This window comes from Sulfitobacter sp. CW3 (genome assembly GCF_019392245.1).
Taxonomy (GTDB): domain Bacteria; phylum Pseudomonadota; class Alphaproteobacteria; order Rhodobacterales; family Rhodobacteraceae; genus Sulfitobacter.
In genome coordinates this window covers 403,206-517,178 of record NZ_JAHXRL010000001.1, presented here as the reverse complement: position 1 = coordinate 517,178, position 113,973 = coordinate 403,206, and the positions used below count along the sequence as shown (strand labels likewise).

Genomic DNA, 113,973 nt, shown 5'->3' with positions numbered 1-113,973 from the left:
TTGCTTGACATCACGCCCACGTGTGGGAAACAGTTGTATCGGGCCATATGGTCGATATTGGGATTGGACCTGCGTTGCGGCACCCCCCGAAAATAAGGAAGATACGATGCACTTTTCTCTGCGCTTTGCGCTTTGTCTGCCATTCATGGCGCTCGCCGCTTGTGAAGATATGGCGGCATCTGGTGATCCTGCAGCACGCGCCGAAGCAAAAGCGCAACGAAGCTGTATTCGCGCCGTTGAAAAACACACCGGTGTTTCGGGCGGTGTAATCAACACGACGATCCCAATCGTCGAGATACATCAATATATCGTCGATGTGCCCGGGCTTGCGCCTTGGACCTGCTATACTGACGAAAACGGTGCTGCAAAGCAGCTGATCGAGACGCGGCTGTAACACCGCGCCCCGGTTTCGCGTAGAAAAGCCAGCGTTCAGAGATAATCTGAGCGCTGCAAACCGTACTTGGCCATCTTTTCATTCAATGTCCGGCGCGGCAGGCACAATTCATCCATAACGGATGCGATTGACCCTTTGTGGCGGCGCATGGTGTTGTCGATCAACATCCGCTCGAACGCCTCGACATATTCCTTAAGCGGCTTGCCATCCGTGGTCATCACCGGCTGCATTTCCTCGTGATCGGTCATCAGCAACGATGCGATAGACCCGGACCCGCGCCGCGATTGCAGCACCGCGCGTTCAGCAACATTGATCAACTGACGCACGTTGCCGGGCCAAGGGGCTTGCAGCAATTGCGCAGCTTCCTGCGCAGACACCTGCGGCGCATCGCACCCGTATTCATCGGCGAATTCCTCGCTCAGGCGCGTAAACAACGTCAGAATGTCCTCTCCACGCTGGCGCAAGGGCGGCACCGTGATGCGCAACGCTGCCAACCGATAGAACAGATCCGACCGCAGCGCGTCTTCCGACGTGCGTCCGGCTTCTTGAAGGTTCGAAATCGCCACGATCCGCGTTTCCGCAGGGGTGCCCTGCTCGTTGATCGCGCTCAACAGACGCGCTTGCAACGTCTCGCTTAGCGCCTCGATCCCCTCAAGCACCAGCGTGCCGCCGCGGGCTTCCTCGATCGCGGGCAATTGCGCGTCTTCGGGCATCATCGGCCCAAACAGGCGCTTGCTCAGGGCGTCTTCCTCAAGGGCGGCACAGCTGACCAGCACGAATTTTTTACCCGCACGTGACCCGACAGCATGCAGCGCGTGGGCCACCAGCGTCTTGCCAGTGCCGGTTTCGCCGTCGATCAATACGTGGCCATCCGCCTGCCCCAGATCAAGGATATCCTCGCGCAGGCGTTCCATAACCGGCGATCCGCCGATCAGTTTTTTCATCAACTGGGTGCCGTCAGACAATTCCCGACGCAGGGCACGGTTATCCATCACCAGACGGCGCGCATTGGTGGCTTTCTTGGCCAGTTCGCTCATCCGGTCGGGGTTAAAAGGCTTCTCAAGGAAGTCGAACGCACCCACGCGCATCGCCTCGACCGCCATGGGCACATCGCCGTGACCTGTGATCATGATAACCGGCAGCGCGCTGTCACTGCCCATCAGTTTTTTCAGGAACTCCATCCCGCCCATGCCCGGCATTTTGATGTCGGAAATCACGATGCCCGGATAATCCGGCCCCAGTTTTTTCAACGCATCTTCTGCGCTTGGGAAAGTTTCAGTGTCGTATCCTGACAATGCCAGCCATTGGCTGATGGATTGCCGCATGTCCTGTTCATCATCAACAATCGCGATTTTCATTGCCTGAGCCATAGTTTACTCTGCCGCCTGTGTGTTTTCTGTGCTGGCCATAATGGGCAGCTGCATTTCAAAGACCGCGCCGCCGTTCTGGCCGTTGCGCGCTGTCAGCCTGCCCCCCAATTCGGTGACAATACCGGACGAGATTGCAAGCCCTAGCCCGACACCATCGCCGGGCTGTTTGGTTGTGTAAAACGGTTCGAACAACGCATCGAGATCTTCGATGCCCGGACCGTTATCCCGCACAGTCAAGGTGGCGGTTTCGCCAGCCGAAAGCATAATCTCGACCTGTGGGTTACGTTCTGATTTGGTGGCGTCCAACGCATTTCGCAAGAGGTTAACCAATACTTGTTCCACCCGCATGCGGTCGCCCATCACCCGTACGGGTGCATCAGGCAGGATGCGGTTGATATGCACCTGACGCTGGCGCAATTGCGGTTCCATCATCGACAGCGACGACGCCACCGCGTCGCGCATATCAAAGGGGGAAAAGCTCTCCTGGCCCTTACGGGCATAGCTTTTCAGCTGGCGGGTGATTGCGCCCATACGTTCAATCAGATCATCAATCCGGCCAAAGGACGACAGCGCCTCGTCCGTACGGTTACGCCGTATCAACAGACGTGCGCCTGCCAGATAGGTTTTCATCGCCGCCAAAGGTTGGTTCAGCTCGTGGCTGACGGCGGCTGACATTTCGCCCAAGGCCGCCAGCTTGCTGGATTGCTCAAGCGTTTGCTCGGCCACGGCCAGTGTTTCCTGCATGCGCTTACGTTCGGCAATCTCGCGTTGCAGGGCCGCGTTCAGCGCCCGCAATTCGGTGGATTCACGCTGGAACAAGGCCGCCCTGCCCGCCGTTCGCCGGCTGAGCGCATAGAATGTCAGGGCCAGCAAGATCGCAAATCCCATCACCTCAAGCGCCAGAACGCCGTTCACCTTTTCGCGCACCGACGCATAGGTCGTATAGCTGGTGATCCGCCAGCCACGGAACGGAATACGAGACGACAACCGCATCACGGCCTCGCCCTGCAAATAGGCATCGGGGGGCAAGGCAGTCCAATCAGCCGTGGCCTTGATCGCACGCTCGATCGCGCTTTGCGGGGTCTGGTTGGACAGCGCCTCGGTCTCGGTCAGGCCGCGCCAGCGTGGTTCGGTTGCCATGATAATGTCGCCAGTGCTGTCGGTGACGATCACCGCATCCGAAATACCGGCCCATGCGCGTTCAAATCGCTGCAAATCGACCTCGGCGGCGATCACCCCAAGGGTCGCACCGCCCTCTTGGATGCGCCGTGAATAAAAGAACTGATAGCCGCCGGTTTCACGCGGTATCACGCTGAACACCGTTGAATTCGACCGCAAGGCATCGACGAAATACGCGTCCGTACGGTGCGTTGCCCCCAACCGGTTGCGGTCCGTCGCCGCCACCATCCGCCCGTCGATATCATACAGCATCAATGACGCCGCGCCGATTTCCTCAACAAAAGAGATCAGCCGTTGTGTGGAAAGCGAATAATCCCCCTGGATCAGGGCCTGGATCAACGTGGGGTCCCGCGCCAGCAGCTGCGGCACAATCGCATTCTGCCGCAATTCCGCCAGCAAGTTCCCGCTATACAGCGCGATCCGCAGCTCGGCGCGGTTGCGCGTGCTGTCGGTGAACCTGTCCGTGAGCAGCTTGTTTGTGACGGCAATGGTGGCAATCGCGATCACCAACAAGACCACCAAAGCCAGCCGAACACGCCAGCTGACTGATATAGGATAGGCGCTTGAGGGCGTTGATTGGCTCATTACCCCAATCTACGCAACCTCGGCCATGCACTCAAGTCACGCTGTGACCAGTGCCCCCGTCAATGCGCGGAAGAGCGCCACCCCGTCGGTGCCGCCATGCACAGGATCGGCCATCCGCTCAGGGTGCGGCATCATACCAAGCACGCGCCGGTTGGCCGACAGGATGCCCGCGATATCGGCCTGCGCGCCGTTCGGGTTGTCCTCATAGGTAAAGGCAACGCGGTCTTCTGCCTGCAATTCGGCGATGGTGTCGGCATCTGCGTAATAATTACCATCATGATGCGCGATGGGAATATTGATTACGGCACCCGCATTATACCCTGATGTGAAATCACTGTCCGATGTCGCGACCTTCAGGCCCACCGTCTTGCAGATATATTTCAACCCGGCATTGCGCAGCAACGCCCCCGGCAACAGACCGGTTTCCGTCAACACCTGAAAGCCGTTGCAAATCCCCATCACGTAGCCACCGCGTTCCGCGTGGGTTGCCACTTCGCGGCAGATCGGGGAATTCGCAGCAATCGCGCCGCAGCGCAGATAATCACCATAGGAAAAACCACCCGGAACGCCGACAATATCGACACCAGCAGGCAGTTCAGTATCCTTGTGCCAGACCATCGAAACCTTGGCCCCGGCTGCCTCGAATGCGACGGCTAGATCGCGGTCACAGTTAGAGCCTGGAAAAACGATGACGGCTGCATGCATCAGATCATCTCCACGCTGTAGGATTCAATCACCGTATTGGCGAGCAGCTTTTCACACATCGCCTCGACATCGGCCTCGGTCACGCCGGCATCCAGATCAAGCTCGATCACCTTGCCCTGACGCACGCCTTTGACCCCGTCAAAGCCCATGGCCCCAAGCGCGTGGCGCACGGCCTCGCCTTGCGGATCCAGAACACCTGTCTTCAACATCACATGCACCCGTGCTTTCATGGCGCGTCCCCCTGCTTCATTTTGCAAAATAAACTCATATCCGACGCCAGCCTCAATTGATCAACGTCGGTTTCATCATCGGTGTCGACGTCTTGGGCATGACCCCCAAACGTCTTGCGACTTCGGTATAGGCATCCGCCAGCGATCCCGGATCACGGCGAAACACATCCTTATCCAGCTTCTGGCCGGTTTCCATGTCCCACAAACGGCAGCTGTCGGGGCTGATCTCGTCTGCGATAATCAAACGTTGGAAATCACCGTCATAGACGCGGCCAACTTCAATTTTGAAATCCAGCAGCCGGATGCCGACAGCCATCATGACGCCGGACATAAAATCATTGACCCGCAACGACAGGCTCAGGATGTCTTCCATGTCCTGCTGGCCGGCCCAACCAAAGGCCGCGATGTGTTCTTCGGTGACCAGCGGATCGCCCAGGTCGTTGTTTTTGTAGTGGTATTCAACGATAGGGCGCGGCAATTGCATGCCTTCGTCGATGCCCAACCGTTTGGAAAAGCTACCCGCGGCATAGTTGCGCACAACGATTTCAAGCGGGATGATCTCGGCCTGGCGGACCAGTTGTTCGCGCATGTTCAGACGTTTGATGAAATGCGTCGGCACGCCGATATTGTTCAGCCCGGTCATGAAAAACTCGGACAAACGGTTGTTCAACACGCCCTTGCCCTCGATCACGGCTTGCTTGCCGGCACCCATGGCGGCGGTGTCGTCCTTGAAATACTGGACAATCGTCCCCGGCTCCGGCCCCTCGTACAGGATCTTGGCATTGCCTTCATAGATTTTGGTGCGACGGGCCATGCGCATACCTTCCAGACATCAGGCGAACGGCGGGGGCCGTCGGGCCTTTGGGGTGTCACATAGTCCAACCATCCCTTTCGCGCAAGCGCATGACCCACGTTGTCGCAGCTGCATGATACTTGTGGGGGACTAAATCCATTCCCATGTTATAATCACCAAAGCCATTTTTTCAGGAGAAGACCCATGTCGACCTTTAATGACCGTGAAAACGCCTTCGAAAACAAGTACGCACACGATTCGGAAATGCAATTCAAGGCCGAAGCACGGCGCAATAAACTGCTGGGCCTTTGGGCGGCAGGGTTGTTGGGCAAAACCGGCGATGACGCATCAGCCTATGCCGCCGAAGTGGTGAAATCAGACTTCGAGGAAGCAGGCGAGGAAGATGTGTACCGCAAGGTCTCTGGTGATTTGGGCACGCACGCGGACGAGACGACAATTCGCGCCAAGATGGCCGAGCTGATGATCGAAGCCAAAACGCAAATTATGCAAAGCCTGACCTAAGCTTTCGATATTAATTACGAAAACAAGCGCGCCTTTGAGTTAAATCTGAGGCGCGTTTTTTGTTGCTCTTAACATATTGGAAGGGCACCGGTGGTCAAACTCCAGCCTACGTTGGGCCGGGGGAAACAACCATGATGAAAAAGCTTCTTTCGGGGCAAGGCGCACGCGCCGCACAGCTAGCTATCTCTGTGGCGATTGGCGCAGTCTGTCTTTGGGTTTTAACCGGCCAGCTGTCGGCGGGCTTCTGGCAGGATGTCACGGTTGAATTGCGCGGGCTTGATCCCCTGTCTGTGGTTCTGGCCGCCTGCTGCACCGGGCTAAGCTTCCTTGCCCTTGGTCGCTATGACGCGGTGGCACATCGCCATTTGGGCAGCGGCACGCCGACGTTGCAGGCCTGCGGTGCTGGCACCATCGCAATCGCCTTGGCACAGACGCTTGGCCTTGGCGTTCTGACAGGTGCGCTTGCGCGCTGGCGCATGCTTCCCGATATCTCAATGACATTGGCCCTGCGATTGTCCGTTTTTGTGTGCATGACGTTTATGGTGGCCTTGCTTGTTGTAACGGCGGTGGCCTGTCTTGTGTTCCCGTCACCGGCGTTCATGTTCTGGCCATCTGTCATCGTCGTCGCGGCCCTGCCCGCGGCCGTCATCGGCATCTACCTATTTCCTGCAATTACCTTGGGCCGCTTTACGGTCCGACTGCCCAGCCTGCGCGCGCTCGCCTCGATCCTGCTGTGGACAGTGATTGATGTGCTGGCCGCTTCCACGGCGCTGTATCTCCTTATTCCGGGGGGCGAGGTGCCATTTACCGTCTTGCTACCCCTGTTCCTGATCGCCCTAGGATCGGCGTTGCTCAGCGGCACGCCGGGGGGCGTTGGGCCATTTGAATTGGTACTTTTCGCGGCCCTACCGGGTGGGGCGTCTGTTCAGGTTCTGACCGGGATCATCGCGTTTCGCGCAATTTACTATGCCATCCCCGCGTTGATCGCGATGGCACTGATGCTTCGGCCCTATGCGCCCCAGTTTGCGGCAAAAACCAGTGCCAAAGGTGACATTCTAACGGCCCCCAGGGCCGAGGTCGGCGTGATCAGGCAGAACGGTGGCTTTATTGCTGATCACAGCGCGCTTTGGCACAGTGGGCAGACGCTTTGCGCGTTGTTCGACCCGCTTTCCACCACAGCGCCCGACCCGATCGCGACGGTCTCGGCCCATGCACGGGATCGGAACCTGATCCCCAGCCTGTATAAATGTTCGGCCCGCACGGCGCTGCTGGCCCGTCAACAAGACTGGTTTGTATCCCATATCGCGGACGAGGCTGTTATAAATCCGATGCAATTTGCCACCGCCACGGCCCCGTTTCGCAGCTTGCGGCGCAAACTGCGCGCCGCTGAAAAGGCACAGATCACCATATCGCAGGGCACCATATCGCAGGGCACCACCCTGCCCGTTTCAGACATGGCCCGCGTTGATGATCTGTGGCAGCGCGCACGGGGTGGCGCACGCGGCGGCACAATGGGGGTCTTCGCCCCGGAATACGTCGCGCATCAACGGGTCTATCTGGCACATCGCAAGGGCCGCCTGATTGCCTTTGCCAGTTTTCACCGCAGCAGCCACGAATGGTGTCTGGATCTGATGCGCCAAGACCCCGATACGCCTGACGGCACCATGCACGCGCTTGTGCATGCGGCGATCCGTGACGCCGCGCACCACGGGATTGCCCGCCTCAGCCTTGCTGCCGTCCCCGCCTGCCCCGATCCATCCTCGGCTATTTTGCTAAAGTTGTCTCAGATTGCGGTACGCAAAACCGGCGGGCCGGGACTGCGCCAGTTCAAATCCAACTTCCGTCCAACATGGCAACCGCTCTATGCGGCGGCCCCTAATCGCGCGCTACTGGCCCTTGCCTTGATGGATATCGCCCGCGCCGTTCACCGCCCCAGCCCCGCAACGGATGATAACCAATCTCATTACGATGATGAAAATTATGAGGTTGCCTCACGTTTGGCATCGTGAGATGACGCGAAATCACATCTTTAGCGGAGCTTTTCATGTCAAATCCTCTTACCGATCTTCTGGCTGAAAAAGGCACGCTGCTGGCGGATGGTGCCACGGGTACCAACCTGTTCAACATGGGGCTGATGTCTGGCGACGCGCCCGAAATGTGGAACACGGACGAGCCGCAAAATATCATCAAACTGTATAAAGGTGCCGTTGATTCAGGCAGTGACATCTTCCTGACCAACTCCTTTGGCGCGAATGCATCGCGGCTGAAACTGCACGGCGCTGAAAAACGCGCGCACGAGCTGAGCCGCGTTTCCGCCGAACTGGCCCGCGAGGTCGCAGACACCGCCGGTCGCAAGGTGATCGTCGCTGGGTCGGTTGGCCCCACCGGCGAAATTATGGAACCTGTCGGCCCCCTGACCCACGCGCTGGCCGTCGAGATGTTTCACGAAACCGCTGACGGCCTAAAGGCCGGCGGTGCCGATGTCGGCTGGCTTGAAACCATCAGTGCCCCCGAAGAATACCGCGCCGCTGCCGAAGGGTTCAAGCTGGCCGGTCTGGATTGGGTCGGCACCATGAGCTTTGACACAGCCGGACGTACCATGATGGGCATGACATCGGCGGCCATGGTCGACATGGTGCACGCGCTGGATAACATGCCGCTGGCGTATGGCGCCAACTGCGGCACAGGGGCGTCCGACGTGTTGCGCACGGTCTTGGGCTTTGCCGCCAAAGGCATGCCGACGCCGATCGTATCCAAGGGCAATGCGGGCATCCCCAAATATGTCGAGGGTCACATCCACTATGACGGCACGCCCGAATTGATGGCGGATTACGCAGAATTGGCGCGCAACTGTGGCGCGTCCATCATCGGCGGGTGCTGCGGCACCATGCCCGAACATCTGGTGCATATGCGCGCTGCCCTTGATAGCCGCCCCAAAGGTGACGCGCCCACGCTAGAACAGATCGTCGAAGCCTTGGGCCCGTTTTCGTCGGCCAGCGATGGCACCGATGGCGAAGGTCCGGTACGCGCGCCCCGCCGTGGCCGCCGCGGTTCAAAAACCAGCTAAAACAAATCCAACTGCGCGCTTGCCCGTTTGGGCGGGCGAAACAGATCACAACGCATCGGCGGCAAAAGCGTCGAAAGTCCCAGCCGTTTTACCGCCAGATCAAAACGTTGCGCGATGATCTGGGCATAGGGGCCTTCGCCGCGCATGCGGGTGTGCCAGTTGGCGTCATATTCCTTGCCGCCGTGCATTTCGCGCAACCGTGCCATGATGCGGCCCGCCCGATCCGGATAATGCTGCGCCAACCAGTCTTGCATCAATACCGACACCTCGCGGGGCAAACGCAGCATGATCCAACTGGCCGATTGCGCCCCCGCATCATGCCCCGCTTGCAAAATCGTCTCCAACTCGGGGTCAGTCAACGCCGGCACCATAGGCGACGCCATCACGCGCACCGGAATTCCAGCCTGTGCCAGCCGTTCAATGATCTGCAACCGGCGCTTTGGCGCAGGCACCCGTGGTTCCATCAACCGGCTTAACTTTGCATCCAGCGTGGTGACCGAAACGCCAACCCGCACCAGCCCCCGCTGCGCCATGTCCGACAAAATATCAATGTCCCGCTCAATCAAGCTGCCCTTGGTGACAATCGCCACGGGGTGATTCACCTCTGATAAAACCTCAAGCAGCCGCCGCATAATCTGGTGATCTTTTTCAATCGGCTGATAGGGATCGGTGTTTGTCCCAATCGCAATCGGGGCCACCTGATAGCGTTTGCTGGCCAATTCGCGGCGCAATACATCCGGTGCCTCGGGCCGCGCAATCAGCCGGGTTTCGAAATCCAGGCCCGGCGACAACCCAAGATACGCGTGACTGGGGCGGGCAAAACAATAAACGCACCCGTGCTCACACCCCCGATATGGATTGATCGACCGGTCAAACGGCAAATCCGGCGACCGGTTATAAGTAATCACACTGCGCGGTATTTCCTCGCTTACTTGGGTCCGCAACACGGGCAAAGGATCATCATCACCCGCCCATCCATCATCGATTGCAGTCGTGGAAAATCGTTCAAACCGGCCCGAATGGTTTGACGACGTACCCCGCCCGGCAAGTTTAAATCTGATGTCCTCGCGATCCATTTAAATCTTCTGGAACAAAATAAGAACATCTTCAAGTTAAGATCGCCAAGCCATTGTTTTACAGGACCATTGGCGCTATTTTATCCGTGATGAAAGCGTCGCTTGTGATGCGGACCTTGTCGCAAAAAGCACGCGGTTTGGCCGGATTTCATGACACAAGGGCAAAAGCCCAATAGGCACGCTAACCGATGAGGAACGACTATGTCGGATGAAGACGAAATTATCCTTGCTGAACTGAACGACGAAGATCTTGTTCAACAGATGTTTGACGATCTTTATGACGGTTTGCGCGAAGAAATCGAAGAAGGCGTAAACATTCTGATCGGTCGCGGCTGGGTCCCTTATGACGTCCTGACCAAGGCGCTTGTTGGCGGTATGACCATCGTTGGCGCTGATTTCCGCGATGGTATTTTGTTCGTTCCCGAAGTGCTGTTGGCCGCCAATGCAATGAAGGGCGGCATGGCCATCCTGAAACCGCTTCTGGCCGAAACCGGCGCGCCGCGCGTTGGCAAGATGGTGATCGGCACCGTCAAAGGCGACATTCACGATATCGGCAAAAACCTTGTGTCGATGATGATGGAAGGTGCCGGCTTCGAGGTTGTGGATCTGGGCATCAACAACTCGGTCGAAAAATACCTTGAGGCGATGGAAACAGAAGGGCCCGATATTTTGGGCATGTCCGCGCTTTTGACGACCACAATGCCCTATATGAAGGTGGTGATCGACACGATGATCGAACAGGGCATCCGCGATGATTACATCGTTTTGGTCGGTGGTGCCCCCCTGAACGAAGAATTTGGCAAAGCCATCGGCGCAGATGCCTATTGCCGCGACGCAGCTGTTGCAGTGGAAACCGCCAAGGAATGGGTCAGCCGCAAGCACAACAGCGCCAAGGCCTGATGTTTTGATGATTTAAGCGCAAGGCCTCTCCTGACCGGAGGGGCCTTTTGCGTTATAGGGATAAGATGACGACGCTCTCAGACACCCAGCTTACCGAAAATGGCATGCCGCTCGCGGCAGATAACGGGCGTATTTTACTGATTGCCTGCGGTGCATTGGCCCGCGAGATTCTGGACCTCAAGGCCGCCAACGGCTGGACCCATCTTGACTTAACCTGTCTTCCGGCCAAACTGCATCTATATCCCGATAAAATCACCGATGCCGTGCGCGCCACCGTCGAAAAACACCGCAGCCAATATGCTGATATCTTTGTGGTTTACGCCGATTGCGGCACAGGGGGATTGCTACAAAATGCCTGCGATGAGATGGGCGTAAAAATGGTGGCAGGCCCGCATTGCTACAGCTTTTTCGAGGGTAATGATCGCTTTGCCAAAACCGCCGAAACTGAAATCACAACGTTCTATCTGACCGACTTTCTGGTCCGCCAGTTCGACGCCTTTATAATGAAACCCATGGGCCTCGACCGGCACCCCGAACTGCGCGACATGTATTTTGGAAATTACGAAAAGCTGGTGTATCAGGCGCAAACCGATGATCCGGCCCTCACCGCCAAGGCCAAAACCTGCGCGCAGACCCTTGGCCTGTCGTTTGAACGACGCTTTACCGGCTATGGCGATCTTGAGAAAACCCTCAAAACCCTTTGATTTTCATTTTGCCAAATAAACTCAACTGTCCGATCGCCAGACAAAAACGCACCCGCCCCTAACGGCCTTCACGCCTGCGCGGCAGCCGTTTCACGCACCCGTTCAATCATCGCAGTCAACCCGTTTGAGCGTTGCGCAGATAAATGTTCGTTCAAGCCGAGCCGGCCCATCTCGGCGCGGGCATCCACGCCAAGTACATCCGCCGGGGACAACCCGTTGTAAAGAGACCGCAAAACGGCAATCAGCCCGGACACGATCATCGCGTCGCTTGCGCCGTCAAAATGCAAGGCACCGTTCTCGAAACTCGCATGAAGCCAGACCTGGCTGGCACAGCCGTCAACCTTGGTTGCAGGCACCCGCAAGGCTTCCTCAAGCGGGTCCATCGCCTTGCCCAAATCGATCACATGACGGTAACGATCTTCCCAATCGTCCAGAAATTCGAAATCCTCGACCAGTTCTTCAAACGCTTCAGTTGCCACGGTGGTGCCCTCGTTGTTCGTAGCCAACAGGTAGGTCGCGGATTGGCAAAGGTCCACCCCTTCCCAACCGCCTTGGGATCGGTTAGTCAAATAGCACGGCAATTTCACGGCGGACCCCATGCGCAAAATCTTCTCGGCCATTTTGGTATCAACCCTAGTTCTAACCGGCTGCGCGACAGTGCGCGAAAGCAGGGTCAATCCGTTCAACTGGTTCGGCTCAGCCCGTTCCGAACCGATTGCCAGCGCCGAGGTCAACACCAACCCGCTGATTCCACAGTCCTCAGGCCTGTTTTCGAGTGCCCGCAAAGAACAGCCCGCCTATGCAGGTCGGCCCTTTGACCAAGTCACAGACCTGACGATTGACCGTATACCGGGCGGGGCCATCGTGCGCGCAACCGGGCTGGCAGCGCGTCAGGGTATCTACGACGTGCAGCTGACACCGGCAAATCCAGACGAGCTTCCGGTGGATGGCGTTCTGACCTATCGTCTTGAGGGGATCGTGCCTGCGCAGAACACAGCGATCGGCGCAAAACCCACACGCGAAGTTACCGCCGGGCGTAAGCTGACCAACCAGATGCTGGCAGGCGTTCGGGTGATCCGCGTCGAAGGCCAGCGCAACGCGCTGACAGCGCGCCGATAAGATTTACAATTCAGTTACAAAGGGTTGAGCGTTAAAGCTCAACCACTTTTACGGACGCGCCTACGGCCGTCAATGCGATTTTCCCGTCGCACAAAAGCAACGCATCATCGCCGAACACTTCACGACGCCAGCCCTTGAGAGCAGGCACATCGCGCAGGCCACCGGCGATCGCATCCAGATCGGCGGCGGGTGCGATCAACTTGGCTGCGACCCCTGCGCTTTCCGTTTTCGCCTTGAGCAAGACCCGCAACAGATCAGCCAATGCCGGGTTCACCTGCAATTTGTCACGGCTGCGATCCGGTTGTGGTAAATCCGAGGCCGGACATTGCACACCAGCGGCCACCGCTTTCAGAATGCCCTCTGCAATCTCGCCTTTGCGTGCATCCCGCAACAGCAACCGCGCGCGGCCCAGCTCTTCGTGGTTTTTAGGCTTGTTGCTGGCCAATTCGACCAGCGCATCATCCTTGTACACACGGCTGCGTGGTATGTTCCGGGTCTGGGCGTAGTCCTCGCGAAAGGCGGCCAGTTCGCGTACGATCGCCAAAAACTTTGATGAATTCGTCCGCGTTTTAACCCGCTTCCACGCGTCGCGTGGGGCCGTGGTATATGTGTCCGGACTTGTCAAAGTCTCAAGTTCTTCTGCGACCCACCGCGCACGACCGGTTTTCGCCAATTGGTCGGACAAAAACTCGTACACTTGGCGCAGATGCGTCACATCGGCCAATGCGTATTTCGCCTGTGCATCGCTAAGCGGGCGGCGCGACCAATCGGTAAACCGCGATGTCTTGTCGACAGCCTGATGCGCGATTTTACGTACGAGTGTCTCATAGCCGACCTGTTCGCCGAAACCGCACACCATCGCCGCGACCTGCGTGTCGAACAACGGCTCTGGAAACACGCCCGCATCGACGAAAAATATCTCAAGATCCTGGCGCGCGGCGTGAAATACCTTGACCACCGATGTATCGCGAAACAGCGTATACAGCGGTTCTAGCGACATATCCCCGGCCAACGGATCAACCAGCACGGCATTGGAATCTTCCGTGCCGGGCATCGCCAGCTGGATCAGACAAAGTTTCGAATAATAGGTCCGTTCACGCAAGAATTCGGTGTCAACGGTCACATAATCATATTTCGCAGCTTCAAGGCAAAACGCCTCTAGCGCGTCAGTTGTGGTAATTGTTTTCATATCAGTACTTTGACCAGAGCTGTGCCAACAGGCAATGTGTAATCGGAACAAGACAGGTCAAAAAACCTGATCGTTAACTATCGAGCGTTAAAAGGCTGCGATCACCAGCAGCAAAGCGCCGTAATACCGCCGGATACAAGCGGTGTTCCTGAACCAAAACGCGTTCGGCCAGATCATCGGCGGTATCACCCGCCAGCACCGGCACCCGCGCTTGCCCTAAAATAGGGCCGTCATCCAAGGCTGCGGTGACCTCGTGGACCGTGCAGCCATGCACCTTATCCCCCGCCTCAAGAGCGCGGGCATGGGTGTGCAACCCTTTGTAAAGCGGCAACAATGACGGGTGAATATTGATCATGCGCCCCGCCCACGCATCGGTAAACCCTGCGGTCAGCTTGCGCATAAACCCAGCAAGGCAGATCATATCGGGTGCATGGGTGGCCAGACGCGATGACAGTTCAGCCTCGAACGCGGCGCGGTCACCTTGAAACGGTTTGTGATCAACGACTTCGGTGGCGATCCCACGGGCCTTGGCCCATGCGATACCGCCCGCATCTGCCACATTAGACACGATAACACAGGGCCGCGCCGGGTGGTCACCCGTCATATCCTCGACCAGCGCACGCATGTTCGAGCCGCCACCAGACAGAAAAATAGCGACCCGTTTGGTCACAGCAATTGGCCTGTGTATTCGACACCGGCAGCCGTCGTGACGTGCCCCATCGGATATACCGTTTCGCCTGCATCGCTCAGCAGCTTTTGCAGCGCCTCGGCCTGATCGGCAGCCACAACCAAAATCATGCCAACACCGCAGTTAAAGGTCTTGAGCATCTCGGCCTGAGACATATCACCAATCTGTGCCATCCACTTGAAAACACCGGGTAAATCCCATGCGTCCAGATTGATGTCAGCGCCCAGATCATCTGGCAGTACGCGTGGCAGGTTTTCGGTCAGACCACCGCCCGTGATATGGGCCAGCGCGTGTACACCGCCTGCCCGTACCGCTTCCAAGGCCGGTTTCACATAAAGCCGCGTGGGCGTCAGCAACACCTCGCCCAGGGTGCCGTCGGCCCATGGGCAATCCGCATCCCAGCCAAGGCCCGACATCGCCACCAGCTTGCGCACAAGGCTGTAGCCGTTCGAATGCACGCCATCGCTGGCAAGCCCGAGCAATACATCGCCAGCAGCAACGCCGCTTGGCAGATCCGCGCCGCGCTCCATCGCACCCACAGAAAAACCTGCAAGGTCGAAATCACCGTCGGAATACATGCCGGGCATCTCGGCGGTCTCGCCCCCGATCAAGGCACAGCCCGACCCTTCGCAGCCGCGCGCGATACCCTCGATGATACGGGCGGCTTCTTCGGTTTCCAACTTGCCCGTGGCAAAATAGTCTAGAAAGAACAGCGGCTCTGCACCCTGACACACCAGATCGTTCACACACATCGCCACCAGATCGACACCGACGCCGTCAACATTGCCGGTATCAATTGCGATCCGCAGCTTGGTGCCCACACCGTCGGTGGCTGCAACAAGGATCGGGTCAGTGTAGCCAGCCCCCTTGAGGTCGAACAACGCGCCAAATCCACCCAAGCCCGACATCACGCCGGGGCGCTTGGTCCGCTTGGCGGCGGGTTTGATCCGTTCCACCAACGCGTTACCCGCATCGATATCCACCCCTGCGTCTGCATAGGTGATTCCATTTTTGGAGTTGGTCATCATCGGGCCTCGCCGCTTATTGTCTATGCGAAAGCGGGTTACATCACTGGGCGCTGGCGCGCAATGCAAGACACGCCCCAGTTGGCGTTCTTGGTCTTGACGCGCTGCCCCTGCCCGCTTACGAAACCGCCATGGCGGGCCTGTAGCTCAACTGGTTAGAGCAGAGCGCTCATAACGCTTTGGTTGCGGGTTCAAGTCCTGCCGGGCCTACCACCACCCTTTCCGCCAGATCGCGCTTTTCACGCCGTACAGCTGGCCGCCGGTTGGGCCGTTTTGCTTTCAAGAATCCCATATTTCAAGGCGAATCATACGCGGCTTGATTCCTTACGGGACTTCCCCAAAAGTGGATAAATGCCAAATTTCCGCCACGGGTTGGGCCGAAATAGAACTGAACGCTCTACTTTTAATTGCAAAGGCATGAGCCGCAAACAACCTTACACCACTATAATCCACTACTCATTTGACCCGTTTCAAAGAGGTGGTAGATCATTTATTCTAACCAGCTCTCTGGTTTTTTACCTAAATTTTCTTCTAATTTTTGTACCAGTGTAGGTAAATAATGTTTTGTTCAATGTACCGCGCTTTCGCGTATTTTCCCTGTCGTCTTGGCCTTCACCGCTGGCGTGATAGTCGCGTGATGCCCCAGCAAGTCTGTAAATGTTGTAGACGGCGGCGCGGATATGTTTAGCGCCGCCTAAGCCGCCACAGAAAATCAAACGGTTGCTGGCCGTTTTCCGCAGCCAGCAACCGACTTCATCAGCCCATCATCAGGACTTCGCCAAAGCTGTCGCGCAAGTTACGTTTAAGCACTTTGCCGGTCGCATTGCGGGGCAGCACATCAGTAAACACCACACGGTCAGGGATTTGCCATTTCGCAATCTTGCCGTCGAACACCGCCAGAATTTCTTCTTCTGTCGGCTCTTGCCCTTCGGCTTTGACGGCGATCAGGATCGGACGTTCGTCCCATTTCTCGTGGCGGGCGCCGATGACGGCCGCGTCAGCCAGTTTGGGATGCGCAATCGCGATATTTTCCAGTTCAACCGAACTGATCCATTCGCCACCCGATTTGATGATATCCTTGGACCGGTCACGGATGGTGACATAACCGTCAGCGTCCATTGTCGCCACATCGCCCGTGTCGAACCACCCATCTTTGGTCAGGGTTTCCTCGCGGGTTTTGCGGAAATACGCGTCCAAGATCCAGAAGCCTTTGGTGACCAGATCGCCTTGGGTTTTGCCATCATGGGCAACGGGCTTGCCGTCTGCGTCCATGATCTCAAGTTCGACCCCGTATACAGGGCGCCCTTGGTTTTCGCGCAGCTTGTGTTGTTCGGCCTCTGGCAGGTCCAGATGTTTGGCCAAAGGTTGGTTGATGCTGCCGACAGGTGACATTTCGGTCATGCCCCAAGCATGGATCGTCTCGACCCCGTATTTCTCGCGGAAGGCGGTAATCATCGACGGCGGGCAAGCAGAACCGCCCACGACCGTACGCTTGAGACTGCTCAAGGTCGATCCGGTTTTATCGGCCTCGCCCAGCAGACCCAGCCAGATTGTCGGCACACCAAGTGCAAGGGTGATTTTGTATTTATCGATCAACCCCACCAGTGACGGACCATCCAGACCCGGCCCCGGCATCACCATACGCGCACCAACCATGGCGCAGGCATAGGGCGCGCCCCATGCGTTCACGTGGAACATCGGTACAACGGGCAGAACGACTTCTTTGGCGGCAATTGCGATGCTGTCGGCCAAGTTAATGCCAAAGCTGTGCAAAACGGTCGAACGGTGGGAATAGAGCACACCCTTGGGGTTGCCCGTAGTACCCGAGGTATAGCACAGGCTAGACGCCGTGTTTTCATCCAGTTCAGGCCAGTCGAATTCAGGATCGCCGCTGGCGACCAGATCATCATAAAACTTGAGACCGGGGATTTGTTTGGCCGCCTCGGCATCGGTGCCTTCCATCAGCACGATGTGATCAAGATGCTCAAGCTTGTCCATGATCGCAGCGATCAACGGCACGAATGTCTTGTCGATGAACAGCACCTTATCTTCGGCGTGGTTCAGAATATAAACAAGCTGTTCGGGGAACAAACGCGGGTTGATCGTATGACAAACAAAGCCGCCACCGGACGCGCCAAAATAGATTTCTAGGTGCCGACGGTTGTTCCATGCGATGGTACCGCACCGCGCCTGTGGCTCTAGCCCAAGGTTCGTCAGCGCTGACGCCAATGCGCGCGAATTCCGGCCCACTTGGCCCCAGCTGGTTTCCTCGACACCGCCACCGGTATTGACCGAATAGATTTCCCCCGTCCCGTGATAGCGCTGCGCGTGTTCGATCAGACTAGAGATCGTCAGCGATTTATTCATCATTTGGCCAAGCATGGCGCGTCCTCCCGATTGTGGTTTGGCCCCACATTTACCAATCCAACCGGGTCTTGCAAGCGCCCACACACATGATTACGCAGGGTGAATGAAACTTGTTTACCATTCGCCACTTAGCGCAGATCAGCAACGTGACGCCGGCCTGACAGAGCCGCAACCCTTGGCGATGGCCGATCAAGTGCGGTATTCCGATCTGGATACCAACAACCATGTCAACAACTGCACCTACTTCGAATGGTTCGAACGGTTGCGCATTCGGTATACGCAAACGCTGCTGGAACAGGGGTTAATGGATGCCCCCGGCCCGCGCGTGGTGATCCGGTCGGGATCGATCCGGTATTTGCATGAATTGCTCGAGCGCGAGGATTACATCGTGACTTGCCGCTGCACAGGCTTTCGCAACACGTCCTATAGCATCAGCCAACAGATCTGGGTGGGCGGGCAATTGCGCGCGACCTTTGATTGTGTACTGGTAATGCTGAAAAAGGACGGATCAGGCCGCTATCCCCTGCCCGACCGTCTGAAACGCCATTTTGAAACCAACGACAAGGCAACCGCCGAAACCTGACCCGCGGCTGAAAGGCATTTGATATGACTGTGAAAACACGCCCCCTCGCCCCCACGGACCGCACCGATTGGGAACGTCTGTTCGCTGGATACGCCGCATTTTACAAAGTCGACCAAACGCCGCAAATGCGCGAGACCGTGTTTGGATGGTTGATGGATGACACGCACAGCAGCAATTGCATCGTGGCCGAAGATACAGAGGGCTCGGTGATCGGGTTCACCCATTTCCGGCCCTTTGTCAGCCAATTGCGCGCCATCACCAATTGCTTTTTGGACGACCTGTTCGTTGACCCTGCCGCACGAGGATCAGGGGCCGCACAAGCCCTGATTGGCGCGGTGAAATCCGTAGCACAAGACAAAGGCTGGGGCACCGTGCGGTGGATCACTGCCGAAGACAACTACCGCGGTCGGGCTGTCTATGACAAACTGGCCACCCGCACGCCTTGGGTCACCTACGACATCAAGCTGTAAGTCCGAACAAGAAAGACATCGCCATGACCTTTCTGCAAATTGCATCCATGTTGATCGTATTGGCTGGCGGGTTCGGGGCGATAAACTATCTGTTCCTGAAACTGCCCTCGTCCATCGGTATTCTGGTGGTGGCGCTGATCGCGTCCTTTGGGTTGCTTGGCATTGATCTGGCGTTGCCCGGCTTGGGGATTGCGGATTCTGTGCGCGGCGTCGTCACCGGGATCGACTTCTCCGAGGCCCTGCTGGAAGGCATGTTGGGCTTGCTGCTGTTCGCCGGTGCGCTGCATGTCAAAACTTCGGATTTGCGGCGCGAATGGGTGATTGTGGCGCTGATGGCGACACTGGGCGTTGCACTGTCGACCACAATCGTAGGCGTTGGTTTTTCCTGGCTGACCGGGATGCCGTTGCTGACGGCGCTGGTGTTCGGCGCGTTGATATCGCCAACCGATCCGGTCGCCGTCTTGGGGGTTCTGCGCGAAGCGGATTTACCGAAATCGCTGGAAACCAAGATCGCCGGCGAAAGCCTGTTTAATGACGGCGTCGGCTATGTGGTGTTCCTGATTTTGGTGGGCCTCGCCTATCCCATGGCTGGCGATCACGGGTCCGACGGAAATGCCGTGTTGGCCGCAGGGCAGTTGTTTCTGCAAGAGGCCGTTGGCGGCGCGGTTTTGGGTTTGGTTCTGGGCTGGCTCACCTTTCGCGTGATGCGCCGGATCGACGATTATTCGCTTGAGGTCTTGTTAACCCTAGGGCTGGCATTTGGCGGCTACGAACTGGCTGTGGCACTGCATGTGTCAGCGCCGATCATGGCCGTTTGTGCGGGCCTTTTGATTGGCGATGTGGGTGCGGCGCGCGGCATGTCCGAGGAAACCCGCCGTTACGTCGACGCGTTCTGGAAACTGATCGACGAGATTTTGAACGCGGTGCTGTTCCTGATGATCGGGTTCGAAGTGTTTGCCATCGCCTTTAACGGTGACCTGTTCCTGACCGGCATGGCCGCCATCATCTTGGCCCTATTGGGTCGGTTGGTGGCGGTTGCCGTGCCGATCATGATCCTGCGCCCGTTTCGAAATTTCAACCAAGGTGTGATCCCGATCATGACGTGGGGCGGTTTGAAGGGCGGAATTTCCGTCGCTTTGGCGTTGTCGCTGCCCGATGGGGAATGGAAGCCCCTGATCCTGACCTGCACCTATATCGTTGTGGTGTTTTCGATCATCATCCAGGGTCTGACCGTCGCCAGATTGGCCAACCGTGTCGGGCGGCATCCGGACTTGGTATAGGTTTTTTGTAAGGTGAATGAGGGGCGCTGCCCCTCAAACTCCCCGGAGTTTATATGGCAAAATGAAACAGATTACATGGTTAGTCTGCGTGTTTTGCAATGAACCCGATGAGCCCGGCGGTCGATCCGTCTTTGCCCGTCGCCGGTTCTGATCCGTCAACGATGGGTTGCAAAGACGTCGCGAGTTCCTTGCCCAGTTCCACCCCCCATTGATCGAAGGAATTGATGCCAAGGATCACCCCTTCGACAAAGACGCGGTGTTCGTAAAGCGCGATGATCTGGCCCAGCGTGAACGGGTCGAGCAGCGGATAGCTGAGCGTCGTTGACGGGCGGTTGCCGGGGAACACGCGGTGGCGCGCCTGACGGTCGAGTTCGGCCCCGGTTAACCCTTTGGCGGCCATGATTTCAGATGCTTCTTGCAGGCTGCGCCCGCGCATCAGGGCCTCGGACTGGGCGAGGCAATTGGCGATCAGCAGTTTGTGGTGGTGTGTCAGATCGGGTTCATGGCCATTCGCCGCGATCAAAAATTCGCAAGGGATCACGCGGGTGCCTTGGTGGATCAGTTGATAGAAGGCGTGTTGGCCATTGGTGCCGGGTGCGCCCCAGACCACGGGGCCTGTATTGAACGGCGCGGTCGTGCCATCCATTTGGGTGGTTTTGCCGTTTGATTCCATCTCAAGCTGTTGCAGATAATCGGGCAATTGCCCCAGACGTTGATCATAAGGCAGCACGGCGCGTGTCGCGTAGCCGCAGATTTGGTTGTGCCATATTCCGACCAAGGCCAGCAGCATCGGCAGGTTTTCATCCGGGGCTGCGGCGCAAAAATGGCGGTCCATGGACTGCCCGCCGCGCAGGAACGCGTGAAAGGCGCGCGGCCCGATTGCGATCATCAAGGACAGGCCTATGGGGCCCCAAACGGAATACCGCCCGCCGACCCAGTCTTCGAACCCGAAGACCTGCGCGGGGTTGATCCCGAAGCCATCGGTTTTGTCTTGTGCCGTGCTGAGCGCTGCGAACTGACGCGCGGGATCGCCGCCATGATCCGTCATCCAAGCCCGCGCCGTGCGGGCGTTGGTCATGGTTTCGATCGTGGTAAAGGTCTTGGACGCGACGATGACCAGCGTGGTTTTCGCATCCAGTCCGCGCAGCGTGTCGGCGATATGTGCGCCGTCCACGTTTGACACAAAATGGCAGCGTGGCCCGTCGTGGTAGGGCGACAACGCCTGAACGGCCATGGCGGGCCCCAGATCAGAGCCACCAATCCCGATATTAACCACATCAGTGATATCGCTGGCGCGGATTTCATCGGCAAAATCACGCATCCGGTCAAGGGTGGCCAGAACATCCGGCATCACATCGACACCGTCCACCAGCACCGGTCCGCCATCGAGATTGCGCAGGGCGGTGTGCAAAACGGCGCGGTCTTCGGTCTCGTTAATCTTGTCGCCGGCGAACATCGCATCACGGCGGGCCGGAACATCGGCATCAACGATCAAGGCCAGCAAGGCATCCATCGTTTCCGCATCCAAATTGGTCTTGGAGAAGTCAAACAACATGTCGCCGGTTTGCGCGCTGAATGTCGCGGCACGGGTCGCATCATCGAACAAAGACAGGATCGAGCGGTCTTTGACAGCGGCCTGCATCGCAATCAGGTCATCGAATTTTGTCATGCTGCCCAATGGACTACCGCCTCTTTCAACACTGCGCCGATGGGCGCTTCATGGGCTGGCAGGGTCAATGCCCGCTCTAGCGCTGCGCGTTTTTCATCCCCGAAGATAACCACATGCGTTGACATGGCCCCCTCAAGAACGGGGCGGGAAAGCGTAATGCGGCCGATATCCTGACCCGCGACGTGAATGGGGCAAACGGCGGGTGCATCACCCGCCATCGCCGCTGCCAACCCATCCGAGCCGGGGAAAAGCGAGGCCGTGTGCATGTCGGCCCCCATGCCCAACACCAGCACCGAAAGCGGCAAATACTGCCCGACGGTATCGGACAAATCTTCTGACGCTTCGGCCGCTGTCAGTCCATCGACGAAAAACGGCGTGAACCCCGCTGCGGCCGCAGGACCAACCAGCAGACGTTTACGTAGCAGGCCCGCGTTCGACATCTCGTGATCGGGGCTGACCCAGCGTTCGTCGGTCAACATCACCTGCACCCGCGCCCAATCAAGGCTGGCCGCACTTAGGCTGTCAAAAATCGGCCCCGGCGTTGTGCCACCGGGCACCGCCAAGCTGACCCGATCATGGGACAATAGCGCATTTTCCAATTCGCCCGCCAGCACATTGGCAAGATCTATCGCGAGGGCCTCGCGATCGGCATATTCGATCAGTTTCATGCAGAAAGCTCCCGCCATTTTCGACCGTCACGTCGCATCATTTCATTTGCATCCGTCGGGCCATCCGACCCGCTGTCATAGGGTTTGGGCACGTCATTGCGCGCTTCCCATCCTTGGATAATCGGGTCGGTCCAAGCCCATGCGGCCTCGACCTCGTCTCCGCGCATAAACAGGGTCTGGTTGCCACGGATCACGTCCATGATCAGCCGTTCATAGGCATCCACCTGTTCGGACCCTTCCGGCCCCAAAGCATCGGCAAAGGTCATATCCAACGGCACATCAATCAGACGCATACCGCCGGGGCCGGGTTCCTTGATCGTCACGCCAAGGGTGATGCCCTCGTTCGGTTGCAGCCGGATCGACAGCACGTTGCGGTGCCGGCCTGCGTCTTCAGCGAAAATCGAATGCGGGGTTTCCTTGAATACCACAGTAATTTCAGACGACCGCGCGGCCATACGTTTGCCGGTGCGCAGATAAAACGGCGTGCCCGCCCACCGCCAGTTGCTGATGTGCGCCTTGAGCGCGACAAAGCTTTCGGTGCGCGAACGGGGATCACCGACGGCAGTGCGATAGCCGGGGTGCTCTGTCTCGTTGCACGGTTCCGCCTGATATTGCCCGCGCGAAATGTGATGCGGCAACACCGGATCCAACGCGCGGATAACCTTGAGCTTTTCATCGCGCACGGCATCGGGGTCAAACCGCGCCGGTGGTTCCATGGCGATCAGGCACAGCAATTGCATCAGGTGGTTTTGCACCATATCGCGCATGGCACCGGATTTATCGTAATATTCACCCCTGCCCCCGACGCCCACGGTTTCGGCCACAGTGATCTGGATGTGATCGACATATTGGCTGTTCCAAAGCGGCTCGAACAGCATGTTGCCAAAGCGGACCGCCATGAGGTTTTGAACAGTTTCCTTTCCCAGATAATGGTCGATCCGGTAAATCTGGCTTTCGTCGAAATACTTGGCCAGCGTCGCGTTCAGGGCGCGGGCGGTTTGCAGATCACGGCCAAAGGGCTTTTCGACCACAATCCGGCTGCGCGCATCCGCCATGCCCCATTGTTGCAACCGTTCCGCCAAATCGCCAAACAACGCAGGCGAAACCGAGAAATAATACGCCTCGACCCGTTCCGTTCCAGCCATCAGCTTTTGCAACGTTTCCCAGCCATCGGTGCCTTTTGCGTCGATGGTCACATATTCTAGGCTGGCCAGAAACGCGTCCAGCTGCCCCGGCTCGTGTTCAAAATCCGCGTTGAATTCGGCAATCGCCTCTGCAATCATCTCCCGGTAACCATCCGCGTCCATTTCCGTGCGGGCGGCACCAATAATGCGGGCGTTTTCAGGCATTTGACCGGAACAAAAGCGTCGAAACAGACCCGGCAGAATTTTACGACGGGCCAGATCGCCGGTACCGCCAAAAATCACCAAGTCAAACGGATCGACCGGAATAACGCGTGAGACCATCGGGGCAACTCTCCTTGCTGCACGGACGCAGCGCTTGGGCGTTTAAATCTATGTTAGCGCAAACATACAGCAATCACTACGCTTCACAAGTCTGTGCTAAAGAATACACAGGGTTTTCTTGGTTTTACCATTCGCCTAGACAAAGAAACAACGCAAACCATCTAAGGGCGCAGTGTCGATGAAAGACTTTGCACAGGCAAACGTAGGCAAATTTGAAAACCCATTGGTCACCGCCAAGGGCGAAGACCGTGCGACCGTGAGCCTGACCAACCCTCAAACATTGTGGTTTAACACCGGCACATTGTGTAACATTGAATGCGTGAACTGCTATATCGCGTCCAGCCCGACGAACGACGCGTTGGTCTATATCACAGCGGATGAGGTGCGCGATTACCTGGGGCAGATCACCGCGCGCAACTGGCCCGTGACCGAAATCGCCTTTACCGGTGGTGAACCCTTTATGAATCCGCAAATGATCGACATCACCGAAGCCTCGCTTGAGGCGGGATACGAGGTGCTGATTCTGACAAACGCGATGCGGCCCATGATGCGCAAATCGGTGCTGGCGGGTCTGACGCGGCTCAACGCGGCTTACCCCGACAAGCTAACGCTGCGCATTTCGGTGGATCACTACCGCGCCGATCTACATGATGCCGAACGCGGCGCTGGTGCGCTGGAAAAGACGATTACGGGCATGACATGGCTGCGTGACAATGGCATTCGCATGGCGGTAGCAGGCCGGTCGGTTTTTGGCGACAGCGACGAAGACAGCCGCGCGGGATATGGCGCGTTTTATGCCGATCATGGCTTTGACATCGACGCCCATGATCCCGGCATAACCGTGCTGTTTCCCGAGATGGATGAAACCATCGAAGTCCCTGAAATTACAACCGCTTGCTGGGGTATCTTAAACAAATCTCCTGACGCGATAATGTGTTCATCCTCGCGTATGGTGGTCAAACGCAAGGGCGCTGAGAAACCTGCCGTGCTGGCCTGTACACTGCTGCCTTACAGCCCTGAGTTTGAGTTGGGCAACAGCTTGGAAGAGGCCGAGAAAGACGTCGCCCTCAACCATCCGCATTGCGCCAAGTTTTGCGTGCTTGGCGGTGCCAGCTGTTCTGCGTGACCCTTAGGGCCGGATAATCACGCCGGTGGTCGGGTCCGCCTGCCCTGTGACCAGTGCGTGATACGGGGCTTCGGCAGCGGCGATACCCTGATGGACCTGCACATTCATCCACGTTGACGCATCCGCCGCAATCCGTTTCCACGCTGCAGTGATCTGTTTCTCAATCTCGCCCGGGCCCCATTCGGCGCGCCGTTTGGCCACCTGCGAAGGCGCGAAAAAGAACTCAGGTTTGGGGCCTGCCAGCTTTTGCGTCGGGGCAAAGTGATCCCAATGGCTCAGCCCCACGGCTGACGAATGCTTGAGGCTATCGCCCAGTTGAGTATGCAGCGCCATTTTGACATCGGAATTGCCGGACATGTCGACATAGACTGACGGCACCTGCGCAATGTCGTCGATCTTGTCATAGGTCAGCACGCTGTCACACGCCCCCAGCCCCTCGACAAAAGCGCGGTTTTTCGCGGATGTAAGGCCAACGATCCGATATGCGCGGTCCGCAGGTTCGGCCAGATACTTGCACAGCCCCAGCCCGGTTTTCGACGACGCACTGCCGATGATGATCTGATCGGCCCCGAAACATGCATTATCCTGCAACCAGTCAAACAACAAAAATGACGTGGCCAGTAGCGGCTGCAAAATCGCCCGTAGATGGTCGTCTGCGTCGCTGCCGGACCGTACCGGCGTGTATTGGTTATAGATCAACGGCAGCTTTGCGCGGTCCTCTGCACTGTCGACAAAACCACCCTGCGCTGCGCTTGGCGTGATCACCACCTCATCCGCCATCGGATAGAAGCCATACAGCCGCGTGCCGACCTCTAATACATCGCTGCGGCTTTCCACCACTTTGGCCGTGCCCCAGACCGGAACAATGCCCCAACCTTCGATGCCGCTTGGGAAAAACTGCCAATAGCCGATATCAAACCCCGCTGCCGCATAGGTCACATTGTTCGAGGTCAGCGCAAAACTTTCCAGCGCCAGCCGGACCTGCCCCGCCTCAAGCGGCGCGCTGTCCACGTTCTCTGCCCGCGTCTCTGCGATAGATGTTTGATTAACCAAAATGCGCTGCATAATCTGCCCCTCCCGATGGCGTTCGGCCACATCCTAGCCGCGTTTCCCGAGGATTTGGAAATCGTATTGAATTGACGTTACGCCACACGAAATCAGCAGGTTTTAATCCCACATGTTTTCAACACCTTAGCCAATCTCACAGATTCAAATGGACACAGAAAGCCCGCAGGCATTGCACCCTATATACCCCATCTGCTATACAAAACCCCAAGATATAGAACCAGCAACAGCTAGGCAGATTACGTGAACGACACGCCAGAAACCCCTGAAAACGATGACAAACTCCCGGCAGAGCGCCCCGTTTATGATGGCCCTTCGGTCACCATCGAACACGAGATGCGCACATCCTATCTGGATTATGCCATGTCGGTCATCGTCAGCCGCGCCATTCCCGACCTGCGGGACGGCCTGAAACCGGTTCACCGCCGCATCATCTATTCGATGTATGAAAAAGGCATTACCCACGACAAAACCTATCGCAAATCTGCGAAATCCGTGGGCGATGTGATGGGTTCCTACCACCCGCACGGTGACAGCGCGATCTATGACGCGCTTGTGCGTATGGCGCAGGATTTCTCGATGTCTTTGCCGTTGATTGACGGTCAGGGCAACTTTGGTTCGATGGATGGCGATAGCGCTGCGGCGATGCGTTATACTGAATCGCGTCTGGACAAAGTCGCGTCGTTCATGACCAGCGATCTGGACAAAGAAACCGTTAATTTCATCGACAACTACGATGGCAAGGAACGTGAACCTACTGTTTTGCCTGCACGTTTCCCGAACATGCTGGTTAACGGCGCTGGCGGTATTGCCGTCGGTATGGCCACCAATATTCCGCCCCACAACCTAGGCGAAGTCATTGATGCCTGTCAGGCGTTGATCGAAAACCCCGATCTGACCTCCGAAGACCTGATCGAATACATCCCCGGCCCCGACTTTCCGACCGGTGGTATCATGCTGGGCCGCGCCGGTGCACGCAAAGCATACCTTGAGGGCCGTGGCAGCGTGATCATGCGCGCCAAGACCCGCGTTGAAGAAATCCGCAAAGACCGCTTTGCCATCGTCATCGACGAGATCTGCTATCAGGTGAATAAATCCACCATGATCGAAAAGATCGCCGAGCAAGTCCGCGAGAAAAAGATCGAAGGCATCGCCCACGTCCAAGACGAATCCGACCGTAACGGTGTGCGCGTCGTGATCGAGCTGAAACGCGATGCAACGGCTGAAGTCGTGATGAACCAGCTTTACCGGTTCACGCCGATGCAGACCTATTTCGGCTGTAACATGCTGGCGCTGAACGGCGGCCGCCCCGAACAGCTGACCCTGCGCAAGTTCCTGACCTACTTTATCGATTTCCGCGAAGACGTGGTTGCGCGCCGCACAGCATTCCTGCTGCGCAAGGCCCGCGAACGCAGCCATATCCTGTGTGGTTTGGCCGTGGCCGTCACGAATATTGACGAAATCGTCGCGACCATCCGGTCCTCTGCCGACGCATCTGAAGCGCGTGAAAAGCTGATGACCCGCCGTTGGCCCGCCGAGCCGATCCTGCAATATATCGCGCTGATCGACGATCCGACCCATACTGCCAATGACGACGGCACCTACAACCTCTCCGAGGCGCAAGCGCGCGCCATTCTCGAACTGCGGTTGCAGCGCCTCACCCAGATCGGTGTCAAAGAAGTCACCGACGAGTTGGAAGAGCTGGCCAAGAAAATCAAGGAATACCTTGAGATTTTGGGCAGCCGTGAGCGCATCATGAGCATTATCTCGGACGAGTTGGCCGAGGTGAAAGACCAGTTTGCCGTGCCACGTCGTACCGAGATCGTCGATTGGTCCGGTGACATGGACGACGAAGACCTGATCGCGCGCGAAGACATGGTCGTGACCGTCACATCCGGCGGCTATATCAAACGCACACCTTTGGTGGATTTCCGCAGCCAGCGCCGTGGTGGCAAAGGCGTGTCGGGGATGCAGACCAAAGAAGAAGACGTGGTTACCACGCTTTTCGTCGCCAATACCCACACGCAGCTGTTGTTCTTTACGACCGATGGCATGGTGTACAAGCTCAAGACGTGGCGTTTGCCGCAGGGCAGCCGTACGTCGAAGGGTAAAGCGATCGTCAACATCCTGCCGATCCCCGTCGGTGTTTCCATCGCGGCCATCATGCCCGTTGATCGGGACGAGGCCGAATGGGACGACTTGCAGGTCGTCTTTGCCACCTCGGCAGGGACCGTGCGCCGCAACAAACTGTCGGATTTCACCAACGTCATGCGCAACGGCAAGATCGCGATGAAGTTCGAGGATGATCATGCAAAGACCACGCTGATCAATGCACGCATTGCATCGAATGATGATGATGTGATGTTGGTCACCAACTCTGGCCGGGCGATCCGTTTCCCTGCCACAGATGTACGCGTGTTCAACAGCCGCGCGTCGGTCGGTGTGCGCGGCATCAAGCTGAACGGCGACGACAAGGTCGTTTCCATGTCGATCATTCGCCACTTTGACGCAACATCGGAAGAACGCACCGCGTACCTCAAGATGCGTCGCGCGATGGCGGGTCTGGCAGATGATGCAGAGTCTGATGAAGACGAAGCGCCCGCCGATCCTAACTTCTCGAACGAGCGGTATGTAGAGATGTCAGCCGCCGAAAACCTGTTGCTGACCATCACCGAAAAAGGCGCGGGCAAACTGTCGTCCAGCCATGACTATCCGGTACGTGGCCGTGGTGGTTTGGGTGTAACGGCCATGGACAAGGCGATGCGCGGCGGCGAAATCGTGGCGTCCTTCCCGGTTGAATTGGACGACCAGATCATGCTGGCTACGTCCAAGGGGCAATCTATCCGTGTGCCTGTGGAAGGCATTTCCTTCCGCTCGCGCAGCGCAGGTGGTGTGAAGGTGTTTGACACCGGCAAGGGCGAAGTGGTTGTGAGCGTCGCATGGATCGCCGATCAAGGTGATGACGATGCCATCGACGGCGAGGTTTCAGACGAAGCCTGATCTCGGGACGCGCCGAACGCCTGAACGTAAAAAGGCCCGCCCAGTATCATGCCTGGGCGGGCCTTTTATATATGCGCAATCCGTTTCAACGATCATAAACGGGGTAGTGCAAACGTAAAAAAAAAGCGCCCCAAAAGGGACGCTTTTACAAACTACTTCAAACCAGCGTTATAGCTTAGTTTGTGCCTGTTGTGCTTGTTGTGCCTGTTGTGTCATCGTTGCTCGATGCAACGCCTGCAAAAACAGCAACCGAAAGAACTGCTGCTGCAATACCAGCGGCACCGAGACCACCAAAGCCAGCGCCCATCGCTGGGCTTGTTTGTGCGGAAGCCGCGCTTGTTGTCAAAAGAAGGGCTACTGCAACTGCTGTCAAACGTGTCATTCGTTTATCTCCAAATAATAAAATGAGTTATTACAAACTTAGTTACACATTTCACGTAGCGTTGCAAATGTAATTTTGGACCCGATTACAATTTAGCAGGAAATTGCGACTAGGGTGATTATAACCGAAACTTTTTGGTCACAGTTGTTCTGTTTACACGCTTTATATCACCCTCTTTAACTGCGATTTAGGCATCTAAAACAAAACAATACCAGCGAGAGCGTCGACATTAACCCATTAAAAAATGGTACCAGATAGCGTGCAGGAAACCTGTTTATACATTTCAGGCTTTCTGCACACCGCATTGGCTAAAACCTCGAATCAAATTACCCTAACCAGAATTATATTGTGCGATGTCAAAGGCTGTACAATTCACCAAACTTGGAAGTCAGGTATGTCAGCAAAGGGGCCTCACTTGGCGCAGTTCCGGTCGCACGGGCAATCAGGTCTTTTGGTTGATACAGCCCCCCGTGGCTTTGCACGTTTTGCCGTAGCCACCCCGTAGCAGCGCTCGTGTCACCCGCTGTCAGGTGGCTATTCAGATCCGGCAAATCCTTGCGCAACGCCTCGTTCAGGCAACCGGCATAGACGTTGCCCAGCGAATAGGTTGGGAAATACCCGAACAATCCGACGGACCAATGCACGTCCTGCAACACACCGTTTGACGGCTTATCAACCTCATAGCCGAAATCAGCCTTAAAGCGATCATTCCAGGCGGCCTCCAGATCATCGACCTGCAAATCGCCCCCCATCAAGGCCCGCTCAAGATCGAAGCGCATCAAGACGTGAAGGTTGTATTGCAATTCGTCCGCTTCGGTGCGGATGTAGCCGTCGGACACCCGGTTCACGATGCGATAGAATGTATCCTCGTCCGCGACGCCAAAGTCACCAAACGCATCCTTCATCTGGCCGAACAACCATCCGGTAAAGGCACGGCTGCGGCCCAGCTGGTTTTCATAAATCCGGCTTTGGCTTTCATGCACCCCCATCGACACCCCTGCCCCCAAAGGCGTCAGCAGATAGGCGCGGTCGATCCCTTGCTCATAACACGCATGGCCGACCTCGTGGATGGTCGAATAAAAGCAGTTAAACGGATCCGTCTCGTTCGTGCGCGTGGTGATCCGCACATCAAGGCCAGAACCGCTGGAAAACGGGTGCACAGCTTTGTCGACGCGGCCCATGCTCATGTCATAGCCAAAGGTTTTGGCCAGTTGCCGGGTCAGCTTCATCTGCGCGGATTCGTCGAATTTACCTTCCAGCTTGGGCGGGGCCTCTGCATTGCGAACAGCTTCGCGCAGGCGGGTCAGTTCTGGGCGTAGCGCGCCAAACATCGCCTCAAGCTCGGCCCCGGTGGCACCGGGTTCATAGTCATCCAACATCGCATCATAGATGTCAGCCCCAGCCGCCAGCGCCATGCCCTCCTCACGCTTCAATGTGATCACCTCTGATAGGGTCGGTGCGAACGCCTTGAAATCATCCGCTTCTCGCGCTTCTGCCCAAATACCTTGCGCTTCGGATGTGACCCGCGCCAGACGCGCGGCCAATGCGGCAGGCACTTTGCTCGCCCGTGCATGGGACCGCCGGATATGGCGCAGCTGCGCGCTGCCGGCGTCGTCCAGATGGCCCTCGTCGATCATCTCAAGCCAGCCGGCAATGCGTGGATCAACACGCCGCCCGTGCAACACCCCTTCGACGGCGGCCATTTCTTCGCCACGTTGCGCAGACGCACCGCGCGGCATCATTGTTTCCTGATCCCATCCCAAACGGCCTGCAATCTGGGCCAACGCCTCAGTCTCGCGTTGAAACGCCATCAGATCGTCAAAAGCACTCATTTGGATTTTCCTCTCAGGGAAGTTGGAATTGGATAGCCGCTTAGGAACCGCGCCCGCAGGATAAGCACCCACAAAATGACGGCCAGCACCTGATGCCAAATGGCGATGTGCACCGGGGCCGCGTTCAGAACAGTCACGATGCCCAGCACGACCTGCCCCACCATCGCGAGTATCATCAGGTTAAAGGCATTGCGCGTCTTAGGATGCGCAGATTTGCGCCCGCGCAGCCATACGACCACAGCAAAGGCAAACAGCAAATAACCCGCCATGCGGTGCATGAATTGCACAAGGCCGGGGTTTTCAAAGAAGTTCCGCCAGACAGGCGCGATGTTAAACGCATCAGGCGGAAAGAACTGCCCCTGCATCATTGGCCAATCGACAAAATACCGACCCGCATCAATCCCCGCGACCAAGGCCCCCAGCAAAATCTGTAGAAACGCAAAGTGAAGCACCCCTGTGGACATGCCAAACAGTTTGCTCTCTTTGGCGCGGCGCGCCTGCATCAGGTCCTTTTCCGGACGGCCCAGCATCAATGCGTACCATGTGATGAACCCAAGGATCACAAACGCCAGCCCCAGATGTGTGGCAAGCCGGTAACTGGCCACATCCAAAACAGCCTCGCCCGTGGTGACGCCCGACGACACCATCCACCAGCCAATCGCCCCTTGAAGGCCACCAAGCCCGCCCAGCAACAGCAAACGCCCCGTCCAACCGGTGGGTATCTGACGGCGCAACAGGAACCAGACGAACCCGATCGCCCAAACCAACCCGATCACACGACCCAGCTGGCGATGGCCCCATTCCCACCAGTAAATCAGTTTGAAATCGCTCAATTCCATCCAGGAATTCTGCACCTGAAATTCGTCAATCTCTTGGTATTTTGCGAATTCCAACTGCCAATCGGCCTCGTTCAGCGGCGGCATGGCCCCGGTAAACGGCTTCCATTCGGTGATGCTAAGCCCGCTATCGGTCAACCGCGTCAAACCGCCAACGGCAATCATCACAAAGACCAGTGCGAACAATATAAACAACCAGATACGGATGGCACCGCGCGCGCCGCCCCGCCCGCGATCAATCACACCGGTATTTGCGACAGGGCGGGCGGCTTGCGCATCGCCCACTTCCTCAAAAAGCTTACGTTTCTCGGCCATGGTGCCTCTTGTCTGCTAGGTTTGTTGCAGAAATAGGTCACGCAGGCACAAAGGTCTAGCCGCGCTCTTTCCAGCGTACCATCTGTCGCAGCGTACCATGCAAGGTTTGCACGTCGGCGCGGGTCAACGGCAGGCGCGACCACATATTGCGCAGGTTAACCTTCATGCTGGTCGCTTTGTGTTCAGGATAGAAAAACCCGGCCACATTCAGCCGCTCCTCGAAATGCCGCGCCAGATGTTCGATCTCGCTGTTGTCGGCCCAATCCGTGCCTGCCATCTCGACCTGTTCCGGTACGATATCCGCCTGGGCGCGCATCCATTCATAGCCCATCAACAACACACATTGCGCCAGATTAAGTGACGCAAACTGTGGGTTCACAGGAACTGATACAATCGCATTGGCCCGCGCGATGTCGTCATTCTCTAGCCCAGCACGCTCCGGCCCGAACATCACCGCGACCCGCTGGCCTTGGGCAATCAACTCAGCCGCCTTGGCCATCGCGGCCTCTGGGCTGTACACGGGCTTGGTCAGATCCCGATCACGCGCGGTCGTGGCAAACACAAATGCCGCATCCCCCAACGACCCGGCCAGATCGTCATAAACGACAGCCTCGTCCAGCAAACGCCCCGCCCCCGATGCCATCGCCACAGCCGACGGGTTCGGCCATCCATCCCGCGGTGCGACAATGCGCATCCGGTCCAGACCGAAATTCCACATCGCGCGCGCGGCGGCACCGATATTCTCACCCATTTGCGGACGCACCAACACAAATGCGGGTATCTTGGGGTTCTCTACAGTATTATTCATGCCTGCCTCTTACCCGCGCGACGGCCCTCTCACAAGAACGCCCCCTGTTTCCAAATGGTAAAAAATCCTCGCCGAAGGCATAAAAGTTTTTCTTTCTCTGCGCGATCCGTTAATTGACGCCAACACAGCAAAGGACCGCTTGCCATGACAACGCCCGAACAGCCGCAGCTTTATCTGATCACCCCCCCCGCGTTTGAGCTGGAAACCTTTCCCCAGACTTTGGCCCGCGTTCTTGATAGCCAATCCATCGCCTGCGTGCGCCTTGCGCTCAGCACCCGCGACGAAGATGTGGTGCTACGCGCCGCTGATGCCCTGCGCGAAATCACCGATGCGCGTGATATCGCGCTGGTGATCGCAGACCACACGTTGCTGGCTGAACGCATCGGCTTGGACGGCGTGCACCTGACCGACGCGGCGCGCTCGATCCGCCACGCCCGCAAGACGTTGGGCGATGACGCCATCGTTGGCAGCTATTGCGCAGGCTCGCGCCATGACGGCATGGCCGCCGGCGAAGCAGGGGCAGACTATGTCAGCTTTGGCCCCGTCCGCCCAAGTGCGTTGGATGACGGATCATATGCCGAGCTGGACCTGTTTAAATGGTGGTCCGAAGTGATCGAAGTGCCGGTCGTGGCCGAAGGTGGCCTCGACGAAGAGTTGATTCGCAGCCTTAGCCCCTTCACCGATTTCTTTGGCATCGGTGATGAAATCTGGACATCAGATGATCCGGAGCAAGCCCTGGCGACCCTCGTCGCCGCGATGGCGTAAACTTGAACGGATGTTATAAAAACACCCGTTCAATGAACCAATAGGCCCCGACAGCCGCGATTCCGACAGACGCCGGGATCGCCACAAACCGGCGGTAAGCGCCTGCCGTCTGCCGAAACTGGACCGACAGGAAACAGGCGGTAAAAACCAAGGCCAGCGGCACTAGGAATAGCGGCACAGGGGCCTCCAACGCCGCAGCGACGCCCGGCATGGGCACAAAGCACAGTACCAAAGCGGCAACTGCCAGCCCGACGTAAAGCCGCTTTGCCCCGTCCGCACCGCCTTCGCCCCGTGCCACGCGCAACGCTTGCCAGACGCACAGCGCCATGATTGCGATGACGGTCAACTGGCCGATCTCAACCCCGATGTTAAACCCTATCAAGGCCGGAACAAACTGGTCGCTCGGCAGGCCGAACTCGCCCAGAACCGACGCAAAGCCCAACCCGTGCAGCAATCCGAAACCGAAAATCACAAAAGGCCGCCAAGGGTTTAACCCCGAGGTAAAGATATTCTCGACCGCGACATAAACGATCGAGGCCGCGATCAACGGCTCGACAATCGACCCCGGCACCGTCACCAGCCCAAGTGCGCCAAGCGCCAGTGTGACGGTATGCGCGGCGGTAAAGGCCGACACCTGCCAGATCAGCGGTTTCAGGTGGGTCGACAAAAAGAACAGGCCCAGCACAAACAGGATATGATCAAGGCCCTTGGGCAAAATGTGGTCAAACCCGACGGGGATATAGGACATAAACGCCTGCCATGCGGTTTCCTGACCGCCCCCTGCCAGTTCGATCTCGGGGCTTTGCGTGCCGCCCTCTTGGTATCCGGTATAGGGTTCATCGACACCTTGCTGGCGCAGGACCATCGCACCTGATCCCGCAGGCCACGCGACGACGACACCGCGCGCTGCCACAGGCACCTGCCCTTGCAGCACCCATTCCGAAATACGCGGTAGTTCAGCGTTCACATCTTCGGGAACGGTGACAGACACGGTGGCCAGATTTACTGCCTCGCCATCGGCGCGCAACAACGGGGCGGCGTTCCAAGCGGCCAGCAGGTCAGGCACACGCGCCGCGATCTGTTCAGCGGGCAAGGCGCGCAGGCTGTCATAATCCCCTGCGTTTTCAGCATCATTTGTGTCCGCAACCGCATCCAGATCAATCCCCGACATCAATGCCTCGAGGTTCACGCGCAGCACCAGATCGGCAGCACCCTCTGCCACGGTCAAATCTGCAATGGTCGGAACAACCTCATGTGCGCGGGCCGCACCAGTAACGGCACTTGACAAAAGCACCGCATAGGCCAGCTTTAGAATGACTGAATATAAGGTTTTGCTCATGTTTTTGTCCCGTCTGATGCTTATTTTATCGCTTGGTTTGGCAGCACTGCCTGCCGCTGCCCATGAATACTGGCTTGAAGCGCCCGCATATCAAGTACAGCCCGGAGCCGAATTGACAACCAACATTAAGAACGGTCAGCTTTTTGAGGGCACGAACCTTGCGTATTTCTCAAACCGGACCGACCGTTTTGACCTGACATTCGAGGGCGACACCCTGCCCGTTCAGGGCCGCATGGGCGATTCCCCCGCTTTGCAGATCACAGCACCCCCAAGGGACGGCTTGCTGATCGTAACCCACGAGGCATCCCCATCATCGCTGACCTATAAAGACTGGGAAACCTTTGTCGGGTTTACCGAACACAAGGATTTCACAAATGCCGTGGCTGAACATCTGGCCGCAGGCTATCCCCAAGACAGCGTGCGCGAACGCTATACTCGACATTCCAAGGCGCTGATTGCGATTGGCGATGGCCACGGCAGTGATAGCGAGCTTGGCCTTGCGACCGAATTTGTTGCGCTGACCAATCCCTATGATGCGGATTTTGACGGCATGATGACGGTCGCACTGACCTACGACGGGGCCCCCCGCCAAGACGTGCAAATCGAAGTCTATGAAAAATCTGCCGAGATTAAGCCCACCGTTACCGTGTACCGCAGTGACGATCAGGGCCACCTGACCTTTCCGGTTGCTGCTGGCATGACCTATCTGGTGGATTCCGTGGTCCTGCGCCCCGCGCCGGATGCAGGGCAAACACCCAAAAGCCCACATTGGGAAAGCCTTTGGGCCTCGCTTACCTTTGCGGTACCCAAGTAATCCACGCGATCTTGGTCCTTCAGTCGCCTAACCGGGCTTGCGCCCCGGCGCTGGTCTGGGCAGAACGGGCAGTATGACAAATACACCAGATATACTCTGCATCGGTTCGGTCCTGTGGGACATCATCGGGCGCGCTGAAACCCAAATGCGACTGGGGTCCGATATGCCGGGCCGTATCACACGGCTGCCCGGCGGGGTTGCCCTGAACATCGCTATGGCGCTGGCCCGGTTTGGCCTGTCGCCCGCCCTGATCAGTGCCGTCGGCCGCGATCCCGAAGGCGACGAGCTGATCGCAGCCTGCCAGTTGCGCGGTTTGAACACCAATTTCGTCTACCGGTCAGACGACCTGCCCACCGACCGCTATATGGCGATCGAAGGCACGAACGGCCTGATCGCCGCCATCGCCGATGCCCACTCGCTTGAGGCCGCCGGCAGCAAGATCTTGCGCCCCTTTGCCGATGGGTCACTGCCCACGCCCTATCGCGGGACGGTCGCCCTTGATGGGAACCTGACCCTAGATCTGCTGGCCGAAATGGCCCGCAGCCCGCTGTTGACCCACGCCGATCTACGCGTGGCCCCCGCCAGCCCCGGCAAGGCGATGCGCCTAAGCCCCTTTATTCAGGCCAAACGCGGCACGCTTTATGTGAACCTCGAAGAAGCCGGGCTGCTGTGCCAAACCACGTTCGATACCTCGCGCGATGCGGCTGCGACCTTGCTTGACCGCGGTGCGGTGCGGGCGGTCGTCACCGATGGCGGCAATCCCGCGACCGTGGGGCAAGCAAGCGGTTTGATTACCCAAGTTCCGCCCGCCGTTTCTGTTACCCGTGTGACGGGCGCAGGCGATACCTTTATGGCGGCCCATATCGCGGCTGAAATTCACGGCGCTGCGGCAGATGCGGCCCTGACCCAAGCCCTTGCCGCCGCTGCACAATATGTTTCCGGAGAGACCAAAATATGATCACGCTACACCGCTCGCAAGAAGTTGCCACCGCCCATAGCAAAGGCACGCCGATCGTGGCGCTTGAAAGCACAATTATCACCCATGGCATGCCCTATCCGCAAAACCTTGAGGTGGCCCGCCAGGTCGAGGCCGACGTGCGCGCAGCCGGTGCAACCCCTGCCACCATCGCAGTGATCGATGGCCAGCTTCATATCGGGCTTGAGGATGCGCAGCTAAGCCAGCTGGCCCAAGCCAAAGGCGTCGCCAAACTGTCACGCGCCGACATGGCCGCCTGTATCGCAACCGGCGGCACGGGTGCCACCACTGTCGCCGCCACGATGATCGCGGCACATCTTGCGGGCATCGCTGTTTTCGCGACAGGCGGCATCGGCGGTGTGCACAAAGGGGCCGAAGACACGTTCGACATCTCTGCCGATCTGCTTGAATTGGCCCAAACCCCCGTCACCGTGGTCGCTGCCGGGGCCAAGGCAATCCTCGACGTGGCAAAAACCCTCGAGGTTCTGGAAACCCAAGGCGTGCCGGTCATCACCGTGGGCCAAGACAGCTTTCCCGCGTTCTGGAGCAGCACATCCCCCCTGAAGTCGCCCCTGCGCATGGATGACCCTGCGCAGATCGCAGCCGCCCATGGCATGCGCGCGCAACTGGGCCTGCCTGGCGGCCAACTGGTTGCCAACCCAATCCCCCCGGCCGATGAAATCCCGGCGGCAGAACTGGCCCCGATCATCGCCACAGCCCAAAACGACGCAATCACCCACGGGATCAGCGGCAAATCGGTCACGCCCTATCTGTTGCAGCGGATATTCGAACTGACCAACGGGCGTTCACTGACCGCAAATATCGCCTTGGTGCGCAATAATGCCCGTTTGGCGTCCAAAATTGCAGCCGAACTGGCCTCAAACAGCAATTGAGGCCCGAAATCCATCAGCTCTCCATTGTAGGCGGTCGTCAAAGCACTTAGCTCTCACGTGGTAATGAAAAAGAAGACAAATACGCCGATGAACACGCCATTTTCACCCCCAAGCCCGCCGCATCTGCCAAAGCGGACCCTTTTTGCGCGGTTGCGCGGATCATTCCTGACGGGTTTGGTGGTGATTGCCCCGGTCGGCCTGACCATATGGCTGATCTGGACGGTCGTCGGCTGGATTGATGGCATCGTATTGCCCATGGTGCCGCTGGCCTATCACCCTGACCGGCTGATCCAGACCTATTTCGGGCTTGATCCGTCTTCGCAAATAAACGTGCGCGGCATCGGCGTCATCATCTTTTTGTTGTTCACTATTATTGTCGGATGGCTGGCCAAGGGCATTATCGGGCGGTCGTTTATCCGTTTTGCCGAAGGGCTGGTTCAGCGCACCCCGGTCGTGCGCACCATCTATTCCGGCATCAAACAGATTTCGGAAACGATTTTCGCCCAAAGCGAACGCAGCTTTGAAACCGCCTGCATGGTCGAATACCCGCGCCCTGGCGCTTGGGCGCTTGGCTTTATTTCGATATCGGCCAAGGGCGAAGTCGCCCGCCACGTCGGGGTCGACAAAGAACTGGTCGGCGTGTTCATCCCGACAACGCCAAACCCCACATCGGGCTTTTTGCTGTTCTTTCCCCGCCAGGACGTGATCGAACTGGATATGTCTGTCGAAGACGCGGCCAAGCTGGTCATTTCCGCCGGGCTTGTCTATCCGCCCGAACGCCCGCTGCCCGTGGATACCAAAACAGAGCGACCAACCCCCGTCGATCCTAGCTGAACATCGTTTTCATATCGACTGAACTGCGCTTGCCGACGTTATCAATGTCACGGCTTAAAAACTGCGCAGCTGATGCGCGCCCCGCCTCACGTAGCGCCGAGATTACAGCCGGGTTCGGCACCGATTTTGTCGCCGTCGACAGCTTGGACATAAGCGCATCATCGGCGATCATGTGAATGTAGACCCGGTTCATCTGGCCCTCTTCGATGCGTCCGGTGTCCAACAGCCGTTGCACAAATTCGATCGCCCGCAATTCACGCAACAAGCTGGAGTTAAAACTGATCTCGTTGATCCGGTTTTGAATCTCCATCGGGGTTTTGGGCAGGTCGGCCCGCTCTAACGGATTGATGTTAATAATGACGATATCGGGGGGCAAATTTCCTGTGTACAACGGGAAAAGCGCCGGATTGCCGGTATAGCCACCGTCCCAATACGCCTCTGAACGGCCCGTTACGGGGTCCAGAATATCAACCGCTTGAAACAATGTGGGCAGGCAAGCGGACGCGAGCAATGCGTCAGGGCCGATCTCGTCGCCCTCGAAAACCTTGATCTTGCCGTCGCGGACCTTGGTCGCTCCAACAAAAAGCCGGGGCGCATCCTGCCCGCAAACCAGATCATAATTGAACTTTTCCACAATATCACGCAGCGGGTTTTTATAGGCTGCCCCATAGGCGTAGGGCGACATGATCTGGGTCATCGCGGTGCTAACGGCGGTATGCCAACTGTATTCCATCGCCCGACTGATCGCAGCCACCCCGAACGGGGCCAACCAACCCGACAGCTGGCTTTCCCCCACACCCGAGATTTTCTGCCAAAGCCAGTCAAGATTATCCCGCGCGCCCTGACGGCCCCCGGAAATCATCCCGGCCTTGAGCGCGGCACCGTTCAATGCACCTGCAGACGTGCCCGAGATCGCAGAAATCTCTAGGTCGTCCTCCTCCAAAAGCCGGTCAAGAACGCCCCACGTATAGGCCCCATGCGCGCCGCCGCCCTGCAACGCCAGATTTATCTGCTTCTTCACCATTGGATCGCCCCGCCCAGCAAAAAGAAAAGACGCCTCCGGCGGGGATATTTAAGAGCCCGAGAAGCTCAAGGGCGGTCCTATATTCTCTGGCTCTTAAATATCCTCGCCGAAGGCATAAAAGTTCTTACATTGCGGTCCAGCCACCGTCGACGCTGACGGTCGTACCGGTGATTTGCGCGGCTGCATCCGAGCACAGGAATGTGGCTGTGCCGCCCAATTGCTCGACCGTCGCGAATTCCTTGCTTGGCTGGCGTTCAAGCATCACGTTTTTAATCACGTCTTCGCGACTCATCCCGTATTCCTTCATCGTGTCGGGAATTTGATTTTCCACGATATCCGTCAAGACATAGCCCGGGCAGATGGCGTTGCAGGTGATCGGTTCTTTCGCGGTTTCAAGTGCGGTGGTTTTGGTCAGCCCCACGATGCCGTGTTTTGCCGCGATATAGGCCGATTTAAAGGGTGACGCGGTCAGGCCATGCGCGGATGAGATATTCACGATCCTACCCCAGCCTGCCTTGCGCATCATCGGCAACGCCATCGCCGTGGTGTGGAATGCCGAGCTTAGATTGATGGCGATAATCGCGTCCCATTTTTCGACCGGAAAGTCGGGGATCGGGGCCACGTGTTGAATGCCCGCGTTATTCACCAGAATATCGCAGCGCCCCGCTTCGGTCACGAATTGGCGGCATTCGTCGCCCTTGGACATATCGGCCTGGATATAGCGCGCGGTTACACCTGTCTCTTTGGCGATTTCTTCGGCGATTGCGTGGTCTTCATCGCGGTCGGTGAAAGAGTTCAGCACAACATCAGCCCCCGCCCGTGCCAGCGCCCAAGCGATGCCAAGTCCAATGCCAGAGTTCGACCCGGTGATGAGGGCGGTTTTTTGCGAAAGGTCGATACTATAGGCCATGGTGTTCTCCTGCGGTTTCTGCAACTGCATCATGGTACGCAGCCCCGCGAATGGGAATGACTAATTAAACCCCAACGGCGCGATTTAGCCGAAATGGGATTGAATTAGGCGGAACAGAAACGGGCAAAAAAAAACGTCCGCACGAAGCGGACGTTAAGTTATTGAGGCAGGTTTCATACAGGCAAGAAACCTATCGAGCAGTGAGGTCTTTATACGCAAACCTTCGCTGCAATCCAAGCTTAAAGTTTGATTAGCCCCTGAAGCGCCGCTAAGAGTTGGCGTAATAAAACAAGGGCAGAGCAGGATTGTTTCGAAAATGGCGTCAAATTTTTTCCAAACCTGTCGGGCGGTTGCGGCGGCTTCTTCACTGATTCTGTTTGCTGCTGCTGCCCAGGCTGAGCCGACGCACGGGATATCTATGTATGGCTCCCCTGTTCTACCACCGGATTTTGTGTCGCTCCCCTATGCGAACCCTGATGCGCCCAAAGGCGGCGCAATCGTTTTGGGCAACACGGGCGGCTTTGACAGCCTTAACCCTTTCGTGCGCAAAGGCACCGCGCCCTGGCAGCTTGCTTTTTTCACACATGAGACGCTGATGGGCCGTTCATGGGATGAACCGTTCACACTTTACGGTCTTTTAGCCGAATCGGTCGAGGTGCCCGAGGACCGTTCGTGGGTGGAATTCACCCTAAGGCCCGAGGCGCAGTTTTCCGATGGCAGCCCCGTCACCGTCGACGACGTGATCTTTAGCTACGACATGCTCGGTTCTGAAGGGCACCCGCGCTATCACGGGCTGCGCACGCAAATCGACAGTATCACCCAGACCGGCCCTCGCACCCTGCGCATGACGTTCAACACCCAGAACCGCGAATTGGCGCTGTTGGCTGGCATGCGCCCGATCCTGAGCAAGGCCCAGTGGGAGGGCCGCGATTTTGCCAACGCAGCTTTGGCTGACATTCCTGTCGGATCTGGCCCTTATATTGTCAGTGCGTATCAGGCGGGGCGGCAGGTAACTTTGGCGCGCAATCCCGACTATTGGGGCAAGGATGTTCCGTTTCGGCGCGGCACCCATAACATTGACCAGATCAAGCTTGATTTTTACGGTGACGCCAATGTGCTGTTCGAGGCGTTCAAAGCCGGTGAAATCTCGGCCATTCGGGAATTCAACGCCGAAACCTGGGCAACACAATATGATTTCCCTGCGGTCGAACGGGGCGATATCGTAAAATCGACGTTCACCCACGAGAAACCATCCGGCATAACCGGTTTTGTCATGAACACACGCCGCGCGCCCTTTGACGATATCCGTGTGCGCGAGGCCATGATCGCCGCGTTCAACTTTGAGTATATCAACGAGACGCTGACCGGTGGCGCGCAGCCCCGGATCACGTCGTATTTTTCAAACTCGCCCTTGGCCATGTCAGATGGGCCTGCCGAGGGACGCGTGGCTGAGCTGCTGGCCCCGTTCAAAGACAGCCTGCCAGAGGGCGCGCTGGAGGGGTATGCCCTGCCCGTTTCGGACGGATCGGCGCGTAACAGGTCGGGCATTCGCACCGCAATGAAAGCCCTGCACGACGCCGGATACACGGCGCAGGACGGTACGATGCGGGATGCAAACGGCAAGGCGCTGCGCTTTCGTATTTTACTGTCGAAAGGCAGCACCGAAAATATGGCCATTGCCGAGCTGTATATTCAAGCGCTCAAACGCTTGGGTGTTGAGGCCACCGTCGAGGCGGTCGACGACGCGCAATTCGTGTCCCGCAATGCCGAGTTTGATTTTGACATGGCGATCTTTCGCCGCGCGCTGTCCCTGAGCCCCGGCAATGAACAGCGGTATTATTGGGGGTCCGAGGCCGCAGACCAGCCCGGCAGCCGCAACTTGATGGGTGTGAAATCGCCCGCCATTGATGCGATGATTGATACAATGGTCAATGCGACCACGACGCAAGATTTCATCGCCGCCACCCGCGCGTTGGATCGGGTGTTAACCGCCGGGCGCTATGTGGTGCCGTTCTGGCAATTCACCCAAGACCGCATCGCCCATATTGCCGAGATGAAATACCCTGACCACGTGCCGCTTTATGGGGACGGGCCCAACTACATGCCCGAAGTTTGGTGGATCGAGGCCGAGCAGTGAGCGCAGAATAACGTTTTCAGCGCCACAGGCAGAACGGCCCTTCGGGGAGAGTTTATTTGGCAAAATGAAGCTGGGGTAGCTTCAAGTCAGGGATGTAACCCAGAGAATTGTCGCGTCTTCGTCGCTGGTGGAGACGACATTATGGCCCATCGTGGCATCGTAATAGGCGCTGTCGCCGCGGCGCATTTCGACGGGTTCGTAAAATTCTGTGTAAAGTCGCACGACACCGGTGAGCACGTACAGGAACTCTTCGCCGTCATGGCGGACCCAACCGTCGAATTCTTCCATTTTGCGGGCGCGGATGCGGGCGCGATAGGGCAGCATCTGTTTTTTGCGCAGGGTATCGGCAAGCAACTCGTGCTCGTAGGTTGTTGTCGCCTTGCTGGTGCCATCGCCGGATTTGGTCACGGACATGCGCCCGTTGATCTGACCGGCCGAGGGCGGCGTAAACAGTTGCGGAACAGAAATCTCGAGCCCGACCGCGAGCTTTTTCAGCGCGTCATAGGTGGGCGACATCTGCCCGTTCTCGATCTTGCTGAGGGTTGAACGGGCCAGCCCCGCCTGATTGGCGGCCTGTTCCAGCGTCCAGTTGCGCGCTTTGCGAAGTTCGCGCACGCGCGCGCCCAGATCAACCGGAGGGGCGGTTTCGTTTTCACCACTTTCGCGGGCAATTTGGATCATGGATTTGGGCGCTTGATCTGTCATATACCGCGTATATCGTCCGGCCAAGCGGCTTGCAACGGGCGGGCACCCGCGCTAGCGATGGGCCATGTTGTCACTCTCCCCCTCCGATGGATATGCACCCTGCCCTACGCCATTTAACATGGCGGCACATGTGCTGGCCAAAGCCGACCAGCTTGGCGATAAAACGGCGCTGCGTATCATCGGCCCCGATGGTTCCGAGAGCTGGAGTTATCGCGCCCTTGAAAGCGCGGTACGCGGCACTGCGACGGGGCTTTTGGCGTTGGGGTTAATACCCGGTGATATCGTCTTGATGCGGTTGGGCAATACGGTGGAATTCCCGCTGGCTTATCTGGGGGCTTTGGCCGCTGGTTTAGTGCCTGTGCCCACCGCCGCTGCGCTGACAGAGCCCGAAGTGGCCGCGATTGTTGACACATTACGCCCCAAGGCGATCCTGCACGATCCGGCGGTGGCCTGCCCCAAGGACGCGGATGTCGTCGATGTAACTGCGTTGCGGGCGATGCGCGACCTGCCGCCCGCCGATTGGCACATGGGCGATCCGGAACGGTTGGGGTATATCATTTACACCTCGGGCACGTCGGGCAAGCCAAGCGCTGTCATGCATGCGCATCGCGCGATCTGGGCGCGGCAGATGATGTTTGAAGGATGGTATGACCTGCTTGAGTCCGACCGCGTGATGCATGCGGGTGCGTTCAACTGGACCTACACCTTGGGCACCGGCCTGATGGACCCGTGGACCATGGGGGCAACTGCGTTGATCCCTGCGGCGGGGACTGCTGCCGCTGATCTGCCGGACATGATGCGCCACGAGAATGCTAGCCTTTTTGCCGCAGCACCTGGGGTTTACCGGCAAATCCTGAAACACAATAGCACCATAGACATCCCCAGCCTGCGCCACGGCCTGAGCGCCGGAGAGAAACTGCCCGAAGCATTGCGCCGCGCGTGGCAATCGGCCAGCGGCATCCCGATATTCGAAGCTTACGGTATGTCGGAATGTTCGACATTTCTGTCAGGCTCCCCCGCGCAGCCGGCCCCCGATGGATCATTGGGCTACCCCCAACCCGGACGGCGCGTTGCACTGATCGGCCCCGATGGCCCCGTACCCTATGGCACCGAAGGCACGATTGCAGTCTATAAAACCGATCCGGGCCTGATGCTGGGGTATTTTGATGCGCCGGATCAAACCGCCGAAAAGTTTCAGGACGGCTGGTTTATGACTGGGGATCAAGGGGTTATGGGTTCGGATGGACAGATCACCTATCTGGGGCGCAACGACGATATGATGAACGCGGGCGGCTTTCGCGTGTCGCCCATCGAAGTGGAACAAAAACTGGCCCAGTACCCCGGCATAACAGCCATTGGCGCGACCGAGGTGACGGTACGTGCCGATGTGACCGTGATTGCGGCATTTTATACCGCCGATGCCCCGCTGGACGAAGCCGCACTGGCGCTTTATGCACAAGAAAACCTGGCGCGCTATAAGCAGCCGCGCCTTTATGTTCATCTGCCAGAGCTGCCCATGGGGGCAAACGGCAAATTGCTGCGCCGCGCCCTGCGCGCGGGCTATGAGGCGCAAAATGACTGAGACAATCAAGCTCGACATCATGTCAGATCCGATTTGCCCGTGGTGCTATATCGGCAAGGCCCATCTGGACCGCGCCCTGGCGTCGGAACCCGACCATCCGTTTCTGATCGAATGGCACCCGTTTCAACTGAACCCAGACATGCCCGCCGAAGGCATGGACCGCCGCGCCTATCTTGAAGGCAAATTCGGCGGCAAAGAGGGCGCGGTCAAAGCCTATGCGCCCGTGGTTGAACACGCGAAAAAGGCCGGTTTGACGATCAATTTTGAGGACATGAAACGCACGCCAAACACGCTGGATGCGCATCGGTTGATCCATTGGGCCGGTATCGAAGGGCGTCAAACCGCCGCCGTATCCGCTTTGTTCAAGGCGTATTTTGTCGATGCGCGCGACATTGGCGATGCCGAAGTCTTGGCTGATATCGCTGACGGGATTGAGATGGATGCATCGGTGGTGAGCCGTTTGCTGGCGTCGGATTCAGATGCCCAAGACATTCGCGACCGAGACGCGCATAGCCGCAACATGGGCATCAATTCTGTTCCGACATTTATTGTTGCTGGCAAACATGCCGTGCCCGGCGCGCAACCGCCCGAACTGTGGAAACAAGTGCTGGCCGATTTGCGGCAACACGATTGAGACGTATAATCCGCAGCTAACTGCGCAGAAACACTTTGCCTTTGTGGATCAGCACGCCTAGAATCACCGCTATAAACGGGGCAAAGACCCCAGTTCAAATAATGAGCGGGCAGCATGTTAGAACAATCAACACCACCCTTTCGGGTGCGTAGCCGGGCGCAGGCGGTGCCCTCTCTGGGCATTAAATCGAACCTGACTTCGCGCAGCGTGCTGACATATGGCTGCTTTGACGGTTTTCGAACGCACCACGCAAAACTGCTGGCGCAGCTGTCCGGCTTGGGCACCGAATTAATCGTGGGATGCGCCACTGACGCGTTTTGCGCCCAGATGGGCCAAATGCCGGCAATCCCCTTTGAAACACGGCGCGCGGTGGTGGAAAGCTGCCGTTATGTGACGCGGGTCATCGCGCTGGACAGTTGGGACCAACGCCGCACCGACATCGTGAACTACAACATTTCGGTGCTTGCCCTGCGCAGTGACGGCCTGACGCAGGTAGATGATTTGCACGATATTGTGCAGGTGGTGCATCTGCCCGGGCATCCTGCGCCGCGCTGGAATGAAGCGACCCTTAAGTCGGCCTGATTAATCACTGCATTGCACTGCCCCGAAGCGCACGCTAGACGTGAATTAACGGGCGCTTTTTGCCGCTCTACCCCCCTAGGAGCAGCGCCGATGCAATCCGACAGACCCGATTTCCCCATGGGCAACGCCGAATTTGTGGCGCTGATTGCGATGCTCTTTGCCACCATTGCGTTTTCCACCGATGCAATGCTGCCTGCCCTGCCCCAGATTGTCGCGGATTTGGCCCCTAGCACGCCCGAACGTGTGCCGCTGATCCTGACCGCCTTTATCTTTGGCCTTGGTCTTGGGACCTTCTTTACCGGTCCGCTGTCTGATGCATATGGCCGCAAGAACATCGTTTACTGGGGGGCTGCGCTGTATATTGCGGGAACCGTCCTGGCCTGGGCCAGCCAGTCGCTTGAGGTAATGTTGGCCGCGCGCGTCGTACAGGGATTGGGGGCTGCGGGGCCGCGGATCGTATCGCTGGCGATCATCCGTGATCTATATTCCGGGCGTCAAATGGCCAAGATCATGTCCTTTGCAATGATGGTTTTCGTGCTGGTGCCCGCCTTTGCCCCGGCAATGGGCGCAGTGATCATCAGCTTTTCCAGCTGGCGCGGCATATTCGTAAGTTTCATCATATTTTCAGCCATTTCAGCACTTTGGATGCGCGTACGCCTGCCCGAAACCTTGGCCGTTGAGGACCGCCGCCCCCTGCAGATCGGCCTGTTATGGAAAAGCGTGATCGAGATTTTCAGCAACCCCTTGGTACGGCTGTCAATCGCGGTGCAAACGCTGGCCATGTCGATCCTCTTTGCGACCTTGATGCTGGTGCAACCGATTTTCGATCAAGTCTATGACCGCGCCGACAGCTTTCCGTTTTGGTTCGGGGTCATTGCATTCATATCCGGCGGGTCCAGTTTGATTAACGCGCTGTTGGTGGTGCGTTTGGGCATGCAGCGGATCGTCACACTGACGCTTGGGGCGCAGATTATCCTGTCGGGTGCCATGCTGTTTGGGGGGTTGGGCGATCTGCCAGAACCGATCGGCTTTGGTTTTTACATAATCTGGCAGGTATCATTATTTTTCCAAGCCGGGTTGGTTTTGGGCAATCTAAGCGCCCTGGCGATGGAGCCGATGGGCCATATCGCGGGCATGGCCGCGTCGGTGATCGGCGCAGTATCCACCGTGCTGGCGGCACTGATTGCGTCGCCTATCGGCTTGATGTTCGAGGGCAAGGTTGATCTGTTGGTGACATCGGTACTGGCCCTTGCCGCGGTTGGGTTCGTGCTGATGCTGCGCATGGGCTACGTCGCCAAACGACACCCTGCGGTGCATGAAACATCAGCCTAGGTGCACGCGGCAAAACGCGCTGGTTTCGCCCTTCGGGCGAGGATTTTAGCCCATTTGGAATACGATCAGCGGCGGGTTTTCAAACGAAATGCCAGCGCCAATAGCACGGCTGCGATGCTGAACGGCAGCAACCACAGCAAGATAATATCACCCTTGAACAGCATGCTGGACGAGAATGTGCATGGTGGTGTCGTGCAAGGCACAGGAAGCCCCAGAATATAGACGGGTGGCACTGCAACGAGCAGCGCCACCGCGACATAGAGAACACCAAGTGTCAGTTTACGCGCGCGAGGGATCACGCTGCGCGCTGGCCGCCGGGTTTGCCGCCGCCACCGGGCTTGCGCCGACGCCGGGACGCGCCTGCGGGCTTGCCCTCGCCGCCGCCATTGCCGCCACCACCGTTACCACCGGGGCGACCGCCGCCCGGACGTCCACCGCGACCACGACCACGGCCGCCTTTTGGCTTGGCAGGTTCATCAATCGCTTCCCATGGGCGGCCAGAGGCCACAGGGATCGAGATTTTCATCGTCTTCTGGATGTCCTTCAATTCGCCCATTTCATCAGGGGCGCAAAAGGCAATCGCAGCGCCGTCTTTGCCAGCGCGGGCCGTACGGCCGATGCGGTGGACATAGTTGTCGGGCACGTTGGGCAATTCGTAGTTATAGACGTGTTTCACGTCAGGAATATCCAAACCGCGCGCGGCCACATCGGTGGCCACAAGCACGGTGATCTCGCCTTTTTTGAAGGATTCAATCGCGCGGTCGCGTTGGCCCTGGCTTTTGTTGCCGTGGATTGATGCCGCTTTGAAACCGGCCTTGACCAGATCCTTCATCAGCTTTTCACAGCCATGTTTGGTGCGGCCAAAGACCAAGGCGCGTTCTTCGGTATGCTTGCCCAGCAATTCGATCAGCAGGGCCTTTTTCTCGGCCTTGGCGATAAAGTGGACTTCTTGGGTCACTTTATCGGCGGCTTTGCCGGGAGGAGACACTTCGATGCGGATCGGGCTGATCAGATAGCTGTTGGCAATTTCATTCATCAGCTTGGGCATGGTGGCCGAGAACAGCATGGTCTGGCGTTCTTTGGGCAGCACCGACGCGATTTTGCGCAGGTCATGGATAAAGCCCATGTCGAGCATCTGGTCGGCCTCGTCCAGCACCAGAAACGTGGTTTTGTGCAGCAGCACGGCGCGGCGGTCCATCAGGTCAAGCAAGCGGCCCGGCGTGGCGACCAACAGGTCAACGCCGCGTTCCATGCGTTTGATCTGGGGATTGATCGACTGACCACCCACGACCATCATTGTTTTCAGCTGCGTACCTTCACAGAACCCTTTCAGGTTTTCCATGATCTGGTTGGCCAGTTCACGGGTCGGGGCCAGCACAAGGCCGCGCACGGTGCGCGGTTCGGGGCGGGCTTCCATTTCCAGCATTTGCGCAACCAATGGCACGCCAAATGCAGCCGTTTTACCGGTGCCGGTCTGGGCAAGGCCCATCACATCGCGGCCATTCATGGCATGGGGGATCGCTTGTTTTTGAATAGGTGTCGGGTCTGTCATGCCCATGTTGGTCAATGCTTTGACCAAACGGCGCGGCAGGCCCATCATTTCAAAATCGCTCATGTATATCGTCTTTCCTAGGGCCGCGGCAAAACGCCGGACCCGTCTAAATCACGCGGCACCCCACAAAAGGGGACAAACCGCGAGGGACGCAAAGCAGATCGCAGGGGACGGCCTAATGCCAACACCCTGTCTGTTGCGCTTGGCCCCACGCGTGATTTTGGGAACATCGGCGGCCTTATCTCTCAACACTGACATGGCCCGTCCGGGTCAAAGGCTGAACTGCTCACGCGGCAGAAGGCTTCGCTTGAGGGCTAGATGGGGCTTGTGACCGGCAAAGTCAACGCCCTGTCTGCACGTGTGGTCGATTACACCTACCAGCGCTTGAGTTTGCCAAATCGATCGCTTAGCAATTTGCAACTTATTAGAGAGGTTTCTAAAAATGTCTTTGCTTGGCCGACTGATTTATAAGACCCGTAAATTTTATGACGATGACTTTGACTGGAACACCTACACCGCCGATAGCTATGCGAGGCGCATCAAGACCGATGTGGAACCCAAGTTTGTAGCGAATGCGCAAGACGGCCAGCTTAGCTTTGATCCGGCGACAGGTGCCGTCACCGCGCAGAACGGCACCATACACCCAAACCCCCTGTTGATCTTTGAGACCATCGGTAAATTGCAGCCCAAATCGGTGCACGAAGTCGGATGCGGCGGAGGCGACCATGTGGCAAACGGCAGAAAGCTTTTTCCGGCGATCGGTTTTAGCGGTGGCGATCGCGGTCAAACCCAGCTTGATATGGCCGCGCAAAGGCACCCCGAACTTGCGTCCAGCCTTAGCCTGCAGGACATCACCATGCCGTTTTCGCACCATTGGCCACGCGCCGAGCTGGTGTATTCGCAAGCGGTCCTGATGCATATCCACACCGCCGTGAGCCATTTTGTGGCCTTGACCTCTATGGTTAACAGCGCGGATCGTTTTGTCCTGCTGGTCGAGAATATCCAATGCCACAACTTTGTGGCCGATATTAAGGCCCTGTACGAGGGCGGCCATTTCAACTGGCCCGAGATGAACATGTACCTTGTCGTGGGATCAACCGGCGCGCGCGGTATCTTGTTGTCGAAGGAAAAGCAGGACCTGCCGCTTTTGACATCGGATGCGCAGCTTCGCGAAGGGGCGAAATATTCGAAACGGCGGATCACCCGCGCAAACGAAGACAGCGCAAGGGCAACCTTTGGCCCCGCAAAGGCCCGATAGCCGGACGATCAGGGTATCGACAATCCTCAACCGCTCTGGGATGTCTGCCCGGTAACAACAAGGGCCTGATAAATGGACAATCTGCGCGGCGCTATCATCATGGTATTTTCGATGCTGGGCTTTGCCATCGAAGACATGTTCATAAAACTGATGGGCGATGAAATTCCGATCGGGCAGATACTGTTCCTTTTGGGCATGGGCGGTGCGACCTGTTTTGGCTTGGTGGTGCGGATCAAGGCGCAACCGCTGTTTGAACGGTCGATGCTCACGCGGCCTATTATGGTGCGGGCATTGGGCGAGATTATCGGCACCTTGGGGTTTGTCTCGGCAATCGTCCTGACCCCGATTTCCTCTGCCTCTGCCATTTTGCAGGCAACGCCGCTGGCCGTTACCTTGGGTGCGGCCCTGTTTCTGGGCGATCCCGTCGGGTGGCGCCGGTGGAGCGCGATCCTGGTCGGGCTGTTTGGTGTGATCTTGATCATCCGCCCCGGCATGGAGAGCTTTGAGGCATTGTCATTGCTGGCGGTCGTCGGTGTTTTGGGCCTGTCCATGCGTGATTTGGCAACCCGGCGCGTGCCCAAAGACACCTCAAGTTTTCAGTTGTCGTTTCTAGCGTTTCTGGCCCTGGTACCGACCGGGTTGCTTCATATGTTAGCGACAGGAACATTTTTCGTCCCCATGACGGTGGTGCAATGCGTTTACATGGCATCGGCGCTGACCATCGGCATGATTGCCTATTACGGCATCGTCGCGGCGATGCGGGTGGGCGAAATCAGCTTTGTCACACCGTTTCGGTATGCGCGTCTGCTGTTTGCCATCGCCGTCGGCATCATGGTCTTTGGCGAAAGACCTGATCTGCTGACCTATGTTGGCGCAACCATCATTGTGGCCTCGGGCATCTATACAGTATGGCGTGAACGCAAGGTCAAAGACCTCGCCTGACCACTTTTCATCCTGCCCGCCGCAAGGTAAACGCCTCGTAAATACCATCTCAAAAGGATCTGCCCTCATGAGCACCATCGTCGACATCTATGCCCGCGAAATTCTGGACAGCCGGGGCAACCCCACCGTCGAGGTTGATGTAACACTGGAAGACGGCACCATGGGCCGCGCAGCCGTGCCATCTGGTGCCTCGACCGGCGCATACGAGGCCGTCGAGCGACGCGATGGCGACAAATCACGCTATATGGGCAAAGGCGTCTTGCAAGCCTGCGAGGCCGTGAACGGCGAAATCGCGGATGCATTGGTTGGCATCGACGCGACCGAGCAGGTCGAAATCGACGGCACAATGATCGAACTGGACGGCACCGATAACAAGGAACGTCTGGGCGCAAACGCGATTTTGGGTGTGTCACTGGCCGCCGCCAAAGCTGCCGCAGATTTCTGTTCGCAGCCCCTGTACCGCTATGTCGGCGGCACGTCGGCGCGGATGTTGCCCGTCCCGATGATGAACATCATCAACGGTGGCGAACACGCGGACAACCCGATCGACATCCAAGAATTCATGATCATGCCTGTGGCCGCCGAAAACATCCGCGACGCTGTGCGCATGGGTTCCGAAGTGTTCCACACCTTGAAAAAAGAGCTGTCAGCCGCTGGCCTGTCCACCGGAATCGGCGACGAAGGTGGCTTTGCCCCGAACATCAGCTCCACCCGTGATGCGCTTGATTTCATTCTGAAATCCATTGAAAAAGCAGGCTACAAACCTGGCGAGGAAATTTACCTCGCGCTCGATTGTGCCGCGACCGAGTATTACAAAGACGGCAACTATGTCCTGTCCGGCGAGGGCAAAACCCTGTCGAGCGCCGAGAACGTCGACTATCTGGCCGCCCTTTGCGGCGACTATCCGATCATCTCGATCGAAGACGGCATGTCAGAGGATGACTGGGACGGCTGGAAGCTGCTGACCGACCGTTTGGGCGATAAAATCCAACTGGTGGGCGACGATCTTTTCGTGACCAACCCTGCCCGTCTGGCCGAAGGCATCAAGCGCGGATCGGCCAATTCGATGTTGGTCAAGGTCAACCAGATCGGCACCCTGTCGGAAACCCTGCAAGCTGTTGATATGGCGCACCGCGCGGGCTTTACCAACGTGATGTCCCACCGTTCCGGCGAGACCGAGGATGCGACGATTGCCGATCTTGCTGTGGCGACAAACTGTGGCCAGATCAAAACAGGGTCCTTGGCACGGTCTGACCGGTTGGCGAAATACAACCAGCTGATCCGCATCGAAGAGACGCTTGGCGTCACGGCGGAATATGCAGGTCGCTCGATCCTCAAGGGTTAAGCACCGACATTCTGTACTGATAAATTTAAAAGCGCGCTATTCCGGCGCGCTTTTTTCGTTCTGGGGCATACTGACCGTGCCGCCCCCGACTGCCGCCCGAACGCCCGTTGTGCTGTGACAAGACGTGGGCAACCCCCGTGCAACGCGCACCGCAAGATAGCCAAAAGCCTGCGCTTCCAACATGTCACCGTCCAGCCCGATATCTTCGATCGGGGCAACGGGGCAATCCAGACTTACCGCCAGCATCTCCATCAACACCGGGTTATGCCGCCCGCCGCCCGTGACCAGCACGCGGTCTGGCACACGCGGGCAATGGGCCATCGCCTCGGCCACGCCAGCGGCACACATGGCGGTCAGGGTCGCGGCGGCATCAGCGTCAGACAGTTCACCCACCAGCGCAACCATTTCTGCAAAATCATTACGGTCCAATGACTTGGGCGGCATACGTGCGAAATACGGTTCAGCCAAGAACAGCTCAAGCGCGCCGGTCTCGACCGTGCCTTTCGACGCAATCTTGCCGCCCTTGTCATAGGGCAGCCCCATCCGCGACTGCATCAGATCGTTGATCGGCGCATTCGCAGGGCCCGTATCAAACGCCAACAGCGCCCCGTCTGCCTCTGGCCGCGCGATGGCAGGGTCAACCCACGTCAGGTTCCCCACACCGCCCAAATTCAAGAACGCGACCGGCCCGGTCAGCCCCGCATAGCGTGCGCAAGCGTGGTGGAAAAACGGGGCCAAGGGCGCACCCTCGCCGCCCAGTTCCACATCGGCGCTGCGAAAATCCCAGACCACCGGCGTGGCCAGCGCATCCGCCAATGCGGCCCCATCGCCCACCTGCAATGTGCCTTGCACCCGCGGCGCATGGGCCAATGTCTGACCGTGAAACCCGATGACATCCACATCAGTGAAATCGCGCAAGACCTCTAGATGAGCGGCCTCGATGACATGCGTCGCCGCCTGAACCTCGGGGCCTGACCATTTGCCGAAACCGGCAGCAATCACCATGCGTTCAACGCCGGAATATTCGCGGTAACCTGATGCCCCAAAGCCCATGATATCGTGGCCATCCGTGTCGATCACGGCCACATCGACCCCGTCCAGCGACGTCCCGCTCATCGCACCAGCGGCCCGCAGCACGCCTGTTTTCGCGATCCGATTTCCATGGGCCTTATTCATGGCCTTTTCCTTTGTCTGCTCAGCACATATAGAGTGCACCACCACCCAAGCTGAGGGCAAGCGCCATGACATACCACCCCAAATCCGAATTTATCCGCATCATGATGGAGCGCGGCTTTCTTGCCGACTGCACGGATTATCAAGGCCTTGACGAGGCGCTGCTCAAGGGGGCGCAACCCGGCTATATCGGATTTGACGCGACTGCCAAGTCCCTGCATGTCGGATCGCTGATCCAGATCATGATGTTGCGCTGGCTGCAAAAGACCGGAGGTAAACCGATCACCCTGATGGGGGGCGGCACCACCAAGGTGGGCGACCCGTCGTTTCGCGCCGATGAACGCCCGCTGCTGACGCCTGCACAGATCGACGATAACATCGCCGGCATTAAAAAAGTGTTCAGCGCCTACCTGACCTATGGCGACGCGCCGTCAGATGCCATGATGATCAACAACGCCGAATGGCTGGACGGGTTGAACTACCTCGATTTCCTGCGCGACATCGGGCGGCATTTCTCGATCAACCGGATGCTGTCGTTCGAAAGCGTCAAGTCACGCCTTGACCGCGAACAGTCGCTATCTTTCCTCGAATTCAACTACATGATCCTGCAAGCCTATGATTTCATGGAGCTTCACCGCCGCTATGGCTGTATCCTGCAAATGGGCGGATCGGACCAATGGGGCAATATCGTGAACGGTATCGACCTGACGCGCCGGATAATTGACGGCGAAGTCTACGGTCTGACATCCCCGCTGCTGACCACATCTGACGGCAAGAAGATGGGCAAATCGCAATCCGGTGCGATCTGGTTGAACCCCGACATGCTGAGCCCTTACGAATTCTGGCAGTTCTGGCGCAACACCACCGATGCCGACGTGGGCCGTTTCCTCAAGCTTTATACCGAACTACCGGTTGAGGAATGCGACCGTCTGGGTGCCCTTGAAGGGGCCGAGATCAACGAAGCCAAGATCAGACTGGCAAACGAGGTCACAACCCTGCTGCACGGGCTTGATGCTGCCAAAGCGGCCGAAGCCACCGCACGCGAAGTGTTCGAAAAAGGCGGCGTGGGCGATGACCTGCCAACCCTGACGCTGACAGCCGCCGACATTGGCGATGGCATGTCGATCGTGCAGCTGATCGTGAAATCGGGCCTCGCCGGATCAGGCAAAGAGGCCAAGCGCCTGATCTCGGAAAACGGTGCGAGGATCAATGACGAGCCGCTGACCGATGCTGGCATGATGATTGATACGGCCGCTTTGGCGTCGCCGATCAAGCTGAGCGCAGGCAAAAAGCGCCACGCACTGGTCCAACTGGGCTAAGCAAAAAGGGGGGCGGTTTACCCTGCCCCCCTCACGTTAATTTTCCGCTTTTTCCTCAAGCGCCATCCATTCCGCCTCGGCGTCCTGCAGCTTCTCGTGGCGTTCAACCAACGCATCGGTGGCTTTCTGGAACTTCACCGGATTGTCGGTGTAAAGCGCCGGGTCACTCATCAGCTCTTCCAGCTTGGTAATCTCGGCCTCAAGGCGCGCGATCTCTGCGGGCAATGCCTCGAGCCGGTGCTTTTCGGTAAAGCTAAGACCCTTTTGCGCGGCAGCTTTCGGCTTTTCGCCCTTGGCACCCGGCTTGGCCTTGGCCACAACGCTTTGGTCGAAATCATCCTGCTGGCGCTGTGCAAGGTAATCGGTCCAACCGCCGGCATAAACCGTGGCCTTGCCGTCCCCTTCCATCGCGATGGTGGTCGCGGCAACACGGTCAAGGAAATCACGGTCGTGGCTGACCAGCAGCACAGTGCCATCATAGGTCGACAGCAATTCCTGCATCAAATCAAGGGTTTCGACGTCAAGATCGTTGGTCGGTTCATCGAGCACCAGCATGTTGCTGGACCGCGCCATGATCTTGGCCAGCAGCAACCGCGCCTTTTCCCCACCCGACAGCGACCGCACAGGCGCACGCGCTTGGGCTTCGTCAAACAGGAATTCTTTCAGATAACCGACTACGTGTTTGGGTTGGCCACGCACCAAAATCTGGTCAGCTTTGCCTGAAACACGCATTTCCGGATCGCCGGTCAGGCTGTCCCACAGCGACATGTCGCCATCCAACTGCGCACGCGCTTGGTCAAACAACGCAATCTCGAGGTTGGTGCCCAGTTTGATCGTCCCTGAATCGGGCTGTTCCTTGCCGATCAGCATGTTCAAAAGCGTGGTCTTGCCCACGCCGTTCGGCCCTACAAGCGCGATCCGGTCGCCACGCTGGATGGTAATATCAAAGGGGCGCAGAATCGTTTTATCGCCAAAGGCTTTGGTGATGCCCACGGCCTCGACCACCTTGCGGCCCGACTTCGGCCCAGCCTCAAGCGCCATGGCGGCGGTGCCCTGCCGGTTGATCTGGCTGGCGCGTTCGGCGCGCAGGTCTTGCAAGGCACGCACGCGGCCCTGGTTACGCTTGCGCCGCGCTGAAATGCCCTCGACAGCCCACCGTGCCTCCGCCTTGATCTTGCGGTTCAGCTTGTGGCGCTGCATGTCCTCTTCTTCCCACATCTGGTCGCGCCATGCCTCAAACCCGCCAAAGCCGATTTCCTGCCGGCGCGTCACACCGCGGTCGATCCACAGGGTCGCTCGGGTCAGTTCCCGCAAGAATGCCCTATCGTGAGAAATAATAACAAAAGCGGCGCGCGTGTTTTTCAGCTCGTCTTCCAACCAGCGGATTGCCTCGATGTCCAAGTGGTTGGTCGGTTCATCCAACAACATCAATTCAGGTTCGGATGCCATCAACCGCGCCAAAGCCGCGCGGCGGCGCTCACCGCCAGACGCCGTGCTGACAGGGCGTGCCGGGTCGAACTTCAGCCCCTCGCCCGCGCGTTCAACCTTGTACATCTCGGACGGATCAAGCCCATGGGACGCGAAATCGCCCAAGGTCTCGAAACCGGTCAAATCCGGATCCTGCTCCATGTATCCAACCGAAACGCCGGGGCCGACGATCACGTCGCCGCTGTCGGGTTCAACGATACCAGCCATGACTTTCATCAACGTCGACTTACCCGAGCCATTTCGCCCGACCAAAGCCAACCGATCGCCCGGTTGAACAACCAAGGACATATCTTCGAATACGGGATCGCCGCCGAAAGTCAGCGTAATCTCGTTCACTTGTAAAAGGGGTGCGCGTGCCATGGCTGCCAGCTATATCTGCGCCGCGTCGGGGTCAATGACCCTCGTTCCAAATGGCTTTAAATCCTCGCCGAAGGCATAGAATCTTTTCAAACCAACCCGCGCAGCAAGCGCTTGCGATTATCGGGGATCGCGTCGATCTCAAGGCCGGTGAACACATGCAGCGTATTCATGTGCCGGTCCACGACCGCGTGGTCGCTGACCCAGCCCCCCATCAACAGATAGGTGCGCAGCAGTGGCGGCATGTGTTGTAGGGCATCCTTGCGGCCCAATCCATCGCTCGCGAGGTCGGCGAATCGCACCACTTCATCCGCGGCCTCGGTCGGGTGCCACGCACGCGGGGCAAGGTGATCCTGCGCCAACAACGCAAAAGTGCCTAGAAATGCACGGGGATCGGTCCCCTTGAAGGACGTGCAGCCAAACAGCAACCTGATGCCTTGAGAATCGACAAACCGCGTCAGTTCAGCCCAAGCGATGCGCACAATGTCGGGGTCAGCGGCATCGGGGTGCACACAAAAGCGCCCCAGCTCCATCATCTTGCCCTCGAACCCGGCTAACCGCGCCAGCCCGTAATACTGCGCTGCATAGCTGTCCATGATCCCCGGCCCCTCAAAGACGCCGATCCGAAAGCAGCATACAAGACGCCCGCCCCCGCGTTCGCGCACCAGAACATGGCGTTGATGCGTATCAAAGGCGTCACAATCAAACGGGGTTTTCAGCCCAAAGGCCAACGCCCTAAGCGCCTGTGCTGATTGGATATCTTGAGGCGTTTCAGCCGTAAACACATCATATCGGCCGTTGCTCATGGCGATCATGTCCTCACATGCATCCCCGCAAGGCCTGATGCCCTAGCCGGCAAGACTGGCAGGATTGAACCGGCCGATATTGCCCAAAAGCTGACGAATAAAGGCTTTGTCGCTGACCGACGAACTGGTCACGCGGCGATCCAGTGCAATGACGTTACCATCCTCAAGTCCGAACCGCTCTACATTCTGCACGGTGCCATTGGCGGCAAAGCTGATGGCGACCACTTCACGTTCGATCTCTTTGGGCGCTAGAAATCCCACCGATCTGCGACGCGACCGTACATAGTACAACGAAGAATCCACGATTCCCGACGCCGCAGGCATGCCCGCCATCGCCGTCACAGTATCGCGCGTGTCCTGACCAATGGTGATTTGGTCCAAGTCTTCTTGCAGCGGAATATACCCGTGGTTTTTATATTGCGGCGTACAAGCCCCAAGCATAAGACCCGCGCTCACGAGGGCGGCAGACATAAGTGTCTTTGTGACATGGCGATTGATACGCATTCTTGGTGCCCTCTTGCCCTTGGGGATCATGGCTTTTATCTCGCATACACCAAGCATGCCCTATGGTTCAAGAAACGAAAGCAATACATCATGTCTCGCACGCCCCCCACATCTACTGCATTGCGCGTTGCAGATCTGCCCCAAAACGCTGACACCCCTTTTTCCTTGCGCCCTGACGCCGACACCATGCGGCAGATTGCCGATGAACTGGGGCTGACCACGCTGCGTAAATTATCTTTTGAGGGAAAATTAACCGCCACTGGTAAATCGGATTGGCGGCTGGATGCCCGTCTTGGGGCCACTGTGGTGCAGCCTTGTGTCGTTACCCTTGAACCTGTGACGACTCGCATTGACGCAAACATCACGCGGTTTTTCATCAAAGACTATCAAGAGCCGGAAGAACCCGAAGCCGAAATGCCCGACGACGACCGGTCAGAACCCCTGACATCTTGGGTCGACCCCGCTGCCGTGATGATCGAGGCTTTGGCCCTTGAGGTGCCCGAATACCCGCGTGCAGACGGTGCAGAGCTGGGACAGGCCGTCTATGCCGAGCCGGGCGTCGCGCCCATGACAGACGAAGACGCGCGCCCGTTCGCCGGGCTGGCGCAGTTGCGCGAAAAACTGGAAGACCCGAAAGAGTAGATAGATAGGGAAATAGGTGCAAAACGGGGTTGCATCGGCAAGGTTTCGCAGTATTTTGCGCCATTCACCCCAATTAAGGTTGGACATCGGATAGGCTTCGGCCTAAACGCACGTCACGCCCAAACCGGGAGTTGATCTGAAACACGGTCGTCTTTGGCATTTTGCCGATGAACGACCCCGAAGGCAAAGGCACCAGACATGGCTGTCCAACAGAATAAAGTTTCCAAATCGCGTCGCAACAACCGTCGCGCGCACGACTCGCTAAGCGCAGCGAACCCAAACGAATGCAACAACTGTGGTGAACTGAAACGTCCACACCACATTTGTGCAGCTTGCGGTCACTACGATGACAACGAAGTCATCGCTCAGAACGACGAGATCGACCTAGACGAAGACGCGGCGTAAGCTGTCATCGTTTACCGCAGTTTATAAAAGGCTTCGCACCAGATGACGGTTTCGTCCGATCAGCCTACAGCGAACGCTCAGCGCACCCTTATTTCAGTTGATGCAATGGGGGGCGATCAGGGCCCGGCAATCGTTGTTGCCGGGTGTTCTGAGTCTGCGGCGAAGAATCCCGATATCAGTTTTGTGCTGCACGGGCCTGCAGAAACGCTGGAACCCTTGGTCGCCAAGCGCCCCGAATTGGCGGGCCGCTGCGTTGTACGCAATGCCACTGGCGTTGTGTCCATGGGCGACAAGCCCAGCAATGTGCTGCGCAATGGCAAGGACACGTCGATGTGGTCTGCCATCGAATCTGTGCGCACCGGCGAAGCATCGGTTGCTGTCAGCTGCGGCAATACCGGCGCGTTGATGGCCATTTCGATGATCCGTCTTAAAAAATTGCCCGGCGTGAACCGCCCTGCGATTGCTGTGCTGTATCCATCGACCGGCCCGCAGGGGTTTAACGTCATGCTGGATGTCGGCGCTGATATACGTGCCGACGCCGATGATCTCCTGCGCTTTGCATTGATGGGCAAATCATACGCCCGAAACGGTATGGATATCGAACGCCCCCGCATTGGGCTTTTGAATGTCGGAACCGAAGAACACAAAGGCCGCACCGAGCTGAAAGAAGCTTACGAGCTGATTCGTGACGCTGCGGATGAAGCCGAGTTCGATTTTGTCGGTTTCGTCGAAGGCGGCGATATATCCGGTGATGTGGCTGACGTTATCGTCACCGACGGTTTCACCGGAAATATCGCCATCAAGACCGGCGAAGGCACCGCCACGTTGATCGGCAACGGTCTGCGCGAAGCCTTTCAACATTCGATCTGGTCCCGCATTTCAGCGCTGCTTGCCTATGGATCGCTGAGCCGGGTCAGAAAACGGTTCGACCCGCGCCGTGTGAACGGTGGCGTGTTTCTCGGGCTGAATGGCACCGTCGTAAAATCTCATGGCGCTGCTGATGCCACCGGCGTATCGTCGGCCATCAAACTGGCCGCGCGTCTGGCGGAAAGTGAATTTACCAACCGGCTTGCGGCACGGGTTGCCGCCGCGCCGCCGGTGAAAGAGATCGAAGAATGACCATCCGAGCTGTTGTTACTGGTGCTGGGCACTATCTGCCCAAACGCGTCGTCGAAAACGTTGAATTCGAAGGCAAAATTGACACCGATGACGAATGGATCAGGTCCCGCTCGGGCATCGAGCGCCGCCATTTTGTCGGCGAAGGTGAAACCACCTCGACGATGGCAACCGCCGCAGCGCGTATCGCCCTTGAAGAGGCCGGAAGAACCCCCGCAGATGTTGACGCGATCATTCTTGCGACATCGACTGCCGATCTGACATTCCCCTCGGCTGCGACCATGGTGCAGGCCGAACTTGGCATGGAAAACGGTTTTGCCTTTGATGTGCAGGCCGTCTGCGCCGGGTTTATCTATGCCCTCGCTAACGCCAATGCGCTGATTCTGTCAGGCCAGGCCAAACGCGTTCTGGTCATCGGATCCGAGACATTTTCAAAGATCATGGACTGGACCGACCGCAGCACCAGCGTTTTGTTCGGCGATGGCGCAGGTGCGCTGCTGCTTGAGGCCCAAGAAGGCACAGGCACCCCTGCCGATCGCGGCATCTTGTCGACGGATCTAAATTCCGACGGCCGTTATCGTGACCTGCTTTATGTCGATGGCGGCATCAGCACTGGCACAACCGGCTACCTCAGGATGCAGGGAAATCAAGTATTTCGCCACGCGGTGGAAAAACTTGCCGCTACGGCAACAACCGCCATGGAACGCGCCGGCGTGACGTCGGATGACGTTGATTGGGTCGTGCCGCATCAGGCAAATATCCGTATTATTCAAGGCACTGCAAAGAAATTGAACCTGTCGATGGATCAGGTTGTCGTCACCGTTCAGGACCACGGCAACACCTCGGCGGCGTCCATTCCGCTGGCATTATCCGTCGGCAAACAGCGCGGACAAATCAAGCAAGGCGACCTGATTGTGACCGAAGCAATCGGCGGCGGGCTGGCATGGGGCGCGGTCGTTCTGCGCTGGTAAGCTTGCTTTTCGCCGCGCAAACAGGGCCTTACGACCCATAGTTGTTGACAGGTGAAAACATCCCTGCCTATGCTTAAAAAAATACAAGGGATATAGAATGGCCGACAAAACGTTGACCCGCATGGATTTGAGCGAAGCTGTCTTTCGCGAAGTGGGATTATCCCGCAATGAAAGCGCCCAACTCGTAGAGGCCGTTCTTGAGCATATGTCTGACGCCCTGGTGCAGGGTGAGCAGGTTAAAATCTCCTCCTTCGGGACATTTTCCGTGCGTGATAAATCTGCACGGGTCGGTCGCAACCCAAAAACAGGCGAGGAAGTTCCGATTAACCCGCGCCGTGTTCTGACATTCCGCCCGTCCCATTTGATGAAGGACCGGGTCGCCGACGGGAACAAGCGTTAATCTGATGTCCAAGTCTCCGGACGCATTCCGTACAATCTCAGAAGTCGCCGATTGGCTGGGTATCCAAGCCCATGTCTTGCGCTTTTGGGAAAGCAAATTCACCCAGATCAAGCCCATCAAACGGGCCGGTGGTCGGCGGTATTACCGCCCCGCTGATATGCTGCTGTTGGGCGGCATAAAACGCATGCTCCACGAGGATGGCCTGACGATAAAAGGCGTCCAGAAAGTGTTGCGCGAAGAGGGCATGAACTATGTTGCGGCCCTATCTGCGCCCCTCGACGAGCTAGGCCACTCCGACGAGACCGAAGATGCGAGTGATACCGTAGACATGGCCACGCTGGCCGTTGAACCCGTCAAACCAGAAAGCGTCGTGCTCCCCTTCGAGAGCGCGCGCCCGACCGAGACGGCCCCTGAAGCAGCGCCGCAGGAAACGCCGCCCGAGAAAAATGCACCCCCTCAGGACGCAGCCCCAGTGACGGAACCAGAGCCACCCGCGACCGATACGCCGCCAGTTTCCGAACCGGTGAGCGCGTCGGAAACGTCAGAGAGTGAAGTCAAAAACACCGAGCAACCCGTTGAAAAAGACCCCCTAAATACGGGTTCGGCTACGGAAACAAAGATGGATGCGGCCTCCGACATCGCTCCGCAGGCCCCTGCAGATGTATCGCCCGCTCCCGCAGCAGTCACGCCCGAACCTGCGCAAGCCGCTGCGACGTCCAGCCCAACTGCGGAAACCAAACCAGCAGAAGAGACACCTGCCAGCGTAGAGCAAAGCACCCTGCCCGAGCAAAGCGAACCAGACGTGCCGTCCTCAGCCACGCCAGCGCCAAGCGCGCCCAAGCCACGCATTGTCGACGTCGTCATCCCTTCGGAAACCGACATAACTGCCGTCGCAGGTACGCTGTCGTCGATCCTCAACATCCGAAAAGTCAGCCCCGCCGCCGCCGCAAACATCGCGCCGGTATTGTCTCGGCTTACCGCACTCCGCGATTCCATGGCTTCTGGGGTCTCAGACCACAGTCCATCAACAAAAGACTGAAACGCCATGCGCTTTGCGGCAATTCCCCCTTGCGCACCCGCAATTATCAGGTATTTACCGCCACATGTCGGGCTATGGCGCAGCCTGGTAGCGCGTCCGTCTGGGGGACGGAAGGTCGCAGGTTCGAGTCCTGCTAGCCCGACCAACCGACATAAAACAAACGCCCGCGCCTGTAACGGTGCGGGTGTTTGCATTTGAAAGGTTCTGTTATGGGCGGTGTTATCCCAAACCAGCAAATCAGCGACATGATCAACGCGGGCCAGATCACAGGCGACCTGCCCGTTGATCCCGCCCAAATCCAACCCGCCAGCCTTGATCTGCGCCTTGGTACCGTCGCCTACCGCGTCCGGGCCTCGTTTCTTGCTGGCCACGGGGCCAAAGTTGCAGACCGCCTAACCGAATTCGAAATGCACCGCGTTGACCTTACAAACGGGGCCGTGCTGGAAAAGGGCTGCGTTTATGTTGTCCCTCTGATGGAAGGGCTCGCCCTGCCCGATGATGTATCCGCCGTTGCCAACGCCAAAAGCTCGACCGGGCGGCTCGACCTGCTGACCCGCACGATCACCGATGGCGGCACCGAATTTGACCGCGTCAGCCCCGGCTATACAGGGCCACTTTATGCCGAAATCTGCCCGCGCTCTTTCTCGGTGCTGGTGCGCCCCGGCATGCGCCTGAACCAAATCCGCTTTTCAACCGGCGATGCCACGTTGAACGACGACGCCCTACGCGCCCTGCATGCGACGACACCGCTGGTCGATGGCGATCCGGTTATCGACGATGGCTTGGGCTTCTCCGTCGATCTGCGCCTGCCCGGCACGACCTTGGTCGGTTACCGCGCCAAACCGCATACAGGCGTGATCGATCTGGATAAAATCGGCCACTATGCCCCCGCCGACTACTGGGAAGAAGTACACAGCGACAACGGCCAGATCATTCTTGATCCCGGCGCGTTCTACATCCTCGTGAGCCGCGAAGCCGTGACAATCCCACCGGAGTACGCCGCAGAAATGGCCCCATACCTTGCCATGGTCGGTGAATTTCGCGTGCATTATGCGGGCTTCTTTGACCCCGGTTTCGGGCACGACAAATCTGGCGGTGCCGGATCTCGCGGCGTCCTCGAAGTGCGCTGCCACGAAGCACCTTTTGTGCTGGAACATGGTCAGGTCGTGGGCCGGCTGGTCTATGAAAAGATGGCGCATGTCCCAACCCAGCTTTATGGGGCCGGCATTGCCTCAAACTACCAGGGCCAAGGCCTCAAACTCAGCAAACATTTTGCTGCCCCCGGCTAAGCCGCTTCTCTGGCTTAAAAATATCCCGGGGGACGCCCCTTTTGGGGCGGGGGGCAGCGCCCCCGACCGAGGCTTAAAAACGCCCCAAACGCCGCATGGTTTTCAGCATCTGGCGCGATTGCTTGCCTTGCTCTCGTGCCGCACGGTTACGGCGCGCGTCTTCCTCGGGTGACACGTCAGGCTGTTCGCCCGTGCCCCGTTTACCTTTGCCGATTTTGGACGCCTGATCAAAACCAAAGTTCACACCACGGTTGATCAGTTGGCCCATAACGCGGCGCATAATCATATTCATCATCTGGTTCATTGTTCGACCTCGTAATTTCGCGCGAAATTTGTCTCTTGCCTTTAATATAGCAGGTTCTTCGGCAATTTTCAGGCCTCAAGACGTTTAATCTTCAAAAAGCTCGCTTTGGCCTTCCACGTCTTCCTCGCCGTCGTCCTCGTCGCCCGCCATCAGCGGCAGCCCGCCAAAGGCCGGACGGCTTTCCAATAGCCCGGCAGAGCGCAGTTCTTTCAGGCCCGGCAAATCGCGGGGGCTTTCCAGCCCGAAATGCGCCAGAAACCCTTGCGTCACGACAAAGGTAACGGGCCGCCCCGGTGTCATCTTGCGCCTGCCAAAGCGGATCCAATCCAGTTCAAGCAGTTGATCCAAGGTGCCCCGAGACACGGAAACACCGCGAATTTCTTCGATTTCGGCGCGGGTGGCAGGTTGGTGATAGGCGATGATGGCCAAGGTTTCGATCGCGGCACGCGACAGCTTGCGCACTTCAACCGTCTCTTTTTGCATCAAATATCCCAGATCGGCAGCGGTGCGCATCGCATAGGCATCGCCGATCTTGGCCACTTGCACGCCGCGCCCCTCATAGCGCTTGCGCAGATGCACCATTGCTTCGGCCGCATCGCAGCCATGGGGCATGCGCGTTGCGATGTCGCGAAGTGTGATGGGTTCAGCGGTGGCAAAAAGAATGGCCTCAAGCATGCGTTCCTGTTCGGCCACAGGAGGGGCTTCGAACAGGCTTTCTTCTTTATCTTCAACCGCTTCATTCACGACGTTGTTCCCTTTTGCGCAGCTCAATCGGGGCGAAAACCTCTGATTGACGGATCTCCAAATGGCCCTCTTTGACCAGCTCAAGCGACGCCGCAAAGGTCGATGCCGTGGCCGAACGGCGCATGACCGGATCTTCTCCCCACCCCTCGGGCAGATAGCTGGTCAGATCACCCCAATCGCCCGCAAAGCCGATCAACCCGCGCATTCGTTCCAAGGCCTGTTCCATCGTGAACACCTTTTCGCGGTCCATCACAAAGGGGCGGAATTCATCGCGGGTGCGGATGCGTGCATAGCCTTGCATGAGGTCCAGCAAAGTCGCGCTATAGGTCACGCGGCGCGTGCGCTTGACCTCGTGGGTTTGACCGCGCGCAAAGAAGTCACGCCCCAGCTGATCGCGCGCCATCAGTCGCGCCGCCGCATCGCGCATCGCCTGCAAACGTTCCAACTGGAAGGCCAGATGGGCGGCCAGTTCCTCGCCTGTGGGGCCTTCCTCGGTCGGGTCGGGTGGCAATAACAAACGGGATTTCAGAAATGCCAGCCACGCCGCCATCACCAGATAATCAGCTGCCAGTTCCAGCCGCAGCGCCTTGGCCTTTTCCACAAACAGCAGATATTGCCGCGCCAGTTGCAGGACCGATATTTTGCGCAGATCGACTTTTTGGGTGCGGCTGAGGGTCAGTAAAAGGTCCAATGGCCCCTCGAACCCGTCAACATCAATGATCAACGCTTCTGCGGCCAGCCTTTCGGCGACCGTTGTCTGGTCTTCCTCAAAAAGGTTTTCAGCCATGAAGTTCCTCGCCCAAAAGCGCGTCAAGCTTCGCAGTCAGGGCGGAAATGTCAATCTCATCGGGGGGGACGCGCATAGAAAGCGCCCGTTCAGCACGGGTTTGCGCGGCATCGGTCATCTCGCCCGCCGCGTCAGCCACCAGACTGCGATCTGCAAGCAAGGCATTGCAGTACAAAATCACATCGCATCCCGCTGCCAATGCATCACGGCTGATCTGGTCAACGCTGCCGTCAAGCGCCTTCATCGAGATGTCATCGGTCATGATCAGGTTATCAAACCCGATCTCCTCGCGGATCAGCTGCATCATCACCGGCGACAGCGTTGCAGGGCGCGGATCAATTGCATCATACACCAGATGCGCCGTCATCCCCATCGGCAGGTCTTTCAGGTCCTTAAACGGCGCAAAATCACAGGTGGTGAGGTCGGCATGTGCGGCCCCGACCAAGGGCAGGTCAAAATGGCTGTCCATGGTCGCGCGCCCGTGGCCGGGCATGTGTTTGACCACAGGCAACACGCCGCCCGCCAGCATCCCGTCAGCCGCCGCGCGGCCCAATTCGGCCACCTGCGCGGCATCTGTTCCATAGCAGCGGTTGCGTAAAAACTCATGGGTTTGCGGGCCGGCAACATCGACCATGGGGGCGCAATTGCTGTCGATGCCCACGGCATGCAATTCCTGCGCAATCAGGCGAAAGCGGATGTACATCGCCTGTGCCGCGTTGGCACCGGCGGCCTGCACAAAATCAAGCGGGGCTGTCCAATCACGCCAGATCGGGCCCCGCAGGCGCTGCACACGTCCACCTTCCTGATCGACGGTAATCACAGCGTTATGGCCCGCTGCCTCGCGCATTTCATCGCACAGGGCGCGGACCTGATCAGGCGTATCGATATTGCGGGCGAACAGGATAAACCCAAACGGTTTCACGGCACGAAACAGCGCCTTTTCCTGCGCAGTAAGACGTAGACCAGTCGCATCCAGTATCGTCGCGCCAAACCGCATTAGCGGGTCACGACGGGGATACAATCAGCGTTTTCGGCCACAAGTGCGGAACAAAAGCGACGTGCGTCGGCGATGTCTTGGAACCCGTGCGCGCGCAGGCGATAGAAGGTGCGCCCGCCACTGCTGGCTTCTTGAACGATGCGGGATTTCCCCTCGAGGTACGCACCGAAACGGCCATTCAACTTGTCCCATTGACTGCGCGCGATCTCGGGCGTGTCAAAGGCACCAAGCTGCACCAACCGCGTGCCCGTGGGCAGGCTGTCGGCGGAAAGCTCTTTTACCTCGGTCGCAGATGCGCTGGTGTCAAATGCCGCTTGGGTCACCACAGCACGCACAGCGGGCCGCGTTTTCGGGCGCAATGATGCCTTTACCCCAGGCTCAGCGACCATTGCCACTGCGATGGCATTTGAAACAGCCATATCGATCGCCGCAGCGTCGATTGAAACGCTTGCCTTGATCGGCTCCACCGCGCCAGTGTCCATCGGCTCCATATCTTCGGTCAATTGTGCGACCAAATCGTCAACATTACCGCTGTTAAGCGCCGCACTAACGTCAGGGGTTGTTGGAATAGGGGCTGCGGCCTGTGGCACAGGTGCAACCATTGATGCCAGAACCGGCTGGTCCTCTGCGTCAAGATCCAGAGGTCTGGGGGCCAGAATAACACGTTCCGCGACCTGATCTGCCGTCCCGTCGGACGCTACAGCATTGACCGACAGCCCCTGGTTTTGCGCCAGTTGACCACCGGGATTTTCGGGGCGCACACGCATGTCACCTTGGGCTGCGCGGACGATCGGAATACCGGTCACATCACGCACAAGCAGCTTGTAACCCCAAACACCAATACCAATAACAAGGGCTGCAGACAAAGCCGCCCCTGCGATATTGGTCATGTTCGCCAATGGGTTAGACCGCCGAGGGGCCACATCATACAAATCGGAATCTGCGTAGTATCCCCCACCCTGGGGGGAAGACGTGTAATCTGCCATCTTTGCCTCACTGCCCGCCGCTCGTTAATCGGCGCGGGTCTGCACCTTGAATTTGCCTGTCCGGCAGGCGTGCGTTTAACGCATCTCTTCTGCCGGGGTTACGCCGAGAATACCAAGACCTGACGCAATTACAATCGCTGCGGCCTTTGCCAGTGCGATTTTTGCCTGAGACACGCCAGCATCGTCCTGCAAAAAGCGCAGCGATGTCACGTCATTGCCGCGGTTCCACAGCCCGTGGAAATCGCCAGCCAATTCGTACAGATAGAATGCAATCCGGTGTGGTTCGTTACTGCGCGCCGCCGTTTCAACCAGACGCGGCCACTCTGCCAGCTTGCCTGCCAGCTTCAGTTCTGCCTCGTGGTCCAGCAACGACAAATCGGCAGCTTGCAACGTGGCCATATCCGTGGCGATGCCAGCCTCGGCTGCCTTGCGCAGAACCGAATTCACCCGCGCATGGGCGTATTGCACGTAAAACACGGGGTTTTCGCGGGATTGCTCAAGAACCTTGGCAAAGTCGAAATCCAACATCGCATCGTTCTTGCGCGTGAGCATCACAAAACGCGTCACATCAGGGCCAACCTGATCGACCACATCGCGCAGGGTAACAAACGTCCCTGCCCGCTTGGACATCTTGAATTCTTTGCCATCTTTGAACAGCTTAACCAGCTGGGTCAGCTTGATATCCAGCGGCACGGTGCCACCGGACAACGCGGAAACCGCCGCCTTCATCCGTTTGACATAGCCGCCATGGTCGGCACCGAACACGTCAATCAACATGTCAAAGCCGCGCTGCACCTTGTCATAGTGATAGGCGATATCAGGGGCAAAATACGTCCAGCCACCGTCGGATTTCATCACCGGACGGTCAACATCGTCGCCATGTGCGGTCGACTTGAACAGCGTTTGTTCGCGCGGTTCCCAATCCTCGGGCAGCTTGCCCTTTGGCGGCTCAAGAACGCCTTCATAGATCAGGCCCTTGGATTTCAGATCATTAATCGCGGCTTCAATCCGGCCTGTGCCGTACAGCGACTTTTCGGAAAAGAACACGTCCATTTTGACGCCCAAAGACGCCAGATCGGCCCGGATCAAGTCCATCATCGCCTCGGTGGCAAAGTTGCGCACGTCTTCCAGCCAGACATCCTCGTCCTTGCCGATATAGGCGTCACCTACCTTGGCTTTCAACGCCTCGCCGACCTCGATCAGATAGTCACCGGGATAGGTGCCTTCGGGCCAATCGACAGACAGATCATGCGCTTCAAGATACCGATTATAGACCGACCGCGCCAGCACATCGACCTGCGCCCCGCCGTCGTTAATGTAATATTCACGCGTGACGTCAAAGCCCGCGAAATCAAGCAAAGACGCCAAAGCATCGCCAAAAACCGCGCCACGGGTGTGGCCCACATGCAGCGGACCCGTGGGGTTGGCGGATACATATTCGACGTTTACCCGCTTGCCCTTGCCCAGATCACCGCGACCGAAATCAGTGCCCTCGGCCAGAACAGCACCCACAACGCCCTGCCAGACAGACGGCGCAAGACGCAGGTTCAAGAACCCCGGTCCCGCAACCTCGGCAGATGTAATCCGCGGATCTTCGGCCAGTTTTTCCGCCAGTTTCTCGGCGATATCACGTGGTTTCATGCCTGCCGGTTTCGCCAGCACCATCGCGGCATTCGTGGCCATATCGCCATGGGCCGCATCGCGTGGTGGTTCCACCGCAATGGCGTCAAAGCTTAGGCCGTCGGGCAAAAACCCATCGGCAACAAGCGTATCAAGCGTGGACAGCACATGGGTGCGGATATCGGCAAATAGGTTCATTTGGGGCATTCCTTCGGCTTAGCCCCGTGTATCACCTGAAAAACCGCCAAACATCAAGAGCGCTTAGCCCTTGATCAGCCGTTCATGCTCCTGAAGCGCAAAGCGGTCGGTCATCCCAGAGATATAATCGCTCACGATCCGCGCGAGCGCCGTATCATCCTGCGCATCCTCTACATCCTTACGCCATTGTTTCGGCAACTCTTCGGGATGCGCGCAGAAATGCGGGAACAAATCATTAACCACTTCCGTCACCTGTTTGCGCATGATCACAACCGATGGGGCGCGGTACATACGGTCAAACAAAAACGCCCGGATCACCTTGAGGTCCTGGAACACGGGGTCCGAAAACTGGATCAACGTGCGGCCCGCCATGCGAATATCAGTCGCGGACTGCGGCTGCATTTCCTCCAAACGGGTCCGTGCAACGGTAATCACGTCCTCGACCAGCACGCCAAAGAACCGGCGCAGCGCTTCGTGACGGCGGCGGTAATAGTTCAGACCGGGGTACAAACGGTCAACTTCGGCAAAGTTGCGGTCAAGAATGGGCAGCTCAGCCAGCTCGTCGGTCGAAAACAGCTCGGCGCGCAGCCCGTCATGCAAATCATGGTGGTTATAGGCCACATCATCGGCAATCGCGGCCACCTGCGCCTCGGCGCTGGCATAGGTGCCCAACTCCAGATCATGCTGGCGGCCGTAAACCTCAAGCGCCCAAGGCAGCGGGCCGGTCACCGGACCATTATGCTTGGCAATGCCTTCCAAGGTCTCCCACGTCAGGTTCAGCCCGTCGAATTCCGCGTAATGCCGCTCAAGATGTGTCACAATCCGGATCGCCTGCGCGTTGTGATCAAACCCGCCATAGGGCAACATCAACGCCTGCAATGCGTCTTCTCCGGTGTGGCCAAAGGGCGGATGGCCCAGATCATGGGCCAAGGCAACGGCCTCGGTCAGCTCGGCGTTCAAGCCCAATGCGCCCGAAATGGTGCGCGCCACCTGCGCCACCTCGATTGAATGGGTCAGACGTGTCCGGTAATAATCACCCTCATGTTCAATAAACACCTGCGTCTTGTGCTTAAGCCTGCGAAAGGCGCTGGCATGGATAATCCGGTCACGATCCCGCTGAAAGCAAGACCGGAATGTACTCTCCTCCTCCGGCATCAACCGTCCCCGGGTCGCTGCCGGATCAGAGGCAAAAGAAGCGCGCATGATCAGTGGTCCTTGTGGCCTGTCCTGTGGCTTTCTATATTGTAAGCAACGACAGATGGAAACCGATCACACCGGAGCCCGAAAATGAACCTGCCACCCAAAGTTACCTCCCGTGCTTTTGACCGTCTTGCCGAAATCGGCGCGGCGGCAGATGGCAAAGCCCTGCGCGTCGCAGTCGAAGGCGGCGGATGCTCTGGCTTCCAATATGAAATCATTCTGGATGATCCCAAAGACGACGACATGATCCTCGAAGGGGCCGGTCAAAAAGTCGTGGTCGACAGCATCTCCCTGCCGTTTCTGGCGAATGCGACAATCGACTTCTCCGAAGAACTCATCGGCGCGCGTTTCATCATTGAAAACCCCAACGCAACCAGCGCCTGCGGCTGTGGTACGTCTTTCTCGATGTAGCGCCCGCCCCGAGGTTTCATTTCGCCAAAAAAACTCCCGCCGGAGGCTGACCTCATGCCAATGAGGTCATTGCCCCCGAACAAGCGCGCGAAAACCCTTGAAAAAATGCGTCGAACTTCGGGCTAGACTGTTCTGCCTGCGCAATCACGGTCTGCTCGACCCCGCTTAAATCCGGAAAAAGGCTGCGCCGCATACGAGGCCAGTCTGGCAGTCGTTTCGACCCCAGCTTGAACAAGCTTTCTGACAATCCGCGCAACGCCCCCTGCCCGGCCATCGACCCCTGAATGGTAACCTGCCCCGCCGGTATCGCCTGGTTGAACGCTGGGCGGTCTGTCAAATGCGCCAGCCAACCCGTGACAAGATAGCCATGGTAGGCATCCGTCGCCCCGGCCGCCCCGCCAATCATGGTACAGCTTGTGTGGGTTTGAACCACCAATCGTTCCCAGATCGGGCTGGGCACCACGCCAGCAAAGCGCAGCGCGGCACAAATTTCCGACAGTAAATCAATATCTTGGTCCAAAAATGCCAAGAGGCCGGCATATTCAAGGCTGGTCAATGTCTCGGGTGACAAGGCCGGATCATGGCGGCCATAATCGCTCAGATAGAAAATGATATGGGCCAGCTCATAGGCTGCTTTTTTGTTGGGCAAGACAAAGGTTTCCGACCGCGCGATAAAGCTTTGCAATCGGTCGCCAAGCGCCTCCGCGTGGCACTTTGTCTGCACGCCGCGCCGCGCCAACAATCGCGCCGCTTCAGCCCGCTGCAAATCCGACAGTTCAGCCTCGACCAACCCTTGCGCGGCGACCCAATGGCATAGCGCCTCTCCCTGAGTACCGCCCGCGCCCAGATCCTCGAGATCCAGACAGATCGACAGGTAAAACCGGTAATACTGGGGGAAAAACTGAAGTTGGGTTCGGACCCCGTCATAAAACGCCCCGTAAGGTTCAAGGGCCAGATCGGAAATATCTGCTGACATGCTGGCCAGAATACCCAGCCATTCGGCGTTTTCTTTCAGCCAAAACACATCACCTGGAGCGCGGCGCTGATCCGCGAACATGGCGCTTATGGCATCAAACCCAGCCGGGCTGATCGCGTTGCGTGGCGTGAAGGAAAGAACATTGGACATCAACAGTCTCCGGAAAAGTTCTGCGCCGCATCAAGGGCGCAGAACAAGTTTCAACCTGGGCTCAGCAGCTGGTCGTAAACAGTTCGACCAAGTGGCCGGACGTCATTTCGGTACCGGCCGGGGCGCAGCTTGTGGTGAACAGTTCGGTGCCGCCGCCAGTCATCATCTGGATGGGTCCGGCGCTGGATCCGGTGGTGAACAATTCAGTGCCGCCCCCGGTCATCATTTGGACGGGTCCTGCGCTAGATCCGGTGGTAAACAGCTCTGTTCCCTGTCCAGCATGCATGGATGTCATCGCCGTTGGAACTGCAGCGGATTGTGTATCATCAACATAAGCAAATGCGGTCATTTTAGGTCCTCTTTGAGGTTAAGGTTTCTATGACTGCAACCGGTGGCAGCAGTCATTTACTAACTAATCGGCAAAGTGGTTACTCACGCGTTAATTCCCCTAGTGATGGAAATTTATAGAAATTATCCACAGTTTTCAATTCTACAAATGAACGTTGATAACGGCGTTTAATGAAACAAATCCACATGTTATCCACAGATACTATCCCCATGCTTCAATCTCCACCTAGGATTGAATAGATCGTGTTTTACTAAAATCCGCGGGCCGAATCGTCCCAAACTGCCTTGGGTTTTGACGCGCGTTGCACTTGCCCCACTGCGCTGGATACGCGATAGCTGGACCTATCATCTGGCTTGGGGGCAATCATGAAAATCGCGACGTTCAACATTAACGGCATCAAGGCCCGCATCGACGCATTGCCCCAGTGGCTGGATGAGGCGCAACCCGACGTGGTGGTGTTGCAAGAGATCAAATCAATCGACGAAAACTTTCCCCGCGAACTGTTCGAGGATCGTGGATATAATGTCGAAACCCACGGGCAAAAATCGTTTAACGGGGTCGCGATCCTGTCAAAGCTCCCCCTCGAAGACGTGACCCGCGGCCTGCCCGGCGATGACGACGATGAACAAGCCCGCTATATCGAGGCATCGGTGATGGGCGACAAACATGCCATCCGCATTTGCGGATTGTACCTGCCCAACGGAAATCCGGTGGAGTTGGACAGCGCGGGCACCCCGGTCGCCGGTGGTAAATACGCCTACAAGCTGGCGTGGATGCAGCGCCTGCAAGACCGCGCCAAAGCCCTGTTGGCCGAAGAGACGCCGTTCTTGATGACCGGTGATTACAATATCATCCCCCAAGCCGAAGACGCAGCCAAACCCGATGCCTGGCGCGAGGATGCCTTGTTTCGCCTGGAATCGCGCACTGCCTGGCGGCGGTTAATCGCGCTTGGGCTGACAGACGCATTTCGCGCCCGCACCCAAGGGCCGGGGCATTACAGCTTTTGGGATTATCAGGCGGGGGCATGGAACCGCAATAACGGCATTCGCATCGACCATTTCCTGCTAAGCCCCGCCGTGGCCGATTGTTTGCGCGACTGCCAGATCGACAAGAATATACGCGGGCGGGAAAAGCCGTCGGACCACGTGCCGGTCTGGGTTGATCTGGATATCTAGGCGTTACTATTGCCATACGCGGCGGGGGGCCAGCCCCCCGACCCCCGGGATATTTCAAAGCCAGAGAATAAAGGCATCACGCCTGAAGTTCGGCATCCCAATAGAGAAAATCCATCCAGCTTTCGTGCAAGTGGTTCGGTGGAAACTTACGGCCCATATTGCGCAAAGCCTCGGCGTCGGGTTGGCGCGGCGGTTTGCGCAGCTGAAACCCGGTTTGGTGCAGCGCCTTGGAGCCTTTGCGCAGATTGCACGGGCTGCACGCTGCCACCACGTTTTGCCAGCTTGTGATACCACCCGATGCGCGCGGCACCACGTGGTCAAAGGTCAGATCGCCCCGTGCGCCGCAGTATTGGCAGCAGAATTCATCTCTCAGAAATAAATTAAAGCGCGTGAAGGCCACGCGCTTTTGAGGTTTTACATAATCTTTGAGGACGACAACCGAGGGGATCCGTATCTCCATCGAGGGGCTGTGCACGTAGTCGTCGTATTCGGCGACGATATCGACCCTGTCCAGCCATTTCGCCTTGATCGCATCCTGCCAAGGCCACAGTGACAGCGGATAGTAGGACAATGGCCTGTAATCCGCATTCAGCACCAAGGCCGGTCTGTGTTTCAACCCTGCAGGGCTGCGCGTAAATTCTGTTCTGAAATCGCCGTCCATGTAACTTAAACCCTTTGCCGTTCCGCGTCCGGTCCGGCGGGAACAGCCCCGCCGATGGTTAAAACTATATCTCGTGTTTTGCGCCTGACAAGTCGCAAATAAACACAAGATGTCGCAGAAATGGTATGATGGTTAAGTAACAGGCATATGAAGAACCATTGCACACCGGGTGCAAAGGTCAAAATTCTGTCAACACAGGAGCGAGAGGATATGGAGTTTGACTGGCATGCGGATGAGATCAGCCGCGCGACCCCATTGAATACGGCGTACAAATCAACCCAGAATGTCAGGCGGTTTTTGCGCAGCCAGTGCGGCGAAGCGTTCAAGTTCGACCGCCCGTTCATGGCCTGGATCAGAAGCGGCGCGCCTAAAACAATGGGCGACGTGGCCGATGAATGGACACGCCGCCAAGGGGGCGCTTAAAGCCCCAGTTTGTCGCGCATGAAAGCCAGCGAGACGCTTAGCCCGTCGGGCGCGATGCCGTGGCCGGTGCCTTTCATGATATGGGCAAACACATCGGTCCAGCCGGCGTCTTGCAAGGCTTGGGCCGCTTCGGGCAGCGATTGTGGTGGCACCACATCATCAGCATCGCCATGGATCAACAGAACCGGCGGGCGCACAACAGTGTCGTCCTTAAGCGCGTCAGGGTTGAGCAAACGCCCCGAAAACGCGACGATACCCGCCACGGCGTCTTCGCGGCGCGGGGCCACGTGCAGCGCCATCATCGTGCCCTGGCTAAAGCCAAAGAGAACGACCTGTTCGGGCAACAAGTCTTCATCCACCATCAGCGCATCGAGAAACGCGTTCAGGTCCTGGACGGCCTGCATCATGCCGCGCTCGGATTCTTCTTCGGATGAATTATCGATCCACGGGATCGGAAACCACTGGAACCCCATCGGCGCACCGGCGCAGGCCTCGGGCGCATCGGGGGCAATAAACAGCGTGTCGGGCAGATGTTCGCCCAAGGGATCGGCCAACCCCAACAGGTCAGCACCATTGGCCCCATAGCCGTGCAGGAACACGACGGCAGACCGCGTTTCCCCCGATACCGGTTCGCGGCGTTCTGCATTTAAGACACGTGTCATGTGATCCCTTCCCTTTGTTTTACAACGCGGTAGTACGAAAACAGCGCACGGGCTGCAACCGACCTCCACGGTGACCAATCTTCGGCCATAAGCGCCAGCTGTTTCGGCTTTGGCCGCTCGGGCAGATCAAAAAGCGTTTTGGTGGCCTCTTGCAAGGCCAGATCGCCCTCGGCAAAGACATCGGCGCGGCCCAGCGAAAACATCGCATAGATTTGCGCCGTCCAGGTGCCGACACCGGGGATCGCGATCAGGGTCTTGATCACGTCATCGTTGGGGGCATCGCGCAGGGCAGCATAGTTAATGCCCGCCTGCGCCAACGCCAAACTATAGCGGATCTTCTGGCGGCTCAGGCCCGCTGCACGCAAGCCCTCTTCGCCCGCCGCGATAATCGCCGCCTCGTGGGTCAGGCCCTGCGCATCCATCTTGGCGCGCATTGCGTTGGCCGACGCGACCGATACTTGCTGGCTGATAATCGCCCCGATCAATGCGTCAAACCCATCGGCGCGCAACCGCAGGGGCAACGGGCCGGTGGCCTGCAACGCATCGGCAAAACGCGGGTGCGCGGCGGCCAGCCAAGCTGCCCCTTCGGCCACATCCGCATCGCACGTGATAACCCGACCGACGCTCATAGGGTATCCAACCATTCAAGTGCTGCCTGTGCCGAACCCAGTATTTGCGCGCCCGTTGGCGGCGCTGGTCGGTCGATCACGATGGTACGCAACCCCATCTCGCGCGCGGCATCCAGCTTGGGGCGGCTCGGGGCACCGCCCACGTTCCGGCAAATCATCGTGTCGATGTTCAACTGCTCGAACAGCGCTATTTCCTGTGCAACCGTAAAGGGCGGCGTGCCAAACACCGGTTCCACAAAATCGGGCAACCCTCTGCGGGCATTCGGGCCGTTCTGGCGCAAGAACAGACGCGCGCCACTAAAGGGCGCGAATTGTGCGACGGTGCCCCTGCCCGTTGCGGCAAAAACCCGTGCGCCCGGCAATATCAATGCGCCCGCGTCAGCAACCGATCCGGCCCGCAATAACGGCGGATCAACGGGCCAGACCGGCCGCAGCACCCGCGCGTAAGCCAACCCCAGATCGGCGGCGGCTGTGGCAGCAAGATCGGACACGTCAGAATCAAACCCGTGGCCCGCGTCGCAAATCGCGGTGATGCCCTGCTGTGTGAGAAAAAATTTCATATCCTCAAGCGACGCAGGTGCCCAGATTTGCGAGGCGACGGCCAAGGGGCCAAAACTGCGTTCCGGCGCGCGCAGGATCGCCTGCATTCTTTGCCCATTCTGCGCGATTTGGGTTGCGATATCATGCGCCTCGGCGCTGCCCGCGATCAACAATATATGAGAGGTCGGTTCCATGCTGCAATCGTCGCCCAGCCAGCGGGCAGACACAAGGGGCTTGCCGATCCCAAAACCTGAGTTTACCCCGTTGGCATGACAATGATTGATGATACCCGCGCCAAGCGCAACGTGGCCGTTCTGGTCACCGCGCAGGCATTCCTTGGCAGCCAGATGCCGATGTATTTTGTGATTGGCGGATTGGCGGGGCAACAGCTGTCGCCCAACGTTTGCCTTGCGACCTTGCCGATCTCGATGATCGTGTTCGGGTCCATGACAACCGCGCCTTGGTTGTCCGGCGTGATGCAGAAATTCGGGCGGCGTGCGGGTTTCGTGGTTGGTGCGTTTGGCGGCATGGCCGGGGCCGCGATCTGCGCCTATGCCCTGACGGTCCAAAGCTTTCTGATCTTCCTGCTGGGCAGCTATCTGATGGGCATCTACATGTCATCGCAGGGTTTTTTCCGTTTTGCCGCGACAGACACCGCATCAGATGAATTCCGCCCCAAGGCGATTTCATATGTGATGGCAGGTGGGCTTTTGTCGGCGATATTGGGGCCGCAACTGGTGGGGCTTTTAACCGATGCCAGCCCCGACGCGACTGTCATGCGGTTTTTCCCCGTATACGTGGCCGCCATTGCGTTGAACGCGGTTGGCATGCTGTTGTTTGCGTTTCTGCAAATCCCCAAACCGCCCGTGCCGTCCGTTGATGCGCCCAAGGGTCGCACGCGGATGGAGCTTCTGAAGACGCCGCGCATTGCGGTCGCAGTGATCTGCGGGATGGTGTCCTATGCGCTGATGAACTTGGTCATGACATCGACCCCGCTGGCGGTTGTCGGCTGTGGCTATAACATTGTCGATGCGTCCCATGTGGTGACGGGTCACGTGTTGGCGATGTATGCACCGTCGTTCTTTACCGGCCATCTGATCGCACGTTTCGGGGTCGAGAAAATCCTGGGCCTTGGCATTGCAATTCTGGCCGTTGCAGGAATGGTCGCCTTGCAAGGGGTCGAACTGGGCAATTTCTACATCGCGTTGATCTTGCTGGGCATCGGCTGGAACTTTGGCTTTATCGGGGCCACATCGATGCTGGCTGGCGCACATGAACCCCACGAACGTGGACGGATGCAGGGATTGAACGATCTGTTGGTGTTCGGTGGCGTGACCTTTGCATCGCTGGCCAGTGGCGGTTTGATGAACTGTTCAGGCGGCAGCGCTGTCGAAGGCTGGGCCGCTGTGAATATCGCGATGATCCCGTTTCTGGTGCTGGCCGGTGGTGCGTTGATCTGGCTTGTACTGCGTCAAAAACCTGAACAGGCGTAACCTTACCAACGCCCGCTTAGGGCGCGCCACGGCAGGGCAAACCGGTCAATCGCGGGCAATGTACCGGACCCGACGCGCGACGGCGTCTCAATCGCGGCTTTCAGCACCGCCGCGCTTGCCCCGATGCTAAACAGCGCGGGCCGCGCGGCCGCCGATACTTTGCCACGCGATTGACGGGCTTTCTCCAGCCGTGTCAGTGCCTTGCGGGCCAGTTCGGATACGCCGGCATCCGTGCCATCCAATAGCGGGACGCGTCCCTGTTCCACCAGTTCCGGGATCGCATGCAGCCACGCAGCCACGCCCGCGCCATAGCCCGCATCGCGCACAACAGTCTCGTCCGCAGCACCCAAGCTGGATGCCGCGACCCACATCAAGCTGCCCGCCGTCTGATCAATATAGGCGTCGAAATGCGCCGTATCCTCGAACGCATCGCGGTAGATGTCCCATCGCCGCGCGCCCACCAATGTATCCAGATGATGCGCCTGATCCGCCGCAATGACAGCCGCCAAGGGCGTTGCAACCTCGTGCCTGCGCACGGGGCCGGATTGCCCGATTTCGTCGCAAACATCGCGCCACCACTGCAGGCGCATTTCAGCGATCATCGCCTCTTGGGTCACCCAAGGCGCGCGCGCCGCTTCGATATTGAACGCATATAACGGGAACAGAACCCGCCGCGCCGCAAGGGGGGCCGCCATAGCCGCGCGAAACCGCAGCGGGTCCGCGCGTTCAACAATCGCGGCGCAGGCGGTCAGATCATCATCAAATTGCATCCAGAAAATCCAATATAGCCTGAGCTGTTTCAGGGGCATCAACGATTGCCAGATGCCCGTATCCTGGCACGATCAGATAGGTGCCTTTGTCGTTCACGGGGGCCATCGTTTCCTCGTATTTATCCGCATAAAACGCGCTGTCATCGGCCCCCGCAACCAGCAAGAACGCCGGCAATGCGGCCACATCTGCCAGATAATCGGCTCGCGGCGCAAAGCCCCTGTTCATCCGGTAGCTATAGGCAGTGGTCGCAGTATCGCCCAAGGGGCCGTCCAACACCTGCTGGGGCATTGCGAACTGGATCACCGTTTTATCATTCAACGCTGTGATGTGGAAAGCGTTCAGGATCGACAAGCCGATAATCCGGCGCAACTGCACCGTTTCCCAGCCGCCCGAATTTTCCTGCGTTGTCGGCGCGTTATACTTGAGGAACGGGGCCAGCAGCACCGCGCCATCCAGCAGGGTGCCATATTCGCTGCCAGCAAACCGCGCGACCAACCCGCCGCCAGACGAATGCCCGCCCATCATGATCTTTTGGCCCGGCACATGCAGCGCGGTGATCAGATCAACCAAATCATCCCCCAGCTGGGCGATATAATCAATGTCGCCGCGCCGACCCGGTGCCGTGCCGTGGCCGCGCAGATCAGGGGCCAGAACTGTCGCCTTTTCGCTCAGTTTTTGGGCCATCTCGACGAATTGCAGCCCGTGCCAGCCGGACCCATGCACCAACACCAACAGCGGTGCCCCCGCCGGCCCGTCAAACCGGCGATATTTCAACCCATAGCCATCGCGCATGGCGGTGCTCAGCAAGGGTGGGATCACGGGCATGGCGGTGTCTTGCGACAGATATTCGTCGAAATCCAACACCTTAGCCTCGGCGACAGGTTTGGCGGGATCGGTCACAACCAGCCCCACGGCGACAATCAATGTGACTATCACGCTTAACGCAATCGAAAGGGCGATCTTAATCAGCATGCTCGCCGCCCATTACGTCTTGATGTCCCGGATAAGCTTCCAGCGGATCGCGTCCAACAGCGCCTCAAACGACGCGTCCACTATGTTTGCCGATACCCCGACAGTGGACCAACGCCGCCCCTGCCCGTCTTCGCTGTCGATGATGACGCGGGTCACCGCTTCTGTACCACCTTGGGTGATGCGCACCTTGAAATCGACCAGATGCATGTCTTCCAGCAGGGCAGAATACTGCCCCAGATCCTTGACCAACGCCTTGGAAAGCGCGTTCACCGGGCCGCGATCGCAGCCCTCGGCATCCATGCTTTCGCTGACAGACAGACGCTTTTCGCCGTCGACTTTCACCACGACAACGGCCTCGGACAGGCTGACCATCTGGTCGTATTTGTTTTTGCGCCGCTCGACCGTCACGCGATATCGTTTGACCTCGAACAGGTCCGGCATCTGCCCCAAGGCCTGCCGCGCCAACAGCTCAAAGCTCGCCTGCGCAGTGTCATAGCTATAGCCATCCGCCTCGCGCGCCTTGACCTGATCCAGGATCAACCCAAGCGCCGGATCGCCCTTGGCAACCGTCAAACCCGCGCTTTCCAGACGGCGGCGCAGGTTGGATTGCCCAGCCTGATTGGACATCGGAATGATCCGCGCATTGCCCACCAACTCGGGCTGGACATGTTCGTAGGTTGACGGGTCTTTCAGGATCGCGGACGCGTGCAGCCCCGCCTTATGGGCAAAGGCCGACGACCCGACGAATGCCGCTTGTTTCATCGGCACACGGTTCAGTATTTCATCAAGGCTGCGGCTGATCTGGGTCAGCCCCTCAAGCGCGTCCAGACTGATGCCGGTATCATAGGTGCTGGCATAGGGTTCTTTCAGCAGCAAAATCGGGATGATCGTGGTAAGGTTCGCATTGCCACAGCGTTCGCCCAGCCCGTTCAACGTGCCTTGGATTTGACGCGCGCCCGCATCCACGGCGGCCAGCGAACAGGCAACTGCATTTTCGGTGTCATTATGCGTGTGAATGCCCAGATGTGCACCGGGAATACCGGCCGCAATCACTTCGGCGGTGATCCGCCCCACCTCGGCAGGCATGGTGCCGCCATTGGTGTCGCACAGCACAATCCAGCGCGCACCTGCGTCATAGGCGGCCTTGATCGCGGTCAAAGCATAGTCGGGATTGGCGCGGTAACCGTCAAAGAAATGCTCTGCATCAAACAGCGCCTCGCGGCCTTGGGCGACCAGATAGGTGATTGATTTTGCAATATTTTCGGTATTTTCCGCCAGATCGATGCCAAGGGCGGCTGTGACGTGAAAATCATGGGTCTTGCCGACCAGACAGACGGTGTCGGTGCCCGCATTCATCACTGCAGCCAGCACATCATCGTTCTCGGCTGAAAATCCCGCCCGTTTGGTCATCCCGAAGGCCGTCATCTTGGCGCGGGTGTGCGGCGCATCGTCGAAAAACGCACTATCGGTGGGGTTCGCCCCCGGCCAGCCGCCTTCGATATAATCCACACCAAGGCTGTCTAAGGCGTTAGCGATGGTGATCTTCTCCGCGGTCGAGAATTGCACCCCTTGGGTCTGCTGCCCGTCACGGAGGGTGGTGTCGTAGAGGTAAAGGCGTTCGCGGGTCACTTCCTCACCTCCGATTTCATTTTGCCAAATAAACTCCGGGGAGCGTGAGGGGCGGGCCCCTCACTCCCGCCGCAACAAACTGCGCCACCATTCGCAAATACGCGCATCATTTGAGGGCCTCTAATATGGCTGGGTTGAATTCAGGGCCAGGCACCAACTCAACGCTTTCTTTAGTCATCCTCACTTCAACCCCTGCTTGCTTAAGGCCCGCCTTGAGTTGATCTACTGTTGAAAAATCTTTTGTCTGCATTGCAAGATTGCGAGCGATCACGAAACGTAGATGGACGTCGTCGAGCAAGTCCTTATTGTCTCGCTTCCGAGCAGCCCTTTTTAACATCAATTCATACAAACCCAGAACTTCTAGACCTGTCAAAAACTCCACACAGGCCACTTGCAAAGTAGCGCCGTCGCTCTCCCCGGGGCCTCGCCCTTCCGCTAACTTCCCGACTAGTTCAGCCGAAGCGCGCAGACAGGTCAAAGCGCCACTCGTATTAAGATCTTCGATCAATGTTTCTCGAATACCTTTCGGCACATCTCCCCAAGCATTCGAAGGGACAGCTCGATGAGCAACGGCAATGGATAACGGGGAGAGCAATGCATCAAGCGTCTTCTCCGCCTCTTCGCGCTTCTTCTCCGTCCAGTCCATCGGCTTGCGGTAATGCGTGCTTAGCATCACGAACCGGATCACCTCGCCCGGCACACCCTGATCCAGCAAATCGCGCACGGTAAAAAAGTTGCCCAGCGACTTGGACATCTTCTTACCCTCGACCTGCAACATCTCATTGTGCAGCCAGTAGTTCGCAAAACCCGACCCCGGATGCGCACAGCAGCTTTGGGCGATCTCGTTTTCATGATGCGGGAACATCAGATCGTTGCCGCCGCCGTGAATGTCGAAATGCGCGCCGAGCAACTCGTAAGACATCGCGGAGCATTCGATATGCCAGCCCGGACGGCCACGGCCCCACGGGCTGTCCCAGCCCGGCGTGTCCGCATCCGACGGCTTCCACAGAACGAAATCCATCGGGTTACGCTTGTAGGGGGCCACTTCGACCCGCGCGCCGGCGATCATGTCATCAATCGACCGCCCCGACAGCGCGCCATATTCTTTGTAGCTTTCGACGGCGAACAGCACATGCCCCTCGGCAGCATAAGCATGACCGCTGGCGATCAACCCCTCGATCATCTTGACCATCTGCGGAATATACGCCGTTGCGCGCGGCATCTCGTTGGGCTCAAGCGCGCCAACAGCGGCCATATCGTCCAGAAACCACTGGGTCGTCTCAGCGGTGATCTCGGCAATCGAGCGGCCGCTTTCGGCAGCACGTGCGTTGATCTTGTCATCCACGTCGGTGAAATTGCGCACATAGGTCACGTGATCCGGCCCATAAACATGGCGCAGCAACCGGTACAGCACGTCAAACACGATCACGGGCCGCGCGTTGCCCAGATGCGCACGGTCATAGACCGTAGGCCCGCAGACATACATCCGCACGTTTTCAGGATCGATGGGAACGAATTCCTCGCGTTTGCGGGTTTTCGTATTGTGCAGCTTGATCGTCGTCATATGGCGCGTCCTTACGCAAGTATGGCGCGGGCATGGCACATTTGGTTTGAAAAGAAAACGCTATGAACAGGCCCGCTGGAAAGTCTCAGCAGGAAATACAGCAAATAATTGATGTGTTCATTTTCATAACACGTGCCTAGCGCGGGGGCCCCTATGGGTCAAGCTTGATTGACAAAGGCTGCCACCTCTGCGCCCCTGCGCCCCAAACAGGTTAATCGGAGATAACGAATGCAGCTTTCCTCACGCATCACAGGTCTTTTGGGTGGCGGATCAGATGGTTGGGGCGTGTTCATGCGCGCCCGCCAGATGATCGCTGATGGCACCCCTGTCACCGAATTAACCATCGGAGAGCATGACATCCGCACCGCCGCACCCATATTGCAGGAAATGCACCGGGCGGCCCTTGCCGGGCACACGGGCTATGCGTCTGTTCCGGGCACCACAACCTTGCGCGATACGGTTGCCCAGCGCGTGCAAGACCGCACAGGCGTGCCCACGACCCGCGATAACGTGGTGATCACCCCCGGCGGCCAAGCCGCCCTGTTCGCCGCCCATGCTGCCGTCACCAACCCCGGTGACACGGCGCTGTTTATCGATCCCTATTATGCCACCTACCCCGGCACGATCCGCGGCGTCAGCGCTGTGCCCAAAGCGGTGCCCGCCCATGCCGATGACGCCTTTCAGCCCCGCGCCGATGTGATTGCAGCCGCTGCACCGGGGGCAAAATCGCTGCTGGTCAATTCGCCCAACAACCCCACCGGCGTGGTTTACACTCGCTCAACGCTGGATGGCATCGCGCGCACCTGTCAGGATCACGACCTGTGGCTGATCTCTGACGAAGTTTACGACACGCAAGTCTGGAAAGGCGCACATATTTCGCCACGTGCCCTGCCTGATATGGCGGATCGCACCCTTGTTGTCGGGTCAATGTCGAAAAGCCACGCAATGACAGGGTCGCGCTGCGGCTGGATCGTGGGGCCAGTGGATGCAATCGATCATCTGACCAACCTTGCCACCCATACGACCTATGGCGTGCCCGGCTTTATCCAAGACGCTGCACAATTTGCCTTGAACCAAGGGCCCGAGTTCGAAACTGAAATCGCAGCCCCCTTCCAGCGCCGCCGCGTATTGGCGCAAAACATCATTGCCCAGCAAAACGCCGTGACCTTGGTGCCTGCCGATGGCGCGATGTACCTGATGCTGGACATCCGCAGCACCGGAATGTCGGGCGAAGACTTTGCCTATGCGCTTCTTGAGGCGCACCATATCGCGGTGATGCCAGGCGAAAGCTTTGGCACCGCTGCAGCTGGCCATATCAGGGTCGCCATGACGATCGAGGATAGCGCCTTTGCACAGGCCCTCAAAACCTTGTGTACCTTCGCTGAAAGCCGCGCGCAGTAACACCAGAAGATCACAACTAAAAAAGGGCCTAGGTATAATCCCCGGCCCCTTTTCTCTGGCTTTTAAATATCCCCGCCGGAGGCGTCTTTTTCCAGACGCCCCCGAACGGCACACCGCCAGTATTATTTATACGTGTCGCTTAGAAGCGGTAGGAACCGCGCAGGGTAAAGGTTGTCGCATCCAGATCGTTACCAGCTGTGCCGCCGATGTCCTTGAACTTGTGCTCCAGCAATTCTGCACCCACTGTGTATTGCTCCGACACTTTATAGCTCATGCCGATACCGTAGAACCCACCGTCTTCGTCACCACCGGATGTGTCAGCCAAAGCATAGCCACCGGTCGCATAGATCAATGTGTTGCCAAGGTCGTAACCGCCCTTGATTTTCGCACGTGCAACGGAATCAATCGTTGCGGCACCACCGTTCAGATCGATATCTGTTTTGTCGTAATCAAGCTCACCACCCAGGACGAACTTACCAAAGTCATAGTCATACCCGGCGTGGAAACCGTAGGATCCATTGTCACCGTCCAGTGCGCCCGGACCGTCTGCGTCACCGTAACCCAGCTGCAAACCGGTATAGAAACCTGTCCAGTTGCCGCCCATATCAGGCACCACAACAGGCGCAGTCATCACGGGCTCAACGATCGGCTCTTCCAGGCTACCGGCAAGGACGGAACCGCCCATCGCAAAAGTGGCGGCAGTGGCAAGCATTGTATATTTCATTGAACGTTTCATGATCATAACTCCTTGATCTCTCGTAATTACTCAGCAGGTCATCCCGCCTCGGTTACACAACGTTGGATGTAGGATTTAGGTTCACCTGATCCCAGTAACGGCTTGGTGATCGGAGTTTTGTTGCTGATTTGCGCCACTCCATCGGCGGTGAATTGCCGCCCTCACCCAACAAACATTGGGTCGCAAACAGGAAAGGCGTCGCAAACAAGACAGATGGTCAAAATTTATCTGCGCAGCATTGGAACCATTCGGAGGGGAGCTGCATGAAAACAGAGCATTGCATCATCATCTGTATCATCCGCACAATCGGGGCTGAACGGGGCCGCGCCGCACGGGGCGCGCCAGCAGGGGTCTAGAGACGCTCCCCCCCTTATTCTTCAATTGCTGGAACCCCAAATGACCGTACAAACACCTCTCCGCTCTGGTGGTCGCGCTGCACGACGTGCTGCCCGTGCCGCCCCCCTTGCCGATCATCTGCGCCCTGTCCGCCCGGGCATGTCCGGCGGCACCTTTAATCCGCTGTCCCCCGCCGCGATGGACCGCATCCACCGCGCCGCCTTGGATGCATTGGAACAGATCGGCCTTGCTGATGCGCCGCCTTCTGGCATTGCCTATATGACGGCGGCTGGTGCGATCTTGGGCGATGATGGCAGGCTCCGCTTTCCGCGTGCATTGATCGAAGATACGATTGCCCGTGCAAACCGGTCCGTCACCTTGCATGGGCGCGACCCCAAACACGATCTGGAACTGTCCGGCACTCGGGTCCATTACGGCACTGCCGGCGCGGCCGTGCATCTGGTTGACGTAGACGGGCGCACCTACCGTGAATGCGGCGTGCAAGACTTGCATGATGCTGCGCGCATCGCTGACCAGTTGGACAACCTGCATTTCGTACAGCGCCCTATGGTGTGCCGCGATATCCCCGACAACCTCGAGATGGATTTGAACTCGATCTATGCCTGCTGTGCGGGCACGACCAAACATGTGGGCGTTTCCTTTACCGAACCGTCCTTTGTACCGCACGGTCTGGAACTGCTGCACATGATTGCGGGCGGTGAAGACAAGTGGCGCGAACGGCCGTTTGTGTCTAACTCAAACTGCTTTGTCGTCCCCCCGATGAAATTCGCCACCGAAAGCTGTCTGGTGATGGAGGCGTTGATCGAAGGCGGTATGCCGATCCTGCTGCTGTCGGCCGGTCAGGCCGGTGCCACCGCCCCTGCCCCCATTGCCGGTGCGATCGTACAGGCGGTTGCAGAATGCCTGGCGGGTCTTGTCTATGTCAACGCGATCAAGCCGGGGCATCCCGCGATCTTTGGCACATGGCCCTTTGTCAGCGATCTGCGCACCGGTGCCATGTCGGGCGGGTCCGGCGAACAGGCGCTGCTGACCGCCGGATGCGCACAGATGCACCGCTATTACGACCTGCCCGGCGGGGCTGCGGCAGGCATTGCCGATGCCAAGCTGCCTGACATGCAAGCGGGTTGGGAACAGGCGATGTCGAATGTGATGGCAGGCATGTCCGGTCTGAATATGGTCTACGAGGCCGCAGGCATGCATGCGTCCCTGCTGGGGTTCTGCCTGGAATCGCTGATTTTGGGGGATGATCTGATCGGTCAGGCCCTGCGTTGCGTGCGCGGTATCGAAGTGACCGAAGACAGCGTCAGCCTTGAGGTCATTCGCGCCACCTGCATTGGCGGGCCGGGGCATTATCTGGGCTCTGACCAGACCCTTAGCCTGATGCAGACCGAATATATCTACCCAGCGCTGGCCGACCGGACCTCGCCCAAGGAATGGGCGGAACTGGGCAAGCCCGACCTGCTGGCGCGCGCCACCGCCCGCAAAGAGGAAATCCTGGCACAACGTGCCGCCGCGCGGTTTGACCCTCAGACAGACCAGCTGATCCGCGAGAGGTTCAACATCCACCTCCCCGCCTAAGATACAACTCTCTCCGTGACTTCATAAGATGCTCTGCTAAGTCTGGATAAGCGGGGGCTGCATCGCGGCCCCCAAGCCCGGACCATAGGCGGAGACATCAATGATCGACTACCTCATTACCCATATCGAAGTGGTCGGCATCACCCTGTTGACGCTGATGGTTGCCTTTATCCTGCTGCAACAACGGCGCAGCCCGCAATCCACCGCAGCGTGGATCCTTTTTCTTGTCTTGCTCCCCTATGTGGCTGCGCCGGTCTTTGCCGCATTGGGGTTTCGCAAACAGGGCAAACGCTATGCGCCGATCCGGTTCACCCGCCGTGAGCACCACCAGACCCCGGTGCATGACCTTGATCACACCTTTCAGAACTTCGAAATGCCCCCGGCCCTAGAGGCACAGCACTTCAAACTGCTGGACACCCCGCAGGCGGCATTCGAGGCGGTTATGCAAATGATCGACAGCGCCGAACACAGCATTGAGTGCCTGTTCTACATCGTCGCCGATGACGACACCGGGAAACGCTTTGTCGACGCTTTGACGACCAAGGCCCAGGCTGGCGTCAAAGTGCGCCTGTTGATGGACCGGTTCGGCACCATGCGCGGCCCGCACAAAGCCCTTGATGCGCTTAAACGGGCTGGCGGCGACGTGCTGTTTTTCTCTCCGTTTCTGCAATTGCCTGGCTCTGGCCACCTGAACCTGCGCAACCACCGCAAAATCATCATCGCCGACAATGCGCGCGTGTTTTCGGGCGGTATGAATATCGGATGCCACTACATGACCGACGCGCCTGCTGATGATCACTGGGATGATCTGGCGGTCACGATCGAAGGCATGAGCGTTCAGGCCTTTTGCGACGTCTACCGCTCGGATTGGGAGGTCGCGAGCGGTCAGGACATCAAGGCCGTCACCCACGCGCCGGACACCGCAGGCAATGCAACGCTGCAATTTATCCCCTCTGGCCCCGATATCGTCGAAGACCCGCTGCACGACGGGCTGATCCGTGCGCTGCATCTGGCCCATACCCGTATCTGGATTGCGACCCCCTATTTCGTGCCCACCGAACCGCTGGCCAATGCGATCCGTATCGCCGCGCTGCGCGGTGTTGATGTGCGGATCATCGTGCCGCATAAATCCAACCAGCATGTCGCGGATTTTGCCCGTGGCGGATTTCTGCGCGACGCCGAGGCGGCAGGCGCAAAGATATACTATTTCACGCCCCGCATGATCCACGCCAAAGCGGCGGTAATTGATGATGTGGCCGTCGTCGGTTCGGCCAATTTTGACGTGCGCAGTATGCTTTTGAACTTTGAGGCTATGATATTTTTGTATGACGCCGGGTCTGTCACCCAACTTGCTGACTGGTTTCTGACCCGTCAAAAAGACTGCCACAACAACAGCCCCCACCCCCACCTTCCGCGCCGTCTGGCCGAAGGGGTCTTTCGCATCGGAGCGCCTATCCTGTGATCCTACCAACGCTACGTATCGCCAGCTATAACATGCGAAAAGCCAAAGGCACGGACCGCCAGCGCGATCCCGAACGGATCATGCGCATTATCCGTGATCTGGACGCAGAGATTGTCGTGCTGCAAGAGGCCGACATGCGCCTAGGAAAGCGCCCCTCGGCCCTGCCGCTGGATATACTGACAGCTGAAACAGGTCTGGTCGCCGTGCCCGTCCCCAGCCCCGTCAGCATCGGCTGGCATGGCAATGCGATTTTGCTAACGCCGCGTGCCGACATACAAGATGTGCACCACATCAATCTGCCCGGTGCCGAACCGCGTGGTGCCATGGTGGTTGATGCCGATATCGGCGGGGTCGAACTGCGCGTGATTGCCACCCATCTGGGATTGATGCGGTGGGCACGCCGCGCGCAACTGACCGCGTTGATCACCCATCTGGATCTGCGCGACCGACGCCCGACGTTGATCGCGGGCGATATGAACGAATGGTCGCAAACCGTCGGCCTTGGCCGTTTAGCGCATCACTTTACCATCCACGCCCCGGGCAAAAGCTTTCATGCGCGCATGCCCGTTGCCGCGCTAGACCGCATCGCAATCGATGATGATCTGACCGTCGTCGGCGGCGGCGTGGTTGAGACACAGGATGCACAGCGCGGGTCGGACCACCTGCCGATCTGGCTGGATTTCACACGTTCAAAGTAGGGCGATCACGCTTGCGCAATCACCCCAGCGTCTTGTGCCGCCGCACCACCGAGTTCGGGCGCCCTGGAATGCTTAGCGATGCATCCGACCGTGGCCCCCGTGCGATCACCTTGCCCTTGGCGATCACGCACAGACGGTTGGCACGCAGGCGCAAGGCCTCGATCGGGTCGCCGGCATCCAGCACCACCAGCGATGCCTTGGCCCCCACATGCAATCCGTAATCCTGCAAGCCCATCGTACGTGCATTGGCCGTGGTCACCATGTCGAAACATTTGCGCATCTCGTCCGGGCTGGTCATTTGCGCCACGTGCAAGCCCATGAATGCCACATCCAGCATGTCGCCCGTCCCCAGTGAATACCACGGGTCCAGCACGCAATCCTGCCCCCAACCGACATTGATCCCCATGGCCAGCATTTCCTTGACCCGCGTCAGGCCACGGCGTTTGGGATAAGTATCATGCCGCCCCTGCAGCACGATGTTGATCAGCGGGTTCGGTATCGCGTTGATCTGCGCCTCTGCAATCAAGGGCAGCAGCTTGGACACATAGTAGTTATCCATCGAATGCATCGAGGTCAGATGCGACCCGGTCACGCGCCCCTCAAGACCCAGACGAGTGGTCTCATAGGCAAGTGTTTCAATATGGCGCGACATCGGATCATCGGTCTCGTCGCAATGCATGTCGACCATCAGGCCGCGTGCCTCGGCGATCTCGCATAGTTCGCGCACCGATGCGGCCCCGTCGGCCCTGGTGCGTTCAAAATGCGGGATGCCGCCCACCACATCCACGCCCATCTCGAGCGCGCGGATCGTATTTTCGCGGGCCGTTGGATCGCGATAAAACCCATCTTGCGGAAAGGCGACCAGCTGCAGGTCGATGTAATCCTTGACCTGCTCGCGCACCTGCAACAGCGCCCCGACCCCCAGCAACCTGTCATCGCAGGTATCCACGTGGCTACGGATCGCCAGCAGCCCCATGGACGCGGCCCAATCGCAATAGCTCAGCGCACGGGCGACGACCTCGTCTTGGGTCATCACCTGCTTTAGCTCACCCCACAGCCCGATACCCTCAAGCAGGGTGCCCGAGGCGTTGATGCGCGGGATGCCATAGCTTAGGGTCGCATCCATGTGGAAATGCGGATCGACAAACGGCGGGCTGACCAGATCACCGCTGGCGTCGATGACCTCGCCCGCTTTTGCATCGCCAAGCTGATCCATCGCGGTGATTGTGCCGCCCGCAATGCCAATATCGGTCACACGTCCATCGGGCAGCGTGCCACCCTTTACGATCAGATCAAACATCAGCGTTCTCCTTTGTTGAACGGTACCATCAGGGCGGCGGGCACCTGCGCACGGCGTGACACCAGCACCAAGGCGACGATGGACAAGATATAAGGCGCCATCAGGAAGATTTGATAGGGGATATCCGCGCCAAAGCTGGTTTGCTGCACCCGGATTTGCAATGCGTCAAAGGCGGCGAACAACACCGCGCCCAGCAATGCCTTGCCCGGCATCCACGATCCGAACACCACCAAAGCGATACAAATCCAGCCGCGCCCGTTCACCATCTCGAAGAAAAAGCTGTCGAATGCGGACATTGTCAAAAACGCACCGCCCATGGCCATGAACCCGCTGCCCACGATCACAGCACCCATGCGGATTGCCGTCACCGACAACCCCTGTGCAGCAACCGCCGCCGGGCTTTCCCCCGCTGCGCGCACGGCCAACCCAAGCGGCGTGCGATACAACATGACGCTGGTCGCCGCGACCAAAGCAAAGGCCAGATAGGTAAAGGGCGTTTGCGAAAACAACGCCTGCCCCAGCAGCGGGATGTCCGACAGGATCGGAATTTCATAGGGCTGGAACGCCGCGATCTTGGGCGGGCTGGTCACCTGCGGCAGCGCCAAGCGGTAGGCGTAATAGGTCGATGACGTGGCCAGCAACGTCACCCCCAGCCCCACCACATGCTGCGACAACCCGAACGGCACGGTCAGCACGCTGTGCAACAGGCCAAAGCCCATGCCGACCACCATCGCCACGGCCACGCCAACCCATAGGCCCGTGCCAGAATACACCGCCATCCACCCCGCAAAGGCCCCAGCGACCATGATCCCTTCGATGCCAAGGTTCAGCACGCCCGCACGTTCGCAGATCAATTCGCCCATGGTGGCAAGGATCAGCGGCGTCGCGATGCGGATGGCGGCGGCCCAAAAACTGGCCGAGATCAGGATATCCAGAATTTCCATCAGTCGCGCACCACCCGAAACCGTGTCAGCATGATCGCAAGCACCATCAGCAACAGCGCCGTGGCCAGCATCATATCCGCCAGATAGGTGGGCACACCGGCCGCGCGGCTCATGCTGTCAGCGCCGACGAAAATACCAGCGACAAACAGCGCCGACACGATGACACCCAGCGGGTTCAGCAGCGCCAGCATCGCCACGATGATGCCCGTGTACCCGAACCCCGGCGACAGATCGAGCGTCAGGCTCCCCTTGAGGCCCGCCACCTCGGAAAACCCTGCCAGGGCGGCCAATCCACCCGACAGCAGCGCCGTTTTCACCAACACCGTGTTGACCGGAATGCCCGCGAAAGCAGCCGCGTCACGGTTCAGACCCACGGCGCGCATCTCGTACCCCAAGGTGCTGCGCGTCTGGATCACCCACACCGCACAGGCGCAAAGTATCGCCAGCGCGAACCCCCAATGCAGCCGCAAGCCCTCGAAAATTCGTGGCAGACGCGCCTCGCTGATCAGGCGTGCGGATTTGGGCCAGCCCATGCCCATCGGGTCTTTCAGCGGCCCTTCCAGCAGCATCGAAATGAACAACAGAAAGATAAAGTTGAACAACAACGTCGTCACAACCTCGTCCACGCCGAAACGGGTTTTAAGCATCGCCGGCACCAGCAGCACAATCGCACCGGCCAGCACCGCACCGATCGCCAGCGCAGGGATCAAGGCAAAGCTGGACCATGGCAACGCGCCGGTGCCCAAAACCACCGTCATCAAAGCGCCCGCATAAAGCTGCGCCTCGGCCCCGATGTTCCAGAACTTGGCCTTGAACGCGACCGCGATGGCCAAGCCGGTAAAGATCAGCGGCGTGGCGCGGTTCAAGGTTTCGAGCAACGCGAATTGCGATCCGAACGCACCTTTCAATATCAACCCGAGCACGGAAAACGGGTTTGCCCCGGCGACCATCGCCAACAACGACGCAATCACCACCGTTGCGATGATCGCTATTGCCGGCGGCGCAATGCTGCGTGCCAAAGACGGGTTCGCGATGGGCTCAAGACGCATGGGCCACCTGCGCGTCAAACCCTTGGCCTGCCATCCAAATGCCCAGCTCTGCCGGTGTCATCGTCCCGCGCGCAAAGCCAGGCGACAGACGCCCCCCCGCGATAACATGAATAACATCCGATAAACCCATGATTTCATCCAAGTCTTCCGAGATCAGCAACACCGCTGCACCTCGGTCTCGTGCGGCCAACAACTGACTGTGCACATAGTTCACCGCGCCGATATCAAGGCCGCGGACGGGTTGATTGGCCAGCACGATCTGCGGGTCGGCCTCAAGCACACGGCCAAGGATCAGCTTTTGCATATTCCCGCCAGACAGCAACCTGATACGGGTGTCGGGACTGGGGCATCGCACATCGTATTTCTGAATAATATCAGTGGCAAACGCCTTGGCTTTAATCCAAGATATCCATCCGCCTTTGCTGAACAGCGCGGTTGAATACCCCTCAAGAATAGCGTTCTCGATCAGGTCAAAGTCAGCGATGGTGCCGGTCTTGTGACGGTCTTCGGGAATGCGCGCGATGCCATTTTGAACAGCAGCGCGCGGCGACCATTGCGTCAGCGTCTTGCCATTCAGCACCAACGCCCCTTGGGATGGCATCCGCATCCCGCCAACCACATCGGCCAATGCCGCTTGGCCGTTGCCTGATACCCCAGCCAATCCGACAATCTGTCCTGCCTTAAGCTCAAGCGAAACCGACTTTAGCCCGGGGTTGTTGGCGATATCTGGCGTACTAATATCTTTAAGAGAAAGCAATGCCTTACCCGGCGTTGTTGCGGTAATATCAGGGGCCTTAGCAGCCGCGCCCATCATCAAAGCCGACAGCGCGTTTTTATCCGTATCAGCGGTCCGGGTCTCGGCGACCAATTTGCCATGGCGCAGCACCGCGACACGGTCAGAGATCGCCATAACCTCATGTAATTTATGGGAAATAAAGATGATAGAAAGCCCGTTTTGAATGCCCAACCGGAGGGTCGCAAACAAATCATCTGCCTCTTGCGGGGTTAAAACCGCAGTAGGTTCATCCAAGATCAGGATTTTCACATCCCGGTACAGCGCCTTGAGGATTTCAACCCTTTGGCGTTCGCCAACTGTCAGGCTGCCAACCCGTGCCGATGGGTCAACTATTAGGTTAAACTCATCAGACAGTCTTTTGATTTTATTGCATGTTTCTTGCTTTCTCAGGCGCATGTCTTTCAACGGCTGCACGCCAAGTGCGATGTTTTCAAGCACCGTCAGATTGTCCGCCAAGGTAAAATGCTGATGCACCATGCCCACGCCGGCGTCCAATGCGGCGCGTGAATTGCCCGGTGGCAGGGTTTGACCAAACACCTGAACAGACCCGCTGTCGGCCGTGTAGCCGCCAAATAGGATGTTCATCAGCGTCGTTTTACCCGCGCCATTTTCACCCAGCAGCGCCACGACCTCCCCCCGATGCAAAGACAAACTGATCGCGTCATTCGCGACCAGTTTGCCAAAGCGTTTGGTGATGGCGTCAAGGCGCAGAACGATCTCTGCCTTGCCGGTCATGGGTTTACGACGATGTCGGTTCGGAATCGTTGATCTCGACCACGAAGTCGCCTGACATGATGTCAGCCTCGCGCTTTTTGACCAGATCAAGCGCCGCTTGGGGTACTTTACCGTCAAATGTGCCCAGCGGGGCCAGCACGGTGCCGCCTTCTTTCATGAACGAATACATACCGTAATCCGCCGCCATGAACGTGCCTGCCTGCACTTCGGCAATTGCCTTGTCCAAGGTCGGCTCAAAGTTCCAGATCGCCGAGGCCACCACCGTTTCGGGGTATTCGGCCTGCGTATCGATCACGTTGCCAATCGCCAGAACGCCCTTTTCCTTGGCCGCGTCAGACACACCGAAACGTTCTGCGTACAGCATGTCCGCCCCGTTTTCGATCATCGCAAATGCAGTTTCCTTGGCCTTGGGCGGATCGAACCACGACCCGATAAAGCTGACCTGGAATTTGATGTCAGGGTTCATTTCCTTTGCACCCGCCATAAAGGCATGCATCAGGCGGTTCACTTCGGGGATGGGAAAGCCCCCAACCATGCCGATATTGCCGCTTTCAGACATGGAACCCGCAATGATACCAGATAGATAGGATGCGTCCTGAATGTAGTTATCGAAGACGGAAAAGTTCGTCAAACCCGCGTCTTCCTTAAAGCTTGATCCCATCAGGAACGCGATCTCGGGGTAGTCGGCAGCGACCTCGCGGGCCTCTTGCTCTGCACCGAAAACCTCGCCGATGATCAGGGTGTTCCCTGCCTCGGCATATTCACGCATGACGCGGGCATAGTCGGTATTGCTGACATTTTCCGAATAAACATATTCGATATCGCCACGGGTTTGGGCCGCCATCGCCGCCTTGTGAATGCGGCTGACCCATTGCTGTTCAACTGGCACCGTATAGATGCCAGCGACCTTGATCGGCCCGGCTGCAAAGGCAGGCGCGCCAAGTGTTCCAGCCAGTACAGCCGCCGCAGCGGTTGTCGCCATAAAGCCGCGCCGACCGATCCGAGAATTCAGTTTTGCCATCGTAATAGACCCCCATTGGTGTTTGATTGCCCAAAGCCTGCTTTGGAAGCGATGGATCGGTCAAGCTATATTCTACCAAATGGTCAAAACTACTGACGGCATAACACGCTAGGGTTTAGGCGGAATGGCCCGCCCGCCTAAAAAACAAGCAGCAGGTCATTCCAAGCAGAACGCGTTGAGCATCCCGACACATACAAAGCCGTCCGATGGCTAGCCGTCGATGTAGCGTTGCATCGCAGCAGTAGCGCCCTGCGCCCAAATCGCCCTGAGCCAACGATCAAAAGCCGCTGCAAAGACCGAATTTTGACCCAGATCGCCATATAGCCGCGCCTGATCAAGCCAAGCTTGCGGGTTGGTTTTGGCCGCCTGTGCTGCGACCTGAAGGTCATTCCAATAAGGATCGTTGGGGATAATCTCGGTCCCGTCTTCACGCGTCCCCTCGCACATCCGCGCCCAAAGCGCCTCGACCAGGGCCAGCCCGTCGATGTCAGCCCCCGCCGTCAGCGCGTCGCGGATGATGGGCAATACAAACCCCGGATGGCGCGATGTGCCGTCAAAGGCCACGCGGCGCACGGTGTCGCGGATTTCAGGGTTGCTGAACCGTGTGTCGATCAAATCGATATAGGCTGTCGCGCTCATCCCCGGCACGGCATCCACATGGGGCGCGCTTTCGGTCAGGCTAACCTTGCGCAGGAAGGCGCGAATGGTCGGGTGCGCCATACATCCCGATATGGTTTCGATATTCAATATTTCACCGGGGTTTGCGATGATCTGATGGCCGGCGTTCAACAAGCGCAGCTTCATCGCCTCGAAGGCGTGCACATCGTCGGTAAAGGTCGCACCTGCAAGATCCCAATCAGGGCGACCGGCGCAAAAGCTGTCTTCGATCACCCATTGGCGAAAATTTTCGTGGGTCACAGGGGCCAGATCAACCACGCCAAATTCACGGGCAAGGGCCAGTTCGGCAGGCCCCGTCGCGGGCACGATGCAATCGACCATCGCGTTCGGGAACGTACAATGCGCGTCAATCCAGGCCGCCAGATCAGGGTCAGACAGTTTCGCCAAACCCACCACAGCGCGGCGCAGGATCGCGCCGTTGCCTTGGAGGTTGTCACACGATTGGCAGGTGAAAGGGCCATGGCCCGCATCGCGCCGCAGTTTCAACGCGGCAATCATCGCGCCAAAGGCGGTTTTGGGCGTCGCAGGATGGGCCGCGTCATGTATGATATCTGGATGGGCGGTGTCGAACCCGCCTGCCCCGTTTTGATAATGCCCGCCTTCGGTCACGGTCAGTGACACAATGCGGATCGCGGGGTCGGCCATCTGCGCAATCAACGCGGCGTTATCCGCCTCGACCGGGACGAAACCGATCATCGATCCGGTGATCTCGGCCGATTTCCCCTTGGGGTCCAGTTCGATCAAGGTCGACAGGTAATCCTGCGTCTTCAGGCGTTCACGCTGTGCTGTATCGGCGGCGCGCACACCTGCCCCGATGATCGCCCAATCATGGGCTTGGCCCATGTCCATCAGACGGTGCAAATACCACGCCTGATGGCCGCGGTGAAAATTACCAAGGCCAATATGAACGATCCCCGGGGACAGGTCTGCGCGCGCATAGGACGGGACGCGGATGTCGGAAGGCAGGTCTTTGAGAGTATCAAGAGTTAACGGCTGGGCCATCAAAGTCTCCGGTTCGAGGGGATGGGGATAGGATGGGTCGACCGACACGATTAGCTCATCCACTGGCCACCATCGACGTTATATGTCTGTGACACGATGTAATTGGCGTCAGGCGACGCAAGGAAGACCGCCATGCCTGTCAAATCCGCAGGAACAGCAAAGCGGCCCGCAGGCACCCCTGCTGCGACTTCGGCCTTTTTCTGACCGGGTTTCTTGTTTTCCAGCTTGGCAAACATCGCATCGACATGATCCCAATGCGCGCCGTCCACCACACCGGGGGCGATGGCATTGACGTTGATGCCGTGGCGGATCAAATCCAGCCCCGCCGATTGGGTCATCGAGATCACGGCCGCCTTGGTCGAGCAATAGACCAGCACCAGCGGCTCTCCTCGGCGGCCCGCTTGGGATGCCATGTTAATGATCTTGCCGCCGTGGCCCTGTTTGATCATCTGCGCGGCAGCGGCCTGCATGGTAAACAGCGTGCCGGCCACATTCACCGCATACAGCTTGTCAAAACTGTCGCGTGTGATGCCGACTGTCTCAGCCGCATCAAAAAGTGCTGCGTTATTCACCAGAATATCCAGCTTGCCCGCCTGCGACACCACAGACGCCACCGCCGCATCAATGCTGGCCTGATCGGTCACGTCGATCTGCACGGCATAGGCAGCATCGCCCAGTTCAGCGGCCGCTGCCTGCGCTGCCACCAGATCAATATCGGCGATCGCAACCTGCGCGCCCTCAGCGACGAATGCCGCTGCAAAGCCACGGCCAATGCCGCGCCCGGCCCCGGTGATCAGGGCCGATTTCCCAGACAGACGTTTCATCCGATGCGCAAACCTTGGGCGTCAAACCGGTGCATCTGATCGGCAATCGGCGTCAGATAGATGGTGTCGCCGTGGCGCGCTTCGATATCGCCGGTGATGCGGACCGTCATCATGTCCATCAGCCCGGTGTCATGCACGTGGATAAAGGTGTCAGAGCCAAGATGCTCGGCCACGCCAACGCGGCCTTTCCATGCGCCTTCGGTTTTGGAAACTGTCAGGTGTTCGGGGCGGATACCGATGGTGGTCGCGTCATGTTTTGCGGCCTCGGGCCCTTCGATCAGGTTCATCTTGGGCGACCCGATAAATCCCGCAACGAATTTGTTGCGCGGGCTGTGATAAAGCTCGAGCGGCGATCCGACCTGTTCGATCACACCGGCTTGCAGCACGACGATCTTATCGGCCATTGTCATGGCTTCGACCTGATCATGCGTCACATAGATCATTGTTGTTTCGAGCTTTTTGTGAAGCTCCATAATCTCGAGGCGCATACCGACGCGCAGGGCAGCATCAAGGTTCGACAACGGTTCATCGAACAAAAACGCCGCCGGTTCGCGCACGATTGCACGGCCAATGGCCACGCGCTGACGCTGCCCGCCCGACAACTGGCCCGGCTTACGGTCAAGGTAATCAGTCAGGTTCAAGGCCGCTGCTGCCGCGTCGATTTTGGCCTTTTGCGTTGCCTCGTCCACACCCGCCATACGCATCGGAAAGGCGATGTTTTTGCGCACCGACATATGCGGATAAAGCGCGTAAGACTGGAAAACCATCGCAAGGCCGCGCTTGGCGGGGGGCAAGGTGGTCGCGTCTTGGTCATCGATGCTGATATGGCCCGATGTGGTATCTTCGAGACCCGCAATCAGGCGCAGCAATGTGGATTTACCGCAGCCCGACGGGCCAACAAAAACCACGAATTCACCTTCGTTGATATCAAGATCAAGCGGTGGGATGACTTGCACATCGCCAAAGCTTTTGGTGACTTGGTTCAGGGATATCTTGCCCATTATGAAAGTTCTCCCGTTAGGTGGGGCCCGGCACAGACCCCAAGTTGGTCACAGACCGACGTAGATTTGAATTGATGGCGTGGTAACATCACTTGACCGCACCGAAAGTCAGGCCGCGCACAAGCTGCTTTTGGCTGAACCAGCCCATGATCAAAATCGGCGCAATCGCCATCATCGAAGCCGCCGATAGTTTGGCATAGAACAACCCTTCGGGGGCGGAAAAGCTGGCGATAAAGGCGGTCAAAGGCGCTGCATTTACCGTGGTCAGCAGGATCGTCCAGAAGGCTTCGTTCCACGCCAGAATGATGTTCAGCAATATGGTCGATGCGATGCCCGGCAACGCCATGGGCGTCAGCACATAGATGATCTCGGACCGCAGGCCCGCACCATCCATACGCGCGGCCTCTAGGATCTCGCCCGGGATTTCGCGGAAATAGGTGTAGAGCATCCACACAATGATCGGCAGGTTGATCAGCATCAGCACCACGATCAGCAAAATGCGGCTGTCCATGACGCCCAGCCATTTCGCCAGCAACACCAGCGGATACAGAACACCAACGGCGGGCAGCATCTTGGTCGACAACATCCACAGCAGGATATCCTTGGTCTTGCGACCGGGCACAAAGGCCATCGCCCAAGCGGCAGGGACAGCAATCAGGATGCCCAGCAAGGTCGACCCCACCGCGATGATGATCGAATTCATCAATGCCTTGGGATAGTTCGACCGTTCCTGAACGGCGGCATAGTTTTCAAACGTCCAGTCAAAGAACAACCACACCGGCGGGTCGGAAATTGCCGCGGCTTCGGTTTTGAACGATGTCAGGAACGTCCAGAGGATCGGAAAGAACATCATCAGGCCAAACGCCCATGCAAGCGCGGTCCACATGACCTTTTTCTGAGTGGTGATGGCGCGGGCCATTGGGCTCTCCTTTTCCTCAGTTATCGAGGTTCTTGCCAACGATCCGCATCAAGAAGATCGCGACGATGTTGGCCAGGATGACAGCGACGATACCACCAGCGGACCCAAGCCCGATGTTCTGGCTTTCCAGCACCCGCTGATAGACCAGATAGGTCAATGTGCGGGTCCCGAATGCGCCGTTGGTGGTGACAAAAATTTCCGCAAAGATCGACAAAAGAAAGATCGTTTGGATCAAGATCACAACGGTGATCGCGCGGCTGAGATGCGGCAGAATGATAAAGCGGAACCGCGCCAGCGCCGGGGCACCGTCCATCTCGGCCGCCTCAAGCTGTTCGCTGTCCAGCGATTGCACGGCGGTCAGCAAAATCAGCGTCGCGAAAGGCAACCACTGCCAGGCAACAATCACGATGATCGACAGCAGCGGTGCTTGGCTCAGGAAATCATACGGTTGCAGGCCAAAGAACTTATACCCGTAGGAAAACAGGCCGTTGTCGACGTTAAAGAACATGTTTTTCCACACCAGCGCCGACACCGTGGGCATCACAAAAAACGGTGCGATCACCAGAATACGCACAATCCCCTGCCCGAACATCGGCTTGTCCAACAGCAACGCCATCATGACCCCGCCGGTGATCGTGATCAGCAAGATGCTGCCCACCATCCAAAGGGTCGTCACCAGCGATTTGATAAATGAACTTGAGCTGAAAAAGCGCACGTAGTTATCGAACCCGATCCATGCCTCGAACACGCCGCGCATCGGGCGGTAGTCAGCAAACGAGAAATAGAGCGTCATGCACAGCGGGATCAGCATCCACACCAGCAAGACAAAAACAGCGGGCGCGATCATGAAACGGGCTGCGGATTTTGAATGTGCTGTCGCCATAACAAAGCTCCTTACGTTTGGATGAGATGAACAGATGGGGGGCGCTTGCGACAGGTCACGGGGACCTCACGAAAAAGCCAGCCTTCAGATACGTGGTGCGTGAGATAGGCAGGCGGCGCGCCGAACGCGCCGCCTGCCCCGACAGCGCGGCTTAGTAGCCGGCTGCTTCCATTTCTTCTGTGGTCAGTTCTTGTGCGTTTGCAAGGGCTTGCGCGGCTGTCTGGTTGCCCGCAAGAGCATCCGAGAACTGCTGACCCACTTGGTTCGCGATACCTGCGAATTCAGGGATCGCAACAAACTGGACACCTGTGTATGGCACGGGCTTTACAGTCGGGTTCGTTGGGTCCGCGGCCAGGATGCTATCCAATGTCATCTGCGCAAACGGGGCAGCGGCAAGGTAGTCGGCATTTTCGTACAAGGATGTACGTGTGCCCGGAGGCACGTTTGCCCAACCTTCGTTACCCGCAACCAGTTCAGCATAGGCCGGGCCAGTTGCCCAGGAAATGAACGTCTTGGCGGCGTCCTGCTTTTCCGAGGAAGACGGGATCGCCAAGGACCATGCCCAGAGCCAGTTGCCACGCTTGCCCAGACCGTTGTCCGGTGCCAGTGCGAAACCGACCTTGTCCGCAACGGTTGAATCTGCGCCAGTTACGAAAGATGCCGCAACAGTTGCGTCAATCCACATGCCGCATTTGCCCTGTTGGAACAGCGTCAGGTTTTCGTTGAAACCGTTGTTTGCTGCACCCGCTGGGCCGGATTCATTCATCATCTCCAGATAGAAATCCAGCGTTGCGGCCCATTCTGGGCTGTCAAACTGTGCGTTCCAGTCTTCGTCAAACCAGCGTGCGCCGAAAGAGTTAGCCATCGCAGTGAGGAAAGCACCGTTCTCGCCCCAGCCCGCTTTGCCGCGTACACAGATGCCGTTGATGTCGTTTTCACGGTCGGTCATTGCCGCTGCCGCTTCGCGGATGAACGTCCATGTTGGCGCGTCGGGCATTTCAAGGCCGGCTTTTTCCATCAGGTCTGTGCGGTACATAACCATCGAGGATTCACCATAAAACGGCGATGCATATAGCTCTCCGTCGACGGTCAAACCGCCCGCGATGGCAGGCAACAGGTCTTCTTTGTTGAAATCGTCGGCCATGCCTTCGTTCAAGGACACCAGCCAGCCGTTATTGGCCCAGATTGGCACTTCGTAGGTGCCGATCGTCATCACGTCATACGCTCCACCGCCGGTGGAAATATCTGTCGTCAGGTTTTGACGCAGTACGTTTTCTTCCAGCGTGACCCACTCGACTTTGATGTCGGGGTGCTTGGCGTTAAAATCTTCGGTCAGACCCTGCATGCGGATCATATCGCCGTTGTTAACGGTTGCGATTGTAATGGTCGTGCCGTGCGCATCCGCGGCTGCGATGCCAGCAGACAGGCCAAAGCCGACCGCAGAGGTCAGCAAAAGTTGCTTGAGTTTCATGGTTGTCCTCCCAAAGACGTTTTTACACGTGTTAAGAATAGAGGCTCGATTAGCATTCCGTCAACTTAATATTTCACGCGCAAACGCCGCAACGCAGCAATTAAAAGCGATCAAGCAGAGTCGCGCACCTTTAAAACACCGTCCATAAGTTGAACCGTTTGATTGGCTTGAAACTTTTCCACGCGCAACTTTTCAATCAATCGGTCGACAGCAGCCTGCCCGATCGCCTCAACATTCTGGGCAACGGTGGTCAATGTGGGGATCATGAACTGGGAAAGTGGGTAATCATCATGACCAGCGATTCGCAAACCACCGCGGCGCAAGCTGCCCGGTTCTAGCCCATGATGCGCTGCAGCCCGCAACGCGCCAATCGCCACGCGGTCATTGGCGCACAAGATCGAAGAGTTAATGAAATCACCCTTGGAAAAATAGCGATCCAGCACCGCCAGACCATGCGCCTCAAAATGCCCCTCGGCATTTAGGGGGTCTACACCGATGATAGTCGGCTCAAGACCCAGCTCCTCCATCTTCGCAATATACGCGACTTCGCGCTCTAGCGCGTTAAAGTTCACCCGTGGCATCGCCAAAAACACCGGTGGTCCGCCCACGCGCCCCAGATATTCTGTAATAAGTCCAGTGCTTTGGATATGATCGGTGCCGACAAAGTCCACGCCGGACAGCCGTGCAGGGCGCGAATCCATCAACACGAAAGGCAACCGCGCGTTCAGTCTCTCATACACCTTAAGATCACTGTGATTTCCCAGCGGGGCCACCACGGCCCCGTCCACATTCATCGACAAAAACGTCTCGGCGGCGCGCGCTTCGATCTCGGGATCTGAATGCGAGCATTGCGTAATCACAGTATATCCGGCCCGCATCGCTGCGCGTTCAATCGATTCAAGCAAGCGTGTGAAAAATAGGTCATTCAGGTAAGGAATGATCACGCCGATCATCCCGGTCGTCTTTCTGTTCATCCGCGTCGCAAAGAAATTCGGGATATACTCAACCCTCTCCAACCCGCGACGTATCCGCTCAACCGAGGATTTGCTGACCTTAGTAGGGTCCTGAAAATACCGCGACAACGTCGGCCGCGACACGCCAATTGCAGCCGACAACTCCTCCATCGTATGAATCTCGGGTTTTGCCATGGACACCATTCCTCGTCTTAACTGTGATCAACTGAACACTAGGGTAAAGAAATGCGAATGTCGCCACCCTGATTTTAACGCGCGGAAAATTGCACCAGTGGTGCCCGGAACCTTTGGATTATGTTCTCTCAAATTGCGGCGGCCCTTGGGCGGGTTGTAAAAATCCGTTGATACCTAGTGGGACCAGTATCTGGATTTTGAACTGCGCCGCTGGCGCTACGGTCTGGACAGATCCGCTCTGAAAGCCTGCACCTTTCGATCCCCCGTGCCTATCCCGTCAAGTATTAGGACACGCAGCGGATGAACACCGGGGAGATTGACCTGCACTGGAAAGTACTGGGTGATGTTTTCCATCGGCAGCACGCCGCATGTGCGGACTAAGGCGATTAGCCCGCACCCTGCTTGATATCATGAAAGCGTAATCCCCCACGCCCGGGTCGCAAGATAAACGATACAGACCTGCGGCCTACCACTTCAGCAATCAAACCTGTCATTGAGGATGCTGCGTGGCGTTCGCAGCTCCAACTCAACTTGGATAATGGCGCACCACAATCTGGTACAACAACGGCTTACATCCGCATGGTAATATCAGCCGCTTCTAAGCTACTCGCAGACTCCCCGTTTCTGCTTTTGAAGTTTGAAAGCGTTCGGTAAGTTCCCGCAAGGTGCTGGCATTTTGGGCCAAGCTTAGACAAGCTGCGTTCGTTTGTTCAAACCGAGCGGCATTTCGTTGGGTCGCAGTACCCAAATCACCGACTGACGCGTTGACCGACGATATTTCCGCACTTTGTTGTTGCGTGCTGCCCGCAATAAGTTCCATTTTTTCGTTTATCACCTGCACGCCAGCCACGACTTTCTCCAACGCCGAAACGCTGTCTGAAATTTTATTCGATCCATTCGCAACCTGTTCTTCTGAGCGGCTGATTATTGTGCGGATATCCGTTGCGCTTTCCGCTGAACGCTGCGCAAGCGCGCGCACCTCTGACGCAACAACGGCAAAGCCGCGCCCCGCGTCCCCTGCCCGCGCGGCCTCGACCCCCGCATTCAAAGCAAGAAGGTTGGTCTGAAAAGAGATAGCATCAATGACCTCTACGATCTTCGCTATTTCTTGGGCCTCTGCCATAATCAACTGCATCGCGACAGACGCATCCAATACGATCTCTCCACTTTGCTTGGCACTCAGCTGTGCAGTTTGCGAGGAACCGTTCACCTCTTTTACGCTATCGGCATTTTCTTTTACGATCCGCGTCAACGCTTCCAACGCCAAAGACGTGCTGCCAAGTGTCATAGCCTGCTGCTCAGTCTGAAGCGCCAAATCATTGGTGGATATTGAAATTTCATGAATTTCCGCATCCATCTGCATCGACCGCACCGCAACTTCGGACACCATTTCCTCGAGAGAGCGTACGGCGGCGTTAAATCCGTCCCTAAGTTCGTCGTATTCTTTCGGCAGCGACCTAGAAATCCGCGCAGTCAAGTCGCCTGTCTCAAGTCGCCTCAATCCCACGCGTAATGCCTCGACAACTTGGGCCTGCTCTTGTGACTTCGCTTGGTCGTGTTCGATATGATCCTTCTGGATTTTGCGATTTTCAGCCTCGGCAGACAGCCGCGTCACCTCTGCCGCCTCCAGTTGAAGCACAGTTGCTTCGGCCCTTTCCTGCGCCAATTGCGCTTCCTGCTTGGCACATTCAGCTTGTTTCTGAGAGAGTTGCGCCTCTCTACGCGCAGCGTCGGACAATGCTAAGCTAGCCAAAAGCTCATCCGCCTTTAGTGCCATCGCTTTTTGAAGGCGCATAAGTTGTTGAACCGTGATCACAAGCGCCATGGTTTCCAACAGGACAATTCCCGCGTGAAGTAAGGTGCGCTCAATATTGTCCCAAATCCCTCCGGAAGGGTAAATCAAGGTTGGCATCAATACAGACAGCGACGCATGGTGAATTGCGATAACACTTGCCGCAAAAAGCAACGCTGGCACACTGCGCAGGATAACCAACGACGCAAGCAACGCAAAATACAGCATATGGCTATCAATTTGCCACGGATGCCCCTGAAAAGCGCCATTTAAAGCAATTGCTTGCCCAATCAGCGCCATCGCCGCACCGATCGTTGTTAACAAGCGCTGGCCGCGCGCCATAATGGCACCCAACAATAAAAAGCACAACGAAACCGAGATCGCCCAAATATAGTTGCCCCCGACCATAATCGCAGCGATTGCAACACAAGGTACCAAGGCAATCGCAAGACCAAAGACCATTTTCACCGAGGTCGCCAACGAATTCATTTCCATTTTCATTAACTCCGTACCGTCTGCGGCGATAAATCAACTGAGACGCCACAAATATCGGCCAACATGCTGGCAGGCAGTAGCCGATACCCCGCCAAGTTAAGTTGTGAATGACCGTCGGGAGGCACTGTTATCAGCCGTGAGAAAATCGCATGCAACGGCCCCAGCCCCCGGCCACCTGCCAAATCAAGATCCTCTTGGAAGTTGCTGGAAGGGTTGAAAGATAGGACGACGTACAGATCTCCCCTATCAAGCTGCCCCGAGTGTGATTGAATTGCACTCAAAGGTCCGATAACTACGACAATACAGAAGCTGATAAGAACCCACGGCGCGCAGGTGAGAAATCTACGTACTGTAGCGCGGTAAACCCCTCGCAAGGTTTCTGGATGATCAGCCAATTTATCCAACGCCTTACAAGCTCCCATTCCTTAAAATATCCTCGGTAGATCGACACACCGATTGCGATACAATCGACCTGTGCCGGGCAGTAATCGAGGACAAAAGCAATCCCGCATCGCCAACGCACATTTCCACCAGCATTAGGCCAAAAGAGTTTAGAAATAGTAGAGAGGGGCTTTCAGAAGAGCGTCACCTGCCCATGATCTGTTTTTTTGTCATGTTCAATCTGACTAAAACTGTTCACAACGCGATCAAGACGCAGGGCTTGTAGAGCGTAACCAATTTCAACGCTCTGCCCGTCGGCCACCTGCTCACCCAAACGTGCAGCAAAATTTCTGATGTCTTCTACTGTCTGTATTAGAATATCCATCTCCTGAAATACTGCTCTTTGTTCGTTGGTAGGTTTGCCGCCCTCGATGAATGTAGACGCCAATGCCAGATCTACCTGGCGTGCCATTCGTTCAATACTAGTCAGCTCATTTTCAAGACCATGAAAAATCTCGGGCCAAGTCGATTTCACGGAGCTCATAGGCGGCCAATCACTGTTTCGACGCATGTTTTCATTTTTACGGTATCAAATGGTTTAGTAAGAAAGTTATTCAGCCCCCATTTCTGGGCAGCTGAGAGAATATCTCTACTCATAGCACCACTTATTAATATAAAGCCGATGCGCGCGGTGCTTTTTTGCGACCTCAGGTTCGCCAGAAGTTCTAACCCCGACATCCCGGGCATATTATGGTCCGAAATCACCAAGTGAAATCCTTCTCGAGTAGCCTTGACAAAAGCGACATCACCAGAGTTGCAAACGTCAACATTTGTAATCCCAATTTCATACAGAGAATTACAGATAAGCCCACGGCTTACGCTTGTATCATCAGCGACTAATACTTTGATTGTTTCACGTAGTGACATCGCCGCTCTCCATATGTTTGATACTCTGCCTCAAAAAACTTAATGGTCGGCGAAAAGACGTCGGACCAAACAGTTCTAGTTGAAGAGACAAATCAGCGCTAATCCTTTCCGAGTGGCCAATAAATAGCGTACCATCTTGATCCAAAACGTTTTCTAAACCTTTCCAAATTCCAGATTGCGTCTCCGGATCCATATAAATTGCGACATTTCGGCAGAAAATTACCTGAAATGGGCCACGAACCGGCCACGGCTCCACAAAATTCAAATACCGGAATGTCGTCATATCTCTTAACGGTTGCCGGATGTGAACCTTGCCGTCATCCCTATCCGGATCGAATAGTATATCGGTATAGCCCTCTTGCACACCATTCATTGATCCGTTTGGATAAATTCCGATCTTTGCACGCTGTAACGTGTTCGTATCAATATCGGTTCCCAAAATCCGAATATCGAAATCTAACGCATCGGGAAAACACTTAAGAACGAGTGCCGCAATACTATATGCTTCTTCACCGCTAGAGCATGCCGCCGACCAAAGCCTGATCCGCTCCCCTTCTTTCGCCTTTTCAATCAATTTCGGCAGCACATCGGTTTCAAGAAGATCGAAATGACCCGGCTCACGGAAAAAGCGCGTCGTATTGGTAGTCAATGCATTAATCATCTGAATAAGCTCTTGCGCGCCCTCATCGGTACAAACATACGCAAGATACGCGTCAAAATCGGGCAACCTTTGGCGACGAACACGGGAAGAAAGTCGCGAAAGTATCATACTATTGGAACTTTCCTCCAAGTGAATACCCGTTTTTCTTTTAAGAAGTGCGCGAATGCCGTTAAAGGCAGCCGTCGACAATAGAATTTCGCCATGGCTCATTGCGATCGATGTACCTTCTCTAGTCATGCAATTTCACGCGCCTCTGCCATGGTTGCTGCGATGTTGTTTATGTCCAAAACACGAAGGGTCTTATTATTTTTTGTTACAATTCCTTTTACGAACATATTTTCGGATCCTCCGCCCATATTCGGCATTGGCTGAACATCATCGTGCACCAATCCAACAATGTCAGACACGGCCGTCACAACAAAACCGACCGTCTGATCCCCAATCAGTGTAATGATAATCACGTCGCGGTCGGTGGACTCATATCGCCCCAACCCCAATCGCGCAGATAAATCAACGATAGGAACAACAGCACCGCGCAAATTCATTACACCCAATACATCCGACGGAGAATGGGGAAGCGTTGTTACTTTCGTCCAACCGCGGATTTCTCTCACGAGGATAATGTCCATACAAAAATCTTGCGCGCCGATTGAAAACGTAATGAATTCAATCTTTTTCAAAGATTTCCTTCGTTCTTCAAAACTCATGCGTATGCCCTCTTGTGCGTACCAGAAGCCGACGTTGTGCTAGATATCCCGTGGGTAATTTCGTCTAAATCGATAATTAAGGCGATTTGACCGTCCCCTAATATTGTCGCCGCAGCAACAAAAGGAACATGGCCGTAATTCGATTCAAGGCTTTTAATAACAACTTGCCGTTGATCCCGTATTTGATCCACGGCAAGTGCAAAATGCTCCCCTTTCTCGTCTTCAACAACAATAAGGATATGGCCATTGGGAGGGGCAGACCTGCCTTCATACCCAAATACCTGCCCGAGCTCGATTATGGGAACCATCATATCACGCGCTGCGATCATCCGGGAGGACGGGCCAATTTGATGAATTTTCGATGCATCAGGGCGGATGGTTTCGACGATTGTGGATATGGGCACCACCAAGCTTTCGTCGCCGACATCGACGATCATGCCATCAAGAACCGCAAGCGTCAGCGGCAGACTAATTGAAATTGTTGTCCCTTCTCCCGGGCTAGAAATGATCGCAACCCGACCGCCGAGACGACGAATTTCACTGTTAACAACGTCCATCCCGACACCACGTCCGGACAGGTTGGTAACGGCTTCCACGGTCGAAAATCCGGGCATGAAAAGCAATCGGTCAATTTCACCATCACTTAGTTGAGCCGTCTTTGGTATCAGCCCCTTGGCGATGGCCGAAGCCAAAACTTTATCTCGGCGCACGCCGGCACCGTCATCAGTAACTTCTATCACGACGCGACCGGACCGGTGCGCGGCGGACAGCGTTATGCTTCCCGCTTCTTCTTTTCCTGCTTGAACACGGTGCGGTCCTGTCTCTACTCCGTGATCGACGGCGTTTCTTAATATGTGGGTCAACGAGTCGACCAAGCGTTCGATCATGATGCGATCTACTTCGGTATCCTCGCCCTCTACGTTAAACCGGACCTCTTTGCCGGCGACCTGTGCTGTTTCCCGCACGATACGCGCCATCCGCTGGAACAGCGGCTTCACTGATTGGGCACGAATTGCCATGATCCCCTCTTGAATAGTTCGGGTCAGGGATTTGAAATCATCAAGCGTCGCTGCAACCTTCCGACTGACCACGCCGCTGTGTTCAGTAAGGGATTGGCTCATCACTGATTGGGTGATCACCAACTCGCCTACCAAATTGATCAGTTCATCAACTTGGTCCAAGTCGACACGAACCGTCGATTTGCGTGGCGCGTGCGGTTTTGACGTCTGATTGGGCAGTATTACGATTGGGCTTTCCGTCTCACCGCTGCCCAGCTGATCCGTATCCGCCACCGTTTCGACTGCAGCCATATCATCTGCTGCTGCCATGGGATGGGGAAGCACGGGGTTGGCACGCTGACTACATAGAATTTGGAAGTTGGCGTATGGCTCCGCGAACTCAAATATCTCGCGAATTTCATTCTCTGGGCGATCGGTGGCGAGGTTCAAATGCCAGGTCACTGCCGGATCGGACTGGTCCCAGGCCGCATTTATGTCTAACTCAACGTTAACCTTCAACGGCCCGAATGATTCAAGTTCCCGAAACAAATGCGCGGGCTCATGCCCGTTTGCGTATAATTCAGCGGTCGGCGCGAATGTGATATCGAAATGCGGGATTTTCATTCCAACATCGGCTGGCGCGGGCCCCTCGGCCCCCATGGCCAGAGGTACGAATGCTGCAAGGAAGTCATCTGTTTGCGCTGGCTTAAGTCCCGTCCCCGATAAGGATTCAATCTCGGAAATCTGACGCGTGAGAGCGTCGGGATCAGGGTCTGTGCCCGCGGCACCACAAGATATCAGATCCGCAAGATGATCTGCCGCACGATAGAAAACAGCCAGAATTTCGCGGGTTATTACCAACTTACCGCTGCGCAGTTCATCCAGGATTGCTTCATATTCATGGGCAAATTCCGCTATCGCATCGAGGGAGAACGACGCGGCCCCTCCCTTGATCGAATGCACGGCGCGGAACATACTATTAATTTGATCAGGATCTGCATCTTCTGGTGCCGCATCCAGCGCATTCAATCCATCGGTAAGGTCTTCAAGCTGTTCCTCACATTCCTGAAAAAATATTTCGCGTAGCTCGATCAGTGATGACATGTTCAAAGCCTCGCAACGCGCCGGATCGCCGAAACAAGCCGCGTATCGTTAAATGGCTTCACAATCCAACCAGTAGCACCAACGGTTCGCGCCCGATCCTTAAGCTCGGCGCTGTTTTCGGTACTCAATACAAGAATTGGGACCGACGCGTTCCGGCCAGAACCGCGGACGGTTTCAATAAACTCGAACCCATCCATCACCGGCATATTTATATCCGTGATAATGACATCAGGGTTTGCGTCGGTTAATTTTTGCACGCCATCTGCACCGTCTTCTGCAGTTGTTACGAAAAATCCAGCTTCCTCCAAAGTCAAACGCAACAGGTCGCGCATCGTCCGGGAATCATCAATCGTGAGAATACTAATACTCATTGCGGTTGTTCCTTTCCCAGAAGTGTCTCGGCCATTCCCAAAAGCCTTAGATCATCCTCAAAATGTGAAGAGGCCTCAATTTGGAATGTGTATCCGGAAAACTGGCAAAACCCTTGAAAGCGCAAGAGAATTTCTGCGGCTAGAGCGCCAACAGAGAGGACTTTTCGACCATCTATCGTGATATCTTGCCCACTGTTGCTGGAAAGCAGCTGGATTAGATCATCTGCCTTGCCTGAATGCAGTCTATCGGGGAGCATTATTGTACAGGTCATCACATCATTTCCCGAAAAACTGGATATCGTCGTGAGACCGCTTTGCAGCGGGCGGGATAAAAACGTCGGTTTCGTCATCGTCGACCAAAAGTTGACTGACCCGGCCCGTGGTGGGTGTAAAACGTATCGCGCGCGCCTGCCCCCCGCCCAGACTGCTTGCAACAACAGGCATTCCTTCCAATTCAAGGAAACCAATCGCAAATTCGCAATTTTTTGCGCCTATATGGCCCATTCGTCCCGACATTGTTGCACCGCCGAAAATTTTGGCGCGCAATCGCGACTTTCTTGCCCCAAGTTTCAGCAGTCCGTTGATCAATATCTCCATAGCAAAAAGCCCATATCGCTCTGAATGGGCGTCGCTGTCAGGGCCCGTCGCGAGCAGAAAATGGTTCATCCCACCAATGCGCGCCACTGGGTCAAACAGGCAAGTGGCCACGCAGGAACCCAGCAAGGTTTTCAAGACAACATCGGGTGCATCAGTGACTTGGAATTCACCCTGAGCGACAAACATCTCGTCCGCATGATCAGGCCACGCGGGAGCCTCGCTTAAATGGAGCGCCATTGAACGATCCCCCCGTGAAAACCTATGCGAGTGTTCACTAACAACATCAAAAATCTGTCCATGTTCCGGTGGCCGAGCATGCAATTTCTTGCTTCAACGGCACCCGTACCCGTTCAGTTTCTTCCCTTGCCGATGCCTGTACTATTTCGCTGCCGTTTCTTCGATCGGCAAAATCAACAATTTGTTCCGCCAGTTGAAAGTGATAGATGGTTTCAACCAATGCGGCAGCTTCGCGCTTAAGGGCATCACTTGCCGCGGTCGTTTCCTCCAATCGCGCGGCATTCTGCTGTGTCGATTGATCAAGTTTCGTGACTGAACTGTTTATTTCTTCGAGGTTCAGTGATTGTTGACTGGCCGAAATCGCGATTTCGGAAACCTGTGTTGAAATGTCGTGCACCGAGGTAGCGATCTCTTCCAAAGACTTCCCTGTTTCGCCAACCAAATCGACGCCAATTTTGACTTGAGCAACCGACTGCGCAATAAGGCCATTGATCTCGGTCGCAGCTTCGGATGATCTTTGGGCCAACGCCCTGACCTCAGATGCGACAACGGCAAATCCGCGCCCCGCCTCACCGGCTCTGGCCGCTTCGACACCGGCGTTCAGCGCCAACAAGTTCGTCTGAAAAGCAATGTCATCAATGACTTTGACAATAGAGGCGACCTTTTTGGAGGATGTCGAAATTTCGTCCATCGCGGTGACCGTTTTCAGAACCACAACCCCGCTCTTCTGCGCATTTATTTTTGCTTCCGCGACGATACTATCCGCTTTCTGGGCACCTTCTGCGGTGCCTCGAACAGCGGCTGTCAGGTCGTCCAACGCAGAGGCTGCCTGCTCCAATGTGGCAGCCGTCCCTTCGGTTCTACGCGACAATACCTCAGTCGTTCCGCTGATGTCCTGGGATTCGTTACGGATGGTTTCGGCGCGACTGGCAATACCGCGAAGCGCTTGGCATAATTGCCCTACCGCATTGTTATAGTCTTGTCTCAATTCCTCAAATCGATCCGCGAACGGTTCAGATAGATTCACGTGCAGATGGCCATCACGCAGCCGCTTAAAGGCGACGCGCAGCGCATCAACGACCTTTGCCCGCTCATGACTTAGCTCTGCACGATCCCATTGGGCTTGCTCGGCCGCCTGAGTTACCTCGGTGATATCCCGCCCCAACAAGAACAGCCGATAAGGCTTTTTGTCGGTACCGATAACTGCCGTAATGCTGCCTTCGACGATAACATCGCTGCCATCTATGCCTCGAAACACCATTTTCCCAATGAAAGAGCGGCCTTTCTTTAACTTTGAAACCAAATCTTCGGCGTCACTCGACATCAAAGACGCCAATGTCGCGCTTCCTTGCATGCCTTTGGGCCTGCCAATTGTCGCAGAGAAAATCTTGTTTTCATCCAGCAGCAGTCCTTCTGGGGAAAACTCAGCCCGAAGCTGGGTCGCGTTGATTTCGTTGATCAGCGCAGTGCTTTTCCACACATTTGTGACGTCCTGCCATTCAAGGACAAAACCAATCTTGTTGTCTTCGCCATCGCGTATGGGTTTAATTTTAAGGGAGATGCGGACGTCATCCATTGTAATCGTTGTCGCAAATGCCGCGCCGTCATCAGCCCCGATATCCTCCAACATTTTGTTGGAGAGAACATGAAAGAGCTCAAGTGGCCGCCCGACCACGTCTTTCGGGTCGAAGTCAGGAAAGTAGCTTTGAAACTGAGTGATCCGATTTTGGCAAAGCTCTTCGAAAGCCGGATTGACCGCAAATATCTCGCCCGTTTGATACGCAAGCACCAAGGCCGCCGATGAATTGTTGAACGCTTCACGCTTAAAGCTTGCTTCACGTGCCCCTTCTGCCGCGTTTTCGAGGTCTGCGCGCAGATGCTCGACCGCTTTACCCATCGTGCCAAATTCATCA

Annotated in this window: 109 protein-coding genes and 2 tRNA genes (1 of these 111 cut by a window edge); 43 read left to right on the top strand and 68 right to left on the bottom strand. The window is 57.3% G+C overall.

Annotation, left to right across the window (positions count from 1 at the left end; translation table 11 throughout):
- The first annotated feature begins 106 nt into the window (after positions 1–106).
- On the top strand, positions 107–394 hold the full coding sequence (locus KZZ06_RS02285; protein WP_219578397.1) for a hypothetical protein: 288 nt from the start codon (positions 107–109) through the stop codon (positions 392–394).
- 35 nt (positions 395–429) lie between these two features.
- Here the strand turns inward: KZZ06_RS02285 and KZZ06_RS02280 are convergent, their stop codons facing one another.
- Genes KZZ06_RS02280 through purC form a run of 5 tightly spaced genes read right to left on the bottom strand, consistent with a single transcriptional unit; the run spans position 430 to position 5,277 of the window.
- Positions 430–1,764: a sigma-54 dependent transcriptional regulator gene (locus KZZ06_RS02280; RefSeq protein ID WP_219578396.1), complete on the bottom strand. Its 1,335-nt coding sequence runs from the start codon at positions 1,762–1,764 to the stop codon at positions 430–432.
- Between the two features lie 3 nt (positions 1,765–1,767).
- Positions 1,768–3,528 (bottom strand): ATP-binding protein, encoded by a 1,761-nt coding sequence (locus KZZ06_RS02275; RefSeq protein ID WP_219578395.1) that lies wholly within the window; start codon positions 3,526–3,528, stop codon positions 1,768–1,770.
- A gap of 36 nt (positions 3,529–3,564) precedes the next feature.
- Positions 3,565–4,233: a phosphoribosylformylglycinamidine synthase subunit PurQ gene (gene purQ / locus KZZ06_RS02270; RefSeq protein WP_219578394.1), complete on the bottom strand. Its 669-nt coding sequence runs from the start codon at positions 4,231–4,233 to the stop codon at positions 3,565–3,567.
- Positions 4,233–4,463 carry a phosphoribosylformylglycinamidine synthase subunit PurS gene (gene purS / locus KZZ06_RS02265; protein WP_219578393.1) on the bottom strand — a complete coding sequence of 77 codons (231 nt, stop codon included), beginning with the start codon at positions 4,461–4,463 and terminating at the stop codon, positions 4,233–4,235. The genes purQ and purS overlap by 1 nt, the downstream gene beginning before the upstream one ends.
- A 52-nt stretch (positions 4,464–4,515) precedes the next feature.
- A complete protein-coding gene (purC, locus tag KZZ06_RS02260) occupies positions 4,516–5,277 on the bottom strand; it encodes a phosphoribosylaminoimidazolesuccinocarboxamide synthase (RefSeq protein WP_219578392.1) in 762 nt (253 codons plus the stop codon).
- Between the two features lie 183 nt (positions 5,278–5,460).
- On the opposite strand from purC, the gene KZZ06_RS02255 reads away from it, so the two are divergent.
- The 3 genes from KZZ06_RS02255 to bmt all read left to right on the top strand — a co-directional run bounded on the left by KZZ06_RS02255 (position 5,461) and on the right by bmt (position 8,845).
- Entirely contained in the window at positions 5,461–5,778 is a 318-nt protein-coding gene (locus KZZ06_RS02255) for a DUF1476 domain-containing protein (protein ID WP_219578391.1), read from the top strand.
- Between the two features lie 131 nt (positions 5,779–5,909).
- Entirely contained in the window at positions 5,910–7,787 is a 1,878-nt protein-coding gene (locus tag KZZ06_RS02250; protein WP_219578390.1) for a phosphatidylglycerol lysyltransferase domain-containing protein, read from the top strand.
- Between the two features lie 35 nt (positions 7,788–7,822).
- The gene (gene bmt, locus KZZ06_RS02245) at positions 7,823–8,845 is read left to right on the top strand and encodes a betaine--homocysteine S-methyltransferase (RefSeq protein WP_219578389.1); all 1,023 of its coding nucleotides are present in this window, start codon (positions 7,823–7,825) and stop codon (positions 8,843–8,845) included.
- Here bmt and KZZ06_RS02240 read toward each other — a convergent pair.
- Entirely contained in the window at positions 8,842–9,921 is a 1,080-nt protein-coding gene (locus KZZ06_RS02240) for a PA0069 family radical SAM protein (RefSeq protein ID WP_219578388.1), read from the bottom strand. The two genes, bmt and KZZ06_RS02240, sit on opposite strands and share 4 nt — an antisense overlap.
- Before the next feature lie 201 nt (positions 9,922–10,122).
- Here KZZ06_RS02240 and KZZ06_RS02235 point away from each other — a divergent pair, with 201 nt between their 5' ends.
- Both KZZ06_RS02235 and KZZ06_RS02230 read left to right on the top strand, forming a co-directional pair.
- The gene (locus KZZ06_RS02235; RefSeq protein WP_219578387.1) at positions 10,123–10,821 is read left to right on the top strand and encodes a B12-binding domain-containing protein; all 699 of its coding nucleotides are present in this window, start codon (positions 10,123–10,125) and stop codon (positions 10,819–10,821) included.
- Between the two features lie 65 nt (positions 10,822–10,886).
- A complete protein-coding gene (locus KZZ06_RS02230) occupies positions 10,887–11,525 on the top strand; it encodes a DUF1638 domain-containing protein (protein WP_219578386.1) in 639 nt (212 codons plus the stop codon).
- Positions 11,526–11,593: 68 nt separating this feature from the next.
- Here the strand turns inward: KZZ06_RS02230 and KZZ06_RS02225 are convergent, their stop codons facing one another.
- On the bottom strand, positions 11,594–12,004 hold the full coding sequence (locus KZZ06_RS02225; RefSeq protein ID WP_219578641.1) for a SufE family protein: 411 nt from the start codon (positions 12,002–12,004) through the stop codon (positions 11,594–11,596).
- A 118-nt stretch (positions 12,005–12,122) separates the two neighbouring features.
- Between KZZ06_RS02225 and KZZ06_RS02220 the strand changes: the two genes are divergently transcribed.
- Positions 12,123–12,644 (top strand): hypothetical protein, encoded by a 522-nt coding sequence (locus KZZ06_RS02220; protein WP_219578385.1) that lies wholly within the window; start codon positions 12,123–12,125, stop codon positions 12,642–12,644.
- Between the two features lie 31 nt (positions 12,645–12,675).
- On the opposite strand, the gene rnd is transcribed toward KZZ06_RS02220, so the two are convergent.
- The 3 genes from rnd to purM all read right to left on the bottom strand — a co-directional run bounded on the left by rnd (position 12,676) and on the right by purM (position 15,546).
- Positions 12,676–13,833: a ribonuclease D gene (gene rnd / locus KZZ06_RS02215; protein ID WP_219578384.1), complete on the bottom strand. Its 1,158-nt coding sequence runs from the start codon at positions 13,831–13,833 to the stop codon at positions 12,676–12,678.
- Positions 13,834–13,906: 73 nt separating this feature from the next.
- Positions 13,907–14,503 carry a phosphoribosylglycinamide formyltransferase gene (gene purN / locus KZZ06_RS02210; protein WP_219578383.1) on the bottom strand — a complete coding sequence of 199 codons (597 nt, stop codon included), beginning with the start codon at positions 14,501–14,503 and terminating at the stop codon, positions 13,907–13,909.
- Positions 14,500–15,546, bottom strand: a complete 1,047-nt coding sequence (gene purM, locus KZZ06_RS02205) for a phosphoribosylformylglycinamidine cyclo-ligase (protein WP_219578382.1) — start codon at positions 15,544–15,546, stop codon at positions 14,500–14,502. Before purM ends, purN begins: the two co-directional genes overlap by 4 nt.
- 136 nt (positions 15,547–15,682) lie before the next feature.
- Between purM and KZZ06_RS02200 the strand changes: the two genes are divergently transcribed.
- A tRNA-Ile gene (locus KZZ06_RS02200) sits at positions 15,683–15,759 on the top strand.
- Positions 15,760–16,302: 543 nt separating this feature from the next.
- Here KZZ06_RS02200 and KZZ06_RS02195 read toward each other — a convergent pair.
- A complete protein-coding gene (locus tag KZZ06_RS02195) occupies positions 16,303–17,928 on the bottom strand; it encodes a long-chain fatty acid--CoA ligase (RefSeq protein ID WP_219578381.1) in 1,626 nt (541 codons plus the stop codon).
- Between the two features lie 88 nt (positions 17,929–18,016).
- Here KZZ06_RS02195 and KZZ06_RS02190 point away from each other — a divergent pair, with 88 nt between their 5' ends.
- From KZZ06_RS02190 to KZZ06_RS02180, 3 genes are read left to right on the top strand one after another with little or no spacing between them, the layout of a single operon-like run.
- On the top strand, positions 18,017–18,496 hold the full coding sequence (locus tag KZZ06_RS02190) for a thioesterase family protein (RefSeq protein WP_219578380.1): 480 nt from the start codon (positions 18,017–18,019) through the stop codon (positions 18,494–18,496).
- A 23-nt stretch (positions 18,497–18,519) separates the two neighbouring features.
- Positions 18,520–18,966, top strand: a complete 447-nt coding sequence (locus KZZ06_RS02185) for a GNAT family N-acetyltransferase (RefSeq protein WP_219578379.1) — start codon at positions 18,520–18,522, stop codon at positions 18,964–18,966.
- A gap of 23 nt (positions 18,967–18,989) precedes the next feature.
- On the top strand, positions 18,990–20,246 hold the full coding sequence (locus KZZ06_RS02180; protein WP_219578378.1) for a sodium:proton antiporter: 1,257 nt from the start codon (positions 18,990–18,992) through the stop codon (positions 20,244–20,246).
- 79 nt (positions 20,247–20,325) lie between these two features.
- Here the strand turns inward: KZZ06_RS02180 and pgi are convergent, their stop codons facing one another.
- Genes pgi through zwf form a run of 3 tightly spaced genes read right to left on the bottom strand, consistent with a single transcriptional unit; the run spans position 20,326 to position 24,049 of the window.
- Positions 20,326–21,915, bottom strand: a complete 1,590-nt coding sequence (pgi, locus tag KZZ06_RS02175) for a glucose-6-phosphate isomerase (RefSeq protein ID WP_219578377.1) — start codon at positions 21,913–21,915, stop codon at positions 20,326–20,328.
- Complete coding sequence (gene pgl, locus KZZ06_RS02170) at positions 21,912–22,583, bottom strand: 6-phosphogluconolactonase (protein WP_219578376.1); 672 nt, start codon at positions 22,581–22,583, stop codon at positions 21,912–21,914. The genes pgi and pgl overlap by 4 nt, the downstream gene beginning before the upstream one ends.
- The gene (zwf, locus tag KZZ06_RS02165) at positions 22,580–24,049 is read right to left on the bottom strand and encodes a glucose-6-phosphate dehydrogenase (protein WP_219578375.1); all 1,470 of its coding nucleotides are present in this window, start codon (positions 24,047–24,049) and stop codon (positions 22,580–22,582) included. The genes pgl and zwf overlap by 4 nt, the downstream gene beginning before the upstream one ends.
- A 178-nt stretch (positions 24,050–24,227) precedes the next feature.
- Between zwf and KZZ06_RS02160 the strand changes: the two genes are divergently transcribed.
- Entirely contained in the window at positions 24,228–25,175 is a 948-nt protein-coding gene (locus KZZ06_RS02160; RefSeq protein ID WP_219578374.1) for a radical SAM protein, read from the top strand.
- A 3-nt stretch (positions 25,176–25,178) separates the two neighbouring features.
- On the opposite strand, the gene KZZ06_RS02155 is transcribed toward KZZ06_RS02160, so the two are convergent.
- Positions 25,179–26,240, bottom strand: coding sequence for a DUF2855 family protein (locus KZZ06_RS02155; RefSeq protein ID WP_219578373.1), 1,062 nt, complete (start codon positions 26,238–26,240; stop codon positions 25,179–25,181).
- A gap of 243 nt (positions 26,241–26,483) precedes the next feature.
- Between KZZ06_RS02155 and gyrA the strand changes: the two genes are divergently transcribed.
- Positions 26,484–29,240: a DNA gyrase subunit A gene (gyrA, locus tag KZZ06_RS02150; RefSeq protein WP_219578372.1), complete on the top strand. Its 2,757-nt coding sequence runs from the start codon at positions 26,484–26,486 to the stop codon at positions 29,238–29,240.
- Between the two features lie 175 nt (positions 29,241–29,415).
- Here gyrA and KZZ06_RS02145 read toward each other — a convergent pair whose 3' ends face one another.
- The 4 genes from KZZ06_RS02145 to KZZ06_RS02130 form a co-directional block, all read right to left on the bottom strand.
- Positions 29,416–29,622, bottom strand: a complete 207-nt coding sequence (locus tag KZZ06_RS02145) for a hypothetical protein (RefSeq protein WP_219578371.1) — start codon at positions 29,620–29,622, stop codon at positions 29,416–29,418.
- A 356-nt stretch (positions 29,623–29,978) separates the two neighbouring features.
- Positions 29,979–31,454, bottom strand: a complete 1,476-nt coding sequence (locus KZZ06_RS02140) for a carboxypeptidase M32 (RefSeq protein ID WP_219578370.1) — start codon at positions 31,452–31,454, stop codon at positions 29,979–29,981.
- The gene (gene ctaA / locus KZZ06_RS02135) at positions 31,451–32,605 is read right to left on the bottom strand and encodes a heme A synthase (RefSeq protein WP_219578369.1); all 1,155 of its coding nucleotides are present in this window, start codon (positions 32,603–32,605) and stop codon (positions 31,451–31,453) included. Before ctaA ends, KZZ06_RS02140 begins: the two co-directional genes overlap by 4 nt.
- A gap of 55 nt (positions 32,606–32,660) precedes the next feature.
- On the bottom strand, positions 32,661–33,413 hold the full coding sequence (locus tag KZZ06_RS02130) for an RNA methyltransferase (RefSeq protein WP_219578368.1): 753 nt from the start codon (positions 33,411–33,413) through the stop codon (positions 32,661–32,663).
- 144 nt (positions 33,414–33,557) lie between these two features.
- Between KZZ06_RS02130 and KZZ06_RS02125 the strand changes: the two genes are divergently transcribed.
- Positions 33,558–34,178 carry a thiamine phosphate synthase gene (locus KZZ06_RS02125; RefSeq protein ID WP_219578367.1) on the top strand — a complete coding sequence of 207 codons (621 nt, stop codon included), beginning with the start codon at positions 33,558–33,560 and terminating at the stop codon, positions 34,176–34,178.
- A 13-nt stretch (positions 34,179–34,191) separates the two neighbouring features.
- Here KZZ06_RS02125 and KZZ06_RS02120 read toward each other — a convergent pair whose 3' ends face one another.
- Positions 34,192–35,517, bottom strand: a complete 1,326-nt coding sequence (locus KZZ06_RS02120; RefSeq protein WP_219578366.1) for a HupE/UreJ family protein — start codon at positions 35,515–35,517, stop codon at positions 34,192–34,194.
- Here KZZ06_RS02120 and KZZ06_RS02115 point away from each other — a divergent pair.
- The 4 genes from KZZ06_RS02115 to KZZ06_RS02100 all read left to right on the top strand — a co-directional run bounded on the left by KZZ06_RS02115 (position 35,516) and on the right by KZZ06_RS02100 (position 39,034).
- Positions 35,516–36,331: a DUF4198 domain-containing protein gene (locus KZZ06_RS02115; RefSeq protein ID WP_219578365.1), complete on the top strand. Its 816-nt coding sequence runs from the start codon at positions 35,516–35,518 to the stop codon at positions 36,329–36,331. The two genes, KZZ06_RS02120 and KZZ06_RS02115, sit on opposite strands and share 2 nt — an antisense overlap.
- A gap of 73 nt (positions 36,332–36,404) precedes the next feature.
- Positions 36,405–37,289, top strand: a complete 885-nt coding sequence (locus KZZ06_RS02110) for a PfkB family carbohydrate kinase (RefSeq protein ID WP_219578364.1) — start codon at positions 36,405–36,407, stop codon at positions 37,287–37,289.
- Positions 37,286–38,200, top strand: a complete 915-nt coding sequence (locus KZZ06_RS02105; RefSeq protein ID WP_219578363.1) for a pseudouridine-5'-phosphate glycosidase — start codon at positions 37,286–37,288, stop codon at positions 38,198–38,200. The genes KZZ06_RS02110 and KZZ06_RS02105 overlap by 4 nt, the downstream gene beginning before the upstream one ends.
- Positions 38,201–38,287: 87 nt before the next feature.
- On the top strand, positions 38,288–39,034 hold the full coding sequence (locus KZZ06_RS02100; protein ID WP_219578640.1) for a DUF502 domain-containing protein: 747 nt from the start codon (positions 38,288–38,290) through the stop codon (positions 39,032–39,034).
- Here the strand turns inward: KZZ06_RS02100 and KZZ06_RS02095 are convergent.
- Positions 39,027–40,058: a patatin-like phospholipase family protein gene (locus tag KZZ06_RS02095; RefSeq protein ID WP_219578362.1), complete on the bottom strand. Its 1,032-nt coding sequence runs from the start codon at positions 40,056–40,058 to the stop codon at positions 39,027–39,029. The two genes, KZZ06_RS02100 and KZZ06_RS02095, sit on opposite strands and share 8 nt — an antisense overlap.
- 124 nt (positions 40,059–40,182) lie before the next feature.
- Entirely contained in the window at positions 40,183–40,956 is a 774-nt protein-coding gene (locus KZZ06_RS02090) for a 3-hydroxybutyrate dehydrogenase (RefSeq protein ID WP_219578639.1), read from the bottom strand.
- Between the two features lie 430 nt (positions 40,957–41,386).
- Between KZZ06_RS02090 and KZZ06_RS02085 the strand changes: the two genes are divergently transcribed.
- Entirely contained in the window at positions 41,387–43,105 is a 1,719-nt protein-coding gene (locus KZZ06_RS02085; protein WP_219578361.1) for an extracellular solute-binding protein, read from the top strand.
- An 81-nt stretch (positions 43,106–43,186) separates the two neighbouring features.
- On the opposite strand, the gene KZZ06_RS02080 is transcribed toward KZZ06_RS02085, so the two are convergent.
- The gene (locus tag KZZ06_RS02080; protein ID WP_219578360.1) at positions 43,187–43,810 is read right to left on the bottom strand and encodes a helix-turn-helix domain-containing protein; all 624 of its coding nucleotides are present in this window, start codon (positions 43,808–43,810) and stop codon (positions 43,187–43,189) included.
- A 64-nt stretch (positions 43,811–43,874) separates the two neighbouring features.
- Here KZZ06_RS02080 and KZZ06_RS02075 point away from each other — a divergent pair, with 64 nt between their 5' ends.
- From KZZ06_RS02075 to KZZ06_RS02060, 4 genes are all read left to right on the top strand, one after another.
- Positions 43,875–45,392: a class I adenylate-forming enzyme family protein gene (locus tag KZZ06_RS02075; protein ID WP_219578359.1), complete on the top strand. Its 1,518-nt coding sequence runs from the start codon at positions 43,875–43,877 to the stop codon at positions 45,390–45,392.
- Positions 45,385–46,026 carry a DsbA family protein gene (locus KZZ06_RS02070; RefSeq protein ID WP_219578358.1) on the top strand — a complete coding sequence of 214 codons (642 nt, stop codon included), beginning with the start codon at positions 45,385–45,387 and terminating at the stop codon, positions 46,024–46,026. The genes KZZ06_RS02075 and KZZ06_RS02070 overlap by 8 nt, the downstream gene beginning before the upstream one ends.
- Positions 46,027–46,140: 114 nt before the next feature.
- On the top strand, positions 46,141–46,608 hold the full coding sequence (locus tag KZZ06_RS02065) for an adenylyltransferase/cytidyltransferase family protein (RefSeq protein ID WP_219578357.1): 468 nt from the start codon (positions 46,141–46,143) through the stop codon (positions 46,606–46,608).
- Between the two features lie 90 nt (positions 46,609–46,698).
- A complete protein-coding gene (locus tag KZZ06_RS02060; RefSeq protein WP_219578356.1) occupies positions 46,699–47,940 on the top strand; it encodes an MFS transporter in 1,242 nt (413 codons plus the stop codon).
- A gap of 65 nt (positions 47,941–48,005) precedes the next feature.
- Here KZZ06_RS02060 and KZZ06_RS02055 read toward each other — a convergent pair whose 3' ends face one another.
- Together KZZ06_RS02055 and KZZ06_RS02050 are read right to left on the bottom strand one after the other, a co-directional pair.
- Positions 48,006–48,239 (bottom strand): hypothetical protein, encoded by a 234-nt coding sequence (locus tag KZZ06_RS02055; protein ID WP_219578355.1) that lies wholly within the window; start codon positions 48,237–48,239, stop codon positions 48,006–48,008.
- Complete coding sequence (locus KZZ06_RS02050) at positions 48,236–49,555, bottom strand: DEAD/DEAH box helicase (protein WP_219578354.1); 1,320 nt, start codon at positions 49,553–49,555, stop codon at positions 48,236–48,238. The genes KZZ06_RS02055 and KZZ06_RS02050 overlap by 4 nt, the downstream gene beginning before the upstream one ends.
- A 379-nt stretch (positions 49,556–49,934) precedes the next feature.
- On the opposite strand from KZZ06_RS02050, the gene KZZ06_RS02045 reads away from it, so the two are divergent.
- The 3 genes from KZZ06_RS02045 to eno all read left to right on the top strand — a co-directional run bounded on the left by KZZ06_RS02045 (position 49,935) and on the right by eno (position 53,037).
- The gene (locus KZZ06_RS02045; RefSeq protein ID WP_219578353.1) at positions 49,935–50,750 is read left to right on the top strand and encodes a hypothetical protein; all 816 of its coding nucleotides are present in this window, start codon (positions 49,935–49,937) and stop codon (positions 50,748–50,750) included.
- Positions 50,751–50,822: 72 nt separating this feature from the next.
- Complete coding sequence (locus tag KZZ06_RS02040) at positions 50,823–51,692, top strand: DMT family transporter (protein ID WP_219578352.1); 870 nt, start codon at positions 50,823–50,825, stop codon at positions 51,690–51,692.
- 67 nt (positions 51,693–51,759) lie between these two features.
- Positions 51,760–53,037 carry a phosphopyruvate hydratase gene (gene eno / locus KZZ06_RS02035; RefSeq protein ID WP_219578351.1) on the top strand — a complete coding sequence of 426 codons (1,278 nt, stop codon included), beginning with the start codon at positions 51,760–51,762 and terminating at the stop codon, positions 53,035–53,037.
- 36 nt (positions 53,038–53,073) lie between these two features.
- Here the strand turns inward: eno and KZZ06_RS02030 are convergent, their stop codons facing one another.
- Positions 53,074–54,213, bottom strand: coding sequence for an anhydro-N-acetylmuramic acid kinase (locus KZZ06_RS02030; RefSeq protein ID WP_219578350.1), 1,140 nt, complete (start codon positions 54,211–54,213; stop codon positions 53,074–53,076).
- Positions 54,214–54,278: 65 nt separating this feature from the next.
- Here KZZ06_RS02030 and tyrS point away from each other — a divergent pair, with 65 nt between their 5' ends.
- Positions 54,279–55,529, top strand: a complete 1,251-nt coding sequence (gene tyrS / locus KZZ06_RS02025; RefSeq protein ID WP_219578349.1) for a tyrosine--tRNA ligase — start codon at positions 54,279–54,281, stop codon at positions 55,527–55,529.
- Positions 55,530–55,565: 36 nt separating this feature from the next.
- Here the strand turns inward: tyrS and KZZ06_RS02020 are convergent, their stop codons facing one another.
- The 3 genes from KZZ06_RS02020 to bamE form a co-directional block, all read right to left on the bottom strand.
- On the bottom strand, positions 55,566–57,377 hold the full coding sequence (locus KZZ06_RS02020) for an ABC-F family ATP-binding cassette domain-containing protein (RefSeq protein ID WP_219578348.1): 1,812 nt from the start codon (positions 57,375–57,377) through the stop codon (positions 55,566–55,568).
- An 86-nt stretch (positions 57,378–57,463) separates the two neighbouring features.
- Positions 57,464–58,180, bottom strand: a complete 717-nt coding sequence (locus tag KZZ06_RS02015) for a GNAT family N-acetyltransferase (RefSeq protein ID WP_219578347.1) — start codon at positions 58,178–58,180, stop codon at positions 57,464–57,466.
- 42 nt (positions 58,181–58,222) lie between these two features.
- The gene (gene bamE / locus KZZ06_RS02010) at positions 58,223–58,684 is read right to left on the bottom strand and encodes an outer membrane protein assembly factor BamE (protein WP_219578346.1); all 462 of its coding nucleotides are present in this window, start codon (positions 58,682–58,684) and stop codon (positions 58,223–58,225) included.
- Positions 58,685–58,774: 90 nt separating this feature from the next.
- On the opposite strand from bamE, the gene KZZ06_RS02005 reads away from it, so the two are divergent.
- From KZZ06_RS02005 to KZZ06_RS01970, 8 genes are all read left to right on the top strand, one after another.
- A complete protein-coding gene (locus KZZ06_RS02005; RefSeq protein ID WP_219578345.1) occupies positions 58,775–59,326 on the top strand; it encodes a DUF177 domain-containing protein in 552 nt (183 codons plus the stop codon).
- Positions 59,327–59,524: 198 nt separating this feature from the next.
- Entirely contained in the window at positions 59,525–59,731 is a 207-nt protein-coding gene (rpmF, locus tag KZZ06_RS02000; RefSeq protein WP_219578344.1) for a 50S ribosomal protein L32, read from the top strand.
- 42 nt (positions 59,732–59,773) lie between these two features.
- Positions 59,774–60,850, top strand: a complete 1,077-nt coding sequence (plsX, locus tag KZZ06_RS01995) for a phosphate acyltransferase PlsX (protein ID WP_219578343.1) — start codon at positions 59,774–59,776, stop codon at positions 60,848–60,850.
- Positions 60,847–61,818 carry a beta-ketoacyl-ACP synthase III gene (locus KZZ06_RS01990; RefSeq protein ID WP_219578342.1) on the top strand — a complete coding sequence of 324 codons (972 nt, stop codon included), beginning with the start codon at positions 60,847–60,849 and terminating at the stop codon, positions 61,816–61,818. Before plsX ends, KZZ06_RS01990 begins: the two co-directional genes overlap by 4 nt.
- 97 nt (positions 61,819–61,915) lie before the next feature.
- Complete coding sequence (gene ihfA / locus KZZ06_RS01985) at positions 61,916–62,218, top strand: integration host factor subunit alpha (protein ID WP_219578341.1); 303 nt, start codon at positions 61,916–61,918, stop codon at positions 62,216–62,218.
- A gap of 4 nt (positions 62,219–62,222) precedes the next feature.
- Entirely contained in the window at positions 62,223–63,257 is a 1,035-nt protein-coding gene (locus KZZ06_RS22420; protein ID WP_257884156.1) for a MerR family transcriptional regulator, read from the top strand.
- Between the two features lie 68 nt (positions 63,258–63,325).
- A tRNA-Pro gene (locus tag KZZ06_RS01975) sits at positions 63,326–63,402 on the top strand.
- 64 nt (positions 63,403–63,466) lie between these two features.
- Positions 63,467–64,546 (top strand): 2'-deoxycytidine 5'-triphosphate deaminase, encoded by a 1,080-nt coding sequence (locus tag KZZ06_RS01970; protein ID WP_219578340.1) that lies wholly within the window; start codon positions 63,467–63,469, stop codon positions 64,544–64,546.
- 73 nt (positions 64,547–64,619) lie between these two features.
- On the opposite strand, the gene KZZ06_RS01965 is transcribed toward KZZ06_RS01970, so the two are convergent.
- The 7 genes from KZZ06_RS01965 to KZZ06_RS01935 form a co-directional block, all read right to left on the bottom strand.
- Positions 64,620–64,850, bottom strand: a complete 231-nt coding sequence (locus KZZ06_RS01965; protein ID WP_219578339.1) for a hypothetical protein — start codon at positions 64,848–64,850, stop codon at positions 64,620–64,622.
- A gap of 84 nt (positions 64,851–64,934) precedes the next feature.
- Positions 64,935–65,594, bottom strand: a complete 660-nt coding sequence (gene scpB / locus KZZ06_RS01960; protein ID WP_219578338.1) for an SMC-Scp complex subunit ScpB — start codon at positions 65,592–65,594, stop codon at positions 64,935–64,937.
- Positions 65,587–66,381, bottom strand: a complete 795-nt coding sequence (locus tag KZZ06_RS01955) for a ScpA family protein (protein ID WP_219578337.1) — start codon at positions 66,379–66,381, stop codon at positions 65,587–65,589. The genes scpB and KZZ06_RS01955 overlap by 8 nt, the downstream gene beginning before the upstream one ends.
- Positions 66,374–67,378 carry a beta-N-acetylhexosaminidase gene (gene nagZ / locus KZZ06_RS01950; RefSeq protein WP_219578336.1) on the bottom strand — a complete coding sequence of 335 codons (1,005 nt, stop codon included), beginning with the start codon at positions 67,376–67,378 and terminating at the stop codon, positions 66,374–66,376. The genes KZZ06_RS01955 and nagZ overlap by 8 nt, the downstream gene beginning before the upstream one ends.
- Entirely contained in the window at positions 67,378–68,268 is an 891-nt protein-coding gene (locus KZZ06_RS01945; protein ID WP_257884154.1) for an SPOR domain-containing protein, read from the bottom strand. The genes nagZ and KZZ06_RS01945 overlap by 1 nt, the downstream gene beginning before the upstream one ends.
- A 171-nt stretch (positions 68,269–68,439) precedes the next feature.
- Positions 68,440–70,182 carry an arginine--tRNA ligase gene (argS, locus tag KZZ06_RS01940; RefSeq protein ID WP_219578334.1) on the bottom strand — a complete coding sequence of 581 codons (1,743 nt, stop codon included), beginning with the start codon at positions 70,180–70,182 and terminating at the stop codon, positions 68,440–68,442.
- A 63-nt stretch (positions 70,183–70,245) separates the two neighbouring features.
- Positions 70,246–71,385 carry a deoxyguanosinetriphosphate triphosphohydrolase gene (locus tag KZZ06_RS01935; protein ID WP_219578333.1) on the bottom strand — a complete coding sequence of 380 codons (1,140 nt, stop codon included), beginning with the start codon at positions 71,383–71,385 and terminating at the stop codon, positions 70,246–70,248.
- 84 nt (positions 71,386–71,469) lie between these two features.
- Between KZZ06_RS01935 and KZZ06_RS01930 the strand changes: the two genes are divergently transcribed.
- A complete protein-coding gene (locus KZZ06_RS01930; RefSeq protein WP_219578332.1) occupies positions 71,470–71,793 on the top strand; it encodes an iron-sulfur cluster assembly accessory protein in 324 nt (107 codons plus the stop codon).
- Positions 71,794–71,845: 52 nt separating this feature from the next.
- Here KZZ06_RS01930 and KZZ06_RS01925 read toward each other — a convergent pair whose 3' ends face one another.
- Positions 71,846–72,919 carry a hypothetical protein gene (locus KZZ06_RS01925; protein WP_219578331.1) on the bottom strand — a complete coding sequence of 358 codons (1,074 nt, stop codon included), beginning with the start codon at positions 72,917–72,919 and terminating at the stop codon, positions 71,846–71,848.
- A 61-nt stretch (positions 72,920–72,980) separates the two neighbouring features.
- Positions 72,981–73,268 (bottom strand): DUF6749 family protein, encoded by a 288-nt coding sequence (locus KZZ06_RS01920; protein WP_219578330.1) that lies wholly within the window; start codon positions 73,266–73,268, stop codon positions 72,981–72,983.
- Positions 73,269–73,633: 365 nt separating this feature from the next.
- Here KZZ06_RS01920 and xth point away from each other — a divergent pair, with 365 nt between their 5' ends.
- A complete protein-coding gene (gene xth / locus KZZ06_RS01915) occupies positions 73,634–74,443 on the top strand; it encodes an exodeoxyribonuclease III (RefSeq protein ID WP_219578329.1) in 810 nt (269 codons plus the stop codon).
- Positions 74,444–74,519: 76 nt separating this feature from the next.
- On the opposite strand, the gene KZZ06_RS01910 is transcribed toward xth, so the two are convergent.
- Positions 74,520–75,104, bottom strand: a complete 585-nt coding sequence (locus KZZ06_RS01910) for an HNH endonuclease (protein ID WP_219578328.1) — start codon at positions 75,102–75,104, stop codon at positions 74,520–74,522.
- Between the two features lie 210 nt (positions 75,105–75,314).
- Here KZZ06_RS01910 and KZZ06_RS01905 point away from each other — a divergent pair, with 210 nt between their 5' ends.
- The gene (locus KZZ06_RS01905; RefSeq protein ID WP_219578327.1) at positions 75,315–75,527 is read left to right on the top strand and encodes a DUF6434 domain-containing protein; all 213 of its coding nucleotides are present in this window, start codon (positions 75,315–75,317) and stop codon (positions 75,525–75,527) included.
- Here the strand turns inward: KZZ06_RS01905 and KZZ06_RS01900 are convergent.
- Genes KZZ06_RS01900 through KZZ06_RS01890 form a run of 3 tightly spaced genes read right to left on the bottom strand, consistent with a single transcriptional unit; the run spans position 75,524 to position 77,552 of the window.
- On the bottom strand, positions 75,524–76,189 hold the full coding sequence (locus tag KZZ06_RS01900; RefSeq protein ID WP_219578326.1) for an alpha/beta hydrolase: 666 nt from the start codon (positions 76,187–76,189) through the stop codon (positions 75,524–75,526). The two genes, KZZ06_RS01905 and KZZ06_RS01900, sit on opposite strands and share 4 nt — an antisense overlap.
- Positions 76,186–76,818: a DNA-3-methyladenine glycosylase gene (locus KZZ06_RS01895; RefSeq protein WP_219578638.1), complete on the bottom strand. Its 633-nt coding sequence runs from the start codon at positions 76,816–76,818 to the stop codon at positions 76,186–76,188. Before KZZ06_RS01895 ends, KZZ06_RS01900 begins: the two co-directional genes overlap by 4 nt.
- Complete coding sequence (locus KZZ06_RS01890; RefSeq protein ID WP_219578325.1) at positions 76,815–77,552, bottom strand: precorrin-6A/cobalt-precorrin-6A reductase; 738 nt, start codon at positions 77,550–77,552, stop codon at positions 76,815–76,817. The genes KZZ06_RS01895 and KZZ06_RS01890 overlap by 4 nt, the downstream gene beginning before the upstream one ends.
- A gap of 75 nt (positions 77,553–77,627) precedes the next feature.
- On the opposite strand from KZZ06_RS01890, the gene KZZ06_RS01885 reads away from it, so the two are divergent.
- On the top strand, positions 77,628–78,851 hold the full coding sequence (locus KZZ06_RS01885) for an MFS transporter (RefSeq protein WP_219578324.1): 1,224 nt from the start codon (positions 77,628–77,630) through the stop codon (positions 78,849–78,851).
- A 2-nt stretch (positions 78,852–78,853) separates the two neighbouring features.
- Here the strand turns inward: KZZ06_RS01885 and KZZ06_RS01880 are convergent, their stop codons facing one another.
- From KZZ06_RS01880 to cysS, 4 genes are all read right to left on the bottom strand, one after another.
- A complete protein-coding gene (locus KZZ06_RS01880) occupies positions 78,854–79,621 on the bottom strand; it encodes a squalene/phytoene synthase family protein (RefSeq protein ID WP_219578323.1) in 768 nt (255 codons plus the stop codon).
- Positions 79,611–80,594, bottom strand: coding sequence for an alpha/beta hydrolase (locus tag KZZ06_RS01875; protein WP_219578322.1), 984 nt, complete (start codon positions 80,592–80,594; stop codon positions 79,611–79,613). The genes KZZ06_RS01880 and KZZ06_RS01875 overlap by 11 nt, the downstream gene beginning before the upstream one ends.
- 12 nt (positions 80,595–80,606) lie before the next feature.
- A complete protein-coding gene (gene cimA / locus KZZ06_RS01870) occupies positions 80,607–82,223 on the bottom strand; it encodes a citramalate synthase (RefSeq protein WP_219578321.1) in 1,617 nt (538 codons plus the stop codon).
- Positions 82,224–82,329: 106 nt separating this feature from the next.
- Positions 82,330–83,787, bottom strand: a complete 1,458-nt coding sequence (cysS, locus tag KZZ06_RS01865; protein WP_219578320.1) for a cysteine--tRNA ligase — start codon at positions 83,785–83,787, stop codon at positions 82,330–82,332.
- Positions 83,788–84,015: 228 nt separating this feature from the next.
- Between cysS and KZZ06_RS01860 the strand changes: the two genes are divergently transcribed.
- Entirely contained in the window at positions 84,016–85,188 is a 1,173-nt protein-coding gene (locus KZZ06_RS01860) for a pyridoxal phosphate-dependent aminotransferase (protein ID WP_219578319.1), read from the top strand.
- Between the two features lie 139 nt (positions 85,189–85,327).
- Here KZZ06_RS01860 and KZZ06_RS01855 read toward each other — a convergent pair whose 3' ends face one another.
- Complete coding sequence (locus KZZ06_RS01855; RefSeq protein ID WP_219578318.1) at positions 85,328–85,924, bottom strand: outer membrane protein; 597 nt, start codon at positions 85,922–85,924, stop codon at positions 85,328–85,330.
- Between the two features lie 396 nt (positions 85,925–86,320).
- On the opposite strand from KZZ06_RS01855, the gene KZZ06_RS01850 reads away from it, so the two are divergent.
- The 3 genes from KZZ06_RS01850 (at position 86,321) to KZZ06_RS01840 (ending at position 90,019) form a co-directional block, all read left to right on the top strand.
- Complete coding sequence (locus KZZ06_RS01850) at positions 86,321–87,859, top strand: trimethylamine methyltransferase family protein (RefSeq protein WP_219578317.1); 1,539 nt, start codon at positions 86,321–86,323, stop codon at positions 87,857–87,859.
- A gap of 100 nt (positions 87,860–87,959) precedes the next feature.
- Positions 87,960–89,321 carry a phospholipase D-like domain-containing protein gene (locus tag KZZ06_RS01845; RefSeq protein ID WP_219578316.1) on the top strand — a complete coding sequence of 454 codons (1,362 nt, stop codon included), beginning with the start codon at positions 87,960–87,962 and terminating at the stop codon, positions 89,319–89,321.
- On the top strand, positions 89,318–90,019 hold the full coding sequence (locus tag KZZ06_RS01840) for an endonuclease/exonuclease/phosphatase family protein (RefSeq protein ID WP_308339991.1): 702 nt from the start codon (positions 89,318–89,320) through the stop codon (positions 90,017–90,019). The genes KZZ06_RS01845 and KZZ06_RS01840 overlap by 4 nt, the downstream gene beginning before the upstream one ends.
- Before the next feature lie 19 nt (positions 90,020–90,038).
- Here the strand turns inward: KZZ06_RS01840 and KZZ06_RS01835 are convergent, their stop codons facing one another.
- The 21 genes from KZZ06_RS01835 to KZZ06_RS01735 all read right to left on the bottom strand — a co-directional run.
- Complete coding sequence (locus KZZ06_RS01835; RefSeq protein WP_219578315.1) at positions 90,039–91,319, bottom strand: amidohydrolase family protein; 1,281 nt, start codon at positions 91,317–91,319, stop codon at positions 90,039–90,041.
- On the bottom strand, positions 91,319–92,263 hold the full coding sequence (locus KZZ06_RS01830) for an ABC transporter permease (protein ID WP_219578314.1): 945 nt from the start codon (positions 92,261–92,263) through the stop codon (positions 91,319–91,321). The genes KZZ06_RS01835 and KZZ06_RS01830 overlap by 1 nt, the downstream gene beginning before the upstream one ends.
- On the bottom strand, positions 92,263–93,312 hold the full coding sequence (locus tag KZZ06_RS01825; RefSeq protein ID WP_219578313.1) for an ABC transporter permease: 1,050 nt from the start codon (positions 93,310–93,312) through the stop codon (positions 92,263–92,265). Before KZZ06_RS01825 ends, KZZ06_RS01830 begins: the two co-directional genes overlap by 1 nt.
- A complete protein-coding gene (locus KZZ06_RS01820) occupies positions 93,302–94,843 on the bottom strand; it encodes an ABC transporter ATP-binding protein (protein ID WP_219578312.1) in 1,542 nt (513 codons plus the stop codon). The genes KZZ06_RS01825 and KZZ06_RS01820 overlap by 11 nt, the downstream gene beginning before the upstream one ends.
- A gap of 4 nt (positions 94,844–94,847) precedes the next feature.
- Positions 94,848–95,864 (bottom strand): BMP family protein, encoded by a 1,017-nt coding sequence (locus KZZ06_RS01815; protein WP_219578311.1) that lies wholly within the window; start codon positions 95,862–95,864, stop codon positions 94,848–94,850.
- 210 nt (positions 95,865–96,074) lie between these two features.
- Positions 96,075–97,544 carry a mannitol dehydrogenase family protein gene (locus KZZ06_RS01810; RefSeq protein ID WP_219578310.1) on the bottom strand — a complete coding sequence of 490 codons (1,470 nt, stop codon included), beginning with the start codon at positions 97,542–97,544 and terminating at the stop codon, positions 96,075–96,077.
- Between the two features lie 50 nt (positions 97,545–97,594).
- Positions 97,595–98,368 (bottom strand): L-iditol 2-dehydrogenase, encoded by a 774-nt coding sequence (locus KZZ06_RS01805; protein WP_219578309.1) that lies wholly within the window; start codon positions 98,366–98,368, stop codon positions 97,595–97,597.
- On the bottom strand, positions 98,365–99,369 hold the full coding sequence (locus tag KZZ06_RS01800) for an ABC transporter ATP-binding protein (RefSeq protein WP_219578308.1): 1,005 nt from the start codon (positions 99,367–99,369) through the stop codon (positions 98,365–98,367). Before KZZ06_RS01800 ends, KZZ06_RS01805 begins: the two co-directional genes overlap by 4 nt.
- A gap of 88 nt (positions 99,370–99,457) precedes the next feature.
- Entirely contained in the window at positions 99,458–100,288 is an 831-nt protein-coding gene (locus tag KZZ06_RS01795; protein WP_219578307.1) for a carbohydrate ABC transporter permease, read from the bottom strand.
- 16 nt (positions 100,289–100,304) lie between these two features.
- The gene (locus KZZ06_RS01790; RefSeq protein ID WP_219578306.1) at positions 100,305–101,171 is read right to left on the bottom strand and encodes a carbohydrate ABC transporter permease; all 867 of its coding nucleotides are present in this window, start codon (positions 101,169–101,171) and stop codon (positions 100,305–100,307) included.
- Between the two features lie 151 nt (positions 101,172–101,322).
- Entirely contained in the window at positions 101,323–102,642 is a 1,320-nt protein-coding gene (locus tag KZZ06_RS01785; RefSeq protein WP_219578305.1) for a sugar ABC transporter substrate-binding protein, read from the bottom strand.
- A 110-nt stretch (positions 102,643–102,752) separates the two neighbouring features.
- Entirely contained in the window at positions 102,753–103,790 is a 1,038-nt protein-coding gene (locus KZZ06_RS01780) for a LacI family DNA-binding transcriptional regulator (protein ID WP_257884153.1), read from the bottom strand.
- Between the two features lie 598 nt (positions 103,791–104,388).
- A complete protein-coding gene (locus KZZ06_RS01775) occupies positions 104,389–106,077 on the bottom strand; it encodes a methyl-accepting chemotaxis protein (protein ID WP_219578304.1) in 1,689 nt (562 codons plus the stop codon).
- Positions 106,078–106,651: 574 nt separating this feature from the next.
- Complete coding sequence (locus KZZ06_RS01770) at positions 106,652–107,002, bottom strand: hypothetical protein (RefSeq protein WP_219578303.1); 351 nt, start codon at positions 107,000–107,002, stop codon at positions 106,652–106,654.
- Positions 106,999–107,385, bottom strand: coding sequence for a response regulator (locus KZZ06_RS01765; RefSeq protein ID WP_219578302.1), 387 nt, complete (start codon positions 107,383–107,385; stop codon positions 106,999–107,001). Before KZZ06_RS01765 ends, KZZ06_RS01770 begins: the two co-directional genes overlap by 4 nt.
- A complete protein-coding gene (locus KZZ06_RS01760) occupies positions 107,372–108,256 on the bottom strand; it encodes a protein-glutamate O-methyltransferase CheR (protein WP_219578301.1) in 885 nt (294 codons plus the stop codon). Before KZZ06_RS01760 ends, KZZ06_RS01765 begins: the two co-directional genes overlap by 14 nt.
- Before the next feature lie 23 nt (positions 108,257–108,279).
- Positions 108,280–108,753, bottom strand: coding sequence for a chemotaxis protein CheW (locus KZZ06_RS01755; RefSeq protein WP_219578300.1), 474 nt, complete (start codon positions 108,751–108,753; stop codon positions 108,280–108,282).
- On the bottom strand, positions 108,750–110,855 hold the full coding sequence (locus KZZ06_RS01750) for a chemotaxis protein CheA (protein WP_219578299.1): 2,106 nt from the start codon (positions 110,853–110,855) through the stop codon (positions 108,750–108,752). Before KZZ06_RS01750 ends, KZZ06_RS01755 begins: the two co-directional genes overlap by 4 nt.
- 2 nt (positions 110,856–110,857) lie before the next feature.
- Positions 110,858–111,226 carry a response regulator gene (locus tag KZZ06_RS01745; RefSeq protein ID WP_219578298.1) on the bottom strand — a complete coding sequence of 123 codons (369 nt, stop codon included), beginning with the start codon at positions 111,224–111,226 and terminating at the stop codon, positions 110,858–110,860.
- A 276-nt stretch (positions 111,227–111,502) separates the two neighbouring features.
- Complete coding sequence (locus KZZ06_RS01740; RefSeq protein WP_257884152.1) at positions 111,503–112,060, bottom strand: chemotaxis protein CheD; 558 nt, start codon at positions 112,058–112,060, stop codon at positions 111,503–111,505.
- A gap of 46 nt (positions 112,061–112,106) precedes the next feature.
- Positions 112,107–113,973, bottom strand: the 3' portion of a protein-coding gene (locus KZZ06_RS01735; protein ID WP_257884186.1) for a methyl-accepting chemotaxis protein. 713 nt of this gene lie beyond the right edge of the window; the window shows 1,867 of its 2,580 coding nt (coding positions 714–2,580); its start codon lies beyond the right edge, outside the window — the gene reads right to left on this strand; its stop codon occupies positions 112,107–112,109.

Bases quoted from the DNA above. Each gene is read 5' to 3' on its own strand.
- KZZ06_RS01855 (WP_219578318.1), bottom strand. From the start codon at position 85,924: ATGAAACGTTCAATGAAATATACAATGCTTGCCACTGCCGCCACTTTT.
- KZZ06_RS01820 (WP_219578312.1), bottom strand. From the start codon at position 94,843: ATGACCGGCAAGGCAGAGATCGTTCTGCGCCTTGACGCCATCACCAAA.
- plsX (WP_219578343.1), top strand. From the start codon at position 59,774: ATGACGGTTTCGTCCGATCAGCCTACAGCGAACGCTCAGCGCACCCTT.
- KZZ06_RS02160 (WP_219578374.1), top strand. From the start codon at position 24,228: ATGAAAGACTTTGCACAGGCAAACGTAGGCAAATTTGAAAACCCATTG.
- KZZ06_RS02185 (WP_219578379.1), top strand. From the start codon at position 18,520: ATGACTGTGAAAACACGCCCCCTCGCCCCCACGGACCGCACCGATTGG.
- bmt (WP_219578389.1), top strand. From the start codon at position 7,823: ATGTCAAATCCTCTTACCGATCTTCTGGCTGAAAAAGGCACGCTGCTG.
- KZZ06_RS01790 (WP_219578306.1), bottom strand. From the start codon at position 101,171: ATGGCGACAGCACATTCAAAATCCGCAGCCCGTTTCATGATCGCGCCC.
- KZZ06_RS01805 (WP_219578309.1), bottom strand. From the start codon at position 98,368: ATGAAACGTCTGTCTGGGAAATCGGCCCTGATCACCGGGGCCGGGCGC.
- KZZ06_RS01760 (WP_219578301.1), bottom strand. From the start codon at position 108,256: ATGAGCCATGGCGAAATTCTATTGTCGACGGCTGCCTTTAACGGCATT.
- xth (WP_219578329.1), top strand. From the start codon at position 73,634: ATGAAAATCGCGACGTTCAACATTAACGGCATCAAGGCCCGCATCGAC.
- KZZ06_RS01765 (WP_219578302.1), bottom strand. From the start codon at position 107,385: ATGTCACTACGTGAAACAATCAAAGTATTAGTCGCTGATGATACAAGC.
- KZZ06_RS02285 (WP_219578397.1), top strand. From the start codon at position 107: ATGCACTTTTCTCTGCGCTTTGCGCTTTGTCTGCCATTCATGGCGCTC.
- KZZ06_RS01930 (WP_219578332.1), top strand. From the start codon at position 71,470: ATGAACCTGCCACCCAAAGTTACCTCCCGTGCTTTTGACCGTCTTGCC.
- KZZ06_RS01945 (WP_257884154.1), bottom strand. From the start codon at position 68,268: ATGACCAATATCGCAGGGGCGGCTTTGTCTGCAGCCCTTGTTATTGGT.
- KZZ06_RS02095 (WP_219578362.1), bottom strand. From the start codon at position 40,058: ATGGTGAAGAAGCAGATAAATCTGGCGTTGCAGGGCGGCGGCGCGCAT.
- KZZ06_RS02005 (WP_219578345.1), top strand. From the start codon at position 58,775: ATGTCTCGCACGCCCCCCACATCTACTGCATTGCGCGTTGCAGATCTG.
- KZZ06_RS02080 (WP_219578360.1), bottom strand. From the start codon at position 43,810: ATGACAGATCAAGCGCCCAAATCCATGATCCAAATTGCCCGCGAAAGT.
- KZZ06_RS01785 (WP_219578305.1), bottom strand. From the start codon at position 102,642: ATGAAACTCAAGCAACTTTTGCTGACCTCTGCGGTCGGCTTTGGCCTG.
- KZZ06_RS02050 (WP_219578354.1), bottom strand. From the start codon at position 49,555: ATGAGCGATTTTGAAATGATGGGCCTGCCGCGCCGTTTGGTCAAAGCA.
- KZZ06_RS01970 (WP_219578340.1), top strand. From the start codon at position 63,467: ATGGGCGGTGTTATCCCAAACCAGCAAATCAGCGACATGATCAACGCG.
- KZZ06_RS01780 (WP_257884153.1), bottom strand. From the start codon at position 103,790: ATGGCAAAACCCGAGATTCATACGATGGAGGAGTTGTCGGCTGCAATT.
- pgl (WP_219578376.1), bottom strand. From the start codon at position 22,583: ATGAAACTGATCGAATATGCCGATCGCGAGGCCCTCGCGATAGATCTT.
- KZZ06_RS01815 (WP_219578311.1), bottom strand. From the start codon at position 95,864: ATGGCAAAACTGAATTCTCGGATCGGTCGGCGCGGCTTTATGGCGACA.
- KZZ06_RS01955 (WP_219578337.1), bottom strand. From the start codon at position 66,381: ATGGCTGAAAACCTTTTTGAGGAAGACCAGACAACGGTCGCCGAAAGG.
- KZZ06_RS02230 (WP_219578386.1), top strand. From the start codon at position 10,887: ATGACGACGCTCTCAGACACCCAGCTTACCGAAAATGGCATGCCGCTC.
- KZZ06_RS01900 (WP_219578326.1), bottom strand. From the start codon at position 76,189: ATGACACGTGTCTTAAATGCAGAACGCCGCGAACCGGTATCGGGGGAA.
- KZZ06_RS01885 (WP_219578324.1), top strand. From the start codon at position 77,628: ATGACAATGATTGATGATACCCGCGCCAAGCGCAACGTGGCCGTTCTG.
- KZZ06_RS01850 (WP_219578317.1), top strand. From the start codon at position 86,321: ATGACCGTACAAACACCTCTCCGCTCTGGTGGTCGCGCTGCACGACGT.
- KZZ06_RS02020 (WP_219578348.1), bottom strand. From the start codon at position 57,377: ATGGCACGCGCACCCCTTTTACAAGTGAACGAGATTACGCTGACTTTC.
- KZZ06_RS02070 (WP_219578358.1), top strand. From the start codon at position 45,385: ATGACTGAGACAATCAAGCTCGACATCATGTCAGATCCGATTTGCCCG.
- KZZ06_RS01920 (WP_219578330.1), bottom strand. From the start codon at position 73,268: ATGACCGCATTTGCTTATGTTGATGATACACAATCCGCTGCAGTTCCA.
- KZZ06_RS02030 (WP_219578350.1), bottom strand. From the start codon at position 54,213: ATGAATAAGGCCCATGGAAATCGGATCGCGAAAACAGGCGTGCTGCGG.
- KZZ06_RS01905 (WP_219578327.1), top strand. From the start codon at position 75,315: ATGGAGTTTGACTGGCATGCGGATGAGATCAGCCGCGCGACCCCATTG.
- KZZ06_RS01845 (WP_219578316.1), top strand. From the start codon at position 87,960: ATGATCGACTACCTCATTACCCATATCGAAGTGGTCGGCATCACCCTG.
- KZZ06_RS02280 (WP_219578396.1), bottom strand. From the start codon at position 1,764: ATGGCTCAGGCAATGAAAATCGCGATTGTTGATGATGAACAGGACATG.
- nagZ (WP_219578336.1), bottom strand. From the start codon at position 67,378: ATGCGGTTTGGCGCGACGATACTGGATGCGACTGGTCTACGTCTTACT.
- KZZ06_RS01895 (WP_219578638.1), bottom strand. From the start codon at position 76,818: ATGAGCGTCGGTCGGGTTATCACGTGCGATGCGGATGTGGCCGAAGGG.
- KZZ06_RS02060 (WP_219578356.1), top strand. From the start codon at position 46,699: ATGCAATCCGACAGACCCGATTTCCCCATGGGCAACGCCGAATTTGTG.
- purM (WP_219578382.1), bottom strand. From the start codon at position 15,546: ATGACCAACTCCAAAAATGGAATCACCTATGCAGACGCAGGGGTGGAT.
- KZZ06_RS02145 (WP_219578371.1), bottom strand. From the start codon at position 29,622: ATGACACGTTTGACAGCAGTTGCAGTAGCCCTTCTTTTGACAACAAGC.
- KZZ06_RS02130 (WP_219578368.1), bottom strand. From the start codon at position 33,413: ATGAATAATACTGTAGAGAACCCCAAGATACCCGCATTTGTGTTGGTG.
- KZZ06_RS01745 (WP_219578298.1), bottom strand. From the start codon at position 111,226: ATGAGTATTAGTATTCTCACGATTGATGATTCCCGGACGATGCGCGAC.
- KZZ06_RS01810 (WP_219578310.1), bottom strand. From the start codon at position 97,544: ATGGCCCAGCCGTTAACTCTTGATACTCTCAAAGACCTGCCTTCCGAC.
- KZZ06_RS02120 (WP_219578366.1), bottom strand. From the start codon at position 35,517: ATGAGCAAAACCTTATATTCAGTCATTCTAAAGCTGGCCTATGCGGTG.
- KZZ06_RS02155 (WP_219578373.1), bottom strand. From the start codon at position 26,240: ATGCAGCGCATTTTGGTTAATCAAACATCTATCGCAGAGACGCGGGCA.
- ihfA (WP_219578341.1), top strand. From the start codon at position 61,916: ATGGCCGACAAAACGTTGACCCGCATGGATTTGAGCGAAGCTGTCTTT.
- tyrS (WP_219578349.1), top strand. From the start codon at position 54,279: ATGACATACCACCCCAAATCCGAATTTATCCGCATCATGATGGAGCGC.
- KZZ06_RS01835 (WP_219578315.1), bottom strand. From the start codon at position 91,319: ATGTTTGATCTGATCGTAAAGGGTGGCACGCTGCCCGATGGACGTGTG.
- KZZ06_RS01935 (WP_219578333.1), bottom strand. From the start codon at position 71,385: ATGCGCGCTTCTTTTGCCTCTGATCCGGCAGCGACCCGGGGACGGTTG.
- KZZ06_RS02040 (WP_219578352.1), top strand. From the start codon at position 50,823: ATGGACAATCTGCGCGGCGCTATCATCATGGTATTTTCGATGCTGGGC.
- KZZ06_RS01830 (WP_219578314.1), bottom strand. From the start codon at position 92,263: ATGGAAATTCTGGATATCCTGATCTCGGCCAGTTTTTGGGCCGCCGCC.
- cysS (WP_219578320.1), bottom strand. From the start codon at position 83,787: ATGACGACGATCAAGCTGCACAATACGAAAACCCGCAAACGCGAGGAA.
- purC (WP_219578392.1), bottom strand. From the start codon at position 5,277: ATGGCCCGTCGCACCAAAATCTATGAAGGCAATGCCAAGATCCTGTAC.
- KZZ06_RS01880 (WP_219578323.1), bottom strand. From the start codon at position 79,621: ATGCAATTTGATGATGATCTGACCGCCTGCGCCGCGATTGTTGAACGC.
- KZZ06_RS02045 (WP_219578353.1), top strand. From the start codon at position 49,935: ATGTCTTTGCTTGGCCGACTGATTTATAAGACCCGTAAATTTTATGAC.
- KZZ06_RS02140 (WP_219578370.1), bottom strand. From the start codon at position 31,454: ATGAGTGCTTTTGACGATCTGATGGCGTTTCAACGCGAGACTGAGGCG.
- KZZ06_RS02235 (WP_219578387.1), top strand. From the start codon at position 10,123: ATGTCGGATGAAGACGAAATTATCCTTGCTGAACTGAACGACGAAGAT.
- KZZ06_RS01825 (WP_219578313.1), bottom strand. From the start codon at position 93,312: ATGCGTCTTGAGCCCATCGCGAACCCGTCTTTGGCACGCAGCATTGCG.
- KZZ06_RS02190 (WP_219578380.1), top strand. From the start codon at position 18,017: ATGAAACTTGTTTACCATTCGCCACTTAGCGCAGATCAGCAACGTGAC.
- rnd (WP_219578384.1), bottom strand. From the start codon at position 13,833: ATGAAAACAATTACCACAACTGACGCGCTAGAGGCGTTTTGCCTTGAA.
- KZZ06_RS01965 (WP_219578339.1), bottom strand. From the start codon at position 64,850: ATGAACCAGATGATGAATATGATTATGCGCCGCGTTATGGGCCAACTG.
- purQ (WP_219578394.1), bottom strand. From the start codon at position 4,233: ATGCATGCAGCCGTCATCGTTTTTCCAGGCTCTAACTGTGACCGCGAT.
- KZZ06_RS01860 (WP_219578319.1), top strand. From the start codon at position 84,016: ATGCAGCTTTCCTCACGCATCACAGGTCTTTTGGGTGGCGGATCAGAT.
- KZZ06_RS02125 (WP_219578367.1), top strand. From the start codon at position 33,558: ATGACAACGCCCGAACAGCCGCAGCTTTATCTGATCACCCCCCCCGCG.
- bamE (WP_219578346.1), bottom strand. From the start codon at position 58,684: ATGCGTATCAATCGCCATGTCACAAAGACACTTATGTCTGCCGCCCTC.
- KZZ06_RS02100 (WP_219578640.1), top strand. From the start codon at position 38,288: ATGAACACGCCATTTTCACCCCCAAGCCCGCCGCATCTGCCAAAGCGG.
- zwf (WP_219578375.1), bottom strand. From the start codon at position 24,049: ATGGTCTCACGCGTTATTCCGGTCGATCCGTTTGACTTGGTGATTTTT.
- KZZ06_RS02180 (WP_219578378.1), top strand. From the start codon at position 18,990: ATGACCTTTCTGCAAATTGCATCCATGTTGATCGTATTGGCTGGCGGG.
- KZZ06_RS01875 (WP_219578322.1), bottom strand. From the start codon at position 80,594: ATGCTGATTAAGATCGCCCTTTCGATTGCGTTAAGCGTGATAGTCACA.
- KZZ06_RS01925 (WP_219578331.1), bottom strand. From the start codon at position 72,919: ATGTCCAATGTTCTTTCCTTCACGCCACGCAACGCGATCAGCCCGGCT.
- rpmF (WP_219578344.1), top strand. From the start codon at position 59,525: ATGGCTGTCCAACAGAATAAAGTTTCCAAATCGCGTCGCAACAACCGT.
- KZZ06_RS02240 (WP_219578388.1), bottom strand. From the start codon at position 9,921: ATGGATCGCGAGGACATCAGATTTAAACTTGCCGGGCGGGGTACGTCG.
- KZZ06_RS02065 (WP_219578357.1), top strand. From the start codon at position 46,141: ATGTTAGAACAATCAACACCACCCTTTCGGGTGCGTAGCCGGGCGCAG.
- KZZ06_RS02085 (WP_219578361.1), top strand. From the start codon at position 41,387: ATGTATGGCTCCCCTGTTCTACCACCGGATTTTGTGTCGCTCCCCTAT.
- KZZ06_RS02250 (WP_219578390.1), top strand. From the start codon at position 5,910: ATGATGAAAAAGCTTCTTTCGGGGCAAGGCGCACGCGCCGCACAGCTA.
- KZZ06_RS01740 (WP_257884152.1), bottom strand. From the start codon at position 112,060: ATGGCGCTCCATTTAAGCGAGGCTCCCGCGTGGCCTGATCATGCGGAC.
- KZZ06_RS22420 (WP_257884156.1), top strand. From the start codon at position 62,223: ATGTCCAAGTCTCCGGACGCATTCCGTACAATCTCAGAAGTCGCCGAT.
- ctaA (WP_219578369.1), bottom strand. From the start codon at position 32,605: ATGGCCGAGAAACGTAAGCTTTTTGAGGAAGTGGGCGATGCGCAAGCC.
- eno (WP_219578351.1), top strand. From the start codon at position 51,760: ATGAGCACCATCGTCGACATCTATGCCCGCGAAATTCTGGACAGCCGG.
- KZZ06_RS01910 (WP_219578328.1), bottom strand. From the start codon at position 75,104: ATGGACGGCGATTTCAGAACAGAATTTACGCGCAGCCCTGCAGGGTTG.
- KZZ06_RS01775 (WP_219578304.1), bottom strand. From the start codon at position 106,077: ATGGAAATGAATTCGTTGGCGACCTCGGTGAAAATGGTCTTTGGTCTT.
- KZZ06_RS02195 (WP_219578381.1), bottom strand. From the start codon at position 17,928: ATGCTTGGCCAAATGATGAATAAATCGCTGACGATCTCTAGTCTGATC.
- KZZ06_RS02105 (WP_219578363.1), top strand. From the start codon at position 37,286: ATGATCACGCTACACCGCTCGCAAGAAGTTGCCACCGCCCATAGCAAA.
- KZZ06_RS01800 (WP_219578308.1), bottom strand. From the start codon at position 99,369: ATGGGCAAGATATCCCTGAACCAAGTCACCAAAAGCTTTGGCGATGTG.
- KZZ06_RS02255 (WP_219578391.1), top strand. From the start codon at position 5,461: ATGTCGACCTTTAATGACCGTGAAAACGCCTTCGAAAACAAGTACGCA.
- pgi (WP_219578377.1), bottom strand. From the start codon at position 21,915: ATGACAAAATTCGATGACCTGATTGCGATGCAGGCCGCTGTCAAAGAC.
- KZZ06_RS01770 (WP_219578303.1), bottom strand. From the start codon at position 107,002: ATGAGCTCCGTGAAATCGACTTGGCCCGAGATTTTTCATGGTCTTGAA.
- argS (WP_219578334.1), bottom strand. From the start codon at position 70,182: ATGAACCTATTTGCCGATATCCGCACCCATGTGCTGTCCACGCTTGAT.
- KZZ06_RS01990 (WP_219578342.1), top strand. From the start codon at position 60,847: ATGACCATCCGAGCTGTTGTTACTGGTGCTGGGCACTATCTGCCCAAA.
- KZZ06_RS01755 (WP_219578300.1), bottom strand. From the start codon at position 108,753: ATGAGTTTTGAAGAACGAAGGAAATCTTTGAAAAAGATTGAATTCATT.
- KZZ06_RS01750 (WP_219578299.1), bottom strand. From the start codon at position 110,855: ATGTCATCACTGATCGAGCTACGCGAAATATTTTTTCAGGAATGTGAG.
- KZZ06_RS02015 (WP_219578347.1), bottom strand. From the start codon at position 58,180: ATGAGCAACGGCCGATATGATGTGTTTACGGCTGAAACGCCTCAAGAT.
- KZZ06_RS02220 (WP_219578385.1), top strand. From the start codon at position 12,123: ATGCGCAAAATCTTCTCGGCCATTTTGGTATCAACCCTAGTTCTAACC.
- KZZ06_RS02110 (WP_219578364.1), top strand. From the start codon at position 36,405: ATGACAAATACACCAGATATACTCTGCATCGGTTCGGTCCTGTGGGAC.
- KZZ06_RS02115 (WP_219578365.1), top strand. From the start codon at position 35,516: ATGTTTTTGTCCCGTCTGATGCTTATTTTATCGCTTGGTTTGGCAGCA.
- KZZ06_RS01890 (WP_219578325.1), bottom strand. From the start codon at position 77,552: ATGGAACCGACCTCTCATATATTGTTGATCGCGGGCAGCGCCGAGGCG.
- KZZ06_RS02275 (WP_219578395.1), bottom strand. From the start codon at position 3,528: ATGAGCCAATCAACGCCCTCAAGCGCCTATCCTATATCAGTCAGCTGG.
- KZZ06_RS01795 (WP_219578307.1), bottom strand. From the start codon at position 100,288: ATGGCCCGCGCCATCACCACTCAGAAAAAGGTCATGTGGACCGCGCTT.
- purS (WP_219578393.1), bottom strand. From the start codon at position 4,463: ATGAAAGCACGGGTGCATGTGATGTTGAAGACAGGTGTTCTGGATCCG.
- KZZ06_RS02075 (WP_219578359.1), top strand. From the start codon at position 43,875: ATGTTGTCACTCTCCCCCTCCGATGGATATGCACCCTGCCCTACGCCA.